Origin of the sequence: Psychrobacter sp. ANT_H3 (assembly GCF_027919975.1) — a bacterium.
GTDB classification, from domain to species: Bacteria; Pseudomonadota; Gammaproteobacteria; order Pseudomonadales; family Moraxellaceae; genus Psychrobacter; species Psychrobacter maritimus.
Window position 1 is genome coordinate 115,344 of record NZ_JAQISM010000015.1, and the last position, 112,105, is coordinate 227,448.

General features: G+C 41.5%; 89 protein-coding genes and 2 tRNA genes (1 of these 91 running past the window's edge). 23 read left to right on the forward strand and 68 right to left on the reverse strand.

The window, feature by feature from the left end; all coding sequences use genetic code 11:
• The 32 genes from PG901_RS08645 to PG901_RS08800 all read right to left on the reverse strand — a co-directional run.
• Positions 1 to 183, reverse strand: the beginning of a protein-coding gene (locus tag PG901_RS08645) for a glycosyltransferase family 25 protein (RefSeq protein ID WP_271134223.1). Its footprint begins 615 nt before the window's first position; the window shows 183 of its 798 coding nt (coding positions 1–183); it begins with the start codon at positions 181 to 183; its stop codon lies off the left edge, out of view.
• A gap of 128 nt (positions 184 to 311) precedes the next feature.
• Positions 312 to 812 (reverse strand): glycosyltransferase family 2 protein, encoded by a 501-nt coding sequence (locus tag PG901_RS08650; RefSeq protein WP_271134224.1) that lies wholly within the window; start codon positions 810 to 812, stop codon positions 312 to 314.
• Positions 813 to 834: 22 nt separating this feature from the next.
• Positions 835 to 2,634 carry an ABC transporter ATP-binding protein gene (locus PG901_RS08655; protein ID WP_271134225.1) on the reverse strand — a complete coding sequence of 600 codons (1,800 nt, stop codon included), beginning with the start codon at positions 2,632 to 2,634 and terminating at the stop codon, positions 835 to 837.
• Between the two features lie 148 nt (positions 2,635 to 2,782).
• A complete protein-coding gene (locus tag PG901_RS08660; protein ID WP_271134226.1) occupies positions 2,783 to 3,826 on the reverse strand; it encodes an NAD-dependent epimerase/dehydratase family protein in 1,044 nt (347 codons plus the stop codon).
• 39 nt (positions 3,827 to 3,865) lie between these two features.
• Complete coding sequence (tviB, locus tag PG901_RS08665; protein ID WP_271134227.1) at positions 3,866 to 5,143, reverse strand: Vi polysaccharide biosynthesis UDP-N-acetylglucosamine C-6 dehydrogenase TviB; 1,278 nt, start codon at positions 5,141 to 5,143, stop codon at positions 3,866 to 3,868.
• An 83-nt stretch (positions 5,144 to 5,226) separates the two neighbouring features.
• Entirely contained in the window at positions 5,227 to 7,491 is a 2,265-nt protein-coding gene (locus PG901_RS08670) for a GNVR domain-containing protein (protein ID WP_271134228.1), read from the reverse strand.
• 115 nt (positions 7,492 to 7,606) lie between these two features.
• Positions 7,607 to 8,680 (reverse strand): polysaccharide biosynthesis/export family protein, encoded by a 1,074-nt coding sequence (locus tag PG901_RS08675; protein WP_201626030.1) that lies wholly within the window; start codon positions 8,678 to 8,680, stop codon positions 7,607 to 7,609.
• Positions 8,681 to 9,395: 715 nt separating this feature from the next.
• Positions 9,396 to 10,844 carry a capsule assembly Wzi family protein gene (locus PG901_RS08680; RefSeq protein ID WP_271134229.1) on the reverse strand — a complete coding sequence of 483 codons (1,449 nt, stop codon included), beginning with the start codon at positions 10,842 to 10,844 and terminating at the stop codon, positions 9,396 to 9,398.
• 32 nt (positions 10,845 to 10,876) lie between these two features.
• Positions 10,877 to 12,319, reverse strand: coding sequence for a hybrid nucleoside-diphosphate sugar epimerase/sugar transferase (locus PG901_RS08685; RefSeq protein ID WP_271134230.1), 1,443 nt, complete (start codon positions 12,317 to 12,319; stop codon positions 10,877 to 10,879).
• A gap of 163 nt (positions 12,320 to 12,482) precedes the next feature.
• The gene (locus tag PG901_RS08690; protein ID WP_271134231.1) at positions 12,483 to 13,235 is read right to left on the reverse strand and encodes a glycosyltransferase family 2 protein; all 753 of its coding nucleotides are present in this window, start codon (positions 13,233 to 13,235) and stop codon (positions 12,483 to 12,485) included.
• A 226-nt stretch (positions 13,236 to 13,461) separates the two neighbouring features.
• The gene (locus PG901_RS08695) at positions 13,462 to 14,496 is read right to left on the reverse strand and encodes a glycosyltransferase family 4 protein (protein WP_271134232.1); all 1,035 of its coding nucleotides are present in this window, start codon (positions 14,494 to 14,496) and stop codon (positions 13,462 to 13,464) included.
• Positions 14,497 to 14,548: 52 nt separating this feature from the next.
• The gene (locus PG901_RS08700) at positions 14,549 to 15,535 is read right to left on the reverse strand and encodes a glycosyltransferase family 2 protein (protein WP_271134233.1); all 987 of its coding nucleotides are present in this window, start codon (positions 15,533 to 15,535) and stop codon (positions 14,549 to 14,551) included.
• 186 nt (positions 15,536 to 15,721) lie between these two features.
• Positions 15,722 to 16,903, reverse strand: a complete 1,182-nt coding sequence (locus PG901_RS08705) for an EpsG family protein (protein WP_271134234.1) — start codon at positions 16,901 to 16,903, stop codon at positions 15,722 to 15,724.
• Positions 16,904 to 16,987: 84 nt separating this feature from the next.
• Complete coding sequence (locus PG901_RS08710) at positions 16,988 to 17,950, reverse strand: glycosyltransferase family 52 (RefSeq protein ID WP_271134235.1); 963 nt, start codon at positions 17,948 to 17,950, stop codon at positions 16,988 to 16,990.
• A gap of 98 nt (positions 17,951 to 18,048) precedes the next feature.
• Positions 18,049 to 19,152 (reverse strand): N-acetyl sugar amidotransferase, encoded by a 1,104-nt coding sequence (locus PG901_RS08715; protein ID WP_271134236.1) that lies wholly within the window; start codon positions 19,150 to 19,152, stop codon positions 18,049 to 18,051.
• 1 nt (position 19,153) lies between these two features.
• Positions 19,154 to 19,840 (reverse strand): acylneuraminate cytidylyltransferase family protein, encoded by a 687-nt coding sequence (locus PG901_RS08720; RefSeq protein ID WP_271134237.1) that lies wholly within the window; start codon positions 19,838 to 19,840, stop codon positions 19,154 to 19,156.
• The gene (locus tag PG901_RS08725; RefSeq protein WP_271134238.1) at positions 19,837 to 20,889 is read right to left on the reverse strand and encodes a nucleotidyltransferase family protein; all 1,053 of its coding nucleotides are present in this window, start codon (positions 20,887 to 20,889) and stop codon (positions 19,837 to 19,839) included. Before PG901_RS08725 ends, PG901_RS08720 begins: the two co-directional genes overlap by 4 nt.
• A complete protein-coding gene (neuC, locus tag PG901_RS08730) occupies positions 20,886 to 22,061 on the reverse strand; it encodes a UDP-N-acetylglucosamine 2-epimerase (RefSeq protein ID WP_271134239.1) in 1,176 nt (391 codons plus the stop codon). The genes PG901_RS08725 and neuC overlap by 4 nt, the downstream gene beginning before the upstream one ends.
• Complete coding sequence (gene neuB, locus PG901_RS08735) at positions 22,058 to 23,059, reverse strand: N-acetylneuraminate synthase (protein WP_271134240.1); 1,002 nt, start codon at positions 23,057 to 23,059, stop codon at positions 22,058 to 22,060. Before neuB ends, neuC begins: the two co-directional genes overlap by 4 nt.
• A gap of 127 nt (positions 23,060 to 23,186) precedes the next feature.
• Positions 23,187 to 23,846 carry an acetyltransferase gene (locus tag PG901_RS08740; protein WP_271134241.1) on the reverse strand — a complete coding sequence of 220 codons (660 nt, stop codon included), beginning with the start codon at positions 23,844 to 23,846 and terminating at the stop codon, positions 23,187 to 23,189.
• 13 nt (positions 23,847 to 23,859) lie between these two features.
• Positions 23,860 to 24,999 carry a LegC family aminotransferase gene (locus PG901_RS08745; protein WP_271134242.1) on the reverse strand — a complete coding sequence of 380 codons (1,140 nt, stop codon included), beginning with the start codon at positions 24,997 to 24,999 and terminating at the stop codon, positions 23,860 to 23,862.
• A 7-nt stretch (positions 25,000 to 25,006) separates the two neighbouring features.
• Positions 25,007 to 26,197, reverse strand: coding sequence for a UDP-N-acetylglucosamine 4,6-dehydratase (locus PG901_RS08750; protein WP_271134243.1), 1,191 nt, complete (start codon positions 26,195 to 26,197; stop codon positions 25,007 to 25,009).
• Between the two features lie 11 nt (positions 26,198 to 26,208).
• Entirely contained in the window at positions 26,209 to 27,360 is a 1,152-nt protein-coding gene (locus PG901_RS08755; RefSeq protein WP_271134244.1) for a hypothetical protein, read from the reverse strand.
• Between the two features lie 8 nt (positions 27,361 to 27,368).
• Complete coding sequence (gene rffA, locus PG901_RS08760; RefSeq protein WP_271134245.1) at positions 27,369 to 28,499, reverse strand: dTDP-4-amino-4,6-dideoxygalactose transaminase; 1,131 nt, start codon at positions 28,497 to 28,499, stop codon at positions 27,369 to 27,371.
• Entirely contained in the window at positions 28,486 to 29,058 is a 573-nt protein-coding gene (locus tag PG901_RS08765; RefSeq protein ID WP_271134246.1) for an acyltransferase, read from the reverse strand. The genes rffA and PG901_RS08765 overlap by 14 nt, the downstream gene beginning before the upstream one ends.
• 50 nt (positions 29,059 to 29,108) lie before the next feature.
• A complete protein-coding gene (rfbA, locus tag PG901_RS08770; protein ID WP_271134247.1) occupies positions 29,109 to 29,981 on the reverse strand; it encodes a glucose-1-phosphate thymidylyltransferase RfbA in 873 nt (290 codons plus the stop codon).
• Complete coding sequence (gene rfbB, locus PG901_RS08775) at positions 29,982 to 31,040, reverse strand: dTDP-glucose 4,6-dehydratase (RefSeq protein ID WP_271134248.1); 1,059 nt, start codon at positions 31,038 to 31,040, stop codon at positions 29,982 to 29,984.
• Between the two features lie 34 nt (positions 31,041 to 31,074).
• Positions 31,075 to 32,874 (reverse strand): ABC transporter ATP-binding protein, encoded by a 1,800-nt coding sequence (locus PG901_RS08780; RefSeq protein WP_271134249.1) that lies wholly within the window; start codon positions 32,872 to 32,874, stop codon positions 31,075 to 31,077.
• 151 nt (positions 32,875 to 33,025) lie between these two features.
• A complete protein-coding gene (locus PG901_RS08785; protein ID WP_271134250.1) occupies positions 33,026 to 34,993 on the reverse strand; it encodes a polysaccharide biosynthesis protein in 1,968 nt (655 codons plus the stop codon).
• A gap of 113 nt (positions 34,994 to 35,106) precedes the next feature.
• Complete coding sequence (locus PG901_RS08790; protein WP_271134251.1) at positions 35,107 to 37,371, reverse strand: polysaccharide biosynthesis tyrosine autokinase; 2,265 nt, start codon at positions 37,369 to 37,371, stop codon at positions 35,107 to 35,109.
• Between the two features lie 45 nt (positions 37,372 to 37,416).
• The gene (locus PG901_RS08795; RefSeq protein WP_271134252.1) at positions 37,417 to 37,848 is read right to left on the reverse strand and encodes a low molecular weight protein-tyrosine-phosphatase; all 432 of its coding nucleotides are present in this window, start codon (positions 37,846 to 37,848) and stop codon (positions 37,417 to 37,419) included.
• Between the two features lie 12 nt (positions 37,849 to 37,860).
• Positions 37,861 to 38,961: a polysaccharide biosynthesis/export family protein gene (locus PG901_RS08800; RefSeq protein WP_271134253.1), complete on the reverse strand. Its 1,101-nt coding sequence runs from the start codon at positions 38,959 to 38,961 to the stop codon at positions 37,861 to 37,863.
• 365 nt (positions 38,962 to 39,326) lie between these two features.
• Here PG901_RS08800 and rluB point away from each other — a divergent pair, with 365 nt between their 5' ends.
• On the forward strand, positions 39,327 to 40,253 hold the full coding sequence (gene rluB / locus PG901_RS08805; RefSeq protein ID WP_201562495.1) for a 23S rRNA pseudouridine(2605) synthase RluB: 927 nt from the start codon (positions 39,327 to 39,329) through the stop codon (positions 40,251 to 40,253).
• A gap of 125 nt (positions 40,254 to 40,378) precedes the next feature.
• Here rluB and PG901_RS08810 read toward each other — a convergent pair whose 3' ends face one another.
• The 3 genes from PG901_RS08810 to PG901_RS08820 form a co-directional block, all read right to left on the reverse strand.
• Positions 40,379 to 40,936, reverse strand: a complete 558-nt coding sequence (locus PG901_RS08810) for a hypothetical protein (protein WP_271134254.1) — start codon at positions 40,934 to 40,936, stop codon at positions 40,379 to 40,381.
• A 38-nt stretch (positions 40,937 to 40,974) separates the two neighbouring features.
• Positions 40,975 to 41,670, reverse strand: a complete 696-nt coding sequence (locus tag PG901_RS08815) for a hypothetical protein (protein WP_271134255.1) — start codon at positions 41,668 to 41,670, stop codon at positions 40,975 to 40,977.
• Between the two features lie 236 nt (positions 41,671 to 41,906).
• A complete protein-coding gene (locus tag PG901_RS08820; protein WP_271134290.1) occupies positions 41,907 to 42,641 on the reverse strand; it encodes a hypothetical protein in 735 nt (244 codons plus the stop codon).
• Positions 42,642 to 42,871: 230 nt separating this feature from the next.
• On the opposite strand from PG901_RS08820, the gene PG901_RS08825 reads away from it, so the two are divergent.
• Complete coding sequence (locus tag PG901_RS08825; protein WP_271134256.1) at positions 42,872 to 43,474, forward strand: LysE/ArgO family amino acid transporter; 603 nt, start codon at positions 42,872 to 42,874, stop codon at positions 43,472 to 43,474.
• Positions 43,475 to 43,565: 91 nt separating this feature from the next.
• Here the strand turns inward: PG901_RS08825 and PG901_RS08830 are convergent, their stop codons facing one another.
• From PG901_RS08830 to PG901_RS08845, 4 genes are all read right to left on the reverse strand, one after another.
• Positions 43,566 to 44,948, reverse strand: a complete 1,383-nt coding sequence (locus PG901_RS08830; protein ID WP_271134257.1) for an NAD(P)-binding domain-containing protein — start codon at positions 44,946 to 44,948, stop codon at positions 43,566 to 43,568.
• A gap of 446 nt (positions 44,949 to 45,394) precedes the next feature.
• Positions 45,395 to 46,036, reverse strand: coding sequence for a MarC family protein (locus PG901_RS08835; RefSeq protein ID WP_183621221.1), 642 nt, complete (start codon positions 46,034 to 46,036; stop codon positions 45,395 to 45,397).
• 249 nt (positions 46,037 to 46,285) lie between these two features.
• Positions 46,286 to 47,146, reverse strand: coding sequence for a carboxylating nicotinate-nucleotide diphosphorylase (gene nadC / locus PG901_RS08840; protein WP_271134258.1), 861 nt, complete (start codon positions 47,144 to 47,146; stop codon positions 46,286 to 46,288).
• A 203-nt stretch (positions 47,147 to 47,349) separates the two neighbouring features.
• The gene (locus PG901_RS08845; RefSeq protein WP_271134259.1) at positions 47,350 to 48,423 is read right to left on the reverse strand and encodes an NUDIX hydrolase; all 1,074 of its coding nucleotides are present in this window, start codon (positions 48,421 to 48,423) and stop codon (positions 47,350 to 47,352) included.
• A 357-nt stretch (positions 48,424 to 48,780) separates the two neighbouring features.
• On the opposite strand from PG901_RS08845, the gene nadA reads away from it, so the two are divergent.
• The 3 genes from nadA (at position 48,781) to PG901_RS08860 (ending at position 52,784) form a co-directional block, all read left to right on the forward strand.
• On the forward strand, positions 48,781 to 49,920 hold the full coding sequence (gene nadA, locus PG901_RS08850) for a quinolinate synthase NadA (protein ID WP_271134260.1): 1,140 nt from the start codon (positions 48,781 to 48,783) through the stop codon (positions 49,918 to 49,920).
• Between the two features lies 1 nt (position 49,921).
• Positions 49,922 to 51,811, forward strand: coding sequence for an L-aspartate oxidase (nadB, locus tag PG901_RS08855; RefSeq protein ID WP_271134261.1), 1,890 nt, complete (start codon positions 49,922 to 49,924; stop codon positions 51,809 to 51,811).
• Between the two features lie 79 nt (positions 51,812 to 51,890).
• Positions 51,891 to 52,784, forward strand: a complete 894-nt coding sequence (locus tag PG901_RS08860) for a phosphatidate cytidylyltransferase (protein WP_271134262.1) — start codon at positions 51,891 to 51,893, stop codon at positions 52,782 to 52,784.
• A 7-nt stretch (positions 52,785 to 52,791) separates the two neighbouring features.
• On the opposite strand, the gene PG901_RS08865 is transcribed toward PG901_RS08860, so the two are convergent.
• The 3 genes from PG901_RS08865 to PG901_RS08875 are packed head-to-tail and all read right to left on the reverse strand — an operon-like array spanning position 52,792 to position 57,552.
• Complete coding sequence (locus PG901_RS08865; RefSeq protein WP_271134263.1) at positions 52,792 to 53,607, reverse strand: SDR family NAD(P)-dependent oxidoreductase; 816 nt, start codon at positions 53,605 to 53,607, stop codon at positions 52,792 to 52,794.
• Between the two features lie 8 nt (positions 53,608 to 53,615).
• Positions 53,616 to 54,818: a patatin-like phospholipase family protein gene (locus tag PG901_RS08870; protein ID WP_271134264.1), complete on the reverse strand. Its 1,203-nt coding sequence runs from the start codon at positions 54,816 to 54,818 to the stop codon at positions 53,616 to 53,618.
• Positions 54,811 to 57,552 (reverse strand): alpha/beta fold hydrolase, encoded by a 2,742-nt coding sequence (locus PG901_RS08875; RefSeq protein WP_271134265.1) that lies wholly within the window; start codon positions 57,550 to 57,552, stop codon positions 54,811 to 54,813. The genes PG901_RS08870 and PG901_RS08875 overlap by 8 nt, the downstream gene beginning before the upstream one ends.
• Positions 57,553 to 57,775: 223 nt before the next feature.
• On the opposite strand from PG901_RS08875, the gene PG901_RS08880 reads away from it, so the two are divergent.
• Positions 57,776 to 58,687 carry a lysine exporter LysO family protein gene (locus tag PG901_RS08880; protein WP_271134291.1) on the forward strand — a complete coding sequence of 304 codons (912 nt, stop codon included), beginning with the start codon at positions 57,776 to 57,778 and terminating at the stop codon, positions 58,685 to 58,687.
• Between the two features lie 36 nt (positions 58,688 to 58,723).
• Here the strand turns inward: PG901_RS08880 and PG901_RS08885 are convergent, their stop codons facing one another.
• From PG901_RS08885 to PG901_RS08900, 4 genes are all read right to left on the reverse strand, one after another.
• The gene (locus PG901_RS08885) at positions 58,724 to 59,413 is read right to left on the reverse strand and encodes an OmpA family protein (RefSeq protein WP_271134266.1); all 690 of its coding nucleotides are present in this window, start codon (positions 59,411 to 59,413) and stop codon (positions 58,724 to 58,726) included.
• Positions 59,414 to 59,492: 79 nt separating this feature from the next.
• Entirely contained in the window at positions 59,493 to 60,128 is a 636-nt protein-coding gene (locus PG901_RS08890; protein ID WP_271134267.1) for an OmpA family protein, read from the reverse strand.
• Positions 60,129 to 60,167: 39 nt separating this feature from the next.
• Entirely contained in the window at positions 60,168 to 61,481 is a 1,314-nt protein-coding gene (locus tag PG901_RS08895; RefSeq protein ID WP_271134268.1) for an FAD-dependent monooxygenase, read from the reverse strand.
• Between the two features lie 107 nt (positions 61,482 to 61,588).
• Entirely contained in the window at positions 61,589 to 62,836 is a 1,248-nt protein-coding gene (locus PG901_RS08900; protein ID WP_271134292.1) for a UbiH/UbiF/VisC/COQ6 family ubiquinone biosynthesis hydroxylase, read from the reverse strand.
• A 748-nt stretch (positions 62,837 to 63,584) separates the two neighbouring features.
• Between PG901_RS08900 and PG901_RS08905 the strand changes: the two genes are divergently transcribed.
• Complete coding sequence (locus tag PG901_RS08905; RefSeq protein ID WP_271134293.1) at positions 63,585 to 64,673, forward strand: PhoH family protein; 1,089 nt, start codon at positions 63,585 to 63,587, stop codon at positions 64,671 to 64,673.
• Positions 64,674 to 64,803: 130 nt separating this feature from the next.
• Positions 64,804 to 65,448, forward strand: a complete 645-nt coding sequence (gene ybeY, locus PG901_RS08910; protein WP_271134269.1) for an rRNA maturation RNase YbeY — start codon at positions 64,804 to 64,806, stop codon at positions 65,446 to 65,448.
• Between the two features lie 18 nt (positions 65,449 to 65,466).
• Here the strand turns inward: ybeY and PG901_RS08915 are convergent, their stop codons facing one another.
• Complete coding sequence (locus PG901_RS08915) at positions 65,467 to 66,342, reverse strand: mechanosensitive ion channel family protein (protein WP_271134270.1); 876 nt, start codon at positions 66,340 to 66,342, stop codon at positions 65,467 to 65,469.
• A gap of 145 nt (positions 66,343 to 66,487) precedes the next feature.
• Entirely contained in the window at positions 66,488 to 67,375 is an 888-nt protein-coding gene (locus PG901_RS08920; RefSeq protein ID WP_271134271.1) for an energy transducer TonB, read from the reverse strand.
• Between the two features lie 360 nt (positions 67,376 to 67,735).
• Here PG901_RS08920 and PG901_RS08925 point away from each other — a divergent pair, with 360 nt between their 5' ends.
• Positions 67,736 to 68,515, forward strand: coding sequence for a hypothetical protein (locus PG901_RS08925; protein ID WP_201620032.1), 780 nt, complete (start codon positions 67,736 to 67,738; stop codon positions 68,513 to 68,515).
• 137 nt (positions 68,516 to 68,652) lie between these two features.
• On the opposite strand, the gene PG901_RS08930 is transcribed toward PG901_RS08925, so the two are convergent.
• The 14 genes from PG901_RS08930 to ndhC form a co-directional block, all read right to left on the reverse strand.
• Positions 68,653 to 69,510, reverse strand: a complete 858-nt coding sequence (locus tag PG901_RS08930; RefSeq protein ID WP_271134272.1) for a ferredoxin--NADP reductase — start codon at positions 69,508 to 69,510, stop codon at positions 68,653 to 68,655.
• A 222-nt stretch (positions 69,511 to 69,732) separates the two neighbouring features.
• Positions 69,733 to 71,211 carry an NADH-quinone oxidoreductase subunit N gene (locus PG901_RS08935; RefSeq protein ID WP_201625253.1) on the reverse strand — a complete coding sequence of 493 codons (1,479 nt, stop codon included), beginning with the start codon at positions 71,209 to 71,211 and terminating at the stop codon, positions 69,733 to 69,735.
• A gap of 3 nt (positions 71,212 to 71,214) precedes the next feature.
• Entirely contained in the window at positions 71,215 to 72,840 is a 1,626-nt protein-coding gene (gene nuoM / locus PG901_RS08940; RefSeq protein ID WP_201620001.1) for an NADH-quinone oxidoreductase subunit M, read from the reverse strand.
• 1 nt (position 72,841) lies between these two features.
• Entirely contained in the window at positions 72,842 to 74,716 is a 1,875-nt protein-coding gene (gene nuoL / locus PG901_RS08945) for an NADH-quinone oxidoreductase subunit L (protein WP_271134273.1), read from the reverse strand.
• A gap of 4 nt (positions 74,717 to 74,720) precedes the next feature.
• Positions 74,721 to 75,029, reverse strand: coding sequence for an NADH-quinone oxidoreductase subunit NuoK (gene nuoK, locus PG901_RS08950; RefSeq protein WP_045445153.1), 309 nt, complete (start codon positions 75,027 to 75,029; stop codon positions 74,721 to 74,723).
• 98 nt (positions 75,030 to 75,127) lie between these two features.
• A complete protein-coding gene (gene nuoJ / locus PG901_RS08955; protein WP_271134274.1) occupies positions 75,128 to 75,898 on the reverse strand; it encodes an NADH-quinone oxidoreductase subunit J in 771 nt (256 codons plus the stop codon).
• Positions 75,895 to 76,443 (reverse strand): NADH-quinone oxidoreductase subunit NuoI, encoded by a 549-nt coding sequence (gene nuoI / locus PG901_RS08960; protein ID WP_079691073.1) that lies wholly within the window; start codon positions 76,441 to 76,443, stop codon positions 75,895 to 75,897. The genes nuoJ and nuoI overlap by 4 nt, the downstream gene beginning before the upstream one ends.
• Before the next feature lie 68 nt (positions 76,444 to 76,511).
• Complete coding sequence (gene nuoH, locus PG901_RS08965) at positions 76,512 to 77,507, reverse strand: NADH-quinone oxidoreductase subunit NuoH (RefSeq protein ID WP_201562763.1); 996 nt, start codon at positions 77,505 to 77,507, stop codon at positions 76,512 to 76,514.
• A 49-nt stretch (positions 77,508 to 77,556) separates the two neighbouring features.
• Positions 77,557 to 80,634 (reverse strand): NADH-quinone oxidoreductase subunit NuoG, encoded by a 3,078-nt coding sequence (gene nuoG, locus PG901_RS08970; RefSeq protein ID WP_271134275.1) that lies wholly within the window; start codon positions 80,632 to 80,634, stop codon positions 77,557 to 77,559.
• A gap of 10 nt (positions 80,635 to 80,644) precedes the next feature.
• Complete coding sequence (nuoF, locus tag PG901_RS08975) at positions 80,645 to 82,069, reverse strand: NADH-quinone oxidoreductase subunit NuoF (RefSeq protein WP_271134276.1); 1,425 nt, start codon at positions 82,067 to 82,069, stop codon at positions 80,645 to 80,647.
• The gene (nuoE, locus tag PG901_RS08980; RefSeq protein ID WP_201562539.1) at positions 82,066 to 82,575 is read right to left on the reverse strand and encodes an NADH-quinone oxidoreductase subunit NuoE; all 510 of its coding nucleotides are present in this window, start codon (positions 82,573 to 82,575) and stop codon (positions 82,066 to 82,068) included. The genes nuoF and nuoE overlap by 4 nt, the downstream gene beginning before the upstream one ends.
• Positions 82,576 to 82,766: 191 nt before the next feature.
• Entirely contained in the window at positions 82,767 to 84,521 is a 1,755-nt protein-coding gene (gene nuoC / locus PG901_RS08985) for an NADH-quinone oxidoreductase subunit C/D (protein ID WP_271134294.1), read from the reverse strand.
• 184 nt (positions 84,522 to 84,705) lie between these two features.
• On the reverse strand, positions 84,706 to 85,374 hold the full coding sequence (locus PG901_RS08990; protein ID WP_201562543.1) for a NuoB/complex I 20 kDa subunit family protein: 669 nt from the start codon (positions 85,372 to 85,374) through the stop codon (positions 84,706 to 84,708).
• Positions 85,375 to 85,523: 149 nt separating this feature from the next.
• Positions 85,524 to 86,147 (reverse strand): NADH-quinone oxidoreductase subunit A, encoded by a 624-nt coding sequence (gene ndhC / locus PG901_RS08995; protein ID WP_201562545.1) that lies wholly within the window; start codon positions 86,145 to 86,147, stop codon positions 85,524 to 85,526.
• A 960-nt stretch (positions 86,148 to 87,107) separates the two neighbouring features.
• On the opposite strand from ndhC, the gene PG901_RS09000 reads away from it, so the two are divergent.
• The 6 genes from PG901_RS09000 (at position 87,108) to PG901_RS09025 (ending at position 94,418) form a co-directional block, all read left to right on the forward strand.
• On the forward strand, positions 87,108 to 89,141 hold the full coding sequence (locus tag PG901_RS09000; RefSeq protein WP_201562547.1) for a UvrD-helicase domain-containing protein: 2,034 nt from the start codon (positions 87,108 to 87,110) through the stop codon (positions 89,139 to 89,141).
• Positions 89,142 to 89,240: 99 nt separating this feature from the next.
• The gene (mgtE, locus tag PG901_RS09005; protein WP_201625624.1) at positions 89,241 to 90,644 is read left to right on the forward strand and encodes a magnesium transporter; all 1,404 of its coding nucleotides are present in this window, start codon (positions 89,241 to 89,243) and stop codon (positions 90,642 to 90,644) included.
• 146 nt (positions 90,645 to 90,790) lie between these two features.
• On the forward strand, positions 90,791 to 91,255 hold the full coding sequence (gene dut, locus PG901_RS09010) for a dUTP diphosphatase (RefSeq protein ID WP_149489623.1): 465 nt from the start codon (positions 90,791 to 90,793) through the stop codon (positions 91,253 to 91,255).
• A 108-nt stretch (positions 91,256 to 91,363) separates the two neighbouring features.
• A complete protein-coding gene (locus tag PG901_RS09015; RefSeq protein WP_271134277.1) occupies positions 91,364 to 93,136 on the forward strand; it encodes a phosphomannomutase in 1,773 nt (590 codons plus the stop codon).
• 121 nt (positions 93,137 to 93,257) lie between these two features.
• On the forward strand, positions 93,258 to 94,169 hold the full coding sequence (gene argB, locus PG901_RS09020) for an acetylglutamate kinase (protein WP_271134278.1): 912 nt from the start codon (positions 93,258 to 93,260) through the stop codon (positions 94,167 to 94,169).
• 18 nt (positions 94,170 to 94,187) lie between these two features.
• Positions 94,188 to 94,418 carry a hypothetical protein gene (locus tag PG901_RS09025; protein WP_201628723.1) on the forward strand — a complete coding sequence of 77 codons (231 nt, stop codon included), beginning with the start codon at positions 94,188 to 94,190 and terminating at the stop codon, positions 94,416 to 94,418.
• Positions 94,419 to 94,451: 33 nt separating this feature from the next.
• Here PG901_RS09025 and PG901_RS09030 read toward each other — a convergent pair whose 3' ends face one another.
• Positions 94,452 to 94,817 (reverse strand): Spx/MgsR family RNA polymerase-binding regulatory protein, encoded by a 366-nt coding sequence (locus PG901_RS09030; RefSeq protein WP_271134279.1) that lies wholly within the window; start codon positions 94,815 to 94,817, stop codon positions 94,452 to 94,454.
• A 227-nt stretch (positions 94,818 to 95,044) separates the two neighbouring features.
• Between PG901_RS09030 and leuS the strand changes: the two genes are divergently transcribed.
• The 7 genes from leuS (at position 95,045) to PG901_RS09065 (ending at position 104,464) form a co-directional block, all read left to right on the forward strand.
• Positions 95,045 to 97,762, forward strand: a complete 2,718-nt coding sequence (gene leuS / locus PG901_RS09035; protein ID WP_442966882.1) for a leucine--tRNA ligase — start codon at positions 95,045 to 95,047, stop codon at positions 97,760 to 97,762.
• A gap of 141 nt (positions 97,763 to 97,903) precedes the next feature.
• Positions 97,904 to 98,623 (forward strand): LPS-assembly lipoprotein LptE, encoded by a 720-nt coding sequence (locus tag PG901_RS09040; protein ID WP_271134280.1) that lies wholly within the window; start codon positions 97,904 to 97,906, stop codon positions 98,621 to 98,623.
• A gap of 148 nt (positions 98,624 to 98,771) precedes the next feature.
• Positions 98,772 to 99,884, forward strand: coding sequence for a DNA polymerase III subunit delta (locus tag PG901_RS09045; protein WP_271134281.1), 1,113 nt, complete (start codon positions 98,772 to 98,774; stop codon positions 99,882 to 99,884).
• Positions 99,885 to 100,243: 359 nt separating this feature from the next.
• Positions 100,244 to 101,632 carry an efflux RND transporter periplasmic adaptor subunit gene (locus PG901_RS09050; protein ID WP_271134282.1) on the forward strand — a complete coding sequence of 463 codons (1,389 nt, stop codon included), beginning with the start codon at positions 100,244 to 100,246 and terminating at the stop codon, positions 101,630 to 101,632.
• A gap of 150 nt (positions 101,633 to 101,782) precedes the next feature.
• Positions 101,783 to 103,777 (forward strand): MacB family efflux pump subunit, encoded by a 1,995-nt coding sequence (locus tag PG901_RS09055; RefSeq protein ID WP_271134283.1) that lies wholly within the window; start codon positions 101,783 to 101,785, stop codon positions 103,775 to 103,777.
• Between the two features lie 379 nt (positions 103,778 to 104,156).
• A tRNA-Lys gene (locus PG901_RS09060) sits at positions 104,157 to 104,232 on the forward strand.
• 156 nt (positions 104,233 to 104,388) lie between these two features.
• Positions 104,389 to 104,464: transfer RNA gene (locus PG901_RS09065), tRNA-Lys, on the forward strand.
• A 103-nt stretch (positions 104,465 to 104,567) separates the two neighbouring features.
• On the opposite strand, the gene PG901_RS09070 is transcribed toward PG901_RS09065, so the two are convergent.
• The 5 genes from PG901_RS09070 to PG901_RS09090 all read right to left on the reverse strand — a co-directional run bounded on the left by PG901_RS09070 (position 104,568) and on the right by PG901_RS09090 (position 109,909).
• Positions 104,568 to 105,350 carry an MBL fold metallo-hydrolase gene (locus tag PG901_RS09070; protein ID WP_271134284.1) on the reverse strand — a complete coding sequence of 261 codons (783 nt, stop codon included), beginning with the start codon at positions 105,348 to 105,350 and terminating at the stop codon, positions 104,568 to 104,570.
• Positions 105,351 to 105,639: 289 nt separating this feature from the next.
• Positions 105,640 to 107,727 carry a catalase gene (locus tag PG901_RS09075; protein ID WP_271134285.1) on the reverse strand — a complete coding sequence of 696 codons (2,088 nt, stop codon included), beginning with the start codon at positions 107,725 to 107,727 and terminating at the stop codon, positions 105,640 to 105,642.
• A 503-nt stretch (positions 107,728 to 108,230) separates the two neighbouring features.
• Positions 108,231 to 108,884 carry a DUF938 domain-containing protein gene (locus tag PG901_RS09080; protein WP_271134286.1) on the reverse strand — a complete coding sequence of 218 codons (654 nt, stop codon included), beginning with the start codon at positions 108,882 to 108,884 and terminating at the stop codon, positions 108,231 to 108,233.
• A gap of 81 nt (positions 108,885 to 108,965) precedes the next feature.
• Positions 108,966 to 109,430 carry a flavodoxin family protein gene (locus tag PG901_RS09085; protein ID WP_201562567.1) on the reverse strand — a complete coding sequence of 155 codons (465 nt, stop codon included), beginning with the start codon at positions 109,428 to 109,430 and terminating at the stop codon, positions 108,966 to 108,968.
• Between the two features lie 68 nt (positions 109,431 to 109,498).
• Positions 109,499 to 109,909: an OsmC family protein gene (locus PG901_RS09090; RefSeq protein WP_271134287.1), complete on the reverse strand. Its 411-nt coding sequence runs from the start codon at positions 109,907 to 109,909 to the stop codon at positions 109,499 to 109,501.
• Positions 109,910 to 110,121: 212 nt separating this feature from the next.
• On the opposite strand from PG901_RS09090, the gene PG901_RS09095 reads away from it, so the two are divergent.
• Positions 110,122 to 111,876 (forward strand): hypothetical protein, encoded by a 1,755-nt coding sequence (locus PG901_RS09095; RefSeq protein WP_271134288.1) that lies wholly within the window; start codon positions 110,122 to 110,124, stop codon positions 111,874 to 111,876.
• The last annotated feature ends 229 nt before the right edge of the window (positions 111,877 to 112,105 follow it).

The window sequence follows — 112,105 nt, forward strand, 5'->3', positions numbered from 1 at the left end:
ACCTCTACTAGCGACTGTACCGACACTTCTCTCTCTAATCAAATTTATCTGGCTTTCCGGTAGGGTAATACCATCAATTGCGTTTATAAAACTAAAGTTAAGATTAAAACCTTGTAAGGTCTCCTTGATAACTTTACGTTTCTCTGTATCTCTTTCTAATGAAATAACATATATATGTAACATTTTTTAATCCAATTAATTCAGTAGGTATTAGATAGCTATATAAGTTATTGATACGATATATATTTCTTGTTGAACAGCGCAATACTTTTTCATTATGATAGCAGTACTCAGGATAGTATATCTGGTTGTCAATTAAAAAAATCTTGCCTAAAAGCTTTGCACATTTGAGGCATAAACCTACTCAAAAGTATATGAGTAACTTCTTGTCTATCTCTATAGCTGCCTGCCACCACGCCCATTCTATTGATAGGAATACTGTCTGAGCTTATAACATTAAAATCGATAAAATCATACTGATGATCGCAGTTCTGCTTTATGAATGCCAATGCCTCAGTCGTTATGTCATCATCAGAGTCGACGAACCAAACATATTCACCTTTTGCGAGCTTCAACCCCGTGTTCCTAGCACCACCAGGACCCTTATTCTTTTGTTTTATTGCGATTATATTAGCCTGTGGCAAGCTATCTCTAAAACCTGTAAGTAAAAGATAAGTGTCGTCAGTTGAGCCGTCATCAACTAAAATAACCTCGAGATCGGGATCGCTCGACGTTATTTCTGTCACACGTTTAAGAAGTCTCTTGCATTTATGTGCTGAATTGAAAAACGGGATAATCAAACTTAAGTACATATCAGAGCTCCCGTCAGTAACGCTAAGCGTATTTAGCCATTTCTTTGAACTTTACATTACGTACCACAAGTTCCTGATAGGTCCCATGATCAATTATTTTACCGTGCTCCATAAAGTAGATAAGATCACATTTCTCTACCGTTTTTAGACGGTGCGCAATCATAACAATGGTCTTTTGACCACTGAATTCATGGATAGCGTCCATGACTATCTTTTCAGTAATACCATCTAATGCACTGGTTGCTTCGTCAAATACTAAAACCTCTGCTTCATGATAGAGTGCGCGCGCAATACCGATACGTTGCCGCTGACCACCTGAGAGCTGTACGCCGCGCTCACCTACTCTGGTATTGACACCGTCTGGCAGTTGCTCAACCAATTCTGTCAGATTGGCTAACTTTAACGCTTTATTAACTTTTTTTAGGCTGATGTCTTTTGCCGGAATACCAAAGGCAATATTTTCAGCGATGCTTCCTTCACTCAGAAAAATACTTTGTGGTACAAATCCCAATAGATCTTGCCATGCTCGTTTATTATCTGCAGTGATGCGAATGTCATCGACATATATACAGCCCTGTTGCGGGGTCAGCAAACTAAGCAATAAATCTATCAAAGTTGATTTGCCAGAGCCTGATGAACCAACCAGACCAATCACACTATTGACAGGGATACTCATATTGACGCCGTCCACGGCAGGTCTCTCTTTACCAGGATAGCTGAACTCTATATTGCTAAGCTTAATACTTCTTTTCAAATCAATTGGTGTGGATACGACGGTATCACTGCTAGTTTTTTGAGTATCAAATGATCTTTCTAAATCATCTTTGACTGCCTCAAATGCAGCAGTATTACCTTTAATCTGAGATAGACTAGAATATATTTGTTGTAGAGCTGGCAACAACTTAAATGCCGCTAGAGCATAAACGGCTAAGACTGGTAAAACTTCCCCTAAATTACCAGAATGTACCTTAATCAGTACCAATACCAATGAAATCATCGCACCAAAGGCTATAAGCTCTATAAAATATCGTGGTACTTGGCTAATAGCTATATTGGTTCCTTGAGCACGAGCGAAGACTTTACCGCTATCATGAAACCGAGTGATAAAATCATGGCTACGGTTTAGCAGTAAGACGTCTTTAATACCGCCAAACCCTTCGTTCATGAGTCTAAAGCGTTGGGTTGACACTTCAGACAGCTGTTGACCGTTACTTTCTAATTTTTGTCGCACCAATCTATATAGCACAAAGTATGCTAACGAAAATATGAATAGTCCCAGTATCGCGATCACTGGATCATAAATCACGATACTGATAGATATAAATAGTGCCAAGACTAGCTTTGAATTCATTATCATGAGTGGCTGGACAATTTGTGAGCTTATCCTTGCTGCCTCTGTAGATACCTGCTTAGTCAGCTGTGCACTACTACCGCTGGCGTGAAACTGCCAGCTTTGCTGCATATAGTAGCTATAGAGACGATCCGCAATCTCAGTACCGATACGCGCGCCAAAAATTGATAGTCTCCAAGTTGTAAACATAGAAATGACAGTAGAAAATGTCAACATGACTAGGACGATCACACCAGTATAGAATAAAAAATCCATAGGATTATTCAGACCAGACAGCTGATACAACTGTGCAAAAACGCCATTGGTCTCTAGTATGCTAATATCACCAACTAAAGCCATAAAAGGGGCTATAGAAGCAATCCCTAATAGCTCTGTAAACGCCATAATAACGACCAGTACTTGCAATAGATAAAACTGTTTTAACTGTTTATCGGTCAGTAGAACAAAGAGCTGTTTGATTACTTTTAACATAACTTATTCAACTATATTAAGTTCAATATAAAAAGATACAGCGGGACTGAGATCAATTTTCTGCAGCCTCTGTCAGCTTAGGCACAGCACGACAGAAATATTAATACCAGTCCTGCTTCATAACGTAACGTCTCTACTTTATTTACTATCAACCATGCAAGCTATCTTGTAAAAAAGTAACATACCAAGGCATCGCTTTTTTTACGCCTTGAACAACATCAAACTGCGGATCATAACCCAATGCACTTTGGATCTTACTAATATCAGCCTGACTGTGGCGCACATCGCCTTCTCTAAAGTCACGATAAATAGGCGCTTGGCTATAATCTACGCCATTAATGCTTAAGTTATCTTTTAGTGCTGTAAGTAAAGTGTTGAGCGTGGTGCGACCACCGACAGCGACATTATAGACTTGGTTTTTGGCATCATCATCGGCAGTTGCTGCCAAGATATTCGCTTGTACCGCGTTTTCAATAAAATTAAAATCTCGGCTGGTGTCACCATCGCCATTGATATAAACATCATCGCCTCGGATCATGGCTGCTGTCCATTTAGGTATCACCGCTGCATAAGCACCGTCCGGGGTCTGGCGCTTACCAAAGATATTAAAGTAACGCAGGCCAATAGTATGAAAACCATAAGTACGAGCAAAAACTTCGGCATATAGCTCATTGACGTACTTGGTCACAGCATAGGGTGATAAAGGCTTACCAATGGCTTCTTCAACCTTTGGTAATGCAGGATGATCACCATAAGTCGAGCTACTAGCGGCATAGGTAAAGCTTGCCACCTTCGCATCGCGAGCGGCGACCAGCATGTTTAAAAAACCTGAGATGTTGGTTTCGTTAGTATTAATAGGATCTGCGATAGAGCGTGGCACTGAACCTAGTCCCGCTTGATGGAGAATATAATCAACATCTGCGCAAGCGCTTTGGCAGTCTGCTAAATTGCGTATATCACCTTCTATAAAGGTAAAGCGCTGCCATTGCTCGGCAGTTACCACCGATTGAACTTCATCTAAATTGTGTTGAAATCCCGTGGCAAAGTTATCTAAACCCACGACTTTTTGATTCAGTAATAACAGACTCTCAAGTAGATTCGAACCTATAAATCCTGCAACTCCTGTGATGAGCCAGACCTTTGGCTCATTAACTAATGCTTCTGTAACTTGTTGATAGGCGGTTACTTTCATAGTAAATGTCTCCCAAATTACTTTGATTGCTCTAGATGTTTAAAGGCGTATGTCAGTATCTTCTTTAGTAAACAAATACTTTAGATCATAGAGAACATGATTGTCTTTACCTAACGCTCTTATTTTCTCTATGCCCATCTTGATAAACTGCTCATGAGCGACCGCTAAAATAATACCGTCATATTGATTTGATACAGGTTGAGAGATAGGAGTAATACTGTATTCCCGATTAGCTTCATTAGCATTTATCCAAGGGTCATGAACGTCAATCTCGACGTTGTACTTTTGTAGCTCATGTATAATATCGATCACTTTAGTATTACGTACATCTGGGCAGTTTTCTTTAAAACTGAGTCCTAAAACCAAAACTTTAGCACCTTCAATTTGTATGCGCTTTTTGATCATGGTTTTGACCAACTGTGTGGCAACATACTCACCCATACTGTCATTCAAACGCCGACCTGCCAATATAATCTCAGGATTATGGCCGATAGCTTGCGCCTTATGAGTCAGATAATAAGGATCAACACCAATACAGTGTCCACCGACAAGTCCGGGACGAAACGGTAAAAAGTTCCATTTGGTTCCTGCTGCCTTCAGCACCGCTTCGGTATCTATTCCCATCTTATTAAAGATTACCGCGAGCTCATTGATCAGGGCAATATTGACATCTCTTTGGGTATTCTCGATGACCTTGGCTGCTTCTGCGACCCTAATACTTGGTGCTTTATGCGTACCCGCGGTAATGATTAAGTTATAAACTTCATCAATAAAATCAGCAACTTCAGGTGTCGATCCAGCCGTTACTTTTAAAATATTAGTTACGCGGTGCTCTTTGTCACCCGGATTGATACGCTCAGGACTATAGCCTGCATAAAAGTCTTGGTTAAGGATTAACCCAGATACTTCTTCTAGTACTGGCACACAAACCTCTTCGGTCGCGCCAGGATAGACTGTAGACTCATAGACCACAATGTCATCTTTCTTTAGTAATGAACCCATTGCCTTTGAGGCCGTGATTAGTGGCGTCAAGTCAGGTTGCTTTGAGCTATCGATAGGTGTCGGCACAGTTACAATAAAGAAATTACAGTCTCTGAGTGTTTGGATATCTGAGCTATAGCGTAAATGTATCGCTACAGCTAGCTCTTCATCACTAACCTCCAAGGTATGGTCTGTACCTGCCATCAGCGCAGCAATGCGGCTAGCATTAATGTCAAAACCTACCACTGAATGCTGCTTGCCGAACTCAACTGCTAGAGGAAGTCCGACATACCCCAAACCAATCACTGCTATTTTTAGCTTATTTATATTTATCATAGAGTTCTACCACCTGACCGTTTTTGAACAACCTGATTAACCAGCTTGATTGAAAATGTAACAGTAACAGTAGCAACACCATATTAGCGACTGTCGGCATAGGCATAGCGATGATTATAGCTATATTTACTCATCAGACCTTGCCTTACATCGTTGAGAATAATGCCATCTACTTGGATATCAGACTCATGCATTTGCTTAACGGCGTAGATTAGCTGTTTTTCCATTGAATCATCGTATCTGGTTACCATGAGTACTTTGTCTGCATGCTGAGCTAACACCATTGCATCTGAAGCGGCCAATAATGGTGGTGAGTCGATGATAATATAGTCGTACTGGGACTTTAATTCTGTTAACAGAGCATCAAATTTTTCGCTGATTAGTAGCGATTCAGGATCACTTGGATGCTTTCCGCGTGGCATGAAGTCAATATGCTCTATACGACTAGGATGAATAAAGTTCTCTAGACTAAAATCAGAAACATCATTCATTATTTGAGCAGCAGCGCTCTTGCTAAGTTGGTTAAGTTGCATACTGCTATCGTCTAGCAACAGATAATCTGCTAAGCCATCATATTGACTCATACCAAAAACCTTGTGCAGCTCACCCATACGCATATCAGCATCTATGATCAAAACTTTTTTGTTAAGCTGAGCAAAGACTTCTGCCAAGTTAGCAGAGATAAACGACTTGCCAACGTCTGGGCTTTCACCAGTTAACAAAAGTACTTTTGCCTTTTGGCTATCTGAAATCACCGTTGGCATACTCAATATAAGTCTGGTTCGAAGGCTTTTGATCGCTTCATAACTCAAGCTACTATTATCAACATGAGCCAGCATACGAGGGGCTGCTTTTTTGTTAGTACTTAATCGTGATAATACAGCAGAGCGTGGAATTGTGGCGATGACTGGCACTCCTGTTTTAGACTCAATACGTTCAGGGTTTTTCACGACATTCCTAAGCACCTGCATAATGAATACTAATAAAGCACCTAGCAGAGCACCTGCTAGGGTGGCTAACGTCATTATTAATTGTTTTTTAGGGGTGATGATTCTATTGGTATTGATAGGCAAATCAATGATACGGGCAGCGCTGACCTCACCTGCTTTGACAATTTTTAGCTGCTCGTAGTTTTTAAGGATCGTGAGATAAATCTCTCTATCGATATTTACATCCTCAGAGAGTGTCAAAAACTCTCTCTGTACTTCTGGTAGCGCACTAATGGTATCGTCGATTTGCTGCTTTCTAGCATTCAATACGCTAAGCTGTTCGTTTATCTGAATGACCAAAGGATGATCATTGGTATAGTAAGTTGTTAGATCTGCTCTTTTTAGCTTAAGCTCACTAATTTGTGTATCAAGTCCAGCGTTTTCACTGAGCAATATTGACGCTTCTTGTGCTACATCAATGGTGCCAGAATTCTCACGAAATTTATTAAATATCGCTTCTGATTCTTTGAGTTTTTGTTTTAAGGCCGGAATTTGTTTTTTCATAAACTCAATAGTCTTGATAGTTTGTTCCGAGCTACGTGTTTGGTCCTGTGCACTATAAGACAGTACAATATGTTCTAATATCAGGCTGACTTGCTTTTGATTTAGACCTGACAAAGACAGTTCGATAATACCGGTCTTAGTGCCTTCTTCCACTACTGATAAGGCACTATTGATAGAGTCCGTGGTGATTTGTAGTGATTGCTTGGTAATGTCGATAGGATGTTTACCAGTAGGTAGCTCATTGACCATAATTTCAATGAGACCGCTCTTACCTGTGAAACGATGGGCTTTGTTCAACTGTCCCTTAAATTCCTCACTGCCACTACTCAAAACAAAGCCTGTGTTAGTTCTTAATAAAGTAAAGGCTTTATCTAAATAGTCTTCTGACACATTAAACTGACTCACTTTTACTCGACCATCACTAGTCTCGAGTACAACGCCATCCGCAGTATTCATTTGCACGTTCGTTTGGTTGTTTTTTATTCTATCTATCTTACTAACTGCCGGATCATTCAACCTAATACTCAAATGAAGCAAATCCACCACTGGCTCTAAGACCATGCGCGATCTTATTAGCTTAATCTGCGCTTGCATTGAACTATCATCAGGTGGCAATAGCTCTGCTATATTCGACCCTAGACCTGATAAGTTTTGGGAAGTTTCATCAATTTGAATCAGTGCATCTGATTTAAAGGTGGGATTCTCGTAGCGAACATACAACACCCCTATTATTAAACCCAAAATTGCAAACAGAGCAATGATTTTCCAGCCGCGTAGTAATACCAAAAGCAGACCCAGTAGATCATTATCTTTGTCAGTATTGTGTCTAGATAAATCTTTTGAATGGTTATCCATAACATTGTTATCCATAACTATGTCTTCATCAATTAGTGTTAGTCAGTCAGCTTATTTTTTTAGTCCATTATTCAAGGCTTGTGACGATATTATCAAACGCCATAACTGTTATCGTTTAAAAGTCTGAGATTGATCTGATTGCAGAAGTTGATGGTAAAAGAGCACTGATCACACGGTTCCAACGAGTTAGGCCCGTAGGATCAACGTAAAGAATGTCATTGGCTTGCATCTCAAAGCGATTTGCCAATGCTAAGCCGGTAATAGTCTGCATATCGGCATAATAGATATTGGTATAGTTATACTTTGAGTTATCACGGACAATATATACTTTGGCAGCATTGGCTGTGTTCGCATTTAAACCACTTGATTCACCCAGTACATGCGCTAAGCTAAGCCCCTGCTCAGGGATAGCGACTGGTTCGATTCGACCAAACTCTCCCAAGACATAGACTTTATTACGGCTTTGACTATTGACATGAATGGAATCGCCATCTTGTACATAAATTTGGTTGGCAGATAGCCCCATCTGCCTTAATGACTGCAACCCTAAGTTATAGTTTTTACCTCGGCGATTTAATACAATATTATTTGAATCGCCTGTCGTAGTAGTACCGCCTGCCATGGACAAAGCGCCGTATAAGGTGACCGGTGCATCAGTAATAGGAAATTCGCCAGACTTAGTAACTTCTCCGTCGATAAAGAATTTGCTACCAAGATAGTTGATGACTCTGACTTGCGGGTCTGAATATTTGAGATAGCGTTGCAACCTACCTTGTAATACTGCAGTGAACTGCGGCACACTCATGCCACTTGCCTTCAGGCGGCCTATCAATGGAAACTGAATAAAGCCTTGCTGATCGACAGTAATACTTGATGTTGAGGCACTGATATTTGGATAGTCAGTGAGCACGATACTCATGACGTCTCCAGCTTCAATACGATAACCTATTGGTCTTGAAGCTTTGACCAAGTTATATAGCTCATTGTCGAGTACTGGGACTTGCTTAGCTGGTAAGGTCGTTACGTCTAATGGTTGAACATTGAAGGTAATACCATTTTCTGCGACAAAGGCACCACTGGGCGGTAAGTTGCCCGCTTGTAGTCCAGAATTAATACTGCTACAACCCGATGTGACAGTGAAGAGCACTAAGCACGCTATCGTCGATAATTGAGATGAATATCCGCCCATAGTAAATTCCTTGTAAACTGTCGCTATCAGTAACAGCTATTAGCGATACCGTAATTTTCATAATGTAGGGCTATGACAAACTGATTAAATAACTACATTACAAACAAAAAACGTCTTAGTGATAATACGAGTCATAATCTAGTGAACATTTATCAAAAAATTAACGATTATACATGCACTTAATCGAATTTAAATATTCACGTACACTTATATATTTATATACTATCCAACAACATTTAGCAACAAAACTTATTTATTACTTACACTGGTTAAGAGGGCTATATAAAAAATAGCGTAGAGCCGTTATCTGATAGTAGTTATACGATCGGCTGTTAGATAAATAGCTAGTAGCTCGTTAGATAAAACTGGCGTGGTGGTTAGCTTTGGGGCAGTGTTAGAGCTGATGAGAGGGCAATTGATGGGATTGGTTAGCAGTAATACTCAATCATTTTTCTAGACAATATAGTCAGTGAAAAGTAATATCGATACATCACGCGCTGCTGATATCAATTTTTCTTGCTTGCTGTGCCTGCGCAGACAGAGGCTACAAAAAATTGATATCAGCAATACCGTAGCGTTTTTAGGGTATTTTGACTATATGTTCTTATCCTCCGGAAAATTTCTTTTGAATGATAAAAATAAGATAGATTTTTGACAAAAAAATAGGAGTGGTTACATCAGTAACCACTCCTATTTAAATACATTCAAATATGATTTAGTAAGTTTGCAGCTCGATACCTACGCCTACGCCGACATCAGTCGACTGGATATCTGAATCTATGGCCCAAATTCGGCTGGAGATAAGTGCTTTGGGGTTGTATTGATGTTCCCAAGCAACATCGATACCTGTCAGCTTATCAGTCGTTGGGAATGCTTGATTAATGGCTTCATCGGCTTGATTCACCTTAGCATGCTGTAATTTTGCGTTAATAAAATTACGGTTATCGAGCCATAAGCGGCCACCAAGGGCAATACTTTCCGCATCGCCGCCTAAGGCATAGCCTAATGGGAAGCCTTGCTGATAATAGCCGTCTTTATATGTACCATGATCATAAGAAATTCCTCTAACTTCACCGCTAGTACGGGTATCTGTATATTCCGCATACAGCTGGTACGGCTTACCGTAAGCTGCAGATGCATAATCAATGCCTGCTAAATACATGTTTTTAGCTGGCAAGCCCCCTGCTTCATCTTCACCGACATACTGTGCATAAACGCTAGCAGGTATATTCACCAATGGCGCTAATTTTAAACGTGCATCAAAACCGCCCAACTGATTGGCAGGGTCTTCTGTTTCGTCATCAGCTTCTATATTGTCTCTAGTTCCTGTTACGGCATCAATAAAGGAGCTAAAGCTCTGTGGACGACCTTCACCGCCCCACATAAACGTACGTGAAGCACCGACTTCCAACCATTCCCATGGGCTAGCAGTAAATCTTGCGCCAAATAACTTAGCATCAGGAATCGCCTCATAATCTTCTAACTGACCTCCATATAGCTGATACTGCCAAGGTCCGACCCACGATAAATATGGAGATGTGGGCGCTGTTTGTTGGTCGCGCTGCATGGTAAAACCTGCAACCGGTAAGCTTGCATCACCTCGAATTAAGCTACCATCATGCCCAGGTCCCCACCACGTTGGAATTTTACCCGCAATCAACCACTGATTAGCAGCCGTACCAGCAAGGTATGAACCTTCAAAGCTAACATCTGAGCTGTCGTCGATAAGTTTGTCATTTTTCAAGTTAGCTTGTAAATTAAATTCCCACTCTGCTTCACTAAGCGACACGCCAACGCTTGCCTGTTGACCCGCAAGTTGATCGTCAGCAAATTTCTGTGGTAGCTGATCTCTATCGGTTTGTATATGTAGTGCTGCCGAGCCTTTTACCACTGAGTCGCGATTCTGATTCAATCGCGCTTGTACCGACTGCAGGATCTGCTGCTGCGCGGGCGTCTGGGCATTAGCGCTATTTAAAGCACGTTTGATCTCATTGGCAGTCAGCGGCCAAGTACTCGTGCTAATCTGCGCGACCCCTTGAGTATTCAGCCAGTCAAGATCGGCCTTAAGTTTTAGATCGTTCATATACAGGTTTTGTGCAGATGCCAACACCGACACTGAGGATAAGACACTCAAACTTAGGATCAGACTTAGCTTTTTATACATGATAGATTACTTCCAAATAACTGAGATTATATTTATTTTAATTTAACTGCGTCGCCACTACCTTTACCTAAAGCAGTACTCACTATATAAGAAAAATAGTTTTTAAGATTTAGAGTATCAATCATTTCTTTATCTTTTTTAGCTAAGCGTTCAGGTGTGGACATATCGATACCACTCAACTGAGCCAGACCTGTAATACCCGGTAAGACGTCATAAACGCCCATTTCATCTCTAGCTTCGATAAGGTCCTTTTGATTAAACAAGTTAGGTCTTGGACCCACTAAGCTCATCTCACCTTTTAATACGTTGATAAGTTGTGGTAGCTCATCGAGCTTTGTTTTACGCAGCACTTTACCCAATTTCGTTATCGAAGTATTGTCAACAAGGTGGCTGGCAACAGATTCTGTACTCAACTTCATCGTACGGAATTTGATCAGTTTGAATGATTTTTGATCTTTACCAACCCGCTCTTGGATAAATAAAGGCGAGCCTGTATCTAAATAACCAATAGCGGTTGCACCAATTAATAATGGTGATGCTACAACTAATCCTGTTGCTGAAAGCATAATATCTAAAGGTCTTTGTAAGAGCAAAGATTTCTTATTACTTAAATTTGAGTTAGACATTTGAACGCTCTTTTTGATAGATTCTTCGAAAGACACTTTATTATACTCTAGATTACTTGGTCCGCCTGGTAGGCTTGGATCATACGTCAAGCTTCCAAATGCCTTCTGAATAACTGGAGAAAACAAAAACAAATTAACACCTAATCCTGCTAATTTAGAAATATAGATATTTTTTGAAGAGTATTGTGCTATCAAAGATACCGCTTCAGATGTATTCAGATATTCTTTATTTTGAGGATAGAGAATACCTTCAAGTTTTTCATCAATTACAATTTTCAAGAACTCACTAAAATTATCAATAAAGATAGCGCTTCTATTATTTTTAACTTTGGGGAATATAGGAGAGATATTAGCAATTTTATATAAAGATTCAAAATTACCTTTACAGTTAGGCCCATATACCATCGGAGGACGGATAATAGTTACCGTAAATTCTGTAGATTCTAGAGCCAACAATGCTTCTTCAGCTTTTGCTTTAGAATGACCGTATAAAGACTTTGGGTTTAATGAATTTTCAAAAGTTATATGGCCTGTATTAAGTCCATATACACTCATAGTTGATAAAAATATAAAGTGCTTAACACCATCTTTCTTTGCTTTCTTAGCAAGTTCAATAGAGAGTTGATAGTTTACTCTGTCATATTGTTCTAAAGTTGCATTCTTTGTAGATTCATGTACTAAGGCTGCAGCATGTATTAGGGTATCATAGCTCTCAAAAGACTGCGTTTCCCAAGAGTTATTACGGACACTCATTAGCTCTAGCAAATAAAGACTAGGGTGCTGGTTTATAAAATCACCAAAATTATTAGCAATATATGAGTTTTTCCCAGTCATCAATATTTTTTTCAAAACCGACCTGCCTTAGATTTTAAATATAATTAGTTATTCTATACAAATAAGCATGTAATGCTAATAATCAATAGATACTTGACATACTTTTTTTAGAACGCTTTGATAATAAAAATAGGTAAAAACCTATTTTGGAATTATTACAATGATCCCTATTTTTATTTTATTTTATTGAGCGTTTATAAATAGCATTAACTGCATAGAATAAATAGTTTTTTAGCCTATTTCTGACAGGCAGCTCTGTAACAGATGCGTATAATTTAAACGTATTTAAAGCTGCAACTATTTTATTACCACTTAACTGACCCTTTCTTACTCTATAATTCACAAGAACCTCATTAAGTCCATCAGAAATCAAGCCGCGCCCTAGTAGCTCTAGCCATAAACCAGCATCTTCATGTATTCGAATTGACGGAAATTCAAAATTTCCTACAATCTCTTTATTAATTAACACTGTAGACATGCCAATTTCAGTATTTCTCATATAAGAATTTAAGTTGACATGCTTAGAAACGTTTACGAGCCCAGAAATCTGTTCTCCAGATTCGTTAATAAAGGAATAACTTGTATGAATTATAGCGCTCTTATGATTTAACATAAAAGTTAATTGTTTCTCTAATTTGGAAGGCATCCATATGTCATCAGCATCTAAAAAGGCAATAATTTGCCCAGAAGCCCTTTTTAAACCTAAATTTCTACTTGCGCCTGCGCCTGAATTTACTGGATTTCTTAGTAATTTTATTTTAGGGTTTTCCTGATAGCATACTAATAGATAATCATAAGTAGAATCTGTTGAGCAGTCATCAATAAGAATCAACTCCCAATCATTATAAGTTTGGCATATAACCGAAGCGATGGATTCATCAATATATTTTTTTGCATTAAAGACAGGCATAATAATAGAAATTTTTGGCATAATGTCTTGTCCTATTAGATTTTATTCGCTAATGGATTTAGTGGCTGAAAGCCCTATAACTACTTACAGCAATTAACTAGAATTATCATCGATGTTTGATTATCTTGGCTAACCATTTTTTAAACAATGAGCATTTGAAATGAATTTATTTATACCAAGAAAGCATAGGGTTATTTTGTTTATTAGATTAAAAAATCTCGTATTTAATTATGAAAATATTTACCACTTAGGACTCAAAAAAATTAATCCATGAATTTACCACTTCCGTAGTCAGAAATTGCTTAGATAACCTTCTCGACATAATAGACATTTGAGATCTCAATTCAGGGCTCTCAATAAGACTTTCCATACTTTTAGAGAGTCCAATAATATCGTTAGGAGGAATAAGAATGCCATTTATATCTTCTTTCACGATCTCCCTAGGCCCAGTTGGACAGTCAAAACTCACTAAAGGTAGCCCTCTAGATTGTGCTTCTATCAATACCATTGGTAAGCCCTCGTATCTAGAACTCATAACGTAAAAAGAAGCACTATCATATACATTGCAAACGTCTAACACTTGCCCTTTCAGGTGGACATTCTTTAAAGAGTATTTATTAATTAATGAATTTAAACTCTCTCTATCTTCGCCTTCACCATATATATGTAGATACCAATCAGGGTTTTTTTTTTCTATCAATGCCCAACTTTCGATTAATAAATCATATCCTTTTTGATAGGTCAATCTACCTATGGAAATAATATCTTTAGAGTTTTTGTTATAGGCTTGATCAACGATATCTAATGGGCATGGATTCTTAACAGTATTTACATTATCATTAAATTCTAAATATATTTTTTTTTGATCTTCTGTAAAAACTAAAATCTTATCCAACCTATTATAGAGCAGCCTTCTTAGTTTCTGATATATCTTATTGTGGAATTCATATGAGATATGTTCCATAGACCAAATTTTCTTAGCTTTCACACCGCTTAATAAAAGCATAGGAGTAAGCTTACTCATTGTATGAACAACTACATAGTCTGGATCATTATTGGTAACATATTTTTTAATAAAGAACAAAAACCCTAAGTTCCCCTTATTAGTCTTCACATCATTTACTGAAGTATCTAATAGGTAAGCATTATCTCCACCATTTATATTTCGTGAGATAATGGTTACATTATACTTTTTAGATAGACTGTTAGCTAATGTCGTCACTACCCTTTCCGTTCCACCTAAACCTTGAAGGCTTGATATTATAAATATAATCTTTTTCATGTATATATACTCTAGAATCCAGGGTAAAACAATTAAAATAGAAGCTATTAAATTATTTTTTCAATAGAACAATAAGATTATTTTTTAAGATTAACAAACGATAAATAGTAGTGAAAGCTGTTAAATATGTACGAGGGTATTTATAAAGAAAATGTACTCGTCTTTTCAAAGCTCTATCAGTAGATATAAAAGCATCAGAAACTACCTGCCTTTTAAGTAGTTTATGTTTATTAACTATTTTAAAAGATTCTAAAGGGCTAAACCTTAAAGAAGCAGACGTACATAATAGGTAATAACTTTGCATTAATACATAAGCATAATACTTATTATTACTAGCGATATAGAGTTTTATGTACTGATCTAAAATATATTCAAAACTACTTATGGTTTTAATATTGCTTTCTATGGATTGATTCAGCGTGATACCATCCATATTTAGTCTATACCAATATAAAGGTTTATTAATATGAATAGTAATTGTTGCTTCATTATACAGTATGGGTGTAAGTGCTAAGTCCTCGTAATATATTCCTGGCGTAAATCTATAATTATCAAACATATTTCTTTTGAATACTCTAGCACAGCTATACCAAAATCCCGCACGAAAAACACTCTCAAGAGTTGTTTGATCACCTTGTCTAATATATCTTATTTCTCCAGTCGATGTAATTAGATTAAAATCGACAATATCATAATTCCCACTATTGATTACTTGTAGTATATTTTCAATGTAATCTGGTGATAATTTATCGTCAGAATCTAGAAAACCGATGTACTCACCTAAAGCATTTACTAGCCCAGTATTACGAGCTTCGCTAAGACCTTTGTTTTCTTGATCAATAAATACGAACTGTTCCTGTATTGACTTTCTATATTTTCGCACTACACTTCTAGCCATATTCATAGAATTATCAGGCGAGCCATCATTAATACAAATAACCTGTATTTCAGGTTGAATTTGCTTCATGACACTAACGATACATTCTTCTATATGAAGTTCGACATTATAAATTGGTATGATAAGTGAAAGCTTGTACATTTACCGATTTCCCAAATACAAGTAATTATTTTTAGCATCTATTTGCGTAAGCACACCAAGTAAGAAAAATTTAACCCAATCATGGAGCACAGCATTGTATATCTGTTTTATTCAGTATTAATTATAACAGATAGGCAATCTATTTAATTAGAAAATTAAGATTACTAGATTTTATATAAATTACACTTATATATTAAAAACTATTAACAATAAAGGTTTGTATAATACCTCTACAGCACTGGATAAGTATGAATAATACCTAAATAAATTAAATATTGAATAAATGACTAAACTACTCGAGAAAAAAATTATAAACAATTTATTAAAATTGTTTGGCTCTCTTGAGTATTCAAGTATTATAAACAACGAAAACAACAAAACAAAGAATGAATTGAATCTTTCATATATAGTAAAGTATTGAAAAAATAATCCTAGGTATAATACCCCTAAACATAAAGTTAAATATAAAGGATCTTTAGATCTATTTTTTAGTAAAAGTAAGTAAAAAAATGCAATATAACCAGGTAGTCTAGCAATAATGAAATCTCCAAAAATTCCATTTAAATTTCTAGCTTGTAAAGACCCTGCTCCAGAAGAGGTGTTATCTTGACTTAAATATGCAGGCGAGTAAAAAGAAAAACCAACTAGGTATGAAGAAATAAATTCGATAATATTATAAACTATGCTGCTCCCAACTATAAGAACTAATCCTATAATTACAAATATCTTAGGTTTGTTAATTATACGATGAGATAGTATTGCGACAGAAATCAATAAGCTAGGAACTAGTGAACCTGGGTGTATAAAAAAAGCAAGTATTACTCCAAATATAAATAATAGAAACCTACTATTAAATATCAAATAGTAAGAGACATAGAAAACTATAATATTAGAAAATATGCTTCTAATACCACTTGAAAGAAGAACAAAGTCTATAGATAACCAAAAAATTAGGAAAGATACTGCAATTGTAGATAGCCTGACATGCTGTAGATAATTAGATTTAATATCTTTATATACTGATAAAACTAGCATATATGATATAAAAATGATACTTGCTGTAAAAATTTGCTTAGGAAAACCTAGGTTAATTATTAGCCATGCATATATATCAAATAGTAAGTATCCAGTATCTGTAGTATCTAATACTTTGTTAAAGGACAAGCCTAGTAAATTTTCAATTCTTATATAATGACGATATAAATCTAATTCTACAAGAGGCTTAATCGAAAAGCTAATCAGAGCAAATGCCAAAGCAAATGATGATAAAACTAAATAATTTGAGCTCCGCTTTATACTACCAGTTATTGAGAATATTAAAGCATAAACAGGATTTAGCAATGAAAGTATAAAAGTGAAGTAAGACATTTTAAATCCTGGCTCTATCAGTTGAAGGTATAGCTATATGAAGTAAAGTTACACAAAGCATTATTTTATAAGGAATAACTAGCTTTAGATCTTAACAAGATCAATATTAAATTTACTATTTACTATATCGTAAAATTCTTTATACTTATAATATAATTCTTTATCATATATATAATTTACTTCTATACGATTTAGGCTACATATATTCAAAATCGCACTACTTATAAAACTATATACTCTAACCTTAATATCAGGATTTTTTTGCAGATACCTAATAATATAATCCTCAAAAATTAAATCACTTTCTATTATTTCAAAATCACCTAGAGGGATAGTATTTTCTCGTGGGTGAGGATAATAAAAATCTATATTTAATTTTTGTAAGATGTTAGAAATATATTCTGTAGTAAATATATCGGATATTTCTTCTAGAGGTTGGCCAACATATATATTTACAATTCTATTTATTATTATAGGTATTAATTCATCGTTCTCATATAGCTTTATTAACTGAGTTTTTTCAATAATATTAGGAATATCATCATAAATTGTATAATGTAATAAAGATTTGTCTCTTATATCCTTAATATAATATTTTATACCTATAAAACGCCATATAATTTTTTTCCAAATTACAGGAGCATCATTAGAATAATAGACATCATTACTTATTATATTTGCTATACCATCATCAAAGGTATATATATTAGCTAAATTATTTTTCGAGATAATATACTGGAAATATCTTGAATCTATACTTGCTAAGTATATACATTTATAATCGCTATTTATTTCTTTAAGTTTTAGCTCTTTTACGAAGTGTAAAAATCCTATAAGACCTTTTTCAGAAATATAATAAAGACTGTTTTTACATAATTTTTTCAACTTCTTATAATAATTTCTATATTTAATATTATCAATTAAAGTTATAGCTACCAAATCAAAATCTTTATCTGGATTTGATTCTATTATTTTTCTAGAAATAATCATTTGTAATGGAGTCAAACACATAATCAGGCATTTTTCTTTCCTGTTAGTTGAAATCATATTTTACAGCCATAAATATTAATTAACGTTTTAAATAATCAGAAAAAAAATAATAATTAATTATATTATGTTTCTTATGATTATTTTATACTTTTCATTTACTTTTCTATAAACTGCCAACCAGAATGATCTCGTTTCTCAAAAATATCCTTATTGTACAAAGTATCAATAATTGCCCAAAAATCCTGCTCTGTATAGCCTAAAAAACCACAAAACTCTCTTACTGTTCTAGGGTCAAGTGCATGATCATGTTTTTTTACTAGACTAACAGCTTCATCTCTACTTAACATTCCATAACGGATCATTCTTGAAGCATAATCTGTAGCCGTTGCATGACCAAACTTAGGGTATTTTAACCATGGATGTACTAAGTAAGCTGGAGATTCAATTTGATCAAAATGCTCAATATGGTGAGTTCTCATCCATTCATGAGTTAAATCATGGAAACCTTTCGTTTTAGCTAAATTATAATTATTAAAACTATTCCAACTTAAAAAGTATCCCAAATAAATAGGATCAAGTTTATCTACACTTTCATTACTAGGCGGATTAAAGAAGTTCAAATCCTTTGAAGTCACGCCATCTATTAATAACTCTTCTTTAGTGATACCAGAGGCAACACCGTTTTTGATCTGATCTTTCGCAGAGTAAGTATCCTCTGCATAATCACCACCATATTCATAACTAATATTTTCCCCATATACCAAAAGTGGTGTATTAAATTTTTCAGCCATATGCAATGGATAGGTATAAATATAGCGATCTACAAAATAAGTCGGCTTGCCATATTTTTCGAAAGTATATTTCATTATTTTTTTCTGAGCTTTTATATTTGGTTTAATGCTTATAATATCGCAACCAAAAGCTTCTGATATATTCTTTAAATTATGAATACCAGCATTAGTCATAGGAAAATTATCTTCTACAGATACTAATAAAGGATTCATCCCCATTACTTCTTTCATAATGTAAACCTGAAAATGACTATCTTTACCGCCACTTACAGCTACCATACAGTCGTAACCATCTGCACCATTCATACCACGGTATTTATCGCATACTTGCTTAAGTTCTTCGAAACGTTTGTCGAAATCGATTTCTCTTCTTTTCTCAAAGCTTTGACAACCTGAACAAACCCCAGCAGAATTAAACTGAATCCCAGGTCTAGTATCTGGCATTACACACTTAGTACAAAATTTCATTTTAATCTCCGTTTGTTATAAAAAACTCAGCCAATTTAAAATCTAAATCTACATCAATATCTATAGAAGACTTTAAACCCATTATATAAGAGTAAGTGCCTTCACTATATAGCTCGCTTAATCTATTTGCATACTCTCGAGAGAGAAAGTATATAGCACCATTCAATCTATATATAGGATCAAGATCTTGAGTTCTTTTCATATCACCAAGCTCTATAAATCCATCCATAGACCCATCAACTCCTAACTGATTGCAGAATTGAATAGGATGTTCAAGCTCACAGACAGAGACAACTGCTTTAGCACGTTTCATTTCCATCACTTTAAAAGCTTCTTGGATATGTTGAGCATTTCTCAAAGGTGAAGTAGGCTGTAAAATAGCTATATTAGAAACCTCCTGACTATACTCTTTCTCAAACCAACTTATCAAGTGAGTCACAACGTCATTGGTAGTTGCTCTATCACTTGAAAGCTCAGCAGGTCTTAAAAAAGGAACTTTTGCACCGTAATCTCTAGAGACGCTTGCAATTTCTTCACTATCAGTACTAACAAAAATATGATCAAAAATATTACTTTTAATAGCGGCTTCAATCGTCCAAGCTATCAAAGGCTTGCCACCTAATAATTTTATATTTTTACCTGGGAGACGTTTACTCCCTCCTCTAGCAGGGATGATGGCTATTTTCATGAGTAAAAGCCTTTAATATCTTGTTGAGCTTTCTGATAATCAGTCATTTGTCCGATATCTAACCAATACTCATGAGTAGTATAGATGCCGACCTTTTTATCGGTGTCTATTCTTTGCTCCAGTAAAGTCGGTAAGTCAATTTGAGTGTTTGGTTTGACAGAAGAAACATATTCAGGACTAAGTACATATATACCCGTATTAATATGATAACGATAAGTCGGTTTCTCCACCATATTAGTAATCAGACCATCCTCACTTTCAACGACACCATAAGAAATCTTGTATTCCATCTCTCGAACACACATAGTGGCATCCAAATTGTTTGACTCATGATGACTCAATAACTCAGTAAAATTAATTTTGGTTAATACGTCACCATTCATCATAATCAATGGTAATTTTGGTAGGTTTTTAGGGAGTAAACCTAGCGCACCACCAGTACCTAAGGGTGTACTCTCATGAATGTAGGTTATATTAATACCCCATTCACTGCCATTGCCAAAGTGTGTATGGATAATTTCTGGCATATAATGAGTAGAGATATAAAAGTCGTAAAAACCCAATACTCTAAATTGATTAATTAAGTGCTCAAGCATTGGCTTATCACCAACGCGGAGCATTGGTTTTGGACAGTTATCAGTAAGAGGGCGAAGGCGAGTACCGAAGCCTCCTGCCATGATAAACACGGGGTTGTCACGTTTTTTAGGCTGTAAAACTTGGTGTAGGGTTTCTAAGCCAACCAAATGGTTTTTATCATCAATAATCGGCAGTGCAAGAAGATCATACTGATCCATAATCTCTATGCGCTGTTGACGAGTATGAGATCGGGTAACAGTTCTTGGACTCTGATTCATTACCGCACTGACAGAGTCTTGCATATCACTATTCTTTAGTAGCCCCCGACGGATATCACCGTCAGTCACTGTACCTATTAACTTATTATTCTCATCACAAACTATCGCGATTCGAAGCGCCGTTTCATCTAGAGTACGCATAGCATCACGAATATCTGATTGAGGGGTTAATACCACGTCTTGCCAATCGGTCATGACAACTCCAGATTTTTATATGGTAGGTCAAAGAAGCTTTTCTTTAAGATATGTTTTAAAGAAGTATTTTTAATAATTTGAATAATCTCACTACTTGCAGACCCTTCGCCATAAGGATTCTTTGTAGTTATAAGCGTTTCTTTAAATGAATCTGAGTAAAGATGTTCAATAGCTTTTAGTATGCTTTGGTAATCAGGTTCAGCATCAATGACACTAGAAGCTTTTATTCTTCCTTTCTGTCTATCGCCAATGTTTATTGTACCAATTTTAAAGCTAGGAGCTTCAGCTAATCCACTGGAGCTATTTCCCACAACACCGTCTACATACTGTAAGGCACTTAAAAATCTGAGTTGCCCTAAGGAAGCAAAGGCTACTGACTTGCTAGGATTGCTATTTACATAGTCATCAATAAGCTTATTTATAATACGGCCATCAGTATCGCTATTTGCTTTAGTGAATATTATATGTGTATTTATTAGCGTATCTAAGGCATTCAATAGCTGCATGAACTGTTGTTCAGTAGTAGATTCTTCCAGAGTAACTGGGTGAAAGGTAACTAATAGATTTTTATTATTTAGCTTAAAGTTAATAGAGTTTTCAAACTCCTCTTTACTCATCAAATTAAGACGTTTAATATTTTCGATACCTAGACCGCCAACATTAAATACTCTTTCTGGAGCTTCTCCTAGTTGAATTACTCGTCTTCTATATTCATCTGTAGCAGTAAAGTGTAAGTGACTCATCTTAGTAATACTATGGCGAATAGCCTCGTCAAAGGCACCTTCAGTAGTTTCACCACCATGTAAATGAGCTATGGGTATTCGAGCTACCATAGCAGCTGTAGCTGCTGCGAATATTTCATAACGGTCGCCTAATAATATAACAAGATCAGGTTTAAGCTCATCATAAGCTTCGGAGAAGCTAATCTGTGCTAGCCCTATTGATTTAGAGATACTTACAGGTGTATCTGAGGACAACAGCATTTCAATTTTTTTATTGATATTAAACTCTTGTTCTATAACCTTATAAGTTAAGCCAAACTCTGGACTGAGATGCATCCCTGTTACTATGATCTGTAACTCTAATTCAGAATCCGAATCTATTTCTTTCATGAGCCAATAAAGTAACCCATACTCTGCTCGAGTACCTGTAACGACACAAATCTTCATCATATTAACTCATCTTCATTGTAGTCTTTCAAAGCACGGCTGCCTAACAACTCATTCCAACGCATAGGGCTAATGCCTGTACCAGGTCTTTTTATCGTTAAGTTATCTTCAGTAAACACATCACCTTTTTTTATATTAGCTTTGGCTACTATCGATTTTCTAGCTATTAAAATATTCTTAGATTCACTAGGGCTTGGTTTTTTTATGCCAGTGCCTAAAGCTTTTTCAATATTCCTTATAGCTTTCACCATGCTATACAACTCATTAGGCTCTAAACTTGCAGCGTGATCTGGACCTTCCATGTTACGATCTAAGGTAAAGTGCTTTTCGATAGTAGTGGCGCCTAAAGCAACTGCAGCAGTAGGCACTTCGATGCCCAAAGTGTGGTCACTGTAGCCATATTTAGAATCAAAAGCATGACCTATAGTTACCATTGCTTTTAAGTTCACATCTTCCATAGGCGTAGGATATTCGGTATTAGCATGCAAAATGGTAATATTATTTCGAGAGGTTCCCGAGCCAGTTAAAATATCTAATGCACTTTCTATTTCACCCAATGTCGCCATACCAGTAGATAGGATTATTTTTTTATTTAAGCGTCCTATATGCTCCAGATAGGGAAGGTTAGTGATTTCACCACTGGGTATTTTGAATGTTCCTATACCAAGAGAGTCTAGAAAATCAATGCTATAGTGGTCAAAAGCTGTTGAAAGGAATAATATATCTTTTTCTTTGCAATAAGAAATAAGTTCCTTATGTACGTCTTCAGTCAACTCTAGCTTTTTAACCATATCAAATTGGCTCTCACTAGAATTTTGAGTATTTTGTACTTGATAATCAGCTTTTACTGCATCTTTTGTGATACAAAGTTCAGTTTTAAAGGTCTGGAACTTAATAGCATCAACGTTTGCCTTTGCTGCAACATCAATCAACTGCTTCGCTAAATCTATCGAGCCATTATGATTAACGCCTGCTTCTGCTATGATAAAAACTTTCTGCATTATTTCAATTCCCTAATAAAAAATGTGAGGAGTATCGCTTTAATTGTCATAAAAAGAAGAATGATATTCAATGGTCTTATGAAGTAGGTAAAGCATGACTAAAAGGCTATCAAGTAAAAAAATATCATCAATATCTTCTTTTTAAGTTTTCTTTAGTAAACTCAATAGCAGGGCTTCCAAATACAGTCATATTCTCAGTCACGCTTTTTGTAACCACTGAACCTGCTGCTACAACTGAGTTTTTACCTATAATTAGAGGTTCTTCTGGTGTGCCTTGAAAGATAATAGCACCTGTGCCTATGTATACATTATCTTCGATAATAACATTGCCATTGCACTTAACAGAGGGTGCAAATGTTACATTATTGCCGATAACGCAATCATGAGAGACATAGCTGTAGATATTAGCATGAAAGTTATAGCCAATTTTAGCGTTAGAAGTCACTGTGACAAAAGGACATATAATAGCCCCATCACCAATCGAACAGTCCGAAGATATATAAGCATGATTACTAATGAACTTTGGGAAGCAAACTTCTCTAGATTTTAATTCTTTATATAAATTACCCTTAATTTTAGGATCAGCGATAGAAATTATGATATTGTCATTAGACTTAAAATTAAAGTCACGTTCAGAATGTAAAAAGGGGGCCTCAAATCCATACCTTTTATAGTCATCTACTTGTAAGTCAAAATAACCTAATACCTCATAACCTTTGTCTGCTTTAAGATATTCTGTAACTTCTGCAGCAAAGCCACTTGCCCCAATTATATATACCTGTTTCATATTAAAGTCCTTTTTAAATAGGAGAGCTAGGTAAGTTCACAAGTCGAGCCTCTGCCCATTCAGAGTTGGCTAAGTCGCCTTTTAACTCATTAGCAAACATAGGTAAGCGATGCATTAATTGCCAGACGGGACGAGTCATAACACCTTGCTTATTAGTAGTCTCTAACAAAGAGTCGCGAGCGCTTGCATCAGGACAAACGACAGCATTTAACCAATAGTTAGAACGAGCATATTCAGGCTCCACTACAAAGCAGTAATCAGTGTTTTCAAAGAACTGTAAATACTGCTCTGCTATAAGGCGTTTGCTGGCAAGTTTTGCTTCTAACTGCTCGATTTGTGCACAGCCTAAAGCTGCATTCAAGTTAGGCATACGATAGTTAAACCCTGCCTCATCATGATAAAACTCATAAGGATGAGGAACTTTTGCTGTAGTCGTAAGGTGCTTCGCTTTGATTCCATCTTCTCGATTCTGGCATAGAATCATACCACCTCCGCCCGTGGTAATAACTTTATTACCATTAAAGCTTAAAGCACCAAAGCGTCCTAAGGTACCCGTATGCTTGCCTTTGTAATACGAGCCTAAGCTCTCAGCTGCATCTTCAATTAAAGTTAGGTTCCAATTTTGGCAGACTGTTAATAATTCGTCAATTTGCACAGGATGACCAAAGGTATGCATTGGCATGACTGCTTTGATAGCAGCTTTACTATCTTTATGTCGACACTGACCTTGTTCGTCTATAAAAGCATTTTCAGATAGCCATTGCTCTGTAGCTACAGGGCACAGGCCAAATGCTTTACGTTCTATATCGATAAAGATGGGTTTAGCACCCATATGATATAAGGCATTGCAAGTGGCAACAAAAGTCAATGCTTGCGTGATCACTAGGTCGCCTGCTCTTACATTTGCTAAATATAATGCTGAGTGAAGTGCAGCAGTACCATTCACAGTCGCTATAGCTTTTGCCGACCCAGTTACTTGTTGGACTTTTTGTTCAAACTCATCCACAAACTTTCCGACACTTGAGACGAAGGTGCTGGTTATGGTTTCTGTGACATACTTCTGCTCGTTACCCGAAAAATTAGGCGCATGTAAGGGTATGAATTCATTAGTCGAGTAAATGTTTTGGACTAACTTTATAAGTTCCGTTTGCATGTTATTCTCACATTTTGCCATCAAGATATTTTCCAGTTTCTTTATGGCCGAAATCTGGAATCATTTTGAAAAATAGATCAACAATAGACTGTTTGTCCCAAGCACGTTTGTCTCTCATACTTTGAATGCTGGTTTCGAACTCTGTAAGTAAGCCAGAGTCAAAGATCGCTTCATTCTTAATGACACCAAGGTTATTAAATAGCTGCATATCCAACACTTCATTCTCGGTAAAGAATTCTTCGAAGTCTTTTTCGCCAGTAGTATCGCTACCTGTGAATAAACAGGGCCATTTGCCTTGTTCGGGAAGCGTTTTAGCAAGCTCGCGTGCCTCATCCTCATTACTACATAATACTGGTTCATAGCCTTTTTGTTCTAAGTACTTGATAGCAATATCTGCAAAAGAAATCAGATGTAGGTTTTCGCTTAACTTGGGAAAGAAAATGTCTCTATTTTCACCAAAGATACAAGACATCAAACACAACTCACCAGACTCCTGAGGGGTCACGAAATATCTTTTAATGTCATTAGGCGCAACAATGGGTTGGCGTTTTTCAATACGCTGATTAAAGCTATGTAATAAGGATCCATCAGAGAAGGCTACATTGGCAAAACGAGCCGTAGAGATATTTATATCTAAGCTGCGGCGCATTAAGAACATCTCCATGATGCGCTTTGAAGCGCCCATCATGTTTACTGGGTTAGCTGCTTTATCTGTGGAAACACAAAAGTATTTTTTAACACCACTTTCTATAGACTGCTGCAGTGTTTTGTCTGTATTAAAGATATTGACATCAATCATACGCATTAAGGTATAGGGATCCTTTTCACTACGCACATGCTTTAATGCGGATAGGTTTAATACATAATCAAACTGACCATCTGCTTTAATAAAGGCATCATATTCAACTGAACCTATATCCAGTGCAAAAGTTTGGAAGTCACCATCAATATAGCCAAATGAACTGCGAATATCACGAACCAACTCAGCTAAATTATTTTCACTGATATCTACAACGTGCAGCTTTTTTGGATTGCGCTTAAAGATTTCTTTAGTAACTGCCTGGCCAATTGAACCTGCACCACCCAGTACTAGAAATCTATAGGCAGATACAATATCGTGCAATTCTTGTTGTTTTTCTTGTATATCGGTAGTAAAAAGCTCTTTTTCTCTACCGATTAGTTTTAGGATTGAGTTCATATTGACCTTATTTATTGAAAGCTATTCCAGTAATCTCTTAGAGTATCAAACGATTCATCATGTCTTTTGGTAAGTAGACTAGCAAACCTATTAATATTTTCTTCATCTTCTTGTGATGTATTTATTACATGTTTTAGAGCATCTATATACGTTTTACTACTAAAAGTCTCTATCCCATAGTCCAGACTTAGTGTCATATCATTAAATGAGTTCTTTAATGTAATGAGCTTTCCTATATTTTCAGTAAAATACTTTGCTGTTGAAAAACCACCTCGTTCTTGCAAAATTAGGCAGTCGTACTCGTGTAGCATTAAAGCATATTGCTCACTTGAAACAGGCTGCTCCAACTTTAATAATATGGGTAGATTTTTTAGTTTAATAAGCGCTTTTAATGACATGTATAGCATCATACCTTTAGGGTTCAAAGGTAACCATGTACCTATTGTTATATCCAAATTAGATGGTATTTCTATCCTGCCAGATAAATACGAGGCAATGATATTAAAAACTTTTCTTGTATTTTGAGGCTTTGTAAATAGTAATACTTTATATGTAGATAAATTTTTGTCTCTTTTCCTACTATTAAGGAAAGCTTCTAAAAATTCTTGAGACTGATAATCGAGTACATTAAAGGGTAATACTGCATCAATGATATTTAATTTTCTGCCAAGAATATTCTCTAAGGGCTTTCCCCAAGTAGTATATGGAGCAATATAGTTATCTACGACTGATAAAACTTTCAACACATTTTCATCAATTAGTGCTGAGGTATTAATTGCAATTTTACCTTCTCTATTGTAAAGCGATAACCATCTATCTACTTCGTCATCAGTAATTAGAATATTCACTTTTTTTGCATCAACTTCTTTTCTATTTATAAGACTCCTAATTGTTTTCGCATTATCGGGCTGTAAGCTTATTGAGTTTAGAGAAAGAGGCTGAATGCTTATAGACTTTATATCTTCATAATAGAAATATTTTATATTGTATAATTTACAAGAAGTCTCAATCTCTTTACTTTTAGCTGTTACGGTGTCCAGTAGCAGAATTACATCTTTTTTGTTAAGTATAGATTTTTGAGTTAAGTTCAATATTAAATTTATAATATGTGGGTCAGCACTAGCTAGAAAGACATGTTTTTTCTTTAAGTTTGAATCAAACATAGCTTTTCTCATAGAAAGAAGTCGTAGATAAATGAAATAATATTATTTTGGTTTTTAGTATTCATGCCATACCACATAGGCAGTCTGACCAGTCTTTCACTTTCTGCAGTTGTAAATTTATCTTTACCATAAAATACACCCAAATCTCGTCCTGCTACAGAGCTATGTAAAGGTATATAATGAAAGACAGCGGAAATACCATTATCTGTAAGGTGTTGAATTAATTGGGTTCGAACCTCTATATCTTTAACCTTAATATAGAACATGTGGGCATTATGCTTACAATCGTTCGGTATAGTAGGAAGTTCTATCTTGCCAGCTTCTTCAAGGTCTTGAAGCTGCTCATAATAATAAGACCAGCTTTCTAAACGACTTTTATTTATGTCGTCAGATTTTTCAAGTTGTCCCCAAAGATACGCAGCTTGAATATCACTAGGTAAATAGCTGCTACCGATATCTACCCACGAGTATTTATCGACCATACCTCGGAAGAATTGACTGCGGTTAGTGCCTTTTTCACGAATTATTTCAGCTCGCTCTTTAAACTTTTCGTCATTTATAATTAATAGACCACCTTCACCGCCACTAGTATAGTTCTTGGTTTCATGGAAGCTAAAAGTACCTAGGTGGCCGATAGTACCTAACGCCTGTCCTTTGTAAGTACTCATCATACCTTGCGCAGCATCTTCAATGACATATAACTCATGGCGCTGTGCAATATCCATTATGGTATCCATTTCACAGCTGACACCCGCATAATGTACAGGCACAATAGCTTTGGTTTTATCGGTAATAGCTGCTTCAATCTTGGATTCATCTATATTCATCGTATCTGGGCGAATATCTACAAATACTATTTTTGCACCCCGTAGTACAAAAGCATTAGCCGTACTAACGAAGGTATAGCTTGGCATAATAACTTCATCACCTGGTTGAATATCAACCAAAATAGCCGCCATCTCTAAAGCGGCAGTACATGACGGCGTAAGCAGCGCTTTTTTACAAGGTAGATTAGATTCAAACCAAGTATGACAGCGTTGAGTAAAAGGCCCATCACCAGACATTTTATCACTACGCATCGCTTGTAATACGTACTGGTCTTCATTACCCGTATAAGGTGGTTTATTAAATATGATCATTTGTTCTCTCTTCTAAGAACTGTTTTTCTAATATGAGTAAGTCTTTTTTTCTTTCTTTAACTCTTTTAGCTGGATTACCCACATATATACCCCAGGCTTCCGTACTTTTATTGACTAGTGTCATTGCACCCACTGAACAGCCTTCAGCAACATGAACACCAGGGAAAACCATAGATCCAGCACCGATAATCACATGCTTACCTAAAAATACTTTTTTCTTAAAAACTTTAGTATATCTACTTGGTATATTAGGGTTAGTTAAATTGAGTCCAGTATAATCGTCTGATTGAGTAAAAATTTGTCCTTGATAAGCTAAGCCACAAAAATCACTAAATGTAATTCCTTCATCACCTCCAGCTACCAGACATTGTGGCGCTATGTGAACATACTTTCCTATAATTAACTTGCCAGACAAAACACAAAAATCATCAATCCTTGAATTGTCATCAATTTCTATAGTTTCAGGATTGTATATACTAGCTTTATCACTGATTTTTACATTTTCTCCAATAGACTTAAATCCCATATCTTCTAATTGAGTTTGTGTTAAATATGCCATAAGAAATAGCTCCAAAAGATAATATACTAATTAATCTTATCAAAAATTTATTATAAAGATATTAGGTCTAATAAATATTGACCATAACTGTTTTTACTTAATTCATTACCGATCTTTTGTAAGTCACCTTTATTGAGCCAGCCATTGTTATAAGCAATTTCTTCTAGACAAGCAATCTTAAAGCCTTGACGTTTCTCGACAGTTTCTACAAACATACCCGCTTCGATAAGACTTTCATGAGTACCTGTATCTAGCCAAGCAAAACCACGACCTAGCAGCTCCACATTGAGATCACCACGTTCCATATACATCTGATTGACGGTAGTAATCTCGACTTCGCCTCTATCAGAAGGTTTAACTTGTTTAGCAATTTCAATAACATCATTATCATAGAAGTATAAACCGGTCACCGCATAGTTTGATTTAGGCTGTGTAGGCTTTTCTTCTATTGAAATCGCGCGCTTATCTTCATCGAATGCCACGACGCCAAAACGCTCTGGATCTTTAACTTGATAGCCAAATACAGTAGCACCTGAGGTTTGACTTGCTGCTTTGCGTAGTAGTGGAGAAAAACCTGGGCCATAGAAGATATTATCACCAAGCACCAAGCACACATTGCTATCACCGATGAACTCTTCACCAATAATAAATGCTTGCGCTAAGCCGTCCGGACTCGGCTGCACCGCATAGCTGATATCGATGCCAAGCTCATTGCCATCGCCAAGTAAGCGCTTAAAACCGTCTATATCATCTGGCGTGCTGATAATTAATACGTCTCTAATACCAGCAAGCATTATTACTGATAAAGGGTAATAAACCATTGGTTTATCATAGATAGGGAGCAGCTGCTTTGAGACACCCTTAGTAATGGGATAAAGGCGCGTACCTGAACCGCCTGCTAAAATAATACCTTTTGTATTCATTTATTCACCTGCTCCTAGTCTTTCACGTTGGTAGCTGCCATCTTGGACGCGACTGCACCACTCCATATTATTCAAATACCATTCGACTGTTTTTCTAATACCACTATCAAACGTCTCTGTCGGTGTCCAATTTAATTCATTGGCAATTTTGCTGGCATCAATAGCATAGCGCAAGTCATGTCCTGGGCGGTCTTTTACAAACGTAATTAATGATTCGTACGGCTGACCACTTTCTTGTGGTTTTAGTTCATCTAAGATGTGACAAATGGTTTTGACTACTTCGATATTTTGCTTTTCATTATGACCGCCGATATTATAAGTTTCACCAATGGCGCCTTCAGTCACTACTCTATAAAGCGCTCTTGCATGATCTTCTACATGTAACCAATCACGAACTTGGTCCCCTTTACCATAAATAGGTAAAGCCTTCCCTTCTAAAGCATTTAAGATAACTAACGGAATAAGCTTTTCAGGAAAATGGTAAGGACCATAATTATTAGAGCAGTTAGTAACTAATATAGGGAAGCCATAGGTACGATGCCAGGCGCGAACCAAATGATCAGAGCTCGCCTTAGACGCAGAGTAAGGTGAGCTTGGCGCATAAGAGGTGGTTTCAGTAAATAAATCCGTCGTGCCTTCTAGATCGCCATAAACCTCATCGGTAGAGATATGATGAAACTTAAACTGTTGTTTATCTAGGTCGTCAAGATTTTGCCAGTATTGACGAGCAACCTCTAATAAATGATAAGTACCGACGATATTGGTATTAATAAATTCAGCAGGCCCATCGATAGAGCGATCTACATGTGACTCTGCTGCTAAATGCATCACAAGATTGGGTTTAAAGCTATTAAATGCTTTTTCTAACGCTTCTTTGTCACAAATATCAATCTGTTGAAATGTATATCTTGGATTTTGATCAATCTCTTTAAGAGATTCCAAGTTACCCGCATAGGTTAACTTATCAATATTTAAGACTTCGTCTTCTGTATTATGGATAATATGGCGAATAACAGCAGAGCCGATAAAGCCTGCGCCACCTGTAACTAATATTTTCATGATTAAACCTTTATATATGCCCTATTATAAGAAGCTAAGAATGCTTAGCCATCTCTCTAAATTTAGGATTATTATCTACAAGCTCTTTATAAGTACCTTGGTCAATAATACTTCCTTTTTCCATAAGATAGATGATGTCACATTTTTCTACCGTTTTTAAGCGATGAGCAATCATAATAATAGTTTTTTGGCCACTAAAATCATGAATAGCATCCATGATGATTTTCTCAGTGATACCATCAAGCGCACTGGTCGCTTCATCAAATATTAAAACATCTGCTTGATTATAAAGGGCTCGAGCAATACCAATGCGCTGGCGCTGACCGCCAGAAAGTTGTACTCCACGCTCACCCACTTTGGTATGAAGTCCTTTAGGTAACTCTTCAACTAGTTCAGTTAAATGTGCCAGCTCAATAGCCTTCAGCACTTGATTATAATCAATCTCATTAGCGGATATCCCAAAAGCAATATTTTCAGCAATACTACCTTCACTCAAAAATATACTTTGGGGCACAAAACCTAAGTTATTTTGCCAGCCCCTTATATTATTTCCAGTGATAAGCGTGTCATCAATATAAATGTGACCAGATTGAGGAGGCAGTAGACCCAGAATGATATCGATTAAAGTAGATTTACCTGAGCCGGAAGAGCCCACGATGCCTATCACATGATTAATAGGAATAGAGATACTGACATTATTGAGAGCGTAATTCTGTTTGTTGGGATAAGCAAAAGTAATATTATCAAGCTTAATTTGCTGCTCAAACTTTAATTTTGGAGATACTGTTTTTTCATTTAGCTCATTCTGATTTATTTTCGATTGCTGTAAATCCTCTTTGACAGCTTCAAAAGCTGCTGAGTTCCCCTTAATTTGTGTAATACTAGAATAAATTTGCTGTAAAGCAGGCAGTAGTTTAAAACAAGCTAATGCATAAATAGCTAATACCGGAAGCACCTGCCCTAAGTTTCCATCGTAACTCTTTATTAAGACGAGTACTAAGCTAATCATAGCTCCAAAAGCCAGCAGCTCAACAAAAAATCTTGGCACTAGGCTAATCGTATTATTCGTTCCCTGCGCGCGAGCTTGCAACCCACCTTCCTCTGTGAACCTATCTATGAAGTCATACTTACGGTCTAATAGCAATACATCCTTAATACCACCAAAGCCTTCATTCATTAATCTAAATCTTTGCGTAGAAACTTCTGATAGTCTACGCCCATTAAGTATGAGAGACTTACGCACGAGCTTGTACATAATAATATAGGCTAAAACAAAGGCAAATATACCTACTAGAGCAATAATAGGGTTGTAGATAAAGATACTTACTGAGATAAATAAGGCCAATACTAACTTAGCATTAAGACTCATCAAAGGCTGAATAATACCTCCACTGATTCTATTAGCTTCAGTAGATACTTGCTTGGTAAGCTGGGCGCTACTACCACTGGCGTGAAATAACCAAGATTGCTGCATATAGTAAGAGTATAAGCGGTCTGCCAACTCTGTACCCACACTTGCCCCATACACCGCTAAACGCCAAGTAGTGAGCATAGACACTATAGTAGATATTGTAAGCATTAAAAGCACTAGACAACCGGCAGCAAATACAAAGTCAACAGGGCTATTTATCCCTGAAAACTGATAAAGCTTGGAATAAACACCTTCCTGTTGTAGTAAACTTATATCACCTACTAATGCCATAAAGGGAGCGATAGAGGCAATACCTAATAGCTCTGTAAAGGCCATAATGACAACTAAAACTTGTAATACATAAAACTGTCTGACTTGTTGCCGTGAAAGCAGCGAGAACAACTCCTTTATCATATTAAACATACAAATCTCATTATAAAATTAAACTAAAGATATGAAATATTTGTTTAGTCATTCAATAAACAATATTGAAGCAACTAATATATAGTTCTTTTCGAAATATATGTAAATTCGATTACAAGTATAAAAACTACTAATTATCAGAAATACTTATTTAAGACGGTATGTTACTATTAGGAGTGGTTATTCTAGATATTAGAACGTCATGAGTATTAGTACTGCATTCTTGATAACCCGCTACATACTGCTTAAACTGCTGCTTTAGCCAAGTGACATCAAACTCTTTTTGCTTTTCGGTAAGCTCAAACAATACCGATTCCAGCTCATCTAATGGGAAGCTATGCTCAATTGCTTGCATGATAAGAGGATGATCAGTGGATTCGACATTATCTTCACCGATGATGAGCTCCTCATAGAGCTTTTCTCCATCTCTAAGTCCAGTGAAAATCACTTCGATATCACCTTCAGGATGGGCAGCATCTTTTATATCAAATCCACTTAAATGAATCATTCGCTGTGCCAAATCGACAATCTTAACCGGCTCACCCATATCAAGCACGAAAACCTCACCACCTGAGGCCATCGCACCTGCTTGGATGACCAAGTTTGCCGCTTCTGGAATCGTCATAAAATAGCGAGTCACATCAGGATGGGTGACCGTAATCGGCTTACCTTGCTCAATCTGTTTGGTAAATAACGGTACTACAGAGCCGGACGAGCCTAGCACATTACCAAAACGCACCATACTGATACAGGTTCGGCTATTTGTTTGGCTAAGTGCTTGGCAAACCAACTCTGCCAAACGCTTAGAAGCGCCCATCACATTGGTCGGTCTTACAGCTTTATCGGTAGAGATAAGTACAAAGGTCTCAACATTTGCTGCAATCGCGGCTCGCGCACAGTGATACGTGCCTTTGGTATTATTAATGACGCCTTCAAACGGGTTGTGCTCAACCATTGGTACATGTTTATAGGCAGCAGCATGATAAACCGTCTGTATATGATAGAGATTCAGTATTCTAATCAGGTTCGATTCATTGGTGACGTTACCGATGACCGCAATAATTTTAATGTTTTGATATGCAGTGGTATTGGCTTGTTTTATGGTCAGCTCTTGATGGATACTATAAAGCGCAAACTCGGACAGCTCATATAGTACGATACATTTAGGTTTATTTTTAATCACTTGACGACATAACTCACTACCGATAGAGCCGCCAGCGCCAGTGACCAAGACGCACTTACCCTTGATATTCATCTGCAGCAAGTTTGCGTCAGGTTCAACAGTTTGTCTATCTAACACATCCAAGATGTCTACTTTGCGCATGCTACTGACGGTCACTTTTCCGTCAGCGATTTCCTCTAAGCTCGGCAATTCCTTGATTTTTATAGCAATACCTGAGAGCTTATCTATAATCTGTCTTTTTTGCGCGCGGCTAATAGAGGGTATAGCCAAAAATACTTGTGCAATATCTAACTCTTCTACTAAGCTTACTAACTCATGAGCAGGATAAATCTTTTTGCCGAGTAAATAAGCACCAGTAAGCTGTGGATCATCATCGATATAAGCCACGACATTATATTTATGTGAGTTTCTTAAGCCTTCTAATAGATCCCTTCCAGCCTCTCCCGCACCATAAATAACAACATTCTCATAACCACCTTCTTGTCTAGTGCTTTGTTGGCTTTTTCCTTGTAGCCGAGTTAGAAGCTCACGGATAGTAAGCCTACTATTCCACAACCAGATAAAAAATAGAAACAAATATAAAATGGGTACGGCACGTGGCACATCGGGAAGGAGTTTAAAATAAAGAATGGCCTGGGCGATGATAATAAGGATAAAAAATAGCTGCAATACGCTACCCATCATCGCATCAAAAAAACCTCTAGCCACGCCATTATAAAACCCAATGGCGTATAAGCATAAGACTGGAATCAATGCACTCAGACTTATTACCAATAAGCTTACATGATGGTCTATATATCCATACCTTGCTGCAATGGCAAAGAATAAACAAACGGCTGACATGATAAAGTCAGCTAACATTAAGATACTACGCTTAATGCTTCTAGGTAGGCTAAGCAACAACTTAGCGCTACGCTCAGCAAGACCAGTAGACATTATAGCGTTAGCATTATGGGATTTGGATGAGGCTGATGGATCTATTGACATGACGAACAACTGTTTTATTCAAGCATTAATATTTAAAAAATTCTATATCTATCCGCTAACGATTAGTTATTATTGCCGTAAGCATAACTATAATGATAGCTATACTTACTTAGTAATCCCTGCTGTACATCGTTTAAGATAATACCGTCTACTTTGATATTGGCTTTATTCATCTGATTAACCGCATAAACCACTTGCCCTTCTATAGACTTATCATAGCGAGCCACCATTAACACTTTATCTGCATACTGGGATAAAATCATAGCATCAGAAGCAGCCAATACAGGTGGCGAATCAATGACAATATAATCATAATGCAAATTCAGTTCTTTGATTAAATGATCGAAACTGCCATTAGCTAATAATGATGCCGGATTACGTGGGTGCTGACCGCGTGGCATAAAATCGATATTATCTATACCAGTCGGATGAATAAAGCTTGCCAAATAACCCTCTTGATTAGCAACAATTTTTGATACCTGAGCGTTATCTTTAGATAAATGAGTCGTATCTTGTGATAGATAATCTGCCAAACCATTATCTTGACTCATACTAAACATCTTATGCAGCTCACCCAAGCGCATATCAGCATCCATGATCAGGACTTTTTTATCTAACTGAGCAAATACCTCAGTTAGATTAGAAGAGATAAATGATTTACCAACACCAGGGCTTTCACCAGTAATTAGTATCACTTTCGCTCTTTGCCCCGCTCGACCTTGAGCTGGCATTCCAAACATTAGATTTGTTCTTAAGCTCTTAATGGCCTCATAGCTCAAACTATTATTATCTACGTAAGCCAGTAGTCTGTTAGGCGCTTTCTTATTACTCTTACGTAATCTTGTTAATAGTGGAGAGCGTGGAACCGTCGCTACCACAGGCACACCAGTCTTGGCCTCTAAACGCTCAGGGTCTTTGACAACATTTCTTAGCATGTTCTTAAGCAGTACGAGCATCGTTCCAAGCATGGATCCTAAAAGCGTAGCCAAGATTATTATCAATAATTTTTTAGGCGCAATCGCTTTAAAGTTGTTGATAGGAAGATCAATAATACGGGCAAAACCAATTTGGCCAGCTTTAACAATTTTTAGCTGCTCATAGTTTTTGAGTAGAGTTAAATAAATTTCTCTGTTAATAGCACTATCAGCGGATAGCTGTAAAAATTCTCTTTGAATCTCAGGTAAGCCCGCAATCGTATCGTCTATCTCATTTTTCCTATCGTTAAGTACTGCAAGCTGCTCATTGATTTGCATAACCAATGGATGCTCTTCTGTGTAGAAGGTCGTAAGATCTGCTTTCTTTAATTTAAGCTCGTTGAGTTGAACATCAATTTGAGAGCTTTCTGTTAACAGCAACTCCGCTTCTTTACTTACATCAATAGTGCCGTACTTTTTGCGGAACTCATTGAATATCGCTTCAGAATCTTCCAGTTTTTTCTTTAAGGTTGGAATCTGAGTTTCCATAAAGCTAATCGTTTTTGTGGTCTCTTCAGAGCCACGCGACTGGTTTTGATCAATATAAGACAAAACGATTTGTTTTAATATCAAACTAGTCTGCTGCTGGTTAGCACCTGTCATAGACAGTTGAATAATACCTGTCTGCTTACCCTTTTCAGAAACGGATAATTCCGTATTTATGTGCTCTGTCGTTGTTTGGAGAGACTGTTTAGTAATATTAATCGGATATCCATCAGCGGGCAGATCGTTAACCGTGATTTGAATCTGACCATCCGTCCCTCTGAACTGATGGGCCTTGCCAATTTGACCTTTGAAGTCATCAAACCCGTTGCTTAACACAAATCCTGTCGCAGAGCGCGTTAAGGTAAAAGGCTGATTTAAATAATCTTGCGAAACATTAAACTGACTGACCTCGACTTTACCATCCTCAGTTTTAAGAGAAACCCCTTCCGGTTTATTGATCTGTGTATCAGTGCTATTACTTTTAATTCTATCGATAGCACTAATATTAGGATCAGAAAGTCGAATACGTAAATGCAATAAATTGACCACAGGCTCTAAGATCATACGCGACCTTATCAGCTCCGCCTCCGCCTCTGCTTTACTCGCTTGCGAACCAATTAGCTCAGAGATATCAGCGCCTAGAGCAGCCACTCCTTTAGAGTTCTCTTCAATTTGAATCAGAGCATCAGAGCGATAAGTAGGATTAACATACCTGCTATATAAGATACCAATTAACAAGCCCAATACCGCAAAAAAAACAATAATCTTCCAGCCACGCAAGATAGCAAATAGCAGCGCCATAAGATCAATTTCGTCATTATCTTCTTTAGAGGCAGAGTTTGATAAATTTTTTGAATCTGTATTCATAACGGTATGTTCATCACTTAAGGTTAGTCGTTTAATAATATCTAGTTAACTAATTTTGTCTGACCACTGCTCGAGGCTATCAACAATATCTTGGTATGCCGTTTTAAATGCACTCATCTCATGTTTATAAGGATCCGCAATATCTTTATTTTTCCAATGACCTAACTTAAAGGTTTTGCCGCGACAAAATGGCCAGCGCTCTTCTATCCATTTCGTTTGACCATCTGACATGGTAAAAATAATATCAGCCTTTTTAGCCAAATTTTCGTCAAGCTGTTTTGCTATATGCTTGGTGATATCAAGCTGCTGCGCTGTCATGATCTCTAGCGCAGCAGGATCTGCAGGGTGACCGACTAAAGCGCCAACACCTGCAGAGTCAATATTCTTACGTGGATAACGTTGTTTTAGTAACGCCTCTGCCATCGGGCTACGACAAATATTACCAACACATACGACTAAAATATTATCAAACGCCATAACTATTATTACCTATAAGCCTGAAAGAATACTAACTGCTGAAGTCGATGGTAGTATGGCACTGATAACACGATTCCAACGCGTCAAGCCAGTAGGATCAACGTATACGATATCATTGGCATGCATCTCGAAACGATTGGCAAGCGCAAAGCTGGTAATCGTTTGCATATCCACATAGTAAATATCTGTCGTTCTAGTATTTAGGTTGTCACGTACAACGTATATCTTGGCTGCATTTGCCGTATTAGAATCAAGACCTTTAGACTCACCTAAAACCTGCGCTAAGCTGATACCCTGCTCTAAAATAGGCACAGGTTCTACACGCCCAAACTCTCCTAGGACATATACCTTATTACGGTCTTGGCTGTTTACATGAATAGAATCACCATCTTGCAGATAGATTTGATTGGCTGATGTCCCTAGCTGACGCAACGATTGTAACCCTATATTGTAGCTTACCCCTTTGCGGTTAAACACAATATTATTCGAGTCACCAGTAGATGTTGCACCACCAGCCATAGAAATTGCACTATATAGTGAAACTGGAGTATCCGCGATCGCAAACTCTCCAGGCTGCTTCACCGCTCCATCAATAAAAAACTTATTGCCACGGTAGTCAACGATCTTAACCTGTGGATCTGAATACTTAAGATAGCGTTGAAGCTGTTTTTGTAAGTTGGCGGTAAATTGCGGCACACTCATGCCACTAGCCTTAATACGTCCAACCAATGGAAACTGCACAAAACCTTGTTGATCAACAGGAAAGCCTGAAACATAAGGATTGCTGCTATCACTAGCTGCTAGAGGTGTTATATTTGGATAGCCTGTGAGTACAATACTTAGAATATCGCCTTCAGAAATGCGATATTCTGCCTGACCAGAGCTTCTTATTAACTGAGTCAAATCTCTATTTGGGATAACGGCCTTTTTCGGTGGCAGCGTCGCTAGGTTCAATGGTTGGATATTAAAATGCAAACCATTTTCAGCGATAAATGTCCCACTTGGTGGCAGATCACCTGCTTGAAGGCCTGCATTAATGCTAGAGCAGCCTGAAACCAGGCTAATCATGAGTAGACACGCCACACTTAATAACTTTGATGAATTGAAAAACATAGAAAAACCTTTATAAATCATAGGTATAAGTAGCGTCTACCGATTAAACTAATTGAGACAACTATACTAAATGGCTACATTAGCCACAAAAAAACAAAGCCATAATAACATAGGTGGTTAAACATTGAATAACATTAGGTCGTTTTTGGTAAAAATTACGTAAGAGTAACAATCAATTTATAGTCGCTTTCGTCAAATACAGAGACCTTGTTTAAACCCATAACTATCTAATAAAGCATGGCTTATTATAAATAATAACAGCCTTAAAAAATTTCTCTTAAACAAAGCCTTGATAAATAGCGTATAATAGTTAGTCCAAATTTATACATTGAGAAATGTAAACCCACCGACTCAAGGATATCGTTATGAAAGATGAAAAACTCCAAAAAGCCCTCGCCCGTATGGGACTTGGCTCACGTCGTCAGATGGAAGAAGTGATTAAAGCAGGTCGCGTGACCGTTAATAATGGTCCAGCGACTATCGGCGACCGTGTCGAACAAGGCGATGAGATTCGTGTTGATGGTCGTCAGATCAAATACACTGCCGAAAATGAAAAGCGTCGTCGCGTTTTAGCGTATTACAAGCCTGAAGGCGAAGTGTGCTCTGCCAATGATCCAGAAGGTCGTCCAACCGTTTTTGAGCGTTTGCCAAAATTGACTCACGACCGCTGGGTAATGGTTGGTCGCTTGGATATTAACTCGACTGGTCTGTTATTGTTTACCAATGATGGCGAAATGGCGCATCGCTTAATGCATCCGTCTAGCGAAGTGACACGTGAATATGCAGTGCGCGTGCTTGGTGAAGTGACACCAGACATCGCTCGTACACTAACGTCTGGCGTCATGTTAGAAGATGGTATGGCACAGTTTGAAGATATCAAAGAAGGCGGCGGCGAAGGCGTCAATAAGTGGTATCACGTTAAGTTAAAAGAAGGTCGTAACCGCGAAGTACGTCGTTTATTTGAGTCGCAAGGTCTTAAAGTTAGCCGTCTGCTGCGTACACGTTATGGTACGATTATCTTGCCAAAAGAGCTACGCACCGGTCGTTTCTTAGAGCTGGATAAAAAAGACATCAATACCTTGACGGATTTGGTGAGCTTACGCCCACGTCACGGTACAGGTCTGCATGGTGCAGCTAAAGAGAAGCAAGAACGTATTAAAAACAAACCGCTTAAAGCACGTCGTACTGACACTCGTAGCGATAGCCGTCCTAGCAGCGCAAAACCTAAGAGCAGTGCTAGTCCTGCCAGTCGCGGCACCCGTAATACCCGTGACCGTAACAACAAGCGTTAATCGGATTAATTTAACCTTACTTTGAATCTTTTATAAATTTGAAGTAGTTATTAAAAAAAGCGGTCAATGATTCATTCATTGACCGCTTTTTTATGCGTTTCTTAATAACGTAGCTAACCAAAAGCTTAGCTATCATGGCTATTAATATAGCTCTTCATGACTCGTAATTCCTGCAACTGCTGCGTAGCCATTTGTTCTAACAGTTTATCTAAACGTTGTTCGATATTATTTAAGACTTGTTGCAATAATTCACTGGCTTCAGCTTTTTTTTGCTGATTTACCTCATTATTACTTCTATTTATATTTACTAGCTGATAATGACTGGCCAGCATTTCAGGTAAACGGGTATGCAACATTTTATTTAACACAAACTGCTGTTCTGTGACCGCAGGCGTTTTATTCTGAGCTTGTCGTGTTTTTTGATAAGATTGATAGCTGCTGACCTTTTCATCGATACGTTGTAGTTGACATAGTTGGTTATTCGGCAAAACTTTCAAGTGCTTTTTATTTAAAGTTAGCTGCTGCCAATTTACTGCAGATAGTGCCAATGGCGTATTATTATCTTGATACGTAAGCACACCTGGGGTAATGCCGACCATTTTATGCAATGCATGCCAGCCTTTTCTACCTAAATAAATGGTAGTGACTGTCGTCACAATGCCAACGCCAATTAAGACACTCATATACGCCTAACCTTTATTTAGCTCATACGATTGGGTAATTACAGTTTAATATCTTTAGCATTCGTATTCGCGCTTTTGCCACTTGCATCAGTTGGAATTTCAAGGGCTTCGATTTCTCTATTACTATGATTAATAATGGTACTATCGGCATTATTATTAAGCCCCTGAATATCCGCATTAACGGTAGGATTGTTAAAACGTTTTTGTAAATATCGATTGGTTGCAAGTAGCTTTTGTCCATCTTGATGATAGGAAGCATTCAATAAGTCATCAAACTGGGTATTAATCGCGCTCAACACATCTAGCAATGCTTCTTTGCCAGTGACATTAGAGTGCTTAATTTTAGTGCTATCAGCAAGCGCGCCGTCCCCCACATCTAAGTCATGCAAACGGCGATAATCAGCCACCGCTAGTGGCACATGCCTATCCATTAGGTTTTGAATCATGATATAGGTTTCGTTGACGGTATCTTTATCATCAATTTTGCCATCATTATTGGTATCGCCATAAATAACACGCAGCTTTTCGCCTTTGTCATTGATTTGGTCAAGGGCGGTTTTGACCTCAACTGGCAAGCTTTTTTCGGGAATATATCCCAACTGCGGCATCGCTTTATACTCAAGCATTTTGGGCGCCGTCACTTTTCTAATACCACGATATCCTAGGTACAACCCGGCGGCTGGCAGCACGCCATATAAAACAAACATTACGAACATCGCAGTCAATTGGGTCATTAGGTTGTCCTTATTGCTTAGCAAAATTGTTTGGCAAGTTTCTTATTGTTTTAAATAAACGTATTATTCTAAATAAAAACCGATAGTTATCATTAAACAAAAAAATAAGGCTCTATTAAAGCCCTATATTGTTATACATTGAGTCGATTGTGTTTAATCATGCTGATTTATATAACTTTTATAACGCCAATTCGAAGTTCATGAGTGAAAGCCCATAATTAAAAAGCAAGCAAGCACTAGCTTTGGGTTCGGCTTTTAACATAACGGTGCGTTGAAGCCAGTTTATTCATCACCGTTTGGTGGAGCTCATCTAGTAATTCATCAAGCTCATAATCAATCTCTAAAAACAAATCGGTCAACATATCGCCTGCGGTCATTTTTCCTTGCACCATATTATTTTTGGTACGGTGCGGACTAAAGCGTTGCAGCTGCTCATAGTGATGTAGCGCTTCTGGAATACTTTCAGACACCAGCTTATCGATGACAAATTGGCGCTCATTATGTTGCTGTTGTTGCTCAGCATTGAGCTCGCTACTCCACTCACGGTAGCGCTTTAACTTACCATTAATCCTATCTAGTATCGCAACGGCCTCAATAGGCATAGCGTTTAGCGTGGCTTCATCGACCACATCAACAAGCTCAGTCATAATCGGACAGCGTCCATGTTTGAGATACCATAAGGTATCAGGGTCAAAAGGAGGGCGATTGGTTGGGCACATCTGAGCACGATTGGCTAAATAGCGATCGGTCAATGGCGTTGCCGAGCGGATATCATTTACTTGTGCTAATGCAGCGCAAATACGATCGGCACGCTCAGGCGGCGTAAGCGTAGAACGTTTGCTGCTCGCTTGAGTCTGCTCATTATCGGCTGCTTTATCATTAGACGTACTATCACCACTACTTGCCATTTTCTGAGCATTTTTAGCCGCGAGTGTTGGCAGGTCTTGAGCTTGCCCAAATGACTGTAGCATTCTTGCCAAACTTACCACCATGACCGACTTTGCCTCTCTTTCAGTGCATTCATATTTTGCTCGTACTGCGTTTATTCATATTGCATAGATTTATTCAATAGCGTATCTTAACAGCTTTTTACAGCGCTGCCAGTAAGCAAAATGTCAAGATTCTCACTTTGCAACCTCTCCAATCATGTGAAAGACAAAACCCTAAAAACATCAAACCTTAAAATCATAAGCGCACTATTATGAATGCTCCCGACTATATTTCTGGCTTCTTGCTTGGGCTATCGCTCATCATTGCCATCGGCTCACAAAATGCCTTTGTCCTCAAACAAGGACTGAAACGCGAACATATCTTTTTCGTCTGCTTATTTTGCGCGGTCAGTGATGCGCTGCTAATCTCTGCTGGTGTTGGCGGCTTTGGCGCAGTAACGGCTCGCTACCCGCAAGCCGTCAACATTGCCAAAATTGCTGGCGTCATATTTTTGCTGGCTTATGGCATCCAAAGCTTGTATGCGAGTGTGCGCTTATCACACGCGCTTACCATCGACGGTCAAGTTATCACCAGTTTAAAAAAAGCGCTGTTATTATGCTTTGGCTTTACTTGGCTTAATCCGCACGTCTATCTAGATACATTGGTGCTCGTCGGCATGGTTTCAACAGGGGCAACTAGCAAAGTCGTATTTGCCGCTGGTGCGGTCAGTGCCTCTTTCTTTTTCTTCTTTGCACTTGGTTATGGTGCACGATTACTTAGACCGCTATTTGCCAAACCAAAAGCCTGGAATATACTCGATGCTTTAGTCGGTTTTCTGATGCTGTATTTGGCTTGGCATCTATATCAAAGTTAATGAAGCGTAATAAATAAACGCAGCTTATAAAACAAAAAAACCAAACACATTACATGTTTGGTTTTTTTATTTTGAAACTAATGACTTCTTATTAGGACGCTTTTTTGCGCTTTTTAGGCTTAACAAAGGTTAAGTTTAAAAAATGCTCTAGCGAATCATCAAGAATATCTAACCATGGCTCTGGTAGCTCAGGAGATAGCGTTCCAGTTAAAGTAGAACGATAGGCCTTTTCTCTAAAGGTCATGATATTCTCAGCTTTATCTTTTTGCCATTCCTTTAAAATCTCGCCCTGCTCTTCTACCGCGAACTCTGGGTAATCGGTGCCATTGGTCAAGTCACGAATATAAGCAGCCTGAAAATCAATAGAATCACTGACCGTCACGCACTTAGCATAAGTCGCCAACCACTTTTGCTCATCTGCTTCACGAATCGCCAAATCAGGCAATTCGATATCGCCCAGCATCACATCACGTGCGTACCACGCTTGCGCATCAAACATATTAAAGGTGAAGTACTGATCCTGCATGCCTAAATAAATCAGCTTTGGGTTCGGCTGCCAAAAAATACCTTTATATAAGTTGGCTGGGTATAAGCAGTTGTGCGTCTGCAAACGCAGCTCATCGGGCATGAATGGGAAGTGGAATAAATAACCCGTACACATGATAATGGCGTCAAAGCTTTGGCTCGTACCATCAGCAAAATGTGCCACATCATCTTCAAAATGCGTTACTAATGGCACTTCTTTAATACCTTCCGGCCAGTCATAACCAAGTGCTTGTGTGCGATAGCTAATCGTGACTGATTTGGTGCCATACTTGTAACACTGGGTGCCAATATCTTCGGCAGAATAACTGCTACCGATAAGTAAGATATCTTCGTCTTTAAATTCTAATGCGTCACGAAAATCATGCGCATGTAGAATACGACCGGGGAACGCTTCTAAACCTTCAAAGTATGGCATATTTGGCGTTGAGAAATGACCGGTCGCAACCACGACATAATCAAACTCTTCCACTTCTTGCTCATCGGTTTTATGGTTCATCACCGTCACGGTGAATTTTTGCGTTTCATCATCAAATGACACCCAACGTACAGGGCACTCAAAGCGGATGTATTTTTGAATATCTTGCTTATCGATACGACCCATGATGTAGTCTTTTAGGACTTCACGGGGTGGATATGATGGGATAGGTTCACCAAAATGCTCATCGAACGAATAATCGGCAAACTCTAAGCACTCTTTAGGGCCATTCGACCATAAATAGCGATACATACTACCGTGGACAGGCTCACCGTTTCTGTCTAAACCTGTGCGCCAGCTGTAATTCCACATGCCGCCGATAGCGTTTTGCTTTTCATAACAAACTATCTCAGGCAAGTTCTTTGCGCCAGCCAAACGAGCTGCTTCAAAAGCGCGCAACTGCGCCAAACCACTTGGACCTGCACCTAAAATAGCAATCCTTTTCTTACTCAAAACTAACTCCTATGAAATTATCGTACCCCTATTATAACATAATTTCATAATTGACGTTTTTTGCTAATACTTTTGGTAATTGATCGTAGGTCTTAAAATCAGCAATTAATTTTAAAATTTGCTTAGGAGATAAGATTTTAGGAGGCAGTATTTTAGGAAATAGACAGGAGGTTTTTGATGAATACTATCTTTTGGCGAGGGCTGGGCTGCAATTTTGATAGAATATAGCTTGTAATAGCCGTTATTAAAAAGCCAGATAAAAGCAATGAGCACTTAGGAATTAATTAGGGCATGTCCTCATTTTAAAAATGGTGATAAAAATGAGATAAATTGTAGCCAAACAAGGAAAATAGTGTAATTAATATCAGGATATTACCCAGCTATTTGACGAAGTTTGGCCATTTTTAGACCATTTAGATGCCCATCGATTGAATTGAGGACACGCTCTAGACTAAATCAGGAAATAAGGTGCGTAGCCCATTAACGATGATTTCGATAGCAACTGCCGCGAGTAACATACCCATGATTCGACTCATGATGTTTAAGCCTGTATCGCCTAATAAACGACTGATACGACCTGCCGCCATCAAGGCTAAATAACAGAATAAACTGATAAACAAACCCGCAATCAAAATAGCAGAGACTTGCAAAATACCAGAGACTTGCGAGGAGTAAATAATAACTGTTGAGATACCGCCAGGTCCAATCATCATTGGAATGGCTATAGGCACGACTGCTGCAGCCATCGTTGGCGGTGCACCGTGCAGATGGTCAACATCGAAATTTTCTTGATCAGGTTTAACAGGGTTGCCTTCACCATTCATCATGTTTAAGGCAATTAAGAATACTAAAATACCACCTGCCAGCTGGAACGAGCCAATCGAGATACCCAAAGCTTTTAGTAGCGTTTCACCTACTATGGTAAAGAAACTGATGGTGATAAAAATAGTTAAACAAGCTACGCGCGCCACTTTACGGCGATTATTCATCGAATAACCGCGAGTTGAATCCAAAAATAACGTCAATGCGCCAAAGGGATTAATCAATACCAAAAAAGCTAAGATTATCTTGATGATTTCAGTATTCACTAAGCGCTCGCTTATCTATTGGGCAAATCGGGCAAAAGATAAGGTCGTCGTGCGCGTGTACGACGACCTTATAGTCGGTAGCAGCGGCATTGTAGCATAGGCAGATAAGCCAATTAAATCATTAACTTCGCTTAATTCTTAAGCCTTACCAAATCCATAGGATATCCATACAAATCTGCCCTTTTAATAGACTATTAGTCCGAGATTTAACCTATAAAAGCAGATATAAACTCAGACTAAGCGCTGACGTTAGGCGCTAAAATCAAGCCCGATATCTAGCGCCATTGTGCTGTGAGTCAAATAACCCATCGCAATAAAATCAACACCGGTTTCTGCTACGGCTTGCACGGTTTCAGGGGTGATACCACCTGATGCTTCGGTCTTGGCGCGACCTTTGCACATGGTAACCGCTTTCGATAATGTCTCGGGTGACATATTATCTAAAAGAACCAAGCTCACGCCAGCATCTAAGGCTTGCGCTAACTGCGCTAACGTATCGACTTCAACCTCAATAGGAATCAGGTGACCTGCAAAGTCTTGCGCTTGCTGAATAGCGGTCTTTATATCACCTGCAATGGCAATGTGATTGTCTTTGATTAAAATCGCATCGTCTAGTCCTAAACGATGGTTGCGCCCGCCGCCGCAGCGTACCGCATATTTCTGTACCGTACGTAGACCTGGGATAGTCTTACGCGTGCAGGTAATTTGCGCGGGATACTCTGCCACACTATCGACAATCTGCCGAGTTGCCGTTGCAATACCACTGAGATGGGTCATAAAGTTTAGAGCGGTACGCTCGGCTGTCAATAGATGACGCGCATTGCCGCTGACAATCGCCAATACTGTGCCCGCTGCAACCGTTTCACCATCAACAACCTGAGCAGCGAACTCTATCTGCGCATCAACCAAAGCAAAAGACAGTCTTGCCAGATCCATACCGCAAATCACACCTGCTTGGCGCGCTTTGATTTGTAATTGCGCTTGCATAGTAGCTGGGATGGTTGCTTGCGACGTCACATCACCACGTCTACCCAAATCCTCAGTTAAAGCGGCTTCCACTAAGGGCTTAAGTAATACTTCATCCAATGCTGGCTCTTGTTTAACTGTCATATTTTACCCTTATTTTTATGTGATGGCTTTTACATGGTAAATGCGCATTATTAATCCGAGCTTTATTCTATTAAGCTCAAAATGAGCATAAATATAACGTAAAGTATCTAGCCTCGCAAGAAAAGGGCGTTATTTTATTTATTTAACAATTTATATTTAAGGCTAATGGGGGAAGCGTTATGCATACATTAATACTATTAGCGCTATTTTCGTTTGGGCAATTTACTGTCCATTAGCAAGCTTTGTAGCTCAATATCGTGACGGAAGCGATAGAGTTTGGCAGGTCGACCGCGTTGGGCGCTACTACTCTGCCCCGTCTCCATGACAAGGTTTTGTGAGTCTAGCAAACGACGGAAGTTTTGCTTATGCAAGCGCACGCCTGACAACGCCTCGACGCTTTGCTGTAATTGCGATAAGGTGAAAAAATCTGGCATCAAACCAAAGATAAGCGGTCGATATTCAATCTTGGCGCGCAGACGTGAAATGGCGGTAGCAATCACGCGGCGATGATCATAATACATAGGCACACCTATCAGCTGCGACCAATTTTCAGGTAAAGGTCTGGTCTGAGCATTGGCTGAATAACTGGGTGGATAGGTCGGCGCTTCAGGGATCAGCCCCGCTTCATATAGCATCTCATAGCGTAGTAGTACGTGTTCGGCAACCCACTCTCGATTATCCTGATTATTATCACTCGCTGTATCAAGACCAGCATTTTTATTTTCGCAATTTTCGCAATTGCCAAAATCATTACCCGCTAAGAACGCTTCATTCAAGCCCCAGCACAAGCCAATGCGCTGACGACGACGCTGCTGAACGATGGCATCTTTTGTATCATTCGCCCACTCTAATAGTGCTGGCACAATGAAATCCATGATGATACTTGGCCTACCCTCTAAGTGATTTTCCCATGGAAAATAATCATACCAATCTCGCCATAAGGCTTGGCTCTGTAGCTGCTGCGTTTGCGTCTCTTGCACCAACCCCAAGTAGCTGACATACACCAACGCATGGCCATCGACATTGCGTCTATTGGTATCGACAAAGGTATATAGCTGCTCTAAATAACCCAGCGGCTGCTGAGTTTGTTCTTCAACCCACTGGCGTACGCCAGCTTGCAACGAGCGGTGCAATGGCATCAAGGGTCCATTGGGCAATAGCTTACCTTGATCAACGGTTAAGACCCGAGCGGTATGCTCAGTAATCGCCACCAACACGGCGACCACTTCTGTGGTGCCACTACCCTGTTGATGTGCATGTGAGTAAGACAACGTCATGGCTTTAGTAAATATCCTTTATCTTGAAGAATGCAGTGAAAAAGCTACAAATTCTGACTTTTATAACACGGCTAAGTATAGCGTGAATCTAAAACTATCATAGTCTGGCGTTGTAAATATACCAATGGCACTGTGATAAATACTAGAAAATAAATGCAAGAACAACAATGTAAGAACGATGACGCATTTGGAAAGAACCTACACACATTTAGTTCAATTCTTAAGTTAATTATAAAAAATACTTGTATTTATGCTCAAAATGAGCATAATTAAAACACTTTATTTATTTACCATATTTAACTGTCTTATTTCTAACGACACCTCATTTGTCGTTAATGCACTAAAGAGGTTGCACTTATGAAAACTTATCCCTATGACGCGCCCATCATGAGCAATGACAATCGCATTGCGACTCAAATGAACATCGAATATGCCAAAGCTAAAATACCGGCAGACCTGCCACGTGCCGAACGTCTCGCAGTTGAAGATAATATTAAGCAGCTGTTGAAAGATAATAATGCCGTATTAGTTGCCCATTACTACGTCGACCCTTTTATTCAAGACTTAGCATTAGCAACAGGCGGCTGTGTTGGTGACTCATTGGAGATGGCACGCTTTGGACAAGCGCATAGCGCGCAAACCTTAGTCGTCGCTGGCGTACGCTTTATGGGCGAATCGGCAAAGATACTAAGCATGGAAAAAACTGTGCTGATGCCAGACTTGGAGGCTGAGTGTTCGCTTGACTTAGGCTGCCCTGCTGATGAGTTCTCCGCATTTTGTGATGCCCATCCTGAGCGTACCGTGGTGGTTTATGCCAATACTAGCGCTGCGGTCAAAGCGCGTGCTGATTGGGTTGTGACCTCGTCCGTTGGTATCGATATCGTTCGTCATCTGCATGCGCAAGGCGAGCCTATCATTTGGGGCCCTGACCGTCATTTGGGTAAATACATCGCGCAAGAGACTGGCGCAGATATGCTGCTTTGGCAAGGGTCTTGCTTGGTTCATAACGAGTTTAAAGCAACTGAGCTGATGCAATTAAAAGATGAGTATCCAGACGCTAAGGTGTTGGTACATCCTGAGTCACCTGATAGCGTCGTCGCGCTTGCCGATGTGGTTGGCTCAACCAGTAAGCTATTACAATCAACGTATGAGATGGATGCCGATACCTTTATTGTCGCTACCGACTTGGGTATCTTGCACGAGATGCAAAAGCGCTCGCCACACAAACGTTTCTTAGCCGCGCCGACCGCTGGTGAGAGCGCCAGTTGTAAGAGTTGTGCTTTTTGCCCATGGATGGCGATGAATGGCCTAAAAGGGATTGAGCAATGTCTGTCTCAGCGCAGCGGTGAAGTGCTCATGACGCCTGAGCTCGCAGCAGCAGCTAGAAAACCTTTACAACGCATGCTTGATTTTGCCGAAGCGCAAAAGCAACGGGTGGCCGCGAGCGGTGACATTGTCAAAGACCGCGAATTATTTGCCAATGTTGGAGCGGCGTAATATGAACGAGGCATGGTCAGCGGATAAGATAAGGACTAACAATGCTGAGAATACTGTCCAAACAGATATACTTATCATAGGTGCTGGTCTTGCAGGACTAAGCACTGCTCTCGCTTTGCCAAAATCGCTAAGTGTGACAGTATTAAGTAAATCCGCGATAGAAGTTTGCTCAAGCCATTATGCGCAAGGCGGCATTGCAGCCAGTCTAGACAAGAATGACCGTGTCGCTGATCATATCGCTGATACGTTAGTCGCTGGTGCAGGATTATGTGAGACTGATAATACCACTAATATCCTCAGCGCTGGACAGCAAGCCGTACAATGGTTATGTGAGCAGGGTGTACCCTTTACCCTGATTCCGCAACATGAAAGACAGCCATATAATAATGTAAATCCTTTAGCGGCATTACAGACTAGCAATTTGCATCTTACCAAAGAAGGCGGTCATGGCTGTCGGCGAGTTGCACATGCCGATGATGCCACTGGCCGCCATATTATGGAAGCCTTGACTCTAAAAGCACAAGCTGCATCCAATATTACTATCTTACCCTACCATGAAGCACTGAGCCTTTTACAAAACAGCGCTAATCCAAATAAGCAATGCCAAGGTGCGCTTGTTTTTGATTATCACAATCAACGTAAACTTACCTTTTATAGTCGCGCTGTCGTATTGGCAAGTGGCGGTTTAGGACAACTGTTTAAGCGTGCCAGTGCGCCGAATGTCTGTGTCGGCGATGGTGTGATGATGGCATGGCAAGCGGGTTGCCGCTTAGCCAATTTAGAGTTTATTCAATTTCACCCGACCGGCTTAGCCTTAGATGACAGTAGCTTTCTAATATCCGAAGCACTGCGCGGTGAAGGTGGACGGTTGTATTGTCCGCAAACGGGCAAGCGTTTTATGCTCGATGTTGATAAGCGTGCAGAACTGGCTCCAAGAGACATCGTCGCCCGTGCCATCGCTGAGCAAATTAATAAGAATCGACTTGGCTACGTCAATCTTGATGTTAGTCACTTGCCAGCGGAATTTTTACAAGAACATTTTCCGCAAATTTATCAAACGCTACTAGAGCTTGGCATTGATATCACTACTGACCCCATTCCAGTTGCCCCTACCGCTCATTATAGCTGCGGCGGTGTAGTGACGTCTGCTAATGGTTTGACCGATGTAACAGGGCTTTATGCTGCTGGTGAGGTTGCTTATACAGGTCTGCATGGAGCAAACCGCTTAGCGAGTAATTCACTTTTGGAATGTGTGGTCGTTGGGCGCAATATCGCTACGGACTTGCCGCGCTATTTAGCAGCAATAGAAACGTTAGAGACAACTTTACCTCATGCTAATTTAGACAAATTAATCCATGACATGTGGATAGCGCCAACGCTTAAAGATAGTCAGCGCATTACTTTGCCATCGTCTACTGAATATGAAAGCAATTGTCATGACAATCACAACGTCCATACGGATGCTGATATCACTGCAATAACCGCAGGATTAAAAGCTTTGATGACGTCTCATATGGGTATTACCCGTGATGCTAAACAGTTAGCACAAGCGCTGGTACAAATACAGCAATGGCAACAACAACTTAACTGTTACGACTCTAATCAACTAAGCATCTATAATAAAGACAACGCTACTATTTTGAATGAGCTGCCTTACTTTCAATTAGCAAGACAATTACAATTAGCGACCTTGATTATTCAATCTGCTTATCAGCGTCATGAGAGCCGCGGTGGCCATTACCGAAAAGACTATCCTGACTTAACAACCACACCTCTGACGAGTGTGATTGAGCCATTATCAAAGTTGAAAGAAGGTGGTATTGATTGGTTGATTCAGCCTATAATCGATGATACAGAGGCTGGATTGGTATATACAGTTGCTAACGCCTAACAGCAATTAAGCGTTGCCACTTCAGCCATAAAAAAAACGGTAGATTACCGTTCTCTAACGACCTCAAAGTGCTAAAAACATGGCTTCTGACTTACGGTTTGTGATGGCCCTAATGCTAGTCGTGAGTTCGGTTTGGGCTATGCTTGCCCTACCTCGCTTGCGTCAGCGCTTACCGAAAATCTATCTTATAGCACGCTCATGGTGGCTCATGTTAGCAGCGCTTTGCGCTTGTTATGTTATCGCTAAAATAACTGATAACAGTCAACACCTACACTCTCGCACATACCCCTATCAGTGGTTGCTGATCGCTTTTTTCTTGTTGATTGGTGTGCGTGGTGGCTACGAGATTAAACGATTATGGCACCTACCTAGTAAAGCTAGGCTTATTAGTAAGCTTCAAGCGCGTGGCTTGCAACCAAATACTCAGCCTTTTATAAAAACCTCTTGTGATTCTAAGCGAGCCTATACACGTTTAAAATTCCTAGACTTGCTGTTTAGTTCTGTCTTTATCGCATTGATTATCAGCTTGATTGCCTTACAGCAATTAACGTGGCAGCGCGAACAATATGGCATTTTGTTTTTTGTATTATTCGCCAGCCAATTTAATGATATTGCACAGTATCTATGCGGACGATTGCTTGGTCACAAAATCTTTAAGCGCGGTCTTGCTCCAACCATCAGCCCCAATAAAAGTATCGAAGGTGCTCTCTTTGGCAGTGTGTTAGCAGCGATATTGGCCACACTATTAGGTATCTGGCTCACTTCTTTTAGCTGGTGGATTTGCTTATTGGCCGCCTATGGTTTAGCGGTAAGTGGTATCGCTGGAGATTTATTAGAATCCGCCTTTAAACGTCAGCACGGAGTAAAAGACACGGGTACTATGCTCGCTGGACATGGCGGCGTATTGGATAGAATAGATAGTCTGCTGATTGGTCTGCCATTATTTACCTTGTTTTATTGGCTGCTCGGCTAAGCTGTTATCAAGTGGTTTTATCCAATTTACTGCGCAATATTAAATTAAGCAAAGGCTTAGGTAAATGGTTTAGCGCCCGAGTGATATAGCGCATAGAGCGTGGGAATATTCCCAGCTCAATATCTTTATCAATTGCCTGCATAATCTTCTCAACCGCCGTTTGTGTCTTTATTATAAATGGCTTATGGCTAGCATCACCATTATTTAAATCACGTAATGCTTGGGTGTCGATATAGCCTGAGGCGATGCAGTTTACTTGGATATGATAAGGCGCAAGTGCTGCTCGATAGGCGCTAGCATTGGCAATCATCGCTCGTTTGCTTTTGGCATAAAGACTGGCGTAAGGATAATCCATAGTACCTGCTATAGAAGCAATACAAATTAGGCTTAGGCTGCTGTTTTCGTTGAAATCCAACGCACAGCTTTGCCGCCTTAATTGCTCACTTGCCCATCTAAAAACCTGCTCAAACGCTTGCAGATTAATTGCTAGCATTTGATCGCTGTCCGCTTGACTCAGATGGTGAACACGCTCATTGGTATAACTACCCGCACTATAAATCACTCTTTGAAAACTGATATTTGACAAGCTCTCTAACAAACTTTGTGTTTGCGCGTTATCAGTCAAATCACAGCAATAAGTAACAATATCGGGGTGCTGACTATTGAGACGGTCTATCTTCTCCATACTATGACCAACCACGCTCACTTGCCAGCCAAGCGCCTGATGATGCAGTGCCAACGCCAAACCAAGACCACTCGTACCGCCGAAAACGATGATATGCGATGACTTATGAGCTGAAGTAGATTGTGTAAGGTCTTTCATTTGCAAACTCATAGCCCGTGCTGTTGTATATAGTTAGTGGTACGCTGATAGCCATACCGCCATTGCGCCTGCATTTGCCGCACAAAGCCATCATAATCACTGTGGATGAGCTCAACGGTCATTTGTTTGATACTGAAACGCTTTTGTACATGATGTCTTGCCAACTGCTGAGCATTATCTGCAAAAGGTAACCAATGTAATTGATTCACTCGAGGACTGGTTTCAACAGAATCAGCGCGTGTCAGCGTTTCTGTTGAATCAAAACCCTGCACCTGTGCCAAACGCTCGTTGGGGTCAAAACCAAAAACACGTTGAATGGCTGGTGCGGCAAGCCATGAATCATAACCTGCCTTGGTCTCTGCAAATACGCTATGACCCAATTGACACGCCAGCTCAATGGGTGTGAGATTAATCACCCCGCCTAAGCACCAACCAAGCGCTGCGATATGCGTCGGTGGTAGGTAATACATATCTGCCATAGAAGCACGAATCGCAGGGGCAAAATCCCATTTGGTCAGCGTTTTGACAGACTGAGTTATACGTCCAGTAGCAAATGTATGAGCCGGTGAATTCAGTTTTTCTGCAATGAGATCTAATGCTGCCAATCGCGGCGGGGCAAATAATAATTCTTGTAGCCTAAAATCATTGTTAAAAGCATTATCAACAGTAGTCCCTTGATTAGCTGTTGGATACAGGCGGCTGGCGATAATGGCTATTTCTGGCGTGGTAGGATTAAACGAATTATTATTGTGCTTGAGAGAAAAACCAGACAACTCGTCAAGCCATTGTTCCTCATTATCGACTCGAAACATCGCTAGCTGCTGCAATTCATCTAAAATCCGCTCATAGTTATCTACTTGCCGCTGTCTTTGCCCGTTAGCTTTTTGCTTTGTGAGTCGCCAGCGCTTGAAAGCTTGAGCCATATAACGTATTTTTAATCGCTTACTTGCTTCGTCTGGCGCGACATGTCTGATAGCAGTAATGACACGATACAACTCACTGCTGCACATGAGCTCCTGCAAATCCTTGGGATCGGGCGCTAAATTAACCAAATAAGCCGATAGACTACCACCGCAGGTGCCAACAATCATATCCGGCGTCAAATCATGAGCCACCAATGCCGCATAGCTACCTAAATAATAGCCAAAACGGGAACCGCCCCCTGAAAAAAGCTGTACACGCTCATAGGGTTTGGCATGCGTATTATTCATGATTGGTTGAGGCTACTTTAATCGCTAGTGACACGGTAAAGATACCAAAGCGATCGATACGCATCGCTATTTTTTGAAAGCCAGCATTCTCAACCAACTGATCCATCTCTGCTTGTGAACGACAACGCATCACCCAACTACTGCCACGATGATTGTTTAAGGTTTTACTGATAAATTCTTGTTCAGGATGCCAAGGCTGATTGGTATAAAGTAAATAACCACCAGAGTTTAAACTATCGTAAATGCCTGCCAAAGCCGTCGTTGGTAGCGTATTGTCAGAAAACAATTCAAAAACACCAGAGGCAATGGCGATATCGAATTTTGTTTCATCGGCACTGCCAGTCTCTTTCTGCTCATCAACATAACTGGCAGGGTTAAAAGCATCTTTTTGACAGGCAATCACGCGATCAGCAATTTCTAGCTGCTGCGCTTTCGACTGTAAAGCTTGAATATTATGCTGCTCATAATCACGTAGCTCAGCATGCAAGTCTGCAAACTCTGTCAACAAATCAAACGCATAAAAGCCATGCCCACTAGCAATATCTAGCAATCTTGGTTGGTATAACTTAGCGCTACTTTGGTTCTTATCTTCAATATCTGCTAAAGCTTGACGTGCTAGCTCTAATATATGCTCACGGCGGATACGAATACCTTGCCAACCAATATTGCTTAAGTAAAATTTATCGACTGCCTGACCAAATTTATTCTGACCGCTCGGCTGATTGTAATAGACATGATCGAGCGAATGACCCGAATCAAAGCCATGCACAAGCCCAGTGGCAATGGCATCGCTGACATGACCAAATTTTTGCATGGCAAATCGGGTAATGGCAAAGCTTGGGTTAAAAGGCTTAATCGCTAAGCGATCAACCTTATCCTTACTGGCACTGTTTAGATGAGCGGCGCTTAAATCAGGCGTTTTAACGTCCGTACTGAATACCTGCTCAGCGAACTCAAGACAATCAGCAAAGACGTCTGCTTTATTGGTTTCATGAAAGATAGCATGATAGCTGTCTGGATATAATTGCCAACGCTTACTAGTCGTATTAATCGCGTCATAAAAATCGCGTTCAGCCTGCTTATCGACCACATAATCCTTGCCTGCGCACAATACAAACGTCGGCACGGTAATGGCACCAGCATCATCGAGCAAGCGTTGACCCGTCGCATGAGTATCAATGAGCAAGTCAGTCGAGATGCTATTGGAGATAAGCGGGTCGGCATTGTAGGCTTGCTGCGCGTCTTTATCATGGGTCAGCACTTGCGCTTTGACGTAGCTGCTCACGCGTGACATCAAACCAAGTGCGCGTGCCACCTTTAACGATGGTATGGCAAAGGGTAGATACAAACGAATCTTCAATGCAGGTGTACCCAAAATCATCCCGCGAATATTGGGTGCGTAATCATGTACCCATGCTGCCGCGAGTACCGCACCGATACTACTGGCGATGAGTAAAGTATCGTCAATGGCAATGCCAGTTTGAGCAACGACCAATTGCACAAAGTCGTTTAAATCGCGCTCTAGCTCAGTGACGCTCTCGGCGTGATCTTTGATACCGCCTGAGCGCCCATTACCGCGTGCATCCCAAGCAAATACTTGATAGCCAGCCACAGCAAACTGCTGTCCTAACTCTTCCAATCGTCCTGAATGCTCATGACCACGATGTAGCAGAATGACTTGGCGCTGTTGTGTGTGTTGCTGACTGGCTTGTTTTATAGCCTCTAGAGGCATCGTCAGCCAGTAACGATAATATATTGCCGTGCCATCATAAGCGTTATAACTGCTTTCACAATGAATAGTTTCGGGTGAGGGCTGCTTTGATGACGTCTTTTGGGATGGGTCTTTATGGTTACTATCGTTAAGCAGATTTATTTTATTTTCTGCATTATTAGAGGTCGCTGACATAATATTGGATTCCAAAAGAGAAGCATTAGTAGAAGAATGAGGTAAAGCGTTATGAGCGATGAAACTATCAATGACGCTAGGAGAAAATTCAACATGGTTGGAAATGTTTGAATGATCACAATTACTTAAGGCGTTCAGTGTTGATTTAGGCACTGGCGGTTTACGCATTACGTATAAATTTGCCATATAACGCAAGCGATTGAGGCAAGTTTTTAAGAGCAAGGCTTCTGTCAGTAGGCACAGTTGCCCTATTCTTATAGGTGATGGCGATAACGGTACTTTGACACCAACCAAGGTGCCAAGCACACCCAGCAAAAAAGCACGGTCACTTTTGCCTAATGGCCCATGGTTGGCTCGAGTACCTAGAGCTGTATTACTGGCTATACCCAGTAGCTCGGTACCAATACTAAGACCAATCAAACCAACAATATGGCGCTGACTGTGAGATAGATTTTCTGCGGTATTTATCAGCCCAACTGGCGTTTCTTGATTATCAACATGCGGCAACAGACTGGCTAATAATGCTGTATCGGCAACAATATCGCCCACTTCATTGAGCACTTCACCAAGTTTGGATGCCTGTCCGTGCTCGCGCGCCATCATGCCATCAATAGCATTGAGCGCCATACGTACGAACAACGATGACGGCATTAACAGCCATAGCGCTTGATTTTTGGCTGCGGGTTTAGCTATCACATAGGCCGTTCCCACACTCAACAATACTGCTGAAACCGTCACTTGGTTGGCGGTAACACCTTGCCCAGCTAGAGTATCGCTTATAGGACGCAATTGATCTTGGAATTGAGATTTGAGTTGATATAGCGACATAATACGTGCCAAAACGTTTGATGCCTTCAATGTAACAACAAAAGTTTGTCAGGTAAAGAATAACCAGCCACTTAGAGGTCATTTACTACTCAAACAACCGTCATATTTTGCGATGAATATGATGTGCTGATAGCCGTATTTACGAGCTAATATGATACAATCCCCAGCTTCTGAGAAATGCCCTCCCAAAAACGCCTTGTTTAAAAATGACGAGTCTGCCGACATGCAAAGCCTGATTACCCTTGTTTTGGTCTTAATGCCAATGTTTATTGGTTTTGCCATCCCCTCCAATCCCAAAATGACCAAGCTTGCTGATAAAGGCTTGTCGTACTTGGTTTATGTCATCTTAACCCTCATCGGTATTGAGCTGTCACAAGTCGAAGGGCTGGGCAGTCAAATAGGTGAAATCGCCCTATATGTCATCATCCTATCGATTTTGACAATTGGCACTGGCTTATTTGCTCTCATGCTGTTTGACCGCCTGCGCCCGTGGCATGCCAAAAAGCCCAGCGTCAAATCCAAAGAGCACCGCGTTAGTATTCGTGGCAGCTTGGCGCAAGTAATTTGTGTGGTAATTGGCATGGTAATTGGCTATCTCTTACCCGTGGATTATATGCCGCCTGAAAACACCATGACCGCAATGCTGATGGTATTAATCTTACTGGTTGGTATTGGCTTAAAAGGCTCGGGCATTACCCTTAAAGAAGTACTACTCAATAAACGTGGCGTAGAGATGAGTATCATCTTTACACTAGCCGTTCTGGTTGGCGGACTTGTTTTCGCGCTGATGTTTACCGATGTATCATGGACAAAAGGCTTGGCACTGGCATCTGGGTTTGGTTGGTATTCGCTATCAGCGATTATCATGACTGATGCTTATGGCGCCGTTTGGGGCAGTGTGGCGCTATTTAATGACTTGGTACGTGAGTTCTTTGCGCTATTATTTATTCCCGTCTTTATGCGCAAATATCCATCAGCAGCGGTCGGTCTTGGCGGCGCGACCAGTTTGGATTTTACCCTGCCTATTATTCAACAATCTGGCGGGCTAAAAGTCGTGCCACTGGCGATTAGTTTTGGTTTTATCATTAATATTGTCTCGCCAGTGCTGATGGTGTTGTTTTCGGCATTGGGGTAAGGTTAAGTTTTAAAGGTTGATGAAAATCAGTCGTTATTATTCAAAGGGCTCACAGTGCTTGGCGTACTTACCATAACTCTCTGTATAACTCGCGTATTTTAGATTCGATAAATTTTTGACTTGTCTACTTGCCTTAAGAACGACTCTTCTGTTTTTGGATTCGATCTGTTCAGGATCATCATAACTCAGATCTATATTGGTAGAAGGATACCGATCTAAGCAGTCATAAGTAGTAATACGGTCAGATGCGATATGATGCTCGGTTATAAGTCTGTTTTTAATAGTAAGTGCACGTTGGCGTGATAAGTTGTCATTGGTCTTTGATAATGCAAGCTCATTCGATGACAAATGCCCAAAGATAAAAACATTAGCATCTGGATATTCGTTAAGCTTTTCTTCAATTTTTGCAAACTCTTTATCATATGTATTAATTAATCGACTACTCAGCGGTGCAAAAAATCCTCGTAATTCCATCTCAAGTGCCGCGCCTCCCTCAATTATTATTTCACAGCCTTTCGCATCGACCACTACGTTAGATGGCGTTTCAGGACATTCGTCTATAGCATCAAGTACACCGTCACCATCTGAATCAATCTCTGCTTGCATCGTCCTGATGTTTTCATGTTGAGGTAACTCTTTAGACAGCGCAGTTACAGTGGTTTGGCAGCCAGCTAACGCTATAGATGTTACTAGCAGCAATAAAGTGCTACAATTTTTCATTCCCATCATTACCTCCTCTGAATACCTTCAAAAACAATTTTTTGTTTATGTTGAGATGACAGCTATTTATCAATAAAAACTCTCTTTAAAATTCAACGCAGATGCCGTCTTTTAAATTGATAGGATAGTCACTATCAGGCTCAGTTAATAAACCATAAACCCGACGATTAAAAGCTCTACCCTCCTCAGTATCATTAGGTGCAATGGGCGCTCTAGCGTCACAATTTAAAGTCATCAATCGACTAGATTCTATACTATGCTTTAATAAAAGGTAGTTTTTGATTATCAGTGCTCTGTTTTTAGGTAATGAGCTTAAGTCTTTATTAATTTCATCCTCTGAAATGTGCGCTTCAATTTTAAAAATAGCGGTATCATACTCTTTCATTCTTGCGGCTACTTTATCCAGCTCAACCTGATATTTAGATGTTAGTTCACTGCTACCTTTAGCAAAAAAGGCACGATACTCCATTTGTAAACCAGTTCCAATAGTGGTGAGAGGACAACCATACTCATCCATCACCACATCCTTAGGGGTGTTCGGGCAATTATCTATGATGTCAGGGACGCCATCACTGTCTGTATCTGCATGTGGCTCTATCATGACTTTAGGTGTGTTATATGACTCCTTGTGGATTAAACCTTTTGTTGGTACGAATTGGCAGGAAGTTAAAGTAAAACTAGCTATTACCACTCCTATCGTCATCCATGAATTATTTTTCATACGCCATCCTTAGTTCATATAAAGCGTTCAGTTTAAACCCTAAACCCCACTTGCCTGCTTGGCAAACAGGCGCATTAACGGTTTAATTTTGCTCACGCGATACATACCTTCATTACGAAGTTGTTGGATAGGACGCATCTGCGCAAGCGAGCCTGCAAACAGCCAATTAAGCGCCGAAAAACTGTGCATCATTAAACTATTATGCGGACGACGCAGACGCTCATAGCTACGCAAGGTTTGGTTCGTGCCCCAGAGCTTATTTCCGCTACGCGCATAGTCATGGGTGAGTTGTTCACTTAATGCCTTGACATCGAGCATGCCCAAGTTCAATCCCTGACCTGCCAGCGGATGCACACCATGTGCCGCATCACCGATTAATACTAAGTTATCCGCGACGTAGCTTTTTGCTTGCTGTGCTGCTAATGGAAAGCTGGCAATTGATTCAATCTCGCGGATAGCACCCAGCTCATAATTACTGGCAGCCGCCAATTTATTAGCGATATAGCGCGGCGTTTCTTCCAACAATGCCAATGCTTGGTTGCTTGGCAGTGTCCATACAATCGACTGCCAGTGTTGTGGATTGGCTTTATCTTCATCAGTAATATCAGCAAGTGGTAATAATGCCAATGTACCAGTTGGTAGCATGGCTTGACGGGCGGTTGCTCGGTGCGGCTTGTCAGTTTGAATGGCGCAGCAAATCGCGGTCTGCTTATAATCAAGCACATCTAGCTCAATTGCCGCCTGCTTACGCACAAACGAGCCGCGACCGTCAGCACCAACCAATAAACGTGCGTCAATCACACTGCCATCATCTAGCGTCACACGGTAACCTTGTGTGCTACCAAGCCAGTCCATATCGACAACCTTTTGCCCATCGATAACAGTTAAATACTGGCTGACATCAGCGGCAGATAAACGCTGCCATAATGCATATTCGATAACTGCGGGCTCAACCATACTACCGAGCATTTTTGGCTCAGAGTTTTGATTGCTGTTATTGCCGTCATTACTGCTATTACTGTTATCGCCACTATCGCCACTATCGCCACTATCACCAAACAGTAACTCGCCACGACCGTTTAGCTGCCAAACCTGCATTTGTGAGTAATCGGCTTTGCGCTCTGATGCCGCTATCTTTTGCCAAGCGCCCACGTCTTTGAGTAAGTTGATACTGGCAAGACTTAATGCATAAACGCGCGCATCCCGCTTGCCAAGCGCCTGCTGCCAATCTGCCTCGCTACGTTCAGGACGCGCATCAATGAGCGTCACTGGTATTTCAGCTTGTGCCAGCTTTAGCGCAAGGGTTGCACCGACGATACCGCCGCCGATAATGAGCGTATGGTTATTTTTCATAAAACGTCCTTTGTCGCGTTATTCATGCTATCCGCTCATATTTATGTGGTTTAGCAGCAGCTGAAATTATGGATTTTATTTGCTTAATAATTTACCCGTATGTCGAACTACGACTTCAAGCCCATCGCATAGTTGGCAATCAATGGCTTAATGTTCGGCAGTTTATCAAAGGCAACCAAAGCCACGTTACGTGCTAGCTTCACCGCTGGGTTTGGATGCGTAAAACCATGTACGACGGCATCACAAAAGCGAATGACGCGTTTTTGATCGGTTTGACGGGCTTTTTCATAGCGCTTGAGCAAAGTCGGATTGCCGATATCCTCACCTTTTAGCACCTGCCGACTCATCATTTGTGCCAGCACATGGGCATCGCGCATACAGAGGTTAAACCCTTGTCCAGCGACTGGATGTAAGGTGTGAGCTGCATTACCCATGATGACGCAGCGACCATCGACTTGTTTATCGGCCAGTACCCGCGTCAGTGGATAAGCACCGCGGCGACCGGCTTTTTTAAACGTGCCAGCGCGCGCGCCAAAGGCTTGCTGCAAGGTTGCCAAGAAATGCGCATCATCTTCTAAATATTGCGTCTCTTCGCCAGTTGGACAAACCCAAACTACCGAGCGTCTATAACCTTTTTGGTACTCATCATTGCCGTCGCCTTCTGGATCAGTCAATGGCAACACCGCAAGCGGCCCTGCCGGACTAAAACGCTCAATGGCAATATGTTCATGTGGCTCGTCTGTTTCTACCACCCCAACGATAGCGGTTTGCTTATAATCATAAGTCGTAGTGCCAATACCTAATAGCTGACGCACGGTAGAATCACGACCATCACAAGCAACTAAAACGCTGGCCTGCAATTGCTGCTCATGCTCTTCTTCACCGTAATAGCTAAAGCTTAACGTCACGCCATCGCTTTGTTGGCTAACGGCTATCACATTGGCATTATCAATTAAAGTAATCAGCGGCTCCTGCTGGGCAGCCAATAACAGCTTACGTCCAAGCCACGCATTTTCCATCACTTGGCCGAATGACTCGACCTGCTCCTCAGCTTTATTTAATTGTGCGCGTCCAAAGCTGCCTTGCTCACTAATCTGAACCGCGTCAATGCGGCAAGCATGGCTTTGTAGCTCAGCCCATAGCCCAATCTCTTGATAAATCTGTACCGTACGCCGTGACAGCGCGGTATTACGGCTGTCCAAATAATGGCTACGCTTAGCATCATCATTAGGACTGATGGTTGGATAGCTGTTTTTTTCCAGCAAGGTGCTAGCGATACCATGATGAGCAAGTAACAATGCAAACGACAAACCGACATGCCCGCCGCCCGCGATAAGCACTTGCTGCTCAGTCATAGCAGCTTTATGAACATGACTAGATTTAACATGGCTAGATTTAACATGGCTAGATTTAACATGATTAGTTTTTGACAAACTTGCTTCAGTATTTTGCATGGTTATTATTCCTAATATGATCCTTTTAACACGCGTTTAGACGTGATGAATACGCACTCAAAAATGTTATTTTTTTAGAAGATTTATCGTTGTCTGCCGCTTTTCAGCTTGGCTTTTATAGCTGTCTTATCTAAGCAATAGATTACCACAAATTACCGCGCATGCCGTGCTCTTGACAGTATCCTCAGCGAGTGTGCAAAAATTTTAATACTCACCTATTATCTAAAAACGGCTTGTATCTTAGAAAGCTCAAACCTACAAAACACTGGCTTTTAAAATGGCTCAACATTAAAAACAGCAAAAACGCAGTCAGTGGTTGCAATCGCCATACAAAAACAAAGTGCTACCTCCCTTATATCGCTTGAATTTTAAAATCTATCTACCATAATGAAGGCAGGATAGTGACTTATTACCAGTCATTTTACGAATAACCATTTTTCTCAGCCATTTACCGTCATTTTAATTTCTCTCAGCTAAGCAACCGTCATAAAAGCAACAAACGTTATAAAAACTATTTAAAAGCAATGAAACACAATTAATTATTTTATCTCTGAAGCCCGTTACTCTATCGCAAGTCATTAACTAAACCATAGAAGATTAGCCATAGCAGCGGGCAACCAAACACAAGGATAATCGCTTGACTGATTCCATGAGCCGCCGTATAAAGTTCGAATCGTTGACCCCAGCACAGCTCAAAACCGTGCTCGGCGAATATAATAACCACATGAAATATATCCAAGAACGCCTCGATATTAAAATCAGCCAACGCCAAGGCGACTTTTGCCTGAGCGGCGATATATTGGGTGTTGAGCGCGGCGAACGTATTATTTATAAGCTGGTCGATGAAGCGCAAAATACCAAAGATATCAGCGCAGAAGAGCTGCACTTAATCATCCAATCGAGTATCTCACGCGATGAAGATATAGCAGCCGATGAAGAATTAGATGACGAGGAAGATGCAGACAACTTGGATGCTGCCAGTGACTTTACGCCAGTTAGCCTGCGCACCCGTAATGGTAAAATCATTCCGCGCGGTGGCAATCAGCAGCGTTATGTGAGAGATATTTTATCGTCTGATGTGTCGTTTGGTATTGGACCTGCCGGTACTGGCAAAACTTATCTTGCCGTCGCTTGTGCTGTCGATATGCTTGAGCGCAATGAGATTGAGCGTATCTTACTGGTACGTCCTGCGGTAGAAGCTGGCGAGAAATTAGGCTTTTTACCGGGTGATTTAACGCAAAAAATCGATCCGTATTTGCGTCCTTTATATGACGCGCTATATGAGATGCTTGGCTTTGATAAAGTGGGCAAAATGCTTGAAAAGCAAATCATCGAGGTCGCTCCGCTTGCTTATATGCGTGGTCGTACTTTGAACAACTCATTTGTCATTCTAGATGAAGCACAAAATACCACGCCTGAACAGATGAAAATGTTTTTGACGCGTTTAGGGTTTGGTTCACGTGCGGTTATTACTGGTGACATTACGCAGGTCGATTTACCTCGCGGCAGTAAGTCTGGTCTGGCGCAAGCGATGGAAATTCTAAGCGGTATCGAAGAGATTCATATCACCAAGTTTGACTCAAAAGACGTCGTACGCCATCAATTGGTACAAAAAATTGTTGAAGCTTATGATGTGTTTGATGAAGAGCAACTCGCCTTGCAAGAAAAACGTAAGTTTGAGCGCATGAAAGAGCAAGAGCGCAAACAAGCAATAACCGATGCAGCCGCTAAGCTATAAATTATCTTAATATAGCTATATGAGAAAACTTAAGAAAATATGGCAAGAAAACCGGATTTGATATCCGGTTTTTTACTGTTAGATATTTATTGTTAAATATTTTTAATATTGATAAAAAAAGGATAATGGCATGAGCCAAGCTGAACAGAATGATACTGACAATAATGTTGATGATAATTTTAGTAGTAGTTGTAATGACAGTTTGAATAACACGTTTGATAATGACGACAGCTTAGCTGTACTTGATATCAGCGCCGCCGATAGTATTGATGACGATATACTTGAGAGCTTTTATAATCGCGAAAACTTATTAAAGGTCATGATGGCGACTTTGGATAATATAGATGAGCGTATTAAAAATGGTCTGACGCTGCCTTATTATGCCGATATCGATACTGAAGTATGGCAAGAAAAATCGAAAGCGCTGGATATCTATATTACGGATACAGTGGAAGGGCAAGAGCTTAATTTAGAGGCGCGCGGCAAAGATTATGCCACCAATATCCTATCCTACCCAAGCGACTTGCCAGCGGCAATCATTGGCTTGATGCCAACGCTACCGCTAGGTGAGCTGGTGATTTGCCATGGCGTGTTGGTTCGTGAAGCTGCTGAGCAAAACAAGACTGTCAATCAGCATATCAGCCATTTATTAATACACGGTGTACTGCACTTGCTTGGCTTTGACCATGAGCTCGGACAAGCCGAGCAAGATGAGATGGAAAGCTTTGAGATTGATATTTTGGCAGGATTGGCGCTGCCAAATCCTTATCTCTAGCTTGTCTTTAGTCCTTTTTTAACCCTTTTTTAACATGGTTTTTTGTGCTTGATCCATCTGGTTAATCATCTGATCTAAGCCTTTGACATGCACACTGCGCTGCGGGAATGGAATATCAATTTCATTGTCATCAAGGGCGTTTTTGAATTGTTCTAATAAATCGCATTGCATCGACCACCAATCATCATTGGTGGTCCAAACATTTAAAGTTAAATCGACTGAATTGTCGCCCAAGTTGGTCACGCGTACCACCGGTGCAGGATCAGTAAACGCCATTGGATTATTTTTTGCCAAATTTAGCATAATATCTTTGGCGGTTTTGATATCGGCATCATAACCAATACCGACCGTGATATCGACGCGGCGGTTGGGCAACGCCGTATAGTTAATCACCGCTGAGGTAGTAATATCGCTATTTGGAATGATGATGTCGTGATTATTAATGGTCGTCAAATGGGTATTGACCAAGGTAATTTCGGTCACGGTACCGGTATAACTACTAATCTGCACATAGTCGCCGCGGACAAACGGGCGAAAAGTCACAATCATGATACCAGCGGCAAAATTCGATAGCTGATCTTTCAGTGACAAACCAATCGCTACCGCTGCACCGCCTAAGATAGCGACGACTGAAGTAGTCTGTACGCCAACTTTACTCAGCGCTGCCAAAATCACGACAACCAATAATAAACCATATAATAAGCGGCTTAAAAAGTTAGCCGCCGTCGCCTCTAAACGGCTACGTAACATAATACGATTGCTAATGGTCACGACTTTTTTTGCCAACCAACGCCCGACGATAAATATCACTAAGGCAAAAGCAATTTTAAGCGCAATGCTCAAAGCACTCTCTGTTAAGGTCGCTATATCAAGGGTAAAACCTAAAAATTCCATACTGACTCTTTACTCTATTACTAATTTTTGAAAATGTATTTTTATAAATACTTTGTTATAAACATGATGCTTATGGCTGTTTAACGCTAAATTGAAGTTAAAGCTAAATTAAAGCCCGATAAAATATTTCAGGCTCTCAATGAGCTTAATAAGTGATGTCTACTTTATCACTATAGCGATACGTACGTATCAGACGCAACTCGACGATATCATTCATGTCTTCGGTAAATTTACCAAATGGCGCTGCTTGTCTGACCGATTGTTTGGCGGCTTCATCTAATATCGTCGAATTTGAACTCTCAAGCAGACGAATGGCTTTAATATTACCATCATTACCGATGACGACCATTAAGCGCACTTCACCCGTGATACCTTGGGCGCGCGCTTGGGCAGGATATTGCAAGTTACCGACGCGCTCGACGTGCTCACGAAAGGTATTGATATAGTCCGCTGCCGCACCACGCGTTGTCGAATTGCTATCGACGGTCACGACTTTTGATTTGGTCGCATACAGCTGTTGCCGCTGAGACAGCTGCGCCTCTAAAGTAGCAATTTGCTTACGCAGACGCTCTTCTTGCGCCTTCATATCATCTTGTTCTTGCTTGCTATCGTTATCAGACTCGACGCTTGCTTCACGCCAACTTAGCGTCGTACGCAGATAACTTTCTTGATAGCGCTGCTGACGGACTTGGCGTTGTAAGCTAATCACATCTTGCGTTTCGCTCATTTGCTCAGCAGATAATGGACTGCTCTGGTCTGTCTCTTGGCGCAATTGCTCCTGCACGGTACCGCCGCCTTCTTGTGAGGCATTGGCGATAAATTGTGCATCTTCATTTGGTTGCATATTATCGGTCAGCGCTTTCGCAACGTCTTGCATCATGCCAGCAGGGTCTTGCCCCATCGAGAAGCTAATCCCAAAAATAATCAGCGCGTGGACACTGACGGCAATCACAATCGCCATCGGCAAGCCGACATCACGCTTAGGTGCTTGCGCTGAAAAATGGTAGCTTTGCGAGTCTTTAATGGAGGCCACAGTTGTTCTCAACTAATGAATATAAGGGCTATCGGCAAGAAGCATGATAATATAAGCACCTGTCGACCAATGCCGGCGCTATCATAACATGACAAAGAATTGTGTCGCTAGCACAACCGTATACTGCGGCTCTTAACTTGCTACTTGCTTATCTATATATAGTAAGCCTGCTCAATCAGACAAAACCTAGACGTTCATTTTGCACGCTACCTTTTTCATATATACTGTTTTATAAGTGAGCTATTAGCAAATACGAATTTCACGCCTGCATAATATGAAATATAAACACAGGTGCAGTTTCACGCTTACGTGACGACCCCCATCATTATAAGGATAATAAGTTTGAGTAACTTTGATAATATGGACAATATGAATGATTCAGACAGTTTTGATGAATTCTTTGAAAATATTGGCTACCGTTTTGACGAGTCATTTAGTGATGGCTGGGAGCGTCTTACCCAAGCGATTAAAAACATTTATAACAAAACCACCGATAAGCTTGAGGATGAGATATCCTTGCCGGTTGCCCAAACTTACGTCAATGATGCCCTACAAAAGTTTGTCACGGACAATGTCAAAGCCATTTTAGAGCTGCGCGTTGAGATACATGATGACTGGTTTCGCTTATATTGTACCGTCGATGCTGGCGGTATCTATGCGGAGGTGGCGAGTAATTTTAGCTTGGTTCATGTACAGCTTGATCGCAACGTTCAGCGCCTTGTGTTTGGTCAGCAGACTTATACCGACGTCCTTAATCTACGCTGCGAATCCTTTATCAAGCGCCAAGGTATCAAGCTTTTTATCTGGTTTTATCATAGCGTGCTGAAAAAAGACCCGTTAGGCTTCATTTTGTCTTATATCAATATTGCCCGTGCCAAAGAGGAAATCATCTACCTTGATATCAATCGCTGGCTGAAAAAGAATAAGAAAATCATCAGCACCTTACATAAGGTACAAGTCAATTACGGCGAGCTTGAAGAAGAACAATTGGTGCTTAAAACGCAAATTAATTATCGTGACCTACTAGCCAGTAGCGCGAATGAAGATATCATTAGTGATAAAGATGAGCCGCAGCTGATGCAAGGTCCTATCAATCCGATTGCGGATGCTACGGAGCCAAGTTTAGAACCCTCTTCATAGACATACTAAAAGCCGCCTAAGCGCTATTTAAACGCTGTCCATAAAAAAGCGCTGACCTTTAAAGATAATTGTCTTTAAAGGTCAGCGCTTTTTTAATGCAGCTCGTCTTCTATACTAGATTAAAAGTAATCATATGATTACCAGTAGTTTTCTACCGCGATATTGCCTTCGCCGCGGCGATTCATCACCAGTCCTAAGCTCTTTAACGTCTCTTTGGTATCTTCTACCATGTCAGGGTTGCCGCAGAGCATGACGTGCGTGCTATCGACATCTAAGGCAATACCGGCGCGCTCTTGCAGCGTTCCATCTAATAAGAGTTTTGGCAGACGTTCTGTCAAAGCACCTTCAACCGGCTCACGAGTCACGATAGGTATAAAAATGAGTTTGGCTGGATTATCAACCAAGGAGCCAAAGTCTTCTTGTAAGCTTTCAATCTTGTCGATATATGCCAATTCTTCTGTTGAGCGCGCACTATAAGCCAGTACGATATGCTCGTAATCTTCCCATGTTTTTAAATCTTGCAGCATCGATAAAAATGGTGCTAAGCCTGTACCCGTCGCCAGCAGCCATAAGTCTTTTGGTAGTGGTTTTTGATAACGCGCCAAGGTTAAAAAGCCAAATGGCATGGTATTGAGTAGCAGCTCATCGCCCACCTCTAAGTGTTGCAGCTGCGAAGTAAAAGCGCCATCAGGGATGACAATAGAGAAGAATTCTAATACCTCATCAAAGGGTGACGATACAATCGAATACGCGCGGAAAATATCTTCATTCAGCGCCTCGTTTAGTGTTTCGTCCAGTTCTTCATCGTCATCATCAGCATCAGCTACTGCACTCAACTGCTTATAGTATTTTAATTGACTGGGATTAACGCCCAAACGCACAAATTGCCCAGCGGTAAATTTAAAACTATCCGGACGACTGACGGTAAAGCTAAATAGGTTGGGCGTCCACGTGGTTTTACTGAGCACCGTTACTTTTTGAATATTGTCACTCATAATAATGACTTACCTTCTTTTTTTATTAATAATTATGGCTACTCTAGTGTAGATGGCTATTTTTATAAATTTTTAAAGGGGTCAAACTAAAAGATGCGCCAAGCTTATCATAAAGCTGGCGCACCTTGGTTTTCTAACCGTAACAGCAGATAAGCAGCGCCATAAGAATGCGGCGTCTTACCTGACATTAATACTGATACTTAACTCACATTTATAATGCCATTACCATATACGAGCCAAACTTGCCCATTCAATCATACTGTTCGGTAACACACCGAAGAACACAATGATAGCGGTGACGGCGATGACCATAATACCACCGGTACGTAGACCCCACTGCTTCGAGACGTCAAATTCAATAAATTGTTTTGGACGTTTAAATAGCGTGAGCATGACGCGCAAGTAATAAAACAGACCAATGGCACTACCCAAGATAATCATCGCAGCCAAGAACCAGTTGGTACCTTGTACGGCGGCAAGAATCGCAAATAGCTTGGTAATAAAGCCTGCGGTCAATGGAATACCTGCTAATGACAACATCATAATCGTCATAACAGCGGTCAATACTGGACGGCGCCAGAACAATCCTTGGTAATGGGTCAGCTCATCGGCTTCACCAGCCAAGCGATAAGGGCTCGACATCAAGGTTACGACACCAAAGGCACCAATAGAGGTAAAGGCATAAATCGCCATATACATGCTTGAGATACTATCAGCGGCAGAACCAATGCTAACGATCACGATAAGCACATAACCCATATGGGCAATAGACGAATAACCAAGTAGACGTTTAAGGCTAGTCTGACGGACAGCTAGTAAGTTACCTACCAAGATCGACAAGGTTGCCATAACCATAAGCAGCATCTGTACTGATGGCAGTGCCAATAACGACGTATCAATTAAGAAACGAACCGCCAGCGCCATCATAGCGACTTTTGATACCGAAGCTAAATAAGTAGCGATAGGTGCTGGTGCGCCCTCATAAACATCTGGCGTCCACATATGAAACGGTGCTGCCGACAATTTAAAGGCAATACCAAACATCATCATTGCAGCCCCTAAAATCAACAGCGGCGATTCAAATAAATCAACCAACGTCATACTGATAGGCTTAAAGGCAAGCGAACCTACTTCTGCATAAATAAACGCCATACCCATCAGTAAGGTTGCCGATGCCGTCGCTGATAACACCAAGTACTTCAGCCCCGACTCAAGCGAGCGTTTACGCATATAAGTATATGCCAGCATGCCGTATAGCGGTATCGATAGCATCTCAAGGCTCATAAAGAATGAGGCTAAATGCTGAGCACTGACCATGAGCAAGGCGCCAACGGTCGATAGCAGCATCAGCAAATACAGCTCTTCTTTATGATCTTTTAAGTCAGCTAAATAGGCATAAGACAGCGTAAAGCAGGCCAATGCACAGATAAAGATAACCACCATATTAAACTGGGCGAAGTTATCAATAACAAATAACTGCTCCGCCGTTGGTACTAAAGGCCCACTATCGATAATGCCTGCCATTTGTCCAAGCAAGGTAAACAAACCGACATTCAGACCGACGACCGAGATAGTACCGGTCATCATATGTGAGCGTTTAATCGTGATGGCAACCATCACCACCAATACTGTAATGACTACCGCAATGATTGGTGCATAAGGCAGCAGCCCCATCAAATCATTCATCGTAAAATCGTTCATGACTTAACGTGCCTCCATTGCATCAAGCAGCTGCGAGGCATCTACTTGTGTTACTTGACTGTATATATAGGCGTTATTAATCCACTGCATCGCGTGACTTGAGGTATCAAGGAACGGTTGTGGATACAGTCCGAGCCAGACCAACCCCGCCGCTAGCATCAATAATAAAGACAGCTCACGTTTGCCCAAATCTTTTAACGGACGCGTTGGTAAACCGTGTAGCTTGGTTTCTTGTAACGCCACTTCTTGAATGTTATTGGTACCGAATAGCGCTTTATGAATTAAGATAAGCGAGTATAAACCTGCCAATACCAAGCTGAATGTCGCCAAGACCACAAACACTGGATAATCGGCAAAGGCACCAAATAAAATCATAAACTCGCCAATGAAATTACCTGTGCCCGGAATACCCAGCAAAGCAGCACAGAAGAACATCAGTATCGGTGCATAATAACGGAACTGACCCCACATACCGCCCATCAAGGTCAAATCACGCGTATGCAAGCGCTCATATAGCTGACCTGCCATGATAAACAGTGCCGCTGAGCTTAAACCATGAGCCAACATCTGAATCATCAGACCTTGTAAGCTGAGTAAAGTTCCTGCATAAATTGCCAATACCACAAAGCCCATGTGCGAGATACTGGTATAAGCAAGTAAACGCTTCATATCGGTTTGCATAAAGGCTAACCACGCGCCATAGAAGATACCAATGGTACCTAAAGTCATGGCAATCGGGGCAAAATCTTGTGACGCTGCTGGAAATAATGGTAAGACGAAACGAATCAAACCATAAGCGGCAGTTTTAATCAAAACCCCGGCCAAATCCACCGAACCTGCGGTTGGGGCTTGCGCATGCGCGTCAGGCAACCAGCCGTGGAATGGAATAATCGGCAACTTCACGGCAAAGCCAATAAAGAAGCACAGCATAATCGGATATTCCCAGCCGCCAAGTGACGTACCGAGCAAGTCATTATAATTAAAGCTCACTACGCCTTTTTGGGCGTAGCTGATAATGACCAATATCAAAATACCGACCAGCATGATAAGACCAGATGCTTGGGTATAAATAAAGAACTTAGTTGCGGCGTATTCTTTGGTTTTACCAACGACGTCATGACCCCAAATGGCAATCAAGAAGTAGATTGGAACCAGCATCATCTCCCAAAAGAAGAAGAATAAGAACATATCAATGGCTAAGAAAACACCAATAACGCCGCCCAAGCTCCAGAGCAAGTTTAGATGGAAGAAACCAACACGGCGTTGAATCTCATTCCACGAACAGGCAACGGCAGCAATACCAAGCAGACCTGTTAAGCCAACCATCAATAGCGATAAGCCATCTAACGCTAAGTGAAAGCTGATACCAAAACTTGGTATCCACGGCACACTGAATTCAGCGACCCATGGCACATTTGCATCTGGCGCAATCACTTGCTGACTCATACCGCTATAATCGCCGTACTGCCACAGCACTAGTGACAAGGCAAAGGTCAACGTCATACCGATTAAAGCAATCCAGCGCGGTAGACGTTTATTAAAGCGTTCGACCAACCAACATAGCAACCCTGCAATAAAAGGAATTGCGATTAATGCTGGTAGCATCCACGTTTGTTGTAACTCAATCATCTTATACCACCGTCATCATTACCAGCACCAACAGCACAGCCACACCCAAGCCAAAGCTTGCAGCGTAACCTCGAAGTGACCCTGTTTGCGTCGCAGACAATACCTTGTTACCAGCAGATGCCAGCTTAGGTAATAACAGCCACGTTTTATCGATAGGGTCGGCTTTAAATAAGCGGCCGATGAACAAAAAGGGTTTTACAAAAACTATATCGTATAGCGCATCAAAGCCCATACCGTGATAGCACCAATGATATAACGCTGCGCCTATAGAGGTGCGCTTAAAGCGGGTCAACAGACGACCTTTATCGACGACATATAAGAATGCTGCGAGTATCAAACCAGCAAGCATGGCGCCCATGGCGATATATTCCGCCGTATGTTTGTCATGTGCTTGACCAGCCACTTCTAATAAATGCCCAACGCTCTCTGGCAATACGCCTTGTAATGGTGGCGTAATCCACGCACCAACGGCGGTTGATAATACCAGCAATACTGTCAGCGGTAGCCAATATGACACACCAGATAGCTTATGCGCAGGGGTTTTTTCTTCACCAAAAAAGATAATCCAAATCATACGGAAGGTATAAAGCGCGGTTAAGAACGCACCGAATACGCCCATATAGAATAAGACTTGGTGACCGGTTGCGTAGCTTTCCCACAGAATCGCTTCTTTAGAATAGAAACCAACGGTAACCCAAGGTATCGCCGCAAGCGCTCCGCCACCGACGATATAGCACCAAAATACTAACGGTATCTTTTTACGTAAACCGCCCATCTTAAAGATGTTTTGCTCATGATGGACCGCAAGTATCACCGCACCTGATGATAGGAATAGCAAGGCTTTAAAGAAAGCATGCGTCATCAAGTGGAAGATAGCCCCTTGCCATGCGCCAACGCCCAATGCTAAGAACATATAGCCGATTTGGCTCATGGTCGAATAAGCAAGGATACGTTTAATATCGGTTTGTACCAGCGCACAAAACCCAGCAACGACTAACGTCAATGCACCCACTGCCCCAACCCAGTACAACAAGACGCCCGGTGTGAGGAGAAATAAGGGATGTAGACGCGCAATCAGATAAACACCCGCAGTAACCATGGTTGCTGCGTGAATCAAAGCCGATACAGGCGTTGGACCTGCCATCGCATCAGCAAGCCACGTATGTAGTGGTAGCTGTGCTGATTTACCCATCGCCCCACCAACGAGCATCATGGTGGTCAAAATCATCGTTGGGTTATTAATATCAAAGATTTCCGGCGCACGGGTAATAATTTCTTGAATATTAAGGGTGCCAAATTCGCGGAACAATAAAAACAAACCAAAGGCTAAAAACACATCACCAACGCGGGTGACGGTAAAGGCTTTAATCGCTGCCCGACCATTGGCACGGTCTTGATAATAAAAACCAATCAGCAAGTAAGAACAGATACCGACGCCTTCCCAGCCAAGATAGAGCAAGAATAAGTTATCCGCCAATACCAGCAATAACATGCTGGCGACGAATAAGTTCATATAGCTAAAGAAGCGCGCAAAGCCTGTTTCACCTTTCATATACCATGCGGCAAAAAGATGAATCAAAAAGCCGATACCGGTAATAACACCCGTCATCGTCAATGCTAAGCCATCAAAGCTTAGACCAAAACTTGGCGCAAAATCGCCGACTTGGAACCAAGTCCATAATGAAATCTCGATCACCGTACCGGCAGGGTTGCTTGTTAAAAAGGTATAGCTGACAATCAGCGTGCAAAGTGCTGATAGCAGCATGCTACCGACACCGACAATCGCTGCTACCTGCTCGCTTAACTTGTCGCGCATAAAGGCTAGAATCAAAAAGCCAACGAGCGGGAATATAAAGGTTAATGGTAATAAACTCATGACATCATCCTTTCATCTCATTGGCGCTATCGACATCAAGATGCCCACGCTGATGATAAAACCGCAATAATATTGCCAAACCAATGGCCGCCTCTGCCGCTGCTAAAGTCAGAATAAAGATAAACATAATCTGTCCATCTGGATCAACCCAGCGGCTACCTGCGACCACAAATGCCAAAGCCGTCGCATTCATCATGATCTCAAGGCTCATCAGCATAAATAAGAAATTACGCCTTACCATGACACCGCACAGACCTATCGCAAATAAAATACCGGCCAAAATCAATCCATGGCTCATGGGTATCATACCCAGTACATTTTGCGCCTCAGCAACCGGCTGCACTAAGCCTGCTACCTCGTGGGCAAACGGCACATTCGCAACCTCCTGTGCCACGCTCGCTGCTAGTACCATCAGTCCGACTCCTTGCGCGTGACTTTATTCACACCTACCTGCGTACCTGCTTTCATGCCGACTTTCTTGCCAACATAGTCATGCGGGTCAACATCTTTATATTCGTATGGTTCAGCCCCGTTTACCGTATCAGTATCTATGGGCATGCCGTTATCATCGTAGTGTTTAATACTGGCAACATTTGGATTGGTTGCTTGACCAGCACCTCGGCTTGCATTACCTTGACTTGCATTACCGACAATCTCATCGTCAATAGACTCTTTACCCAAATGATAGGCGGCAACCAAAGCGGCTAATAAGAGCAATGCCGCTACTTCTATCAGCATAATATATTTGGTAAATAGCGCCGTACCTACTGCTTTGGCTGAAATCGTCGTACCGCCAATCATCGCCGCATCATTATGGTTAAGACCAATCATCGCATACAGCACAACCGCGATAATAATCGTTAGCCCCGTCGGTACCGCCCAAGTTTTGGCATCAAGCCAGCGCTCTTCGCGCTCATCATTACTCATGCCGAGATTTAGCATCATAATAACGAAAACGAACAGCACCATAATGGCACCAGCATAAACGACCACTTCAAGCGCACCCGCAAAAGGTGCCCCTAATACAAAGAAAATACCTGAGATGGCCAATAACGACACAATCATCGATAAAATAGCATGCACTGGATTGGCGAGGGTCACCACGCGCAAGCTGGCAAAAATTGCCACCGCTGCCAGCGCATAAAACCCTGCCAATTCAGGACTATTTAAGATATTCATCATGGTAGCAAGCTCCTTAGATCAATCGGTGCAGCTTCGTTTTGTGCCGCGCCTTTTGGTTTATCTGCTACCGCCATACCCGTCACGCGATAATAGTTATAATCGGGATATTTACCCGGTCCTGAAATCAGCAAATGCTCTTTTTCATAAACCAAGTCTTGACGGACATATTCGCCCATCTCAAAGTCTGGGGTCATCTGAATCGCAGTCGTCGGACACGCCTCTTCACACAATCCACAAAAGATACAGCGTGAAAAGTTGATGCGGAAAAACTCTGGATACCAGCGTCCATCTTCACGTTCTGCTTTTTGCAGTGAGATACAGCCGACCGGACATGCCACAGCACATAGGTTACAAGCGACGCAGCGCTCATCACCATCAGGGTCACGAGACAAGATGATACGTCCCCGAAAGCGCGGCGGTACAGGTACCGGCACTTCTGGATAAAGAATGGTGTCGCGTGGCCTGATTGCATGACTATTGACCATCCACATACTGCGGACAATGGTAAACATACCAATGACGGTCTTTTTTATAGTAGTAAACATGGGATTATTATCCTTATCAGCTTTACCCTAGTTCATCAGTGATGGCTAGTAATGGCTACTAGTAATGACTATAACGTTGGGGAAAAAATCAAAATGACTGCAGCAGTAACCAACAGATTAATCAAGGTTACCGGCAGGCAGACTTTCCAGCCAAAGTTCATCACCTGATCATAGCGCGGACGCATGAGTGAGCCTCGAGCCAAAATAAACATGGTCATAAAGAATAGTGTCTTAATCATGAACCAAAAAGCTGGTGGAATAAACGGTATATCTAAATTAAACGGCGCAAGCCAACCACCGAAGAACAAACAAGTCATCAACGCAGAAATCAGTACGACGTTGACATATTCACCGATAAAAAACATACCAAACTTCATGCCAGAATATTCGACATGATAACCTTCGGCCAATTCTTGCTCGGCTTCCGGCTGATCAAATGGATGTCTATGGGTAACGGCAACACCAGCAACGACAAAGGTTAAAAAGCCAAAGAATTGCGGAATGATATACCAGCCGTCAATTTGCGATTCAACGATTTCACGTAGGTTGAATGAACCTGTTAAGGCAACAACGCCCATCAATGATAAGCCCAAAAAGACTTCATAACTGATGGTTTGCGCCGCAGAACGTAAGCCGCCAAGTAAAGAGAACTTATTGGCCGATGCCCAGCCACCGAACATCACCGCATAGACAGCAATACCTGCCATAGCAAAGAAGAACAAAATACCGATATCCCAATCAGCAACCCCAAGGGATGGCGAGATAGGAATAATGGCAAAAGAGGCCAAAGCGGTAAACATGGCAACCGCAGGCGCCAAGGTAAACATAAACTTATCGGTAAAGTTTGGCGTCCAATCTTCTTTAAAGAAGATTTTGAGCATATCAGCAACCAGCTGCAACGAGCCAAACGGACCAACACGGTTCGGACCGTAACGGTCTTGCCAGAGTGCTAGCATGCGGCGCTCATAAATAATCATCATTGCCGCAACAATGACGACCACCAAAAAGATGACCAGCGATTGCACGACCATAAAGAGTATCGACCAGGTATCAAAGGTCATCATACCAGCCAAAAAGCTTGGCACATCAGGGATAATACGGGTAACTTGCATATTACACCTCCTGTGTGGTGGTCGGCGCGCTGCTTACTGGCGTTGCGCGGTTATTGGTATTGGCGGTTAAAGTACTATCAGTCGCCATGCTGCCCATCATCGTCACCGGCGCATCAATTTTACGTACCGATGCTGGCATTGACGGATGGATGATATCCACCTGCCCAACCGGATAGCCGATACAACCTTCTGCTAAGTAACCAACCAGCTCAACGGGTAAAGTGATTTGCTGTTTATCAATCTCAATCGCCAGATAATCACCCGCTGCAAGACCCCAGTCTTTGGCATCGTCAATACCGACGCGCCATGTGGCTAGCGGTAATTGCTCGGCAACGACGGGGCTACGTGATGCCATCATAGAGCTGGCATAAAGGTTATAAATCGGTACCAGTTTTGCTTGTCCTTGTTGCATATCCGTGGTCGTCACCGAAGTAACTTCTGGGGCAACATATTGACGCGTGGCTAGGCGCTCTAATTGATCAAACAGACGGACGCCTGGATCACCATTTTTGAGGCTACCACCGACTTTATCTTGGTATTTATTCCATGCTTGCGGTGAGTTCCAACCTGCCGCATTGGCAAAAGGAATCATCGAGCTTGGCGTTTGCTTACCGCTATAGCCTTCCATTGAGAAGGTTAAACCGGTATCCAAATCTTTTGGCTGCATCGGCTCATGCACAGATACTGGTGCACGCATAGAAGTACGACCTGAGTAGCGACGCGGCTGACGGGCAATTTTTAGACCAGTCATCCGGTAATCGGCATCAGGAGCAGCGCCTTTAATACCAGCAAGTTTAGGATGGGTGGCAACCAATGCATTGATGACATCATCAAGCTGTGTCCAGTCGACATCGCGACCTTCTAAGCTGCTATGGACGGCATGTAACCAGCGCCAGCCTTCTTTAATACTGCTCATCGGATGATAATATTCGTTATCATAAACTTGGAAGAAGCGCTGCGCACGACCTTCAGCAGAAATAAGCGTACCGTCCGCTTCCGCAAAACTAGCAGCTGGCAAGACGATATCGACGTCTTTATGCCAATCAAGGAGCTGATGATCAAGGGCGATGACGGTTTTATCGGTCAATAGCTGGGTTAATTTATGCGCATCAATGGCATCGGTTAATTGATTTTCAGCAACGATAACCACATCGAAATCAGTCGCTAATAACTCTTCGACTGATTGACCGCCAAGCATACAGACACCAATGCTATTGGCATCAGGAACCGCTAAATAAATACCGGCTTGCGCATGGTATTGTTTATTAACTTCTTTTAGCTCAAGCTTGGTTGCCGGTTTGCGCTCGACGTCGTCTTGCGCTGCTGTATCAACACCCGTTTCCGGTTTGTTCGGCTTAGCAGACAAGTCTTTGTCTTCGCTCTGTTGAGGGGTTGTTGCTTGTGCTTCAGCGGCTGCAACCTTCGCATTATGTTCCTCAACCTGATGCTGCTCAGTAGCTTTAATCGCTGCCCGCTTTTGGCTTAATGCTTGAGTAATCTGTGCTGCTGCTTCTATCAAAGCAGTCGATGATAAGCTGCTACCAGAAACAACTAACGGCTTATCGGCTTGAATCAAGTCATAAGCGATTTGCTGTGCCAACGCTTGCATAGCATCACCATTAGCATCGTCACCTGACGTTGGTTCTGCGATTTCTGCTAAATCATCAGCAAAATCAGCAATCGCATCAGCGACTTTAAAGCCAAGCTTAGTAATATCTTCAGGTGTCGCAACGACGCTGACTTTACTGATATCTTCTAGCTTAGTTTGGATAACATCGATGACATATACCGGACTTTGTACACCTTGACCAATACGTTTGACTGGCTCGGCCAACCACGATTGCGTTTTGGTCGCAGCAGCCATTTTAATGGCTTCATTTTTTGCTGCTTGACGAATCGACAGCGCCACACGTGATGAGGTTTGAGTAATATCTTCACCTAGCACCAATACCGCATCGTGGCTTTCGATATCCGTCATACCGGGGTTATAAATACCCTCAGTGCTTAATACTTCAATGCACTTATTAACCAGTGCTTGCTGCTGATGGTTAAGGCCGGTTGAAAAGTTATCAAAGCCGACCATATTTTTTAGCGCAAAGTTGGTCTCAAGGCTGGCACGTGGTGAGCCAATACCGATGACTTTTTTATCTTTGATACGTTTGATGGTTTCGTCTAACGCATAGTCGATATTGATTTTAACGTGCTTGTCATTGATAAGCTCAAGCGCTTGCGTTGGACGGTCTTCGCGATTGACATAACCGTAACCAAAGCGACCACGGTCACATAAGAAGTAACGGTTTACTTCACCGTTATAGCGGTTTTCAATACGGCGCAATTCACCATAACGCTCGCCCGGTGAGATATTACAACCGGCTGAGCAACCATGACAGATGCTTGGCGCATACTGCATGTCCCATTTACGGTTATAGCGCTCAGAGTGGGTTTTATCGGTAAAGACACCGGTTGGGCACACTTCGGTTAAGTTACCAGAGAATTCACTTTCGAACTGACCGTCTTTATCACGACCAAAATAAACGCGCTCGTTTGAGCCATAAACGCCCAAATCTTCGCCGCCCGCATAGTCTTTATAAAAACGGACGCAGCGATAGCAAGCGATACAGCGGTTCATCTCATGAGCGATAAACGGCCCAAGCTCTTGATTATGATGGGTACGCTTAGTAAAGCGATAGCGACGACGGCTATGACCTGACATATAGGTCATGTCTTGCAAATGACAATGTCCGCCTTCTTCACAAGTTGGACAGTCATGCGGATGGTTGATCATCAACAGCTCAACCATCGACTTACGAAAGGCTTTGGCTTCATCGTCAGTGACCGAGATGTACATATCATCGCCCGGAGCGACCATACATGACATCACGAGGCGACCGCGACCCGCTTCCATATCTTCTTTAGACTGATATTGCTTAACCGCACACTGACGGCAAGAGCCGACTGAACCTAAGGCGGGGTGATAACAAAAATACGGCACATCAATGCCGAGTGATAAACATGCTTGTAGCAAGTTATCTGCGCTATCTACTTCGACAGTGGTTCCATCAATATGTATGACTGCCATGCCGCTCTCCTTATTTCACTTCTGGCTGTTGATTGGCTGCAGCCTCAATGACATCTTCACCAACCGCCTGCGCAATTTTTTGATCAAACTCAGGACGGAAATATTTAATTGCACTCATCAGTGGTTCCATCGCACCCGGCGCATGGGCACAGAAGGTTTTGCCGATCCATAAATCACGGGTTAAGCCTTCTAATTTCTCAACATCACCGATTTGACCTTGACCATCATTGATAGCGGTCAATATTTTCACGCCCCACGGTAGACCATCACGGCACGGCGTACACCAACCGCATGATTCACGTTGGAAGAAAACCTCAAGGTTGCGCAGTAATGGCACCATGTCTTGTTCTTCATCGACGACCATGATTAGCCCAGTACCCATACGGCTACCGGCTTTTTGAATGGTGTCAAAATCGACTACGGTATCTAAATGGTCAGCGGTTAAAAAGTCGGTTGATGCACCGCCCGGTAACCAAGCCTTGAGCTTTTTACCTTCCTTCATACCGCCAGCGAAATCTTCGATAATTTCGCGCGCCGTATAACCAAATGGTAGCTCCCATAGACCGGGATCATTGACCAGACCTGAACAACCAAATAGCTTGGTACCCGGGGTTTCAACCACGCCTTTGGCTTTTGGTAAATCTTGATACCATTTACTACCGTGCAAAATAATCGCTGAAACGTTATGTAGAGTTTCAACGTTATTAACGACGGTTGGACGTCCCCATGCACCTGCCACCTGCGGAAACGGTGGTTTGGTACGCGGATTGGCACGGCGACCTTCTAGGCAATTAATCAAAGCGGTTTCTTCACCGCAAATATAACGACCAGCGCCGGTATGGACGTGCAAATCAAAGCTAAAGTCAGACCCTAAGATATTGTCGCCGACCAAATTATTGGCACGCAACTCTTCAAGCGCAGCCGTTAAACGCTCCGCTGCTAAGATATACTCGCCGCGAATAAAGATATAACCGGCCGTTGCACCAATCGCATAGGCAGAAATCAGCATACCTTCGATAAGCTGTAGCGGTAGACGCTCCATCAAGAGACGGTCTTTAAAAGTACCCGGCTCCATCTCATCGGCATTACAGACAAGATAACGTGGACCGCCATCGGGTGGTGCCATGAGCGACCATTTAATACCGGCTGGGAAACCTGCACCGCCACGACCTTTGACCACTGCTTCTTTGATGGTATTTAAAGTGTCGGCTGGCGATTGGTTTAAAGCCATTTTTAAGGCTTCAAATCCGCGTAGCGATTCATAAGTGGCTAAGTCCAATACCGCATCGTGATGGGCGAGGCGCCATGTAAGCGGTTTGGTTTCACTAGTTGCGGTTGCTTTATCGCCATAGACAGGAATGCGCTGGTCATTTAATTGGCTTGGCGCTTTGCCTTGACCGCGACGAGCAATCTGCTCTGAAATCGTTAAACTCATGCGTATAGCTCCAACAATTGGGCGACTTCGGTGGGCTGCACAGGACCATAGGTGTCTTCATTAATTAAGACAGCAGGACCTTTGTCACAGTTGCCCAAACAGCAAATCGGCAATAGCGTAAAACGGTTATCAGCGGTGGTCTGACCATAGTCGATGCCCAGCTGCGCTTTTAATTCAGCGGCCAGCGCTTCGTAACCAGTTAGATAACAAGCCACTGAATCACAAATAAGGATGACATTGCGACCGACTGGCTGACGATAAATACGGTTAAAGAAGGTTGCCACCCCATCCATATCGGTCACAGGAATATTTAGAATATTAGCGATGGCATTGACTTGTGCATCATCGACCCAGCCATTACGCTTTTGCACGATTTTTAGTGCATCTAAAGACGCTGCCCGTGGATGGGGATAATGATGCATAAACTCATGGATAGCCGCAATTTCTTCAGCGGTTAAGATACTTGCCACATCTACTTTTGGCATTTTATCGGAAACAATTCTCATAATCTTTTTCTTTCCTCACTCAGCCCACTGTTAAGGTTGCGCTCATGGCGCAACGACAGCGTTTTGGTGTGCCAGTTTGGCGATAACATGTTAATGAACGTGTCTTACTTTTAATACTTAACTTCTAATATTTGACATTAATAGCATTTAGCATTGATAAAAGATGATGATCAATGCATTACGGCTAACATTTAGCGGTCACAATCGGCCATCACAATATCAATCGATGCCAAATACATAATGGCATCGGATACCAATGAGCCATTAATCACCGATGGCATCTGCTGCAGGTGCGCAAATGTCGGCGTGCGAATACGGGTACGGTAGCTCATCGTCGCTTTATCGGAGGTGATGTAATAACTATTTAAGCCTTTGGTGGCTTCAACAATTGTGGTGCACTCACCCGCTGGCATCACAGGACCCCAAGAGACGGAGATAAAGTGGTTAATCAAGGTTTCGATATCATTCAAGGTCCGGTCTTTTGGCGGTGGTACTGCCAATGGATGATCGGCTTTATAAGGACCTTGCGGCATGTTATCCATACATTGACGGATGATACGTAACGACTGGCGCATCTCTTCAACTTTTACCATACAGCGATCATAAGCATCGCCGTTATAGCCGACTGGCACTTCAAAGTCGTAATTCTCATAGCCCATATACGGACGTGCTTTACGCAAATCAAAATCTAAACCTGTTGCACGTAAACCTGCGCCGGTGACGCCCCATGCCAATGCTTGCTTGGTATTATATTGCGCAACGCCTTGAGTACGACCTTTAAGCACACTGTTTTGCAGCGCTGCTTTGACATATTCATCCAAGCGTTTTGGCATCCATTCTAGGAACTCGCGAACCAAACGCTGCCAGCCACGCGGTAAATCGTGCGCTGTACCGCCGATACGGAACCACGCAGGATGCATACGGTAACCGGTAACGGCTTCGATGACGTCATAAGCTTTTTGGCGGTCGGTAAACATATAGAATACTGGCGTCATACCGCCCGCATCCTGAATAAAGGTACCGACGAACAGCAAGTTATTGGTAATACGGAAAAACTCACTCATCATCACGCGGATGGTTTCAGCGCGCGGCGGAATGGTGATACCGGCAAGCTTTTCAACCGACATGATATACGGTAGCTCATTCATTACGCCGCCGAGATAGTCAATACGGTCGGTATAAGGAATAAATGAGTGCCACGTTTGACGCTCAGCCATTTTTTCGGCGCCGCGATGGTGATAGCCAATATCAGGGATACAATCGACCACTTCTTCGCCATCAAGCTGAAGTACCAAACGGAAAGCACCGTGAGCTGATGGATGGTTAGGACCGATGTTCAAGAACATAAAGTCTTCATCACGACCCGAGCGTTTCATGCCCCACTCTTCAGGGACAAAGCGCAGGTTTTCTTGCTCGTATTGTTGTTTGGCGGTATTCAAGAAATACGGGGTAAATTCAGTTGCCCGCGCATGATACTCTTTGCGCAGTGGATGACCTTCCCAATATTTTGGCAATAAGATACGGGTTAAATGCGGATGACCTGTAAAGACAATACCAAACATATCCCACACTTCACGCTCATACCAGTTGGCATTTGGCCAAATCTTGGTCGCGCTCGGTACATTAATATCGTCTTCGCTTAGCGCGACTTTGATACGCACATCGCTATTGCGCTCAAGCGACATCAAATGATAAAACACCGTAAAATCGCTGTCAGGCAACCCTTGGCGATGTTGACGCAAGCGCTCATCTATCGCTGATAAGTCAAATAGCATGACATAAGGTTTTGGCAATTTACGCAGGTATAATAGAACATCTAATAAGTCGGCACGCGCAACCCACACCGTTGGAATCTCATCCACCGTGTGCTGTACGACAAACTTACCAGCATATTTTTCTTCCAGCTCTTTGATAACTGCTGGGACAGGCTTGATTTTAGGATCCATGTTGTTAGGATCTATGTTTTCAACTACCGTGACCATGAATGATGTCTTCCTTCATTAATCATAACCGAGCTATGTTAATCATAACCGAGCTGTGATAAGCGTACGCGCACTTCTAAGAATTATGAACAACTGAGCTAAAATGCCAAAGTAAATACTTACGTAAAGCAAATACTCACGTAATAAGCTAAATACTGTCTGGGCTACGCAAGTTTTTCACAGCGATACGATCTGCTTGCTTACGGTCACGCTCAGGCGTCATTTGTGGCTGATAGATACCCTGCTCATTGACATGAATACCCAGCGGACGACGCTCTTTAGTAATCGACTCTTGCAGCAGCATCAAGCCTTGAATCAAGGCTTCTGGACGCGGCGGACAACCGGGTACATAAACATCGACGGGAATAATCTTATCCACGCCTTGCACCACTGAGTAGATGTCATACATACCGCCCGAGTTGGCACAAGCACCCATTGAGATGACCCATTTTGGCTCAAGCATTTGCTCATATAGACGCTGAATAACCGGTGCCATTTTTACAAAGCAAGTACCAGCAACAATCATCACGTCCGCCTGACGGGGCGAGGCGCGAATAACTTCGGCACCAAAGCGTGATAAATCGTGAACCGCAGTTAAGGTAGTTGCATATTCGACATAACAGCATGAGGTACCAAAGTTAAATGGCCACAGTGAGTGCTTGCGCCCCCAGTTTGCTGTTGAATGGACAAGGTCTTCGAGACGACCCATAAAGACGTTTTTATTGACTTCGTCTTCGAGCGGGTCATTGACCGTTTGACTAGTCTGTGCAGGATAGGTATCTGCATCAGGGTTGGCTTTTGTTAATGTGTATTTCATAACATACAACCTTTATTTTAAGCGCCATGCGGCAATCAGATTGCCACTACGAGCGCCATAACTTCTATTATGAATAAATTAATCATGCTGACATGCGGGAATAAGGCTAAAACAATCTAGCTATAATAAGCTAATCTAGCTATAAGCAATTAGCGTTCGACCTTATCGGGCTGCGCAGAGGTGGCAAAATCCACGGAGGTAATATTACCTGTGGTATTAATATGATCGATATTCTGCAAATGACGACGATTGGTCTCAATATTGTTCGAGACATTAATTTGCCCTGAAGATTGCGCCGGTATTTTACCCGTCGGATCAACCATCAGCTCATCAACACCATCAAATTTGGTGATGTCTGCCAAATTGAAACCTGCCGGAGCCGCATGTAAGCGAGGTTGCTTACGGCGTTTATCCGCCGGTGCCCAGTTCATCGCACCCAGACTGAGCTCGTATACCAAGCCAATAATCAAGATGGTGATAAATATTGCGGCAGCGACAAAGCCAAGCCAGCCCGCCTCACGAACGGAAACCGCATAGGCATATAGATACAGCGCTTCTAAATCAAAAATAACGAAGAAGATGGCCACCAAATAGAATTTAGCAGACAAACGAATGCGGGCGTTGCCAGCTCCGACAACACCCGCTTCAAATACCTCTTCTTTTTGTGAGCCCTGAGAGCGACCGCCAAGTAAGCGCGGAACGACCAGCATAAATACAACTAGCCCAATGGCGGCTAAAATAAAAGCGATTGCTGACCAATTAAAAGCAGACATGATAATACGTGCTCCTCACCCAATCGAGTGTCAAGCGTACCGCAAATACTCACAAATAATGGTGGTAATGGCGACAGGCGTAACGCAGACGAAAACACAAAGTAACTGTCATTGAGTCACTTTATTTGAGTAAATTTGTTTAAATAACTCAGTGATTTAAATAACTCAATGATTGTCTAAATCAATGACTATTATAGCTACTGTGCTGGTAATAACCAATTATCAAGCTTATTGACGACGATGTCAGACGTGACCAACTGTAGATGTTCCGCTCTGTACACGGATAAAAAGGCTGGTCGCCCAACGCATCTTGTAACAACGTAAGATCAACGTATTAAATCAATATCATATCCGGTGTTTACTTAATTGATTTAATAGCTCATTACACGTGGTCAACAATGACGTGACAACTGGCATAAATTATTTACGTACTATACGCATATCGGCAATCAAAAGCTAGTTTTTAACTGCATTGAACGGTCATTTTCTCTGCAAAAAAAATATGTTTTTTTTACTACGACCTATGATATAGACGTTACCTTATATTAAGCCCAAATCCATATTTCTAAAAAGGCGCTGGTATATATAGTGTAAGTCACGCAATCCAAACGCTTTTTTACTCGGCATGCATCCTTCAACTCCTCACCCAAAGATAGGGTTTTTGCTTTATAATGACCCACCGAATTCCATGGTCGTATCGGCAGCTTTTTTAATGACGGCACTTATGGTTAATTGTCACAAAATATTAACTGCTCTGTGCTTAATTAACAAACGGATTGAATAATCTTACCGACGCCATATTTTGATATCAAGATGAGGCAGCAAGCTATAATGTTATGTTGTCATGTTGCGCTAGCAATTTGCTTAATGCGTGCGATATTGATTGAACTTAGCGGCTGTTAATATCGAAGCTCGCCCCCTTTTGCTTATTTTTTTTGCTTTTGTCTTACAGGTCACCTTATGAGTCAACTTAATCCCAAACAACAAGAAGCGATGCTCTACGTATCTGGTCCATTGCTCGTGCTAGCAGGTGCCGGCTCCGGTAAGACATCGGTTATTACCCGTAAAATTGCCTATCTAATAGAAGAATGCAACATGCCAGCCGAGCGCATTACGGCGGTGACTTTTACCAATAAAGCGGCGCGCGAGATGAAAGCCCGGGTCAGTAAATTGCTGCCGAGTGAAAAAACCCGCGGGCTGACGGTGTCTACCTTTCACCAATTTGGGCTACAGTTTTTACGTTATGAGCTGATTCATACGCCGCTTAAAGGTAACTTCTCCATCATGGACAGCGACGACAGCAAACGTCTGCTGATGGAGCTGATGATGCGTGACAATTTAAGCGGCGCAGAAAGTCGTGAGTTGGTCGGCAAAGCGATAAAAATGATTTCTGATTGGAAAAACGATCTGATTGAGCCGGACAAGGCAATGGAAACCTTAGACGACCCAGAAGATATGATTTTTGCCACCCTTTATGCTTTATATGAGCGCAATCTGCGTGCTTATAACGCCGTTGATTTTGACGATTTGATTGTCTTGCCAACCAAAATCTTACGTGAAAATAGAGAGCTGCGTGATAAATGGCAAAACCGTATTCGTTATTTGCTCGTCGATGAATATCAAGATACCAATACCGCCCAGTATGAGATGATTAAATATCTGGTCGGACCACAAGGACGCTTTACCGTCGTTGGCGATGACGACCAATCTATCTATGCGTGGCGCGGCGCAAAACCTGAAAACATGGGATTATTGAAAGAAGATTTTCCAAAATTAAAAATAGTCATGCTTGAACAAAATTATCGTTCAACCACGCGTATCTTGACCTCTGCCAACGCCGTTATTACCAATAACGAGCATTTATTTGAAAAGAAACTCTGGTCAGATAAAGGTCAAGGCGAAAAAATTCGCATTATTAATTGCCGTAATGACGATGATGAATCCGAGCGCGTGGCAAAAGAGATTGTCACGCATAAATTGCGTTTCGGTAATGAATGGGAGCAATATGCGGTTCTTTATCGCAGTAACTTTCAGGCGCGCATGCTAGAGGCACAGCTTCGTCAGTTGCAAGTGCCTTATAAGTTATCAGGTGGTCAGTCGTTCTTTGCCCGTAGTGAAATCAAAGACATCATGGGTTATTTGCGTTTGATTCTTAACCCAGAAGATGACAGCGCATTTTTACGGATTATTAATACGCCGAAGCGCGGGATGGGACCAGCGACACTTGAAAAGCTTGGTCTATTTTCACAAGAGCATAGCATCTCGTTATTGGCGTCTTGTACCCATGCCGGTCTAGCTCACGTCTTGCCGTCTAAGGCTTATGGGACGTTGAAGGAGTTTGGCGATTTTATTGGGCATTATACCCGTGAGCTCGATCAGCATCCCGACCCCGTGCCAATCGTCCGTCAAATGATTGATGAGACCGGTTATATTGACTTTGTCCGTAGCGATTCTAAAACGCCACAACAAGAAAAAAATCGCATCGATAATATCGACATGCTATATACCAGTATTCAATCGCTGATTAATCGCGCCGAAGAAGACGAAGACCGCACTATTGATACCATCATTCGTAAGCTGGTCTTGCTTGATATGCTTGAGCAGCAGCAAGAAGAAGAAAATACCAATAAAGTGAACCTCATGACCTTACATGCGGCAAAAGGTTTGGAGTTTGATTTTGTTTATATCATGGGGCTTGAGGAAGAGATGCTACCGCACCGCAATTCTATTCTTAGCGAGACGGTCGAAGAAGAGCGGCGTTTAATGTACGTAGGTATTACCCGCGCCCGTCGTGAGCTGACATTGACACTTGCCACCCAGCGCCGCGCAGGTGGTCAGATGCGCGTGACGTCTGAATCACGCTTTTTAGATGAATTGCCAGAAGATCATATTGATTGGCCTGCCAAAGCGAAAAAGAAAAAAGCCAGCAAAGACCCTGAAAAAGTTGCTGATGAATACTTGGCTAACATTCGTGCTTTATTAGGTAATCGCTAAGTTTGATAGCTAAAATTGGCTGATAAATACTGCTAATCTATTAAATATAAAGCCGATACTTTAATTATTATTAATACCTTTTAAAAACTTGGAACTTTTATGCCCACCTCGACGCCGAATGCTGAACGACCATCGACACGACAGGGAGACTACAATCCGGCGGAATCTAACGGCGAATATAAGCTACTGTATTTGCAAGAGTTGGTCGCAGATAAAGCCTATGAGGCCATTACCGAGTTTTTAGCCAAGCAATCAGAATATGAGATTGCCAGCTTATTAGAATCGTTTCCTAGCCAAAATCGCTTATTGATTTGGGCGCAGGTGCCAGAAGATATCAAAGGTGAAGTGCTTGCGGAGTTAGAGTTTGATACCCGCCAGCCGCTGTTAGAAAACGTTTCTTCAAAAGAGATATCGCTTTTTACCCAAGACCTTGATGCACAAGATATCTCCGAGATTTTAGATACCGTTACCGAAAGTGTGCGCACCTCGGTGATGGCAACTCTAGATGAAGATATTCGCATTCAGGTCAATAAGCTCGATACCTATGCCGACTGGGAAGTTGGTAGTTATATGGATCCTGATCTTATTCAGATTAGAGACGATATTACGCTAGCGGAAGTACAAAACTGGCTGCGAGAAAATGACGACCTGCTCGATGACGAGAGCCAAGAGCTTTTGGTCGTCGACCAAAGCCAGCAATTACTCGGGCTGCTCAGTTTGGTCGATTTGATTAAACATGACCAACGTACCCTAGTATCGGCATTAATTGATGCGGCCATTACCATTAATGACCGCTTAGATATTCAAGATGCGGCAGCGATTTTCCGTTCAGAAGATATTCGCTTTGCCCCGGTGATTAACAGTCACGGCGAGCTGGTCGGTCAACTGAATGGCGAAGATATCATGGAGATTATCCAAGATGATGTCGACAGCACCATGAAAAATCTTGCCGGTGTCAGCCAAGATGAAGAGCTGTTTGCGCCCATCCTAACCAGTGCCAAAAGCCGTAGTATTTGGCTTGGTATTAATTTATGCACCGCACTATTGGCGGCCGCAGTGATTGGCCAGTTTGAAGCCGTACTGGCAAAGGTCGTGGCGCTAGCGATATTAATGCCCGTGGTTGCCAGTATGGGCGGTATTGCAGGCTCGCAAACGCTTACCGTCGTCATTCGTGGTATGGCGATGGGTCAAATCGGTGGTTCAAACCGCCTATGGTTATTAAATAAAGAGCTGTGGGTTGGGGCGATAAACGGTATCATATGGGCGATAATCATGGCGTTTATTGCGCAATTGTGGTTTCATGACATTAAAATCAGCGCTGTCATTGGCCTTGCTATCGCGATTAATATGACCGCCGCCAACGTTTCAGGCATCAGTATTCCGCTAATGCTCAAACGTATGAATATCGACCCTGCGCTATCCGCCTCGGTTATCTTAACCACCGTGACCGATATTGTCGGCTTTATGTCGTTTTTGGGCTTGGCGAGCGTGTTGATTCTTTAGTTAATCGCCTATGAAAATCTGAAAACTAAAAGTTAACAATCAGCAGCTATTTATAAAAATAGTTGTTGTTAAGCATTTAAAACCTAAAAGTTAAAAATGTGATTCATTCTGTTTACAACACCATTAAATCGTTAAGTGAGTGCGTTATGCAAGCTGTACAAGTTAAAGTATTAAACCCTAAAATTACTGAAGATAAAGCGTTCTCGCTACCGACACGTGCCACCGATGGCAGTGCAGGTATCGACTTGCGTGCCTGCATTGACGAGCCATTGACGATTAAAGCCGGTGCCACGCATTTGATTGGTACTGGTTTAGCTGTTTATATTCAAGACCCTAACTTTGCTGGCATGATTTTACCGCGCTCTGGTCTCGGTCATAAGCATGGTATCGTCTTAGGTAATTTGGTCGGCTTGATTGATGCCGATTATCAAGGTGAGCTGATGGTTAGTATTTGGAATCGCAGCAATGAAGATTTTGTCTTAAACCCAGCAGAACGTATGGCGCAATATGTGGTCGTACCAGTCGCCCGTCCAGAGTTTGAAGTAGTGGCAGAATTTAGTGATACCAGCGCGCGCGGTGCTGGTGGTTTTGGCCACTCTGGTCGTCAGTAGTCCGTACTGATTTACCATTTTAATTGTTGATTATGATGACAATCTAAAAATCATACTAATTTAACAATCATAATAACTTAACAATCACGACAATAAGGAGAGTAAGCGATGCCGTCTTTTGCTGCGCAGCAATCCTTATTTCGTGCTTATGATATTCGTGGTTCGCGCCAGCAGTTTACCAATGACTTTATTCACGCATTGGGGTACGCTTTTGCTCATCTTTATCAAGTTCAGCAAAATATTGATAGTAAAAAACATAGCGCAAAAAATAGCAAAATTAGCAGTGAAAACAATCGCCAAAGCACTAATGAAAAAATCATTGTCGTCATTGGTTATGATGTGCGCTGTGATAGCAATACCATTGCGCAGGCACTTGCTCATATTTTGTCTCAGCAAGGTATACAAGTCATTCAACTGGGCTTAGTGACCACGCCTATGATGATTTTTTGGGCGGAGCAATATCAGGGACATGGCATTATTGTCACTGCCAGCCACTCTGCTAAAGATATTTTAGGGGTGAAATGGCTCGTCAATCATATCTCGCCTAGCAGCACAGACATTCAGGCGCTATATCATCAACTGGGTATTGATAATGCGCAAAACCCGTCTTTGGACAGCATTGCTAAGCCCATTTATCATAAACAACAGCAGTTACCTGCTAAGCAAGTCGCAAGCGCTTATAGCAACGCCATTACGCAAGTTTTTAAGCAAATTTATCAACATAATAATCAGCTTCTTAACCAAACTGCAGAAGATAGTCAACTACCCTCCTCCAAACTTGATTTAGTGGTGGTGATTGATTGTATGCACGGTGCGACCAGCAATATCGCCAAGCCTTTATTTACGCATTTTTGCCAAAGTGTCATCATGCTGAATGATACGCCAGACGGTGACTTTCCCGCCGGCAATCCCGACCCGACTGAGCCGCAGCGTCTTAAGCAGTTGCAGCAAAGCGTGCTTTTGCATCAGGCAGATATAGGTATCGCCTTTGATGGTGATGGCGATCGGTTAATGGTAGTTGATAATCGGGGCAAAGTCGTCACTCCCGACCATCTGCTTTATCTGTTAGCAACAGTAGCTGTCAATCAGCGCCCTCAATCGTTAAATGCTTCATTATCAAACTCTCAAGTGCTCTTTGATATTAAATGCTGCCATCATTTACCAAAGCTTATTACTGAGCTTGGCGCAACGCCTGTGATTAGTAAAACAGGTAGCAGCCTGATGCGGCAACAAATACAGAATTCTGGCGGTCAAATTATCTTTGCCGGTGAATTATCTGGGCATTTTATTTTTAATGATGGCTACTTTATTCTTTATGATGATGCCATGTATGCAGCATTAAGACTACTCCATTGGTTAGCTAAACCACTGCCTGCTAAGCCGAATTGTGCGAGAAACTTAGCCGATATCATTGATGCTTTACCCGTTATCGTCAGTACGGCTGACCATTATTTACCGCTACCAGCAACCGCTCTTACCGACTGTTCCATCGTGCAGCAACTGGCAAGATTCTGCCAGTATTTACAGAAATTGGTTCATGTGACATCAGCAGCTTCTATTACCCAACCTGACCCACAAGCAATCATTAGCTGTGCGCCGTTACTTTGTACTTGTTCGGCTAAAAACCAATATACCACTTTAGAGCAGGCGCAAAAATTATTACCAGTGGGCACCAAGCTCAGCTGTATCGATGGAGTACGTTTGGATTTTGCACGCGGGTTTGGCGTATTACGCCAATCAAATACCAGTCAAAATCTGACCGTGCGCTTCGCTGGTGATAGCATCGCCGATCTTATCGATATCCAAACGAGGTTTGCCGCTTTATGCCGCCCATTTAACGAGCATTTAGCCACGCAAATACTGGCTATTGTTGCTGAGTAAATGTTATTTAACTGATTTTTTACCATTTATTTTATTAGAGAACGCCTTATTAGAAAATGCTAGAAAGAAACAGAAACCCTCAATTAATCCACCGCTTAACCCTGTCTTTTAGGAGCTTGTCATGACGCTTAATTTGGATGAAGCCAAAATTACCGCAGAAGTATTAACCACGGCGCTGCCTTATATTCAACGCTTTGTTGATAAATTAATCGTGGTTAAATACGGCGGCAATGCCATGACCGACCCTGCGCTTGAAAGCTCCTTTGCCCGTGATATCGTCTTATTAAAAACCGTTGGCATGCATCCTGTGGTCGTACATGGCGGTGGTCCACAAGTGGATAATTTGTTAAAAGAGCTTGGTCGTCAATCTGATCGTATAGACGGTATGCGCGTGACTGACAAAAGTACGATGGATATCGTCGAGATGGTACTCGGCGGAAGCGTCAATAAATCTATCGTTAGCTTAATCAACAAGCACGGTGGACGCGCGATTGGTCTGACGGGTAAAGACGCCAATTTAATCCTAGCTAAAAAGTTAATGATGGAAAAAATAGGTGCAGATGGTATTGCCGTGCCCGTCGATTTAGGCTTTGTCGGTGATGTGGTCAGTGTCAATAAAGACGTGATTAATATGCTGATTGCTTCTGATTTTATCCCTGTTATCGCCCCTCTTGGCGTCGATGAAGAAGGCAATACTTATAATATCAATGCCGATTTGGTCGCGGGTAAGGTTGCAGAGTTTTTGCAAGCTGAAAAGCTCATGCTCCTAACCAATATCAAAGGGGTATTGGGACGCGACGGTGAAGTCGTCACTGGATTAACGCCAAAGACAGTCGATAGCCTTATTGAAGATGGTACGATTTCAGGCGGTATGATTCCTAAGATTCAATGTGCGCTTGATGCGGTACGTAGCGGCGTAAAAAGTGCCGTTATCGTCGATGGTCGTGTGCCGCATGCGACGCTGTTGGAGATTTTTACCAATAAAGGGGTTGGTACACTTATCAGTCGCGATATTGATGCGACCATGCTTTAGTTTCTTGAGGAGTCAATTATGCCGCTGTGGCTATGGTGTCTACTGTTTGCTTTAGAGAGCCTTTATTGCTGGTGGATTATTGGTTATGGCGGTGCGCGCTGGATAGAGGGATGGAAATCGTTCTTTATGATTGAATGGTTTGCACTTGATTGGACAGCCGAGCAAATCCGTCTTTATGTGCTCATTATTTGGTGCTTCAGTGTGATCTGGTTTATCGTAGGTATTATAAAGCCCGAGCTTAGAATCTAAGCTTGGGCTTTTGCAATTGGCCAAAAACTTCCTTTACGAAAAAGTTGTGTCGAATGCTTCTTCATCATAACCACATAGCAAAAAAAGCTTATCTTTAATTTCACCTTCAACTATCGGACGTTTAATCATACTGGTATTTTCTACAAGCAAATCGATGGCAGTATCTATATTGGCATCAGCGGCTTGTTTTTGCTCATCAGTCAGTTTACGCCAAGTGGTGCCGCGTTTATTTAGCACTTTATTGATACCCAGCTCATTTACCCAACGCTGTACGCTTTCCTTATCAATGCCTTGTTTTTTATAGTCATGAAAGTCATAGCTGACACCTAGCTCATCAAGCTTAGTAAAAGCTTTTTTCATCGTGCTACAAGATTTGATACCGTAAATAGTGATGGTCATAAAAACTCCAAATCAATGATCATTATTTTGTTTATTATACCTAACTGACATCAGCATTTGGTTTATGACGACGAAAACATTCATAAGCGTATTCACTTTGCAGATTTATCGCCTTTACGGTGAGCAAACACCCCATCATATCGTCGCAATTTTTGCCAAATTACGCTATGCTATGGCATTGTAAAATTTTACCCAATTTATCTGTAACAACCTATTCCGAGCCAACTATGAGCAACGCCGTGACAGCAGAAACTGCTAATACTACCCATACCAATAATACTTCTATCGATAACGCCCAGTATCAGCCGCAACTTATTGAAGCGGCGCAGCAAGCCAAATGGGCAACTGACAAGCGTTTTGAAGTAAGTAACGAGCCAAGCGACAAACCAAGTCGCTATATGCTGTCGATGTTCCCTTACCCAAGCGGTAAGCTGCATATGGGTCACGTGCGTAACTATACTATCTCTGATGTACTGAGCCGTTATTATCGCCTAAAAGGCTATGAAGTCATGCAGCCAATGGGTTGGGATGGTTTTGGTCTGCCAGCAGAAAACGCCGCGATTGCCAATCAAACACCGCCTGCCGAATGGACGTTTGCCAATATTGACAGCATGCGCGCGCAGCTTAAATTGCTTGGTTTGTCTATTGATTGGTCACGTGAATTTGCCACTTGTAGCCCTGAGTATTATCAATGGGAGCAGTGGTTGTTTTTGCAGTTATACAAAAAAGGCTTGGTTTATAAAAAGCTTGCCACCGTCAACTGGGATCCGGTCGACAATACCGTGTTAGCCAATGAGCAAGTCATTGATGGTAAAGGTTGGCGTAGTGGCGCGGCGGTCGAAAAGCGCGATATCCCAATGTATTATTTTAACATCACCGATTATGCTGATGAGCTGCTTGATGATTTAGACCAGTTAGAAGGTCACTGGCCGTCTGAAGTGCTGACCATGCAGCGCAACTGGATTGGCCGTAGTGCCGGTATGGAAGTCCATTTCCCTTATGAGCTGGCTGGCGAAACCAATACCTTAGATGTGTTCACGACTCGTCCTGATACTTTGATGGGTGTGACTTATGTCGCAGTCGCGGCCGAGCATCCGTTGGCACAATACGCATCTGAACAAGATGAAGCGATTGCCCAATTCTGTGCCCTTTGCAAAAAAGGCTCGGTTGCCGAAGCAGATTTGGCTAAAGCTGAAAAAATCGGGATGGATACGGGTCTTACCGTCACTCATCCATTGACTGGCGAAGAAGTGCCTGTATGGGTTGCCAACTATGTACTGATGAGCTATGGCTCAGGTGCGGTGATGGCGGTTCCTGCTCATGATGAGCGCGATTACGAGTTTGCGACCAAATATAATTTGCCAATTAAGCAAGTGATTGACATTCCTGCTGGCTTTCTTGATAAGGTAGAAGAAGACGCTAAAGCGAATAATACTGAGAGCAATCGTGCTTATACCGAGCGCAATACTCTAGTCAATTCAGGCGAATTTGACGGCATGGATTTTGAGCAAGCGTTTGAAGCGATGCTTGCTAAGCTTGAGCCACAACAGCTTGCGAAGAAAAAAATCCAATACCGTCTGCGTGATTGGGGTGTTTCTCGCCAGCGCTATTGGGGCTGCCCTATCCCAATGGTCAACTGTGAGCATTGCGGTACGGTGCCGGTTGAAGAGCAAGATTTGCCGGTTGTCCTACCAACTGACGTCGTCCCTGACGGTCGCGGTAATCCGCTAAAAAATATCCCAGAATTTGTCAATACCACTTGTCCTAAATGTGGCAATCCTGCTGAGCGTGAAACCGATACCTTTGATACCTTTGTAGAGTCGAGCTGGTACTATGCCCGCTTTGCCAGCCCACACGATACAACCAATATGGTCAATAAGTCTGCCGCCAATAAATGGTTGCCGGTTGACCAATATATCGGCGGTGTCGAGCATGCGGTTATGCATCTACTTTATGCACGCTTCTTCCATAAACTGATGCGCGATGAAAACTTGGTCTCAGGTGATGAGCCATTTGCCAATCTAATGACCCAAGGTATGGTACTTGCCGGCACGTTCTACCGCGTGAATAGCGATGGCAGTACTACTTATTACTTTACCGAAGACATCGATATCGACTATAACGAGCGTGGTCAGCCGATTAAAGCCATTTTAAAATCAGACGGTCAGCCAGTGACGATTGGTAAAATCGAAAAAATGTCGAAGTCAAAAAACAACGGTGTCGATCCTCAGATTACCATTGATAAATATGGCGCAGATACCGTGCGCCTTTATACCTTATTTACGGCACCTGCTGACCAAACACTTGAATGGTCAGATGATGCATTAAAAGGCCCTTATAACTTTGTGAAAAAAGTATGGCGCATTGCGACCGAGCATATGCAGGCACTTGACGACGCAAATTTAAATCTTGATACGCTAAATAATGAAGCACTCAATACGGATAACTTAAGCAAAGAAGCGAAAGCCTTACGCCGTAAGACGCATGAAACGATTGGTAAGATTGATAGTGATTTGGGCAAACGCCTAGCACTTAATACGCCAGTTTCTAGCCTAATGGAGCTTGCTAACGAGTTAAGTAACTTCAAAGCAAACAGTGAGCAAGACCTACAAGTACAGCATGAAGCACTGATTGATTTATTGATTATCCTATCGGTATACGCGCCGCACATCGGTGAGCATTTGCTTGAGCAGTTAGGAATGGATACCGTCACCCTAAACTATCCAGAAGTCGATGCAAGCGCTCTAGTGCAAGACATGATTACGATGGTGGTGCAGGTTAACGGTAAAATGCGCGGTAAAATGGATGTCGCGCCTAATAGCGATCCTGAGCAGCTAAAAGCGCAAGCAAAAGCGCTTGAAGGCGTGGCAAAATTCCTTACTGGCGAGATTAAAAAAGAAATCGTCGTACCGAACAAACTGGTTAATATCGTGGTTGCAGGCTAGACCTTTACAACGTTATGTTTTCAAAAACTGGGTTTTTAGACGTTGCGCTTTTGAATGCAGCGTTTTCAAACCTAGTGTTTTAAACCCAGCATTTTTAGACATTGCGTTTTAGGTCTTCTTATCAAAATAAGGATAGCGATTATGTCGTATAAGCACCGAGCTTTGCAGGCACATCAAGCAAAATCAGACGGAAAAAGCAGCATGATTCGTAAATCAGGCACCCAAAAACTGGTAACAGCGCTACTGACAGCTTTGCCAATGTTTGCGGTATTGGGTGCAGGTGCCAGTCTCAGTGGTTGTGGTTTTCAGCTACGCGGCTATGATGCACCCATGCTATTTGATGTTGCTAAGACTGCGGTAATTATCGAAGACAATCGCACCTCATTTCCATTGAAACGTCCCCTAACACGGCGTCTACAATCATTGGGTGTTGAGGTTATTGATAATATGACCTTGGCCGATGTGGCCAGCAATAACCAAAAAGCGGGCGCAGAAACCATTGCAGCAATTACGGTTAATAATGTCCGTTTTAAGCGTTATGAGCTGGTTGGTGTCTTGACAGAGATTCGCTTGGTGATGTCAGCTGATGTCAGCTATCAAAGCGTAGAGAATGGCAAACCTGTGACACTGACCAACCCTATCCAAGTTGAGCGCAGCTATCAATATAATGAGGCATCGGTGAGTACCGATGATCAGCAGGGCGAGCAAATTCGTGATTGGCTTTACGACAGCTTAGCGCGCCGAATTACCGATCAATATGTGGCGATTGCGCTGCCTAAGATTGCCCCTAACAGTGGCAAACCAGCTATGCAAAATGGTAAAGGTTCAGCATCTACTGCTGTTATCGTGCCGCAATCTTAAGGTTGCTGTTTTTTCATTTTTAAACGTTCATGTTTTAACAATATCATTGTTAAAACATAACCTTACTAAAGCTGCCTTTATTTAAAGTGCTTTTTTAAATAATGGCAGCTTTACTTCCCTATTCATAACCTTGTGTCCTTCTTCGTCTATGCAAGATACTTTTATACAAGCTTATCCAAAACTGCTACAACCTTCCGTTGCAGTAGCAGGCTTGTGGCTGGCACACGGTGATGAGCCCTTACTCAGTCAATGGCTTATCGATGCGCTGCGTCCGCATTGGCGCGCGCAGAATTACGCCATTAAACGTATCGAGCTGGTGTCAGTAAAGAGCTGGCAGGAAGTGTTATCAGAGCTTGGCAGTCAGTCTTTATTCGATGATGCCAGTGCGTTGATTGTCACGGGTAACCATAAACCTGATAAAGCCGTTATTGCCGAGCTAGAACGTTTTGCCGTCGATGCACAGACAGGAGCTCATAGTCATAGCTTGTTATGGCTCACGCCAAAGCAGGATAAACGCGCCCAAACCAGCAAATGGTTTGCGCCATTTGCGCAATATGGTCACGTTATCGACTGCAATTTGTATAACGAGCAACAACGTCAGCAGTTATTGCAGATACAAGCCCAGCAGTTCGGCTTAACATTGTCGCAAGAAGCTTGGCAGCTGCTGATGTCACATACCGAGCATCATTTGCTCAGTGCCTATCAAACCTTATGGCGGCTATCGTATTTATTTGCCCCCCAATTAATGGCAAATAGTAGCAGTGACAGTCCTAATAGCAGTGATAGTCATAATAGCCATAGTGCAAATCTTGATAATAATTCTAGCCCGCCTGTGACAAACGTGGCATTAGATATTAATGACTTGCAAGCGGCATTGGTCAGCGATGCGCAGTTCAGTGTATTTGATTTATCCGATGCGATGCTTGCTGGCAATAGCGCCCAAGTTGCTAAAATTATATTTCAGCTGAAAGCGACTGATGAGCCAACCACCTTGGTTTTATGGTCAATTAGTAAAGACATGCGGCAAATCATGCAATTAATGGACGGACAAGACCCGCAAGCGCTTGGCATTTGGCGTAGCAAACAAGGCTTATACCAGCAAGCATGCCGCCGCCACTCAAAAGCTCAGACTGCGACTTGGCCTGCTCTGCTTTATAAGTGTGATCAAGCGATTAAAGGCTTGGTACGCCAGCCAGCGTGGGAGTTATTACTGCAAGCAGCGCTTGAGCTATCAGGGCGAAGGTTATTTCAAGCACATTAAATGATCAGGCAAGCATATACTGATTTCAATAAAAAAGCAGATAGCGGGATAGGAATGAGTTTTTTGCAGCCTCTGTCGGCGTAGGCACAGCAAGCAAAAAAAACGTATTCCTGTCCCGCGTCATAATTTAATGTATTTCTTTCATTTATTATTAACTCTATCCCATAGCTTATTAAAGATAACTCATCACTTTTTCTTATTTAACCCTCTATATAGGGTTATTTTTTTGTCTGTAATTTGTCGCATTATTACTACCACTATGTCTCCTCTTAACGTTTCGCAAACTAATTGCCATTCCCTTTTGTCCAGCAAGCCTCTACTATAGCTACACTTGATTTAACTGTGATTGGATTGTTGTCATGCGCAAAATGAGCAAAAAGTCTGCTATTAAATGGGGCATTATTGCCCTTGTCATCATAGCTTTAGGGGCTTTGGCCTATAAAACCTTTAAACCAAAAGAAACCACACCCAACTATCTAACAGCGACCGCTGAGATTGGCGATATCGAAAATAACGTCATGGCCTCCGGTAAAGTTAAGGCGTTAAATACCGTCGATGTGGGTGCGCAGGTCTCGGGTGAAGTGACGCGGCTGTTTGTTGAAGTCGGTGATGAAGTGCAAAAAGGCGATTTAATTGCGCAGATTGATCAGGTTACCCAAAAGAATAATTTAAGCAATGAGCAAGCGAGCCTTGAGCAAAGTGAAGCGGCGCTACAAAGTGCCCGTGCCGAGTCGTTGAGTCGTCAAGCAAGCCTAAAAAGTGCGCAAGCGGATCTTGCCAGCCGTCAAGCTGAGCTCAGACAAGCACAAGCAGACTTCTCGCGCCTACAAGGCTTACTGGCTATCGATGCGATATCGCAGCAAGATTATGATACGCAAGCGACAAAGGTTGCCACCGCTCAGGCATCGGTCGCTAATGCGCGCGCTGCCATTGAGACAGCAAAAGCCGCAATAGCGACTACCGAGGCGAATATCAATAGCCAACAGGCGGCGTTACGTAAATCTCAAACCAACGTTAGCACCGCGCAGGAAGATTTAAGCTATACCACCATTCGCGCGCCAATGTCAGGGACGGTAGTCTCGGTGACCACTGAGCAAGGGACAACGGTCAACGCCAACCAAACTGCACCGACCATTGTTACCTTAGCCGATTTATCGACCGTGCGTATCAATGCGCAAATCTCTGAAGCCGACGTCATTAACGTCAAAGCAGGCTTACCCGTCTATTTTAATATCATCGGCAATCCCGATCAAAAGTATGATGCGACCCTCAAAGCCATTGAACCGGCTCCTGAGAAAATCAGCGATACTAGCTCTACCGATGCGGCCATTTATTATGTTGGTTATATCGAAGTGCCCAATACCGAGCGCCGCTTTCGCATCGATATGACCGCGCAAGTATATATCGTTATTAATCAAGCAAAAGACGCGCTACTTATCCCCTCTGCTGCCCTACAGCCTGCCGGTAAATCTAAAAAATCCAGCAATGCTAAAAAAGAATCTGCTAAGAGTACTGCCGCGAGTGCTGATAATGACTCTCGTGCAACTACAGCGATGGTGCGTGTACTTAAAGCCGATGGTGAAGTCGTTGAACAAACCGTCAAAGTCGGTATCAATAATCGTGTCAATGCGGAAATTCTAAGCGGTCTTAAAAAAGGCGATGAGGTTATCTTAAGCGAAGAAGGACCTAATATTGGCAGTAAGGGCGGCAGAGGTGGCATGGGTGGCAGAGGCGGTCGACCGTTTTAATATGAGGTTATAGTCGTAAGATTAACGATGTTCAAGCGTTAACACTATTGAATTTTAAAAGGCTCTAAATTTAAAACTCTAAAACCTACGTTGAATCGACGATAGCAAAAAACGAGCGTTGATATTGATTTGATATAAGCAGGATAGCAAATGAGTAACCAAGACCCGACTTCTAATGCCACCGCTACGCCTTTGATGGAAGTCAAAGGACTGATTAGAGAGTTCAAAGCTGGCGAGCAGACCATTCGCGTCTTGCATGATATCAACCTGACCATCAATCAAGGCGAAATGGTGGCTATCATTGGGCAATCAGGTTCGGGAAAATCGACCTTGATGAATATCTTGGGTTGCTTAGACCAAGCGACTGCTGGCGACTATAAGATATTTGGTCAATCGGTCAGCCGCCTAGATGCGGATGAGCTGGCAAAACTGCGCCGTGAGCACTTTGGTTTTATTTTTCAGCGCTATCATCTATTAGGCGACATTAATGCTCGTGACAACGTTTCTGTACCAGCAGTCTATGCTGGGATGGACGGGCAAGCACGTAATGACCGTGCCGAAAAACTATTGTCAGATTTAGGACTGGCGGACAAAGTTAATAATCGCCCAAGCCAGCTATCGGGTGGACAGCAGCAGCGTGTGTCTATCGCAAGGGCGCTAATGAATGGTGGCGATATCATCCTAGCCGATGAGCCCACAGGTGCCCTAGATAGTAAATCAGGTAAAGACGTCGTACAAATCCTCAAAGACTTAAACGCGCAAGGTCATACCATAATAATGGTCACCCATGACCCGGGTCTTGCCGCCCAAGCTGAGCGCGTCATTGAAATCAAAGACGGTTATATCATCGCTGATTATAAAAACGAAGATTATCAGCAAGCAGAAGCCCAGCCAGCGGCGATGATAGATAAGCACCGTAAAAGCGCCTTTAGCAGCTTTATCGACCGCTTATTTGAAGCCTTTAAAATGTCCTTACTTGCCATGCGCGCCCATAAAATGCGCACCTTATTGACGATGTTAGGGATTATCATTGGTATTGCTTCCGTGGTATCGGTCGTCGGTCTGGGGAAAGGCTCACAAGAGCAGATACTCTCCAATATCAGCTCCTTAGGTACCAATACCATTACTGTCACTGACGGCTACCCCTACGGTGACCCTAGGCGTCAGTACAACGATGATAATCTAACCCCGCAAGACGCCCAAGCGGTCGCTGACCAACCCTATGTGCTCAGTGTCAGCCCGCAGCTCAATAGCAATATGAACGTGCGCTATCGTAATATCCAAGAAGCTGCCAGTATCAGTGGCGTTGGTAAAGACTACCTCGATGTGAGCGGTGAAAAGCTGGCACTAGGTCAGGGTTTCGATGAACAAAGTATCCTACGCCGTACCCAAGATATCATTATCGATAATAATGCCAATAAAACTTTTTTTCCTGACAATGCCAATCCGATTGGTGAGGTATTACTAATCGGTAGCGTTCCTGGGCGCGTGATTGGGGTACTAGAGCCAAACGACGGTGGTTTTAGTCGCAGCGTCGATACACCGACGTTATATATGCCCTATACTACCATGATGTCGCGGCTGATAGGCAGTGCCTATATTGAGAGCTTTGTCGCGCTGATTGACAATAATATCTCCTCTGCTGCCGCTGAGTCTGCCATATCTGAGCTGATGAAAAGTCGTCATGGTACCGATGATTTTCGCATCCGTAACTCCGACTCTATTCGTCAGACCATTGAATCTACCACAGCTGCTATGACGTTATTAATATCTTCTATCGCTATTATCTCGTTAATTGTCGGCGGGATTGGCGTGATGAATATCATGCTGGTATCAGTGACCGAGCGCACTAATGAGATTGGCGTACGCATGGCCGTCGGTGCGCGTCAAAGCGATATCATGCAGCAGTTTCTGATTGAAGCCGTTTTGGTCTGTATTTTAGGCGGACTATTGGGTATAGGCATGGCATTTGCGATTGGTGAGCTGATTAACCGTGTCGGCGGCGATAGTTTCAAAGTCATCTACTCATCAACCTCTATTATCGCCGCATTTGTGTGCTCAACGCTTATTGGGGTTGTATTCGGCTTCTTACCTGCTCGTAATGCTGCCAAGTTAGATCCAGTAGAAGCATTGTCTAGAGATTAGAATAATTTTACGACTAACGCTAAAGGTAAACATCAAAAAACAAAGTTGAAAACGCCCTATTAATAGGTTTTTAAAGTCTCTAAAAGCCAATTAATCCTTAAATTTAAAAAAATATGATTAATTTGCACGGATTTGCACTTTTTTTAGCATTCGGGGTTGTAATTGTCATAATTATATATATAATGTGCTCTCACGTTTAGAGATACAAATAATCTAAACGGGTAAACAAGCTTATTGTCTCTTTTGATATTGATTCATGAATAGATAAAGAAATGAAGCTTTAGGACATTGTTTTTGATGTCTAGTTTTAATAAATTTCCCTTTAAGGAAATTTATCTTGCGAAGCTAAAATTGTCATGCAATTTTTTAACGCTTCTCAGGGCCGATAGCTCAGTTGGTAGAGCAGTTGACTTTTAATCAATTGGTCCCGCGTTCGAGTCGCGGTCGGCCCACCATCTTTAGTATTGCCCTTATCATGTATGCTACCCTATCCGGTAGTAGCGTAATAAGTTTAAAGACATTGTTTTTGATGTCTAGTTTTAATAAATTTCCCTTTAAGGAAATTTATCTTGCGAAGCTAAAATTGTCATGCAATTTTTTAACGCTTCTCAGGGCCGATAGCTCAGTTGGTAGAGCAGTTGACTTTTAATCAATTGGTCCCGCGTTCGAGTCGCGGTCGGCCCACCATCTTTAGGAAAGCCCAGTCATTTAATGATTGGGCTTTTTTTTATGCTTTTTTTGGCTAAATGTTTTATTAAAGCTGTAGTTTATAGCGTAAACGTTTTAGCTTTTAACGTTTACGCTTACGAAGGCTAAAACCGTTATTTTGTCGCCAAAGCAATTTATGCTTAATGGTATCTTTAATGGTCCGCCGATGTTTAGGCGCTTGGGCAATCAGCTTGTCAAAAGTAGCGGCATCAATATCCAGCTCACAACCATGCGCCATCATGACATTTGACGGTTTTAAATCTTTTACCTTTTGTAGCGACTGAATATAAACTTTAGGATCATAAATAGGGAATGGCGCGACAAATTTATGGCGCAGCTTGATGATTAAATCAGCGGTATACACCTGACGGCTTGGCAGATGAAACAAAGATAAATCACGATCCGTATGCCCTGGCGTCTCAAGTACCTGCCAATCATCAAACTGGGGTATCGTATCACCATCGCCAACCGTCAAATCAGGTTGCAAATGCGGGCTATACCACAGCCTTGTAATAGCACGCCCTTGCCGCTTGGCCACATAATGCGCTAAACCGATATCCACCAGATGCATAACTCGCCCGCCAACACCGCTGTACCACTGGGTCTCTTTCGCAGCAGAGACGATCAAACAGCCAGTTGCCGTGCGCAGTTTGTGCGCGCCGCCCGCATGATCTGGATGCATATGGGTGACGACCACTACTTTTAAATCGCTGATTGGGCGCTTAAGAGTATTTTTAATATAACCCAGCACCAGCGCCACATCAGGACGACAGCAGCCGTCTAATAGCATCAATTTATCTGGATAAACCGCGAGATAGCTACTTTGAATATACCCATCCAAGCGTACGATATGACATAAACTCATTTATCTTCCTTGACCGCTTTCCTGTCCTTCCACTAGCAAACCAGTGACGTATTAACGATATGTTTTATTCACTTTATGGCTAATAAAATAAAAATTCGTCCTTTAGTATAACGCCCATCCCTGTAAAATAAATGACTTTGAGTGAACGCTTATGACTATAGATAAATAGTTAATATGGCTTTTATTGGACATTTAAAGCGCGAAGATAATAAAAAAACCCAGCACCTAGTTATGACTAGCAGCTGAGTTTTTATTATTAAAAGAGCTAATTATTAAGCTAAACTATCAATTAAGCCAAGTCACGCACTTTTGGCTCCCGTTCCCATAGACGCGATTTGGCATTTTCGATAAAGGTATCAAGTTCAGCCAGTGGCGTGACAAAAGCATCTTTTTCAATCGGTAATTTACTTAAGATAAACTCATCGGTCGCCCCGCAATAAGCAATGGCTTTACAATGTGCATAGGCATCATTAAACCAATCAAGCGTGGCACTGTCTTTAGCCAGCTTCTTTGCTTGCTCGGGCATAATGATACTGACCACCGCATCAAACATCACTGACGGGCCACCAGCTACACGCTCGTCGGCTTGTATGCGAGTATCATCGTCTAAAACCACCTCTTTACTTGGCGCGACGATTTTCACGCGAGCGCCTTCCGCTTTTGCCGCCTCTTCAAACTTCTTAATTTCACTGTGTTTTGAGCCTTCTGCAACTAAAATGCCAATTAAGCGACTTTTTAGGGTTTTAGGCGTCAAGCCAATCGTTTGTAATTTCTCAGAAGTCGCCATATCTTGTATCGGCGCAGCAGGCTCTGCCGCCTCTGGCAATTCCATGCCCAACGCTTTTGCAACACGCTGTGCCAAATCTTCATCAATATTCAGCAGGTGGCCGAGCATACGCGTACGTACATGGGCGGTATCTACTTTACCCAGCTCAAAGGCATAGGCTGAGGCGATATGCGCTTTCTCAGTTGGCGTTTGGCTAAGGTAGAACATACGCGGCTGGCTATAATGGTCAGCAAAGCTTTCAGCGCGCACGCGACCTTTGACGCCATCGTCTAGCTGCTCATGGAACGACTCAAAGCCTTTTTTAATACTTTCACGCGGTCTTGTTGGATCAAGGCTTTGTGGCTCATAAAGGACGCGCGTTTTTGGCACGTGCATCTGCATATGACCGTCTTGCTGATTATTAGCAAACGGACATTTTGGCGCATTAATCGGAATTTGCGCAAAGTTTGGTGAGCCCAGACGTGACAGCTGCGTATCTAAATAACTAAATAGGCGACCTTGTAATAAAGGGTCATTACTAAAGTCGATGCCCGGTGGCAGATGCGATGGACAGAACGCCACTTGCTCCGTTTCGGCAAAGAAATTATCCGGATAGCGATTTAACACCATTTTACCTACGATACGTACTGGCACCATTTCTTCTGGAATCAGCTTGGTGGCATCTAAGTGGTCAAACGGAAACTCATTGGCTTCCTCTTCAGTAAATAGCTGGACGCCAAATTCCCACTCTGGATAATCGCCATTATTAATCGATTCAAATAAATCACGGCGATTATAATCGGGATCCGCACCAGAGATTTTAACCGCTTCATCCCAAATCAGCGACTGCACGCCAAGTACCGGCTTCCAATGGAAACGCACAAAGGTACTCTTGCCGTCCTTATTAATAAAACGATAGCTATGAATACCAAAGCCTTCCATCATCCCCAAGCTACGCGGCAGTGCGCGATCGCTCATCAGCCAAATGACATTGTGCATGGTCTCAGGGCTAAGCGAGACAAAATCCCAAAAAGTATCATGGGCAGAGGCCGCTTGCGGGAAACCACGATCCGGCTCTGGTTTCACCGCATGAACAAAATCAGGGAATTTCATCGCATCTTGAATAAAGAAAATCGGCATATTGTTACCGACGATGTCCCAGTTGCCCTCTTCAGTATAAATTTTCACTGCAAAACCACGCACATCACGCGGCGTATCTTTTGAGCCTTTATTACCAGCAACCGTAGAAAAACGGGTAAATAATGGCGTTTGCTTACCTGTTTCAGTCAAAATCTTAGCAGTGGTAAATTCTTCTAACGATTCGGTCAACTCAAAATAACCATGGGCAGCACTACCGCGTGCATGGACAATACGCTCTGGAATACGCTCATGGTCGAAGTGATTAATCTTTTCGCGTAAAACAAAATCTTCTAATAGCGCCGGACCACGTGCGCCCACCTTCAGGGAGTTTTGATTGTCAGAGATGACCACGCCTTGTTGGGTCGTCATCGCTTTAGTATCGCCATCGGCACGCTGATGCGTTTCACCGCCATTGCCGCGTTCGGTATTCATATCTTTAGCGGGGTCGGTATGATCAATATTATTATTCATAAAATATCCTAGCTAATGAGTAAAAATGAGCGATAGATAGCCCATTTAATAAGCGCTAACACAGTTTTATATCCTTAGAGATGGTTTTGACTTCATATGTCGTTTAATTTTCTGTGTTGCACGGCTGATTTTAAAAGATGAAAAAGCTTTTAAATATTAAGACACTTAAGCTCATCAATTATATTACTCAAAAACTACGGCAGGTATGTCACATATATCGTTAAGCGTGTTGATGTTTGGTTAAGCATGAAACGCGTTGTCACTGCGTGAAGATATGCCTTAATAACGAGGCGTTAATGAGGTTGTTATTGAGGTTGTTATTGAGGTTGTTATTGAGGTTGTTACTGAGATTACAGGCAAAGGTATATTAATAGGCGTTTATGCTGAGGAATTAGGCACTCTTAACAGCGCCACTTTGAATTTTTTAGCGGATAAATAGAATGGACGTTATCAATAAGGGTAAGTTGGCATTGTTAAAGCATGTTTTCTAAAATATATATGCATTAAGTTTTCTTTTGAAAGACCAATATCTGGTTATTAGCCGGCATCATATAGGTATTAGATAGCACTAGATGATGTGTATTTGCCAAATCTATCACGTCTTCTAAATGACGAATACCACTGTTGCTATCGCGTTGCCGTAAGCTATGGTCAAACTGACGATTACTTTCACTGCTATAACGGCCATTTTCGTTAAAGGGTCCATAAATGATAAACTTACCATTTAAAGGTAGCATATCGCCGACCAATTCAAATAACTTGCTAACCAAAGACCACGACATAATATGCAAAGTATTGGCGGTAAATACTGCATCATAAGGCGCAGCAAAAGCCTTATTTATCGGCACCGAATCACACGATACATCAAAAGTAAGCGGCGCATATAAATTAGGCGCAGGATAAGCAGCATGCCAAGCGTTGATAGTCGCATGATGCGCGAACACATCACTGGTCTGCCAGTTTACATGCGTCAATCGTGGTGCAAAATAGACACTATGCTGACCGGTTCCAGAACCCACTTCTAAGACATGAGTAAAGTCTTGCAACTCTTGCTGTAAGACTTCTAGAATCGGCTGCTTATTATTTTCACACGCTTGAGAGAATGGCAGTCCAGCCGTAAGAGTAGACTGTTTATTATCTGAGTTATGATTAAGCATAAAACCTCTTATCTTGATAATAACTAAATAGCAACGGGATATAAATTACCAACCAAATATCAATAAATTAAAAATTAAGCACTAATAAATACCCGCTTCTAGCCCAGCTGCCAGTGTCATCGCCAGCTCTTCGACTTGCTCAGTAAATCCCTCTTGCCAATCACCTTGTAAAATCAGCGCTTCTTGAATCCATTCCCAACGCAGTCCGGTCGTAATCGTTTTCATAGCAAGCTTAGTGCCCGTGCCATCATGACCTGCGCGAATATATAAGGCAAACGGCATGCCCTGCTTCTTCTCTAACACCGGATAATAACAGCGATCAAAAAAATCTTTGGTCAGTCCTGCCATATAAGCCAAGTTCTCAGTCGTCCCTAATAACAGCGCATCAGCAGCCAGCACATCTTCAGGCTGGGTATCTTGGGGAGATTTGAGTATGACATTGATGTCTATATCGGGATGATTGGCACCATCGTAAGCCGCTTGTGCCAATTTTTTGGTATTAGGCGACGGTGCATGTGCAACAATAAGTAAGGTTTTGCTAGCCATATCAATCACCCTTATAGAGGTTACTAGTTTTTGAAATTAGTAGTTCTTAGAATCAATAGCTATTAGCATTAATAGCTTTTAGAATTAATAGTCACTCTTTGAATGATATCAGGATGGATACTTTTCGCAACCGGACAAGTAAGCGCAGTGTTATAAAATATTTTTTGCGTTTTATCATCTAACTCTTGATTAAAAGTAATAGCAATATGCACTTCGCTGACACGTCTTGGATCAGCAGCCATTATTTTGGTCACCTCGCTCGTAGTACCTGCGATATCAATCTCCATATCACGCGCTTTAATACCAATAATCGTCAACATACAACTGGCTAAACTCGTCGCCAATAAATCAGTCGGTGAAAATGCTTCGCCCTTACCTTGATTGTCAGTCGGTGCATCGGTAATGATTTCATTGTTTGATTGCAAATGAATGGCGGTAGTGCGTAGATCGCCTTGATAGGTTACTTTTGAGGTTGTCATAGGGTTCTCCTATATTACATATATATCAGATGGACTAGCATTATAAAAGAAACTTATATCAATTAAACTATTTATGTGTAGAAATGAATATAAAATAACAAAACAACCTATACAAATTAGACACAAACCCTCTATGATAGTACAACTGTACACTATAAATGTTTGATTAGCGTACTTTCTTATACTGTAAAATGCCCAAAGGATTAAATATAATGGATATTCTTGAAATCTCTGAATATCAACTTTATAAGCTTAAATCGATAGACCCAAGCCTGAGCGCAGACTGGCAAGAAACTATTAGTCTCATTCTTCCAGATCTAAATAAGGAAAGCCAAAACAGTATACATAAAAATATATTAGAGCCTCGAGGTATCTATGCTGATAAAGGCAAAGGTTTGATATACAAACGTCCCGTTACCCTAAAAAAAACTATAAAAGACATTCAAACTAATAATAAAGACTTAATCTCCATAGCCTCAGATATGTTAAAAATTATTGATTCATGCATCGAATACTACGATGCTATGCAACTCGCTGATGAAATTGAAGCTATATTTAGTTATTTAGACAACTTGGATCTACATAACTTACCAAAAGAACAGAAAAATCGTAAAAAAATACGAGTAGCTTTTTTATATGATTTAGCACAGTGGATAGATAAAGTTAATCTCAATGTCCATGCTGGACTGCGCGGGTTAGACGCTCACATGGTAAAATCATACTTAAAAGAAGTTTTTATTAAGCAGAAAATCCAAGGTAGGGATTTTCGAAAATGGGATTCATCAGACATAAGCTTCCAAGAGTTGACATACCTACCCCGTTTCATCAAATATGAAGGGGGAAAAAGAAGTTTTATGATAGTAGAAGGGCTGGAATATTGGTTCTTGATTGGTAGTGCAGATAAACGTGGTAAGAATCCCTATTCATTTCGACGGTTTCTTCATGAAGATAATACTGGAATTGATACTAAAAAACATATCTATCTGACCCACGCTGTGATCAGAAAATATCATATGAATGACTCACAATATCTAGCTTATGCTTCCTATATTATGAGCAGGTTCTATACCCTTGATAGTGGAGTGCCCGACACTCTATCAAGCTTTATTAATGAAATCCAAAAGCTCGATAAAATATATTTAAAGCCTTTACTAAGAAAACGTCTTGAACAAGATGGCGGTTCTACAGAAGCCACTATAAAAGAGCGGATGATAACTTACGAGAAACAAATCTCAGTACTTATACTAGGGAAATTACCCAGAATTATTCAAACAACACTACATAATATAAATGATCAAGACTATTTGTTCTATAATTTGGATCAATTAATTAAGCAAATGATAGATAATCTTCAAGATTTCAGATTACAACCTTTGGCAATCCACTTGGCAATCCACTCTACCAGTAGTGAAATAATGTCAATTAAACTGATTGCACTAAGAAAACTACTAATAAAATCACATAATCTACTTTGTTCCCAAGAAAAAAGTACGGAAGAGCGTACAAAAATGATGAGTAAACCGCTATTTAAAATCCAAGAAAAAGTAAGCGAAATTGATATATCTACAAAAGAGCTTAAAGAGTTAAAAGATAACCTTAACGATTACTCTCAAATTAAAGAAAAGGGAACTTTTTGGGAAAAAATAAAGTTAGGAAGAAGACCTAATTACACCATAGAAGATATCATTAAAGAAAAACTAATACTTCAAGAAGATGTTTTCATGTCAATTATCAATCTGGCTAAAAATAAAAGCCAAGGTATGGTATATGTAGAATTCGAATGTGATGAAGTAATAAATAAAAGCTATAGGCATTATGCATTAGCAGATGGAGAATTAGGAATTAGTCGCCTACCTAGAGTGTTGAGACTACCTGAAGACAGAAAGAAATTTAATATTGAAACCATAAGAGAGACAATAAACCAAAATGTTTTTGAATCTAATCAACCATGGAATATACAATCATAAATATTGATTTTAAAAAGGATACTTATATGATTATATAATTAAAACTTAGATACTTAGATCTTAATCGTTAAATATCATCATTGGCTTTAGATTTCTTTTTTTATAGGCATCGTTATGATTATAGTGCAATAAAGAAACCAGCTAAGAAGCCTCTCTAACTAATTAGTATAGGGTATAGTTTGTTCTAGTAGGGTTTTTACAGCTCCCTAGAGCATCTATAAACCCACAC

Excerpts from the sequence above, each read along its gene's own strand:
- PG901_RS08755 (WP_271134244.1), bottom strand. The coding sequence starts at position 27,360 with ATGTTTGATTCAAACTTAAAGAAAAAACATGTCTTTCTAGCTAGTGCT.
- ndhC (WP_201562545.1), bottom strand. The coding sequence starts at position 86,147 with ATGTCTGCTTTTAATTGGTCAGCAATCGCTTTTATTTTAGCCGCCATT.
- nuoE (WP_201562539.1), bottom strand. The coding sequence starts at position 82,575 with ATGAGAATTGTTTCCGATAAAATGCCAAAAGTAGATGTGGCAAGTATC.
- nuoH (WP_201562763.1), bottom strand. The coding sequence starts at position 77,507 with ATGATGACCTTTGATACCTGGTCGATACTCTTTATGGTCGTGCAATCG.
- PG901_RS08670 (WP_271134228.1), bottom strand. The coding sequence starts at position 7,491 with ATGGATAACCATTCAAAAGATTTATCTAGACACAATACTGACAAAGAT.
- PG901_RS09050 (WP_271134282.1), top strand. The coding sequence starts at position 100,244 with ATGCGCAAAATGAGCAAAAAGTCTGCTATTAAATGGGGCATTATTGCC.
- PG901_RS08725 (WP_271134238.1), bottom strand. The coding sequence starts at position 20,889 with ATGACCGATTGGCAAGACGTGGTATTAACCCCTCAATCAGATATTCGT.
- neuC (WP_271134239.1), bottom strand. The coding sequence starts at position 22,061 with ATGATGAAGATTTGTGTCGTTACAGGTACTCGAGCAGAGTATGGGTTA.
- PG901_RS08785 (WP_271134250.1), bottom strand. The coding sequence starts at position 34,993 with ATGTCTACTGGTCTTGCTGAGCGTAGCGCTAAGTTGTTGCTTAGCCTA.
- PG901_RS09090 (WP_271134287.1), bottom strand. The coding sequence starts at position 109,909 with ATGACAACCTCAAAAGTAACCTATCAAGGCGATCTACGCACTACCGCC.
- PG901_RS08740 (WP_271134241.1), bottom strand. The coding sequence starts at position 23,846 with ATGAAACAGGTATATATAATTGGGGCAAGTGGCTTTGCTGCAGAAGTT.
- PG901_RS08900 (WP_271134292.1), bottom strand. The coding sequence starts at position 62,836 with ATGACTGAGCAGCAAGTGCTTATCGCGGGCGGCGGGCATGTCGGTTTG.
- dut (WP_149489623.1), top strand. The coding sequence starts at position 90,791 with ATGCAAGCTGTACAAGTTAAAGTATTAAACCCTAAAATTACTGAAGAT.
- PG901_RS08710 (WP_271134235.1), bottom strand. The coding sequence starts at position 17,950 with ATGATTTCAACTAACAGGAAAGAAAAATGCCTGATTATGTGTTTGACT.
- PG901_RS08705 (WP_271134234.1), bottom strand. The coding sequence starts at position 16,903 with ATGTCTTACTTCACTTTTATACTTTCATTGCTAAATCCTGTTTATGCT.
- leuS (WP_442966882.1), top strand. The coding sequence starts at position 95,045 with ATGAGCAACGCCGTGACAGCAGAAACTGCTAATACTACCCATACCAAT.
- argB (WP_271134278.1), top strand. The coding sequence starts at position 93,258 with ATGACGCTTAATTTGGATGAAGCCAAAATTACCGCAGAAGTATTAACC.
- PG901_RS08915 (WP_271134270.1), bottom strand. The coding sequence starts at position 66,342 with ATGGAATTTTTAGGTTTTACCCTTGATATAGCGACCTTAACAGAGAGT.
- PG901_RS08715 (WP_271134236.1), bottom strand. The coding sequence starts at position 19,152 with ATGAAATTTTGTACTAAGTGTGTAATGCCAGATACTAGACCTGGGATT.
- PG901_RS08800 (WP_271134253.1), bottom strand. The coding sequence starts at position 38,961 with ATGTTTTTCAATTCATCAAAGTTATTAAGTGTGGCGTGTCTACTCATG.
- PG901_RS08845 (WP_271134259.1), bottom strand. The coding sequence starts at position 48,423 with ATGACGTTGTCTTACTCACATGCACATCAACAGGGTAGTGGCACCACA.
- rluB (WP_201562495.1), top strand. The coding sequence starts at position 39,327 with ATGAAAGATGAAAAACTCCAAAAAGCCCTCGCCCGTATGGGACTTGGC.
- PG901_RS08865 (WP_271134263.1), bottom strand. The coding sequence starts at position 53,607 with ATGAAAGACCTTACACAATCTACTTCAGCTCATAAGTCATCGCATATC.
- nadB (WP_271134261.1), top strand. The coding sequence starts at position 49,922 with ATGAACGAGGCATGGTCAGCGGATAAGATAAGGACTAACAATGCTGAG.
- rfbB (WP_271134248.1), bottom strand. The coding sequence starts at position 31,040 with ATGAAAATATTAGTTACAGGTGGCGCAGGCTTTATCGGCTCTGCTGTT.
- PG901_RS09075 (WP_271134285.1), bottom strand. The coding sequence starts at position 107,727 with ATGAATAATAATATTGATCATACCGACCCCGCTAAAGATATGAATACC.
- PG901_RS08650 (WP_271134224.1), bottom strand. The coding sequence starts at position 812 with ATGTACTTAAGTTTGATTATCCCGTTTTTCAATTCAGCACATAAATGC.
- tviB (WP_271134227.1), bottom strand. The coding sequence starts at position 5,143 with ATGATAAATATAAATAAGCTAAAAATAGCAGTGATTGGTTTGGGGTAT.
- PG901_RS08815 (WP_271134255.1), bottom strand. The coding sequence starts at position 41,670 with ATGACCCAATTGACTGCGATGTTCGTAATGTTTGTTTTATATGGCGTG.
- PG901_RS09045 (WP_271134281.1), top strand. The coding sequence starts at position 98,772 with ATGCAAGATACTTTTATACAAGCTTATCCAAAACTGCTACAACCTTCC.
- PG901_RS09015 (WP_271134277.1), top strand. The coding sequence starts at position 91,364 with ATGCCGTCTTTTGCTGCGCAGCAATCCTTATTTCGTGCTTATGATATT.
- PG901_RS08765 (WP_271134246.1), bottom strand. The coding sequence starts at position 29,058 with ATGGCATATTTAACACAAACTCAATTAGAAGATATGGGATTTAAGTCT.
- PG901_RS08745 (WP_271134242.1), bottom strand. The coding sequence starts at position 24,999 with ATGCAAACGGAACTTATAAAGTTAGTCCAAAACATTTACTCGACTAAT.
- PG901_RS09070 (WP_271134284.1), bottom strand. The coding sequence starts at position 105,350 with ATGAGTTTATGTCATATCGTACGCTTGGATGGGTATATTCAAAGTAGC.
- PG901_RS09000 (WP_201562547.1), top strand. The coding sequence starts at position 87,108 with ATGAGTCAACTTAATCCCAAACAACAAGAAGCGATGCTCTACGTATCT.
- PG901_RS08890 (WP_271134267.1), bottom strand. The coding sequence starts at position 60,128 with ATGAAAAATAATTCATGGATGACGATAGGAGTGGTAATAGCTAGTTTT.
- PG901_RS08880 (WP_271134291.1), top strand. The coding sequence starts at position 57,776 with ATGCAAAGCCTGATTACCCTTGTTTTGGTCTTAATGCCAATGTTTATT.
- nuoI (WP_079691073.1), bottom strand. The coding sequence starts at position 76,443 with ATGTTTACTACTATAAAAAAGACCGTCATTGGTATGTTTACCATTGTC.
- PG901_RS08680 (WP_271134229.1), bottom strand. The coding sequence starts at position 10,844 with ATGTATAAAAAGCTAAGTCTGATCCTAAGTTTGAGTGTCTTATCCTCA.
- PG901_RS08690 (WP_271134231.1), bottom strand. The coding sequence starts at position 13,235 with ATGCCAAAAATTTCTATTATTATGCCTGTCTTTAATGCAAAAAAATAT.
- rffA (WP_271134245.1), bottom strand. The coding sequence starts at position 28,499 with ATGATCATATTTAATAAACCACCTTATACGGGTAATGAAGACCAGTAC.
- nuoM (WP_201620001.1), bottom strand. The coding sequence starts at position 72,840 with ATGATTGAGTTACAACAAACGTGGATGCTACCAGCATTAATCGCAATT.
- PG901_RS08695 (WP_271134232.1), bottom strand. The coding sequence starts at position 14,496 with ATGAAAAAGATTATATTTATAATATCAAGCCTTCAAGGTTTAGGTGGA.
- PG901_RS08860 (WP_271134262.1), top strand. The coding sequence starts at position 51,891 with ATGGCTTCTGACTTACGGTTTGTGATGGCCCTAATGCTAGTCGTGAGT.
- PG901_RS08790 (WP_271134251.1), bottom strand. The coding sequence starts at position 37,371 with ATGAATACAGATTCAAAAAATTTATCAAACTCTGCCTCTAAAGAAGAT.
- PG901_RS08720 (WP_271134237.1), bottom strand. The coding sequence starts at position 19,840 with ATGAAAATAGCCATCATCCCTGCTAGAGGAGGGAGTAAACGTCTCCCA.
- PG901_RS08780 (WP_271134249.1), bottom strand. The coding sequence starts at position 32,874 with ATGTTTAATATGATAAAGGAGTTGTTCTCGCTGCTTTCACGGCAACAA.
- nuoC (WP_271134294.1), bottom strand. The coding sequence starts at position 84,521 with ATGGATCCTAAAATCAAGCCTGTCCCAGCAGTTATCAAAGAGCTGGAA.
- PG901_RS08795 (WP_271134252.1), bottom strand. The coding sequence starts at position 37,848 with ATGGCGTTTGATAATATTTTAGTCGTATGTGTTGGTAATATTTGTCGT.
- PG901_RS09055 (WP_271134283.1), top strand. The coding sequence starts at position 101,783 with ATGAGTAACCAAGACCCGACTTCTAATGCCACCGCTACGCCTTTGATG.
- nuoL (WP_271134273.1), bottom strand. The coding sequence starts at position 74,716 with ATGAGTTTATTACCATTAACCTTTATATTCCCGCTCGTTGGCTTTTTG.
- nuoF (WP_271134276.1), bottom strand. The coding sequence starts at position 82,069 with ATGAGTTTAACGATTTCAGAGCAGATTGCTCGTCGCGGTCAAGGCAAA.
- PG901_RS08750 (WP_271134243.1), bottom strand. The coding sequence starts at position 26,197 with ATGAACTCAATCCTAAAACTAATCGGTAGAGAAAAAGAGCTTTTTACT.
- PG901_RS08875 (WP_271134265.1), bottom strand. The coding sequence starts at position 57,552 with ATGTCGCTATATCAACTCAAATCTCAATTCCAAGATCAATTGCGTCCT.
- PG901_RS09095 (WP_271134288.1), top strand. The coding sequence starts at position 110,122 with ATGGATATTCTTGAAATCTCTGAATATCAACTTTATAAGCTTAAATCG.
- PG901_RS08810 (WP_271134254.1), bottom strand. The coding sequence starts at position 40,936 with ATGAGTGTCTTAATTGGCGTTGGCATTGTGACGACAGTCACTACCATT.
- PG901_RS08655 (WP_271134225.1), bottom strand. The coding sequence starts at position 2,634 with ATGTTAAAAGTAATCAAACAGCTCTTTGTTCTACTGACCGATAAACAG.
- PG901_RS08820 (WP_271134290.1), bottom strand. The coding sequence starts at position 42,641 with ATGCTACAGTCATTTGGGCAAGCTCAAGACCTGCCAACACTCGCGGCT.
- PG901_RS08675 (WP_201626030.1), bottom strand. The coding sequence starts at position 8,680 with ATGGGCGGATATTCATCTCAATTATCGACGATAGCGTGCTTAGTGCTC.
- PG901_RS09030 (WP_271134279.1), bottom strand. The coding sequence starts at position 94,817 with ATGACCATCACTATTTACGGTATCAAATCTTGTAGCACGATGAAAAAA.
- ybeY (WP_271134269.1), top strand. The coding sequence starts at position 64,804 with ATGAGCCAAGCTGAACAGAATGATACTGACAATAATGTTGATGATAAT.
- PG901_RS09025 (WP_201628723.1), top strand. The coding sequence starts at position 94,188 with ATGCCGCTGTGGCTATGGTGTCTACTGTTTGCTTTAGAGAGCCTTTAT.
- nuoG (WP_271134275.1), bottom strand. The coding sequence starts at position 80,634 with ATGGCAGTCATACATATTGATGGAACCACTGTCGAAGTAGATAGCGCA.
- nuoJ (WP_271134274.1), bottom strand. The coding sequence starts at position 75,898 with ATGATGAATATCTTAAATAGTCCTGAATTGGCAGGGTTTTATGCGCTG.
- nadA (WP_271134260.1), top strand. The coding sequence starts at position 48,781 with ATGAAAACTTATCCCTATGACGCGCCCATCATGAGCAATGACAATCGC.
- mgtE (WP_201625624.1), top strand. The coding sequence starts at position 89,241 with ATGCCCACCTCGACGCCGAATGCTGAACGACCATCGACACGACAGGGA.
- PG901_RS08660 (WP_271134226.1), bottom strand. The coding sequence starts at position 3,826 with ATGAAAGTAACCGCCTATCAACAAGTTACAGAAGCATTAGTTAATGAG.
- PG901_RS09080 (WP_271134286.1), bottom strand. The coding sequence starts at position 108,884 with ATGCTTAATCATAACTCAGATAATAAACAGTCTACTCTTACGGCTGGA.
- PG901_RS08930 (WP_271134272.1), bottom strand. The coding sequence starts at position 69,510 with ATGAGTGACAATATTCAAAAAGTAACGGTGCTCAGTAAAACCACGTGG.
- PG901_RS08925 (WP_201620032.1), top strand. The coding sequence starts at position 67,736 with ATGGACAATATGAATGATTCAGACAGTTTTGATGAATTCTTTGAAAAT.
- neuB (WP_271134240.1), bottom strand. The coding sequence starts at position 23,059 with ATGCAGAAAGTTTTTATCATAGCAGAAGCAGGCGTTAATCATAATGGC.
- PG901_RS09040 (WP_271134280.1), top strand. The coding sequence starts at position 97,904 with ATGTCGTATAAGCACCGAGCTTTGCAGGCACATCAAGCAAAATCAGAC.
- PG901_RS08870 (WP_271134264.1), bottom strand. The coding sequence starts at position 54,818 with ATGAATAATACGCATGCCAAACCCTATGAGCGTGTACAGCTTTTTTCA.
- PG901_RS08825 (WP_271134256.1), top strand. The coding sequence starts at position 42,872 with ATGAATGCTCCCGACTATATTTCTGGCTTCTTGCTTGGGCTATCGCTC.
- PG901_RS08905 (WP_271134293.1), top strand. The coding sequence starts at position 63,585 with ATGAGCCGCCGTATAAAGTTCGAATCGTTGACCCCAGCACAGCTCAAA.
- PG901_RS08700 (WP_271134233.1), bottom strand. The coding sequence starts at position 15,535 with ATGTACAAGCTTTCACTTATCATACCAATTTATAATGTCGAACTTCAT.
- PG901_RS08990 (WP_201562543.1), bottom strand. The coding sequence starts at position 85,374 with ATGAAATACACATTAACAAAAGCCAACCCTGATGCAGATACCTATCCT.
- rfbA (WP_271134247.1), bottom strand. The coding sequence starts at position 29,981 with ATGAATACAAAAGGTATTATTTTAGCAGGCGGTTCAGGTACGCGCCTT.
- PG901_RS09085 (WP_201562567.1), bottom strand. The coding sequence starts at position 109,430 with ATGGCTAGCAAAACCTTACTTATTGTTGCACATGCACCGTCGCCTAAT.
- PG901_RS08895 (WP_271134268.1), bottom strand. The coding sequence starts at position 61,481 with ATGAAAAATAACCATACGCTCATTATCGGCGGCGGTATCGTCGGTGCA.
- nadC (WP_271134258.1), bottom strand. The coding sequence starts at position 47,146 with ATGACAGTTAAACAAGAGCCAGCATTGGATGAAGTATTACTTAAGCCC.
- PG901_RS08885 (WP_271134266.1), bottom strand. The coding sequence starts at position 59,413 with ATGGGAATGAAAAATTGTAGCACTTTATTGCTGCTAGTAACATCTATA.
- PG901_RS08935 (WP_201625253.1), bottom strand. The coding sequence starts at position 71,211 with ATGAACGATTTTACGATGAATGATTTGATGGGGCTGCTGCCTTATGCA.